The organism is Pseudomonas sp. PB120, from assembly GCF_009761815.1.
Classification (GTDB): domain Bacteria; phylum Pseudomonadota; class Gammaproteobacteria; order Pseudomonadales; family Pseudomonadaceae; genus Aquipseudomonas.
This window is the reverse complement of sequence record NZ_RWIN01000089.1, coordinates 1-113,339: the sequence shown is the minus strand read 5'-3', so window position 1 is coordinate 113,339 and position 113,339 is coordinate 1. Positions and strand designations below refer to the sequence as shown.

General features: G+C 60.2%; 106 protein-coding genes (1 of these 106 running past the window's edge). 60 read left to right on the top strand and 46 right to left on the bottom strand.

The annotated features are described in order from the left end of the window. The 3 genes in view from mpl to EJA72_RS17930 are tightly spaced (each overlapping or abutting the next) and all read left to right on the top strand, a layout consistent with a single transcriptional unit that may run on beyond the window. On the top strand, positions 1-421 hold the final stretch of the coding sequence (mpl, locus tag EJA72_RS17940) for a UDP-N-acetylmuramate:L-alanyl-gamma-D-glutamyl-meso-diaminopimelate ligase (RefSeq protein ID WP_157712755.1). Its footprint begins 929 nt before the window's first position; only the last 421 of its 1,350 coding nucleotides appear in the window; the start codon falls outside the window, past its left edge; its stop codon occupies positions 419-421. After that, positions 418-1,050, top strand: a complete 633-nt coding sequence (gene ubiX / locus EJA72_RS17935) for a flavin prenyltransferase UbiX (RefSeq protein ID WP_157712754.1) — start codon at positions 418-420, stop codon at positions 1,048-1,050. Before mpl ends, ubiX begins: the two co-directional genes overlap by 4 nt. Further along, entirely contained in the window at positions 1,043-1,327 is a 285-nt protein-coding gene (locus EJA72_RS17930; protein ID WP_157712753.1) for a YceK/YidQ family lipoprotein, read from the top strand. The genes ubiX and EJA72_RS17930 overlap by 8 nt, the downstream gene beginning before the upstream one ends. A gap of 108 nt (positions 1,328-1,435) precedes the next feature. On the opposite strand, the gene EJA72_RS17925 is transcribed toward EJA72_RS17930, so the two are convergent. The 3 genes from EJA72_RS17925 to EJA72_RS17915 all read right to left on the bottom strand — a co-directional run bounded on the left by EJA72_RS17925 (position 1,436) and on the right by EJA72_RS17915 (position 4,390). Beyond that, a complete protein-coding gene (locus EJA72_RS17925; RefSeq protein WP_157712752.1) occupies positions 1,436-2,077 on the bottom strand; it encodes an oxidoreductase in 642 nt (213 codons plus the stop codon). Between the two features lie 27 nt (positions 2,078-2,104). Beyond that, a complete protein-coding gene (locus EJA72_RS17920; protein WP_157712751.1) occupies positions 2,105-3,823 on the bottom strand; it encodes a C13 family peptidase in 1,719 nt (572 codons plus the stop codon). A 111-nt stretch (positions 3,824-3,934) separates the two neighbouring features. Continuing rightward, the gene (locus EJA72_RS17915) at positions 3,935-4,390 is read right to left on the bottom strand and encodes a MaoC family dehydratase (RefSeq protein ID WP_157712750.1); all 456 of its coding nucleotides are present in this window, start codon (positions 4,388-4,390) and stop codon (positions 3,935-3,937) included. 183 nt (positions 4,391-4,573) lie between these two features. Here EJA72_RS17915 and EJA72_RS17910 point away from each other — a divergent pair, with 183 nt between their 5' ends. Genes EJA72_RS17910 through EJA72_RS17900 form a run of 3 tightly spaced genes read left to right on the top strand, consistent with a single transcriptional unit; the run spans position 4,574 to position 6,250 of the window. Beyond that, entirely contained in the window at positions 4,574-4,936 is a 363-nt protein-coding gene (locus tag EJA72_RS17910) for a CidA/LrgA family protein (RefSeq protein WP_157712749.1), read from the top strand. After that, positions 4,933-5,649 (top strand): LrgB family protein, encoded by a 717-nt coding sequence (locus EJA72_RS17905; protein WP_157712748.1) that lies wholly within the window; start codon positions 4,933-4,935, stop codon positions 5,647-5,649. Before EJA72_RS17910 ends, EJA72_RS17905 begins: the two co-directional genes overlap by 4 nt. 10 nt (positions 5,650-5,659) lie before the next feature. Beyond that, positions 5,660-6,250 (top strand): LON peptidase substrate-binding domain-containing protein, encoded by a 591-nt coding sequence (locus EJA72_RS17900; RefSeq protein ID WP_027924305.1) that lies wholly within the window; start codon positions 5,660-5,662, stop codon positions 6,248-6,250. Between the two features lie 22 nt (positions 6,251-6,272). On the opposite strand, the gene EJA72_RS17895 is transcribed toward EJA72_RS17900, so the two are convergent. Together EJA72_RS17895 and EJA72_RS17890 are read right to left on the bottom strand one after the other, a co-directional pair. After that, positions 6,273-7,589 (bottom strand): bifunctional DedA family/phosphatase PAP2 family protein, encoded by a 1,317-nt coding sequence (locus EJA72_RS17895; protein WP_157712747.1) that lies wholly within the window; start codon positions 7,587-7,589, stop codon positions 6,273-6,275. A gap of 162 nt (positions 7,590-7,751) precedes the next feature. Continuing rightward, positions 7,752-8,450 (bottom strand): DNA-3-methyladenine glycosylase, encoded by a 699-nt coding sequence (locus EJA72_RS17890; protein ID WP_157712746.1) that lies wholly within the window; start codon positions 8,448-8,450, stop codon positions 7,752-7,754. A 189-nt stretch (positions 8,451-8,639) separates the two neighbouring features. On the opposite strand from EJA72_RS17890, the gene EJA72_RS17885 reads away from it, so the two are divergent. The 13 genes from EJA72_RS17885 (at position 8,640) to EJA72_RS17825 (ending at position 21,180) form a co-directional block, all read left to right on the top strand. Then, entirely contained in the window at positions 8,640-9,911 is a 1,272-nt protein-coding gene (locus EJA72_RS17885) for a glutamate-5-semialdehyde dehydrogenase (protein WP_157712745.1), read from the top strand. Next, complete coding sequence (nadD, locus tag EJA72_RS17880; RefSeq protein WP_157712744.1) at positions 9,880-10,590, top strand: nicotinate-nucleotide adenylyltransferase; 711 nt, start codon at positions 9,880-9,882, stop codon at positions 10,588-10,590. The genes EJA72_RS17885 and nadD overlap by 32 nt, the downstream gene beginning before the upstream one ends. 72 nt (positions 10,591-10,662) lie before the next feature. Next, complete coding sequence (gene rsfS, locus EJA72_RS17875) at positions 10,663-11,157, top strand: ribosome silencing factor (RefSeq protein WP_157712743.1); 495 nt, start codon at positions 10,663-10,665, stop codon at positions 11,155-11,157. A gap of 9 nt (positions 11,158-11,166) precedes the next feature. Further along, positions 11,167-11,634 carry a 23S rRNA (pseudouridine(1915)-N(3))-methyltransferase RlmH gene (rlmH, locus tag EJA72_RS17870; RefSeq protein ID WP_007937439.1) on the top strand — a complete coding sequence of 156 codons (468 nt, stop codon included), beginning with the start codon at positions 11,167-11,169 and terminating at the stop codon, positions 11,632-11,634. A 10-nt stretch (positions 11,635-11,644) separates the two neighbouring features. After that, a complete protein-coding gene (gene mrdA / locus EJA72_RS17865; protein WP_157712742.1) occupies positions 11,645-13,540 on the top strand; it encodes a penicillin-binding protein 2 in 1,896 nt (631 codons plus the stop codon). A 31-nt stretch (positions 13,541-13,571) separates the two neighbouring features. After that, positions 13,572-14,675, top strand: a complete 1,104-nt coding sequence (gene rodA / locus EJA72_RS17860; RefSeq protein ID WP_157712781.1) for a rod shape-determining protein RodA — start codon at positions 13,572-13,574, stop codon at positions 14,673-14,675. Positions 14,676-14,692: 17 nt separating this feature from the next. Further along, on the top strand, positions 14,693-15,703 hold the full coding sequence (gene mltB, locus EJA72_RS17855) for a lytic murein transglycosylase B (protein ID WP_157712741.1): 1,011 nt from the start codon (positions 14,693-14,695) through the stop codon (positions 15,701-15,703). After that, positions 15,703-16,713 (top strand): septal ring lytic transglycosylase RlpA family protein, encoded by a 1,011-nt coding sequence (locus EJA72_RS17850; protein ID WP_157712740.1) that lies wholly within the window; start codon positions 15,703-15,705, stop codon positions 16,711-16,713. Before mltB ends, EJA72_RS17850 begins: the two co-directional genes overlap by 1 nt. Before the next feature lie 182 nt (positions 16,714-16,895). After that, complete coding sequence (locus EJA72_RS17845) at positions 16,896-18,053, top strand: D-alanyl-D-alanine carboxypeptidase family protein (RefSeq protein WP_157712739.1); 1,158 nt, start codon at positions 16,896-16,898, stop codon at positions 18,051-18,053. An 86-nt stretch (positions 18,054-18,139) separates the two neighbouring features. Continuing rightward, entirely contained in the window at positions 18,140-18,415 is a 276-nt protein-coding gene (locus tag EJA72_RS17840; protein ID WP_157712738.1) for a DUF493 domain-containing protein, read from the top strand. Then, positions 18,415-19,062 (top strand): lipoyl(octanoyl) transferase LipB, encoded by a 648-nt coding sequence (gene lipB, locus EJA72_RS17835; RefSeq protein ID WP_157712737.1) that lies wholly within the window; start codon positions 18,415-18,417, stop codon positions 19,060-19,062. Before EJA72_RS17840 ends, lipB begins: the two co-directional genes overlap by 1 nt. A 1-nt stretch (position 19,063) precedes the next feature. Then, entirely contained in the window at positions 19,064-20,086 is a 1,023-nt protein-coding gene (gene lipA / locus EJA72_RS17830) for a lipoyl synthase (RefSeq protein WP_007946663.1), read from the top strand. Positions 20,087-20,229: 143 nt separating this feature from the next. Continuing rightward, positions 20,230-21,180 carry an LD-carboxypeptidase gene (locus tag EJA72_RS17825; protein ID WP_157712736.1) on the top strand — a complete coding sequence of 317 codons (951 nt, stop codon included), beginning with the start codon at positions 20,230-20,232 and terminating at the stop codon, positions 21,178-21,180. A gap of 116 nt (positions 21,181-21,296) precedes the next feature. On the opposite strand, the gene EJA72_RS17820 is transcribed toward EJA72_RS17825, so the two are convergent. From EJA72_RS17820 to leuS, 5 genes are all read right to left on the bottom strand, one after another. Then, positions 21,297-22,619 (bottom strand): lytic murein transglycosylase, encoded by a 1,323-nt coding sequence (locus EJA72_RS17820; RefSeq protein WP_157712735.1) that lies wholly within the window; start codon positions 22,617-22,619, stop codon positions 21,297-21,299. Between the two features lie 62 nt (positions 22,620-22,681). Further along, positions 22,682-22,846, bottom strand: a complete 165-nt coding sequence (arfA, locus tag EJA72_RS17815; RefSeq protein ID WP_157712734.1) for an alternative ribosome rescue factor ArfA — start codon at positions 22,844-22,846, stop codon at positions 22,682-22,684. 221 nt (positions 22,847-23,067) lie between these two features. After that, a complete protein-coding gene (gene holA, locus EJA72_RS17810; RefSeq protein WP_157712733.1) occupies positions 23,068-24,105 on the bottom strand; it encodes a DNA polymerase III subunit delta in 1,038 nt (345 codons plus the stop codon). Between the two features lie 39 nt (positions 24,106-24,144). Further along, on the bottom strand, positions 24,145-24,750 hold the full coding sequence (lptE, locus tag EJA72_RS17805) for an LPS assembly lipoprotein LptE (protein ID WP_157712732.1): 606 nt from the start codon (positions 24,748-24,750) through the stop codon (positions 24,145-24,147). A gap of 88 nt (positions 24,751-24,838) precedes the next feature. Then, positions 24,839-27,445: a leucine--tRNA ligase gene (gene leuS / locus EJA72_RS17800; RefSeq protein WP_157712731.1), complete on the bottom strand. Its 2,607-nt coding sequence runs from the start codon at positions 27,443-27,445 to the stop codon at positions 24,839-24,841. Between the two features lie 280 nt (positions 27,446-27,725). Here leuS and EJA72_RS17795 point away from each other — a divergent pair, with 280 nt between their 5' ends. Together EJA72_RS17795 and EJA72_RS17790 are read left to right on the top strand one after the other, a co-directional pair. Continuing rightward, positions 27,726-28,046 (top strand): hypothetical protein, encoded by a 321-nt coding sequence (locus tag EJA72_RS17795; protein ID WP_157712730.1) that lies wholly within the window; start codon positions 27,726-27,728, stop codon positions 28,044-28,046. A gap of 112 nt (positions 28,047-28,158) precedes the next feature. Beyond that, positions 28,159-28,920 (top strand): YdcF family protein, encoded by a 762-nt coding sequence (locus tag EJA72_RS17790; protein ID WP_157712729.1) that lies wholly within the window; start codon positions 28,159-28,161, stop codon positions 28,918-28,920. A 192-nt stretch (positions 28,921-29,112) separates the two neighbouring features. Here EJA72_RS17790 and lnt read toward each other — a convergent pair whose 3' ends face one another. The 5 genes from lnt to miaB all read right to left on the bottom strand — a co-directional run bounded on the left by lnt (position 29,113) and on the right by miaB (position 34,557). Next, a complete protein-coding gene (lnt, locus tag EJA72_RS17785) occupies positions 29,113-30,636 on the bottom strand; it encodes an apolipoprotein N-acyltransferase (protein ID WP_157712728.1) in 1,524 nt (507 codons plus the stop codon). A 15-nt stretch (positions 30,637-30,651) separates the two neighbouring features. Beyond that, positions 30,652-31,491, bottom strand: coding sequence for an HlyC/CorC family transporter (locus tag EJA72_RS17780; protein WP_045062079.1), 840 nt, complete (start codon positions 31,489-31,491; stop codon positions 30,652-30,654). A gap of 5 nt (positions 31,492-31,496) precedes the next feature. Then, positions 31,497-31,991 carry an rRNA maturation RNase YbeY gene (gene ybeY, locus EJA72_RS17775; RefSeq protein WP_157712727.1) on the bottom strand — a complete coding sequence of 165 codons (495 nt, stop codon included), beginning with the start codon at positions 31,989-31,991 and terminating at the stop codon, positions 31,497-31,499. After that, positions 31,984-32,988, bottom strand: coding sequence for a PhoH family protein (locus EJA72_RS17770; RefSeq protein ID WP_157712726.1), 1,005 nt, complete (start codon positions 32,986-32,988; stop codon positions 31,984-31,986). Before EJA72_RS17770 ends, ybeY begins: the two co-directional genes overlap by 8 nt. A gap of 240 nt (positions 32,989-33,228) precedes the next feature. After that, a complete protein-coding gene (gene miaB / locus EJA72_RS17765) occupies positions 33,229-34,557 on the bottom strand; it encodes a tRNA (N6-isopentenyl adenosine(37)-C2)-methylthiotransferase MiaB (protein ID WP_163019395.1) in 1,329 nt (442 codons plus the stop codon). A 135-nt stretch (positions 34,558-34,692) separates the two neighbouring features. On the opposite strand from miaB, the gene EJA72_RS17760 reads away from it, so the two are divergent. After that, positions 34,693-35,022, top strand: a complete 330-nt coding sequence (locus tag EJA72_RS17760; protein ID WP_007894425.1) for a DUF1820 family protein — start codon at positions 34,693-34,695, stop codon at positions 35,020-35,022. A 174-nt stretch (positions 35,023-35,196) separates the two neighbouring features. Here EJA72_RS17760 and EJA72_RS17755 read toward each other — a convergent pair whose 3' ends face one another. The 4 genes from EJA72_RS17755 to EJA72_RS17740 all read right to left on the bottom strand — a co-directional run bounded on the left by EJA72_RS17755 (position 35,197) and on the right by EJA72_RS17740 (position 38,726). Beyond that, positions 35,197-35,745 (bottom strand): tetratricopeptide repeat protein, encoded by a 549-nt coding sequence (locus EJA72_RS17755; RefSeq protein WP_157712724.1) that lies wholly within the window; start codon positions 35,743-35,745, stop codon positions 35,197-35,199. A 226-nt stretch (positions 35,746-35,971) separates the two neighbouring features. Further along, positions 35,972-37,255, bottom strand: a complete 1,284-nt coding sequence (gene hemL, locus EJA72_RS17750) for a glutamate-1-semialdehyde 2,1-aminomutase (protein ID WP_157712723.1) — start codon at positions 37,253-37,255, stop codon at positions 35,972-35,974. Between the two features lie 17 nt (positions 37,256-37,272). Next, positions 37,273-37,896, bottom strand: a complete 624-nt coding sequence (gene thiE, locus EJA72_RS17745) for a thiamine phosphate synthase (protein ID WP_157712722.1) — start codon at positions 37,894-37,896, stop codon at positions 37,273-37,275. 32 nt (positions 37,897-37,928) lie between these two features. Further along, positions 37,929-38,726: a hydroxymethylpyrimidine/phosphomethylpyrimidine kinase gene (locus EJA72_RS17740; RefSeq protein WP_157712721.1), complete on the bottom strand. Its 798-nt coding sequence runs from the start codon at positions 38,724-38,726 to the stop codon at positions 37,929-37,931. Between the two features lie 407 nt (positions 38,727-39,133). Here EJA72_RS17740 and EJA72_RS17735 point away from each other — a divergent pair, with 407 nt between their 5' ends. From EJA72_RS17735 to EJA72_RS17720, 4 genes are all read left to right on the top strand, one after another. Next, a complete protein-coding gene (locus EJA72_RS17735; RefSeq protein ID WP_157712720.1) occupies positions 39,134-41,518 on the top strand; it encodes a hybrid sensor histidine kinase/response regulator in 2,385 nt (794 codons plus the stop codon). Between the two features lie 74 nt (positions 41,519-41,592). Further along, the gene (locus EJA72_RS17730) at positions 41,593-43,239 is read left to right on the top strand and encodes an acyl-CoA dehydrogenase family protein (RefSeq protein WP_157712719.1); all 1,647 of its coding nucleotides are present in this window, start codon (positions 41,593-41,595) and stop codon (positions 43,237-43,239) included. 175 nt (positions 43,240-43,414) lie between these two features. Further along, the gene (gene amn / locus EJA72_RS17725; protein ID WP_178129409.1) at positions 43,415-44,914 is read left to right on the top strand and encodes an AMP nucleosidase; all 1,500 of its coding nucleotides are present in this window, start codon (positions 43,415-43,417) and stop codon (positions 44,912-44,914) included. Positions 44,915-44,982: 68 nt separating this feature from the next. Beyond that, positions 44,983-45,624 carry a pseudouridine synthase gene (locus tag EJA72_RS17720; RefSeq protein ID WP_157712717.1) on the top strand — a complete coding sequence of 214 codons (642 nt, stop codon included), beginning with the start codon at positions 44,983-44,985 and terminating at the stop codon, positions 45,622-45,624. Here the strand turns inward: EJA72_RS17720 and EJA72_RS17715 are convergent. Further along, entirely contained in the window at positions 45,619-45,828 is a 210-nt protein-coding gene (locus EJA72_RS17715) for a DUF2788 domain-containing protein (protein WP_157712716.1), read from the bottom strand. The genes EJA72_RS17720 and EJA72_RS17715 overlap by 6 nt on opposite strands. A 186-nt stretch (positions 45,829-46,014) precedes the next feature. After that, positions 46,015-46,494: an Lrp/AsnC family transcriptional regulator gene (locus EJA72_RS17710; protein WP_007894448.1), complete on the bottom strand. Its 480-nt coding sequence runs from the start codon at positions 46,492-46,494 to the stop codon at positions 46,015-46,017. A 449-nt stretch (positions 46,495-46,943) separates the two neighbouring features. Between EJA72_RS17710 and EJA72_RS17705 the strand changes: the two genes are divergently transcribed. Beyond that, on the top strand, positions 46,944-47,981 hold the full coding sequence (locus tag EJA72_RS17705) for a DUF6515 family protein (protein ID WP_157712715.1): 1,038 nt from the start codon (positions 46,944-46,946) through the stop codon (positions 47,979-47,981). Here EJA72_RS17705 and EJA72_RS17700 read toward each other — a convergent pair. Both EJA72_RS17700 and EJA72_RS17695 read right to left on the bottom strand, forming a co-directional pair. Further along, complete coding sequence (locus EJA72_RS17700) at positions 47,966-48,871, bottom strand: cation diffusion facilitator family transporter (protein ID WP_157712714.1); 906 nt, start codon at positions 48,869-48,871, stop codon at positions 47,966-47,968. The two genes, EJA72_RS17705 and EJA72_RS17700, sit on opposite strands and share 16 nt — an antisense overlap. Before the next feature lie 22 nt (positions 48,872-48,893). Further along, the gene (locus EJA72_RS17695) at positions 48,894-49,313 is read right to left on the bottom strand and encodes a polyribonucleotide nucleotidyltransferase (RefSeq protein ID WP_157712713.1); all 420 of its coding nucleotides are present in this window, start codon (positions 49,311-49,313) and stop codon (positions 48,894-48,896) included. 109 nt (positions 49,314-49,422) lie between these two features. Here EJA72_RS17695 and hrpB point away from each other — a divergent pair, with 109 nt between their 5' ends. Then, positions 49,423-51,942, top strand: coding sequence for an ATP-dependent helicase HrpB (gene hrpB, locus EJA72_RS17690; RefSeq protein ID WP_157712712.1), 2,520 nt, complete (start codon positions 49,423-49,425; stop codon positions 51,940-51,942). A gap of 26 nt (positions 51,943-51,968) precedes the next feature. Here the strand turns inward: hrpB and EJA72_RS17685 are convergent, their stop codons facing one another. After that, positions 51,969-52,883 carry a LysR family transcriptional regulator gene (locus EJA72_RS17685; protein ID WP_157712711.1) on the bottom strand — a complete coding sequence of 305 codons (915 nt, stop codon included), beginning with the start codon at positions 52,881-52,883 and terminating at the stop codon, positions 51,969-51,971. 367 nt (positions 52,884-53,250) lie between these two features. Between EJA72_RS17685 and EJA72_RS17680 the strand changes: the two genes are divergently transcribed. Next, a complete protein-coding gene (locus EJA72_RS17680) occupies positions 53,251-54,378 on the top strand; it encodes a Rieske 2Fe-2S domain-containing protein (protein WP_157712710.1) in 1,128 nt (375 codons plus the stop codon). A 40-nt stretch (positions 54,379-54,418) separates the two neighbouring features. Continuing rightward, a complete protein-coding gene (locus EJA72_RS29750; protein ID WP_157712709.1) occupies positions 54,419-55,384 on the top strand; it encodes a Rieske 2Fe-2S domain-containing protein in 966 nt (321 codons plus the stop codon). Positions 55,385-55,504: 120 nt separating this feature from the next. Here EJA72_RS29750 and EJA72_RS17670 read toward each other — a convergent pair whose 3' ends face one another. Beyond that, complete coding sequence (locus tag EJA72_RS17670) at positions 55,505-56,428, bottom strand: LysR substrate-binding domain-containing protein (RefSeq protein ID WP_178129408.1); 924 nt, start codon at positions 56,426-56,428, stop codon at positions 55,505-55,507. Between the two features lie 227 nt (positions 56,429-56,655). Between EJA72_RS17670 and EJA72_RS17665 the strand changes: the two genes are divergently transcribed. From EJA72_RS17665 to EJA72_RS17645, 5 genes are all read left to right on the top strand, one after another. Further along, positions 56,656-58,146 (top strand): aldehyde dehydrogenase, encoded by a 1,491-nt coding sequence (locus EJA72_RS17665; RefSeq protein ID WP_178129417.1) that lies wholly within the window; start codon positions 56,656-56,658, stop codon positions 58,144-58,146. 21 nt (positions 58,147-58,167) lie between these two features. Further along, entirely contained in the window at positions 58,168-59,538 is a 1,371-nt protein-coding gene (locus tag EJA72_RS17660; protein ID WP_157712706.1) for an aspartate aminotransferase family protein, read from the top strand. Between the two features lie 380 nt (positions 59,539-59,918). Continuing rightward, positions 59,919-60,905, top strand: coding sequence for an ABC transporter substrate-binding protein (locus tag EJA72_RS17655; protein ID WP_157712705.1), 987 nt, complete (start codon positions 59,919-59,921; stop codon positions 60,903-60,905). A 9-nt stretch (positions 60,906-60,914) separates the two neighbouring features. Continuing rightward, complete coding sequence (locus EJA72_RS17650) at positions 60,915-61,718, top strand: ABC transporter permease (protein WP_157712704.1); 804 nt, start codon at positions 60,915-60,917, stop codon at positions 61,716-61,718. Beyond that, entirely contained in the window at positions 61,706-62,542 is an 837-nt protein-coding gene (locus EJA72_RS17645) for an ABC transporter ATP-binding protein (protein ID WP_157712703.1), read from the top strand. The genes EJA72_RS17650 and EJA72_RS17645 overlap by 13 nt, the downstream gene beginning before the upstream one ends. A gap of 136 nt (positions 62,543-62,678) precedes the next feature. Here the strand turns inward: EJA72_RS17645 and EJA72_RS17640 are convergent, their stop codons facing one another. Both EJA72_RS17640 and EJA72_RS17635 read right to left on the bottom strand, forming a co-directional pair. Then, the gene (locus EJA72_RS17640; RefSeq protein WP_157712702.1) at positions 62,679-63,758 is read right to left on the bottom strand and encodes an endonuclease/exonuclease/phosphatase family protein; all 1,080 of its coding nucleotides are present in this window, start codon (positions 63,756-63,758) and stop codon (positions 62,679-62,681) included. Positions 63,759-63,839: 81 nt separating this feature from the next. After that, entirely contained in the window at positions 63,840-64,511 is a 672-nt protein-coding gene (locus EJA72_RS17635; RefSeq protein WP_157712701.1) for a YciC family protein, read from the bottom strand. A 178-nt stretch (positions 64,512-64,689) separates the two neighbouring features. On the opposite strand from EJA72_RS17635, the gene EJA72_RS17630 reads away from it, so the two are divergent. The 5 genes from EJA72_RS17630 (at position 64,690) to EJA72_RS17610 (ending at position 69,218) form a co-directional block, all read left to right on the top strand. Next, the gene (locus tag EJA72_RS17630; protein ID WP_157712700.1) at positions 64,690-65,421 is read left to right on the top strand and encodes a DUF2076 domain-containing protein; all 732 of its coding nucleotides are present in this window, start codon (positions 64,690-64,692) and stop codon (positions 65,419-65,421) included. A gap of 130 nt (positions 65,422-65,551) precedes the next feature. Beyond that, entirely contained in the window at positions 65,552-66,031 is a 480-nt protein-coding gene (locus tag EJA72_RS17625) for an NYN domain-containing protein (protein WP_178129407.1), read from the top strand. Between the two features lie 22 nt (positions 66,032-66,053). Further along, on the top strand, positions 66,054-66,665 hold the full coding sequence (locus tag EJA72_RS17620) for a PolC-type DNA polymerase III (RefSeq protein ID WP_157712698.1): 612 nt from the start codon (positions 66,054-66,056) through the stop codon (positions 66,663-66,665). A 235-nt stretch (positions 66,666-66,900) separates the two neighbouring features. Continuing rightward, positions 66,901-67,818, top strand: a complete 918-nt coding sequence (gene yedA, locus EJA72_RS17615) for a drug/metabolite exporter YedA (RefSeq protein ID WP_157712697.1) — start codon at positions 66,901-66,903, stop codon at positions 67,816-67,818. Positions 67,819-67,883: 65 nt separating this feature from the next. After that, positions 67,884-69,218 carry a DEAD/DEAH box helicase gene (locus tag EJA72_RS17610; RefSeq protein WP_157712696.1) on the top strand — a complete coding sequence of 445 codons (1,335 nt, stop codon included), beginning with the start codon at positions 67,884-67,886 and terminating at the stop codon, positions 69,216-69,218. A gap of 136 nt (positions 69,219-69,354) precedes the next feature. Here the strand turns inward: EJA72_RS17610 and EJA72_RS17605 are convergent, their stop codons facing one another. Both EJA72_RS17605 and EJA72_RS17600 read right to left on the bottom strand, forming a co-directional pair. Beyond that, positions 69,355-70,596 carry a TIGR03862 family flavoprotein gene (locus tag EJA72_RS17605; RefSeq protein WP_178129406.1) on the bottom strand — a complete coding sequence of 414 codons (1,242 nt, stop codon included), beginning with the start codon at positions 70,594-70,596 and terminating at the stop codon, positions 69,355-69,357. Between the two features lie 287 nt (positions 70,597-70,883). Beyond that, positions 70,884-71,804: a histone deacetylase gene (locus EJA72_RS17600; RefSeq protein ID WP_157712694.1), complete on the bottom strand. Its 921-nt coding sequence runs from the start codon at positions 71,802-71,804 to the stop codon at positions 70,884-70,886. Between the two features lie 82 nt (positions 71,805-71,886). Between EJA72_RS17600 and EJA72_RS17595 the strand changes: the two genes are divergently transcribed. The 3 genes from EJA72_RS17595 (at position 71,887) to EJA72_RS17585 (ending at position 74,022) form a co-directional block, all read left to right on the top strand. Continuing rightward, positions 71,887-72,456: a GNAT family N-acetyltransferase gene (locus EJA72_RS17595; RefSeq protein WP_157712693.1), complete on the top strand. Its 570-nt coding sequence runs from the start codon at positions 71,887-71,889 to the stop codon at positions 72,454-72,456. A gap of 106 nt (positions 72,457-72,562) precedes the next feature. Next, complete coding sequence (tesB, locus tag EJA72_RS17590; RefSeq protein WP_157712692.1) at positions 72,563-73,432, top strand: acyl-CoA thioesterase II; 870 nt, start codon at positions 72,563-72,565, stop codon at positions 73,430-73,432. After that, positions 73,429-74,022 carry an HAD family hydrolase gene (locus EJA72_RS17585; protein ID WP_157712691.1) on the top strand — a complete coding sequence of 198 codons (594 nt, stop codon included), beginning with the start codon at positions 73,429-73,431 and terminating at the stop codon, positions 74,020-74,022. The genes tesB and EJA72_RS17585 overlap by 4 nt, the downstream gene beginning before the upstream one ends. 119 nt (positions 74,023-74,141) lie before the next feature. Here EJA72_RS17585 and EJA72_RS17580 read toward each other — a convergent pair whose 3' ends face one another. Both EJA72_RS17580 and EJA72_RS17575 read right to left on the bottom strand, forming a co-directional pair. Next, positions 74,142-75,101 (bottom strand): alpha/beta fold hydrolase, encoded by a 960-nt coding sequence (locus EJA72_RS17580; protein WP_157712690.1) that lies wholly within the window; start codon positions 75,099-75,101, stop codon positions 74,142-74,144. Further along, positions 75,102-75,995, bottom strand: a complete 894-nt coding sequence (locus tag EJA72_RS17575; protein ID WP_157712689.1) for a neutral zinc metallopeptidase — start codon at positions 75,993-75,995, stop codon at positions 75,102-75,104. Between the two features lie 269 nt (positions 75,996-76,264). On the opposite strand from EJA72_RS17575, the gene EJA72_RS17570 reads away from it, so the two are divergent. Beyond that, positions 76,265-77,041 (top strand): IclR family transcriptional regulator, encoded by a 777-nt coding sequence (locus tag EJA72_RS17570; protein WP_157712688.1) that lies wholly within the window; start codon positions 76,265-76,267, stop codon positions 77,039-77,041. A 264-nt stretch (positions 77,042-77,305) separates the two neighbouring features. Continuing rightward, positions 77,306-78,184 carry a DMT family transporter gene (locus tag EJA72_RS17565; protein ID WP_157712687.1) on the top strand — a complete coding sequence of 293 codons (879 nt, stop codon included), beginning with the start codon at positions 77,306-77,308 and terminating at the stop codon, positions 78,182-78,184. A gap of 48 nt (positions 78,185-78,232) precedes the next feature. Here the strand turns inward: EJA72_RS17565 and EJA72_RS17560 are convergent, their stop codons facing one another. Beyond that, entirely contained in the window at positions 78,233-79,534 is a 1,302-nt protein-coding gene (locus EJA72_RS17560; protein ID WP_256679711.1) for an MFS transporter, read from the bottom strand. A 459-nt stretch (positions 79,535-79,993) separates the two neighbouring features. Between EJA72_RS17560 and quiC the strand changes: the two genes are divergently transcribed. Together quiC and EJA72_RS17550 are read left to right on the top strand one after the other, a co-directional pair. Next, positions 79,994-81,895: a 3-dehydroshikimate dehydratase QuiC gene (gene quiC / locus EJA72_RS17555; RefSeq protein WP_157712685.1), complete on the top strand. Its 1,902-nt coding sequence runs from the start codon at positions 79,994-79,996 to the stop codon at positions 81,893-81,895. Between the two features lie 102 nt (positions 81,896-81,997). Next, positions 81,998-82,675: a TetR family transcriptional regulator gene (locus tag EJA72_RS17550; RefSeq protein WP_157712684.1), complete on the top strand. Its 678-nt coding sequence runs from the start codon at positions 81,998-82,000 to the stop codon at positions 82,673-82,675. A gap of 37 nt (positions 82,676-82,712) precedes the next feature. Here the strand turns inward: EJA72_RS17550 and EJA72_RS17545 are convergent, their stop codons facing one another. The 3 genes from EJA72_RS17545 to EJA72_RS17535 form a co-directional block, all read right to left on the bottom strand. Beyond that, positions 82,713-83,567, bottom strand: a complete 855-nt coding sequence (locus EJA72_RS17545) for a shikimate dehydrogenase (RefSeq protein ID WP_157712683.1) — start codon at positions 83,565-83,567, stop codon at positions 82,713-82,715. A gap of 5 nt (positions 83,568-83,572) precedes the next feature. Next, positions 83,573-84,013, bottom strand: a complete 441-nt coding sequence (gene aroQ / locus EJA72_RS17540) for a type II 3-dehydroquinate dehydratase (protein WP_157712682.1) — start codon at positions 84,011-84,013, stop codon at positions 83,573-83,575. A gap of 140 nt (positions 84,014-84,153) precedes the next feature. Further along, positions 84,154-85,065, bottom strand: coding sequence for a LysR family transcriptional regulator (locus tag EJA72_RS17535; protein ID WP_157712681.1), 912 nt, complete (start codon positions 85,063-85,065; stop codon positions 84,154-84,156). Positions 85,066-85,204: 139 nt separating this feature from the next. Here EJA72_RS17535 and EJA72_RS17530 point away from each other — a divergent pair, with 139 nt between their 5' ends. Continuing rightward, complete coding sequence (locus tag EJA72_RS17530; RefSeq protein ID WP_157712680.1) at positions 85,205-85,402, top strand: 4-oxalocrotonate tautomerase family protein; 198 nt, start codon at positions 85,205-85,207, stop codon at positions 85,400-85,402. Between the two features lie 68 nt (positions 85,403-85,470). Here the strand turns inward: EJA72_RS17530 and trmA are convergent, their stop codons facing one another. After that, positions 85,471-86,550, bottom strand: a complete 1,080-nt coding sequence (gene trmA, locus EJA72_RS17525; protein WP_157712679.1) for a tRNA (uridine(54)-C5)-methyltransferase TrmA — start codon at positions 86,548-86,550, stop codon at positions 85,471-85,473. Beyond that, positions 86,547-87,842: an NCS2 family permease gene (locus EJA72_RS17520; RefSeq protein WP_157712678.1), complete on the bottom strand. Its 1,296-nt coding sequence runs from the start codon at positions 87,840-87,842 to the stop codon at positions 86,547-86,549. The genes trmA and EJA72_RS17520 overlap by 4 nt, the downstream gene beginning before the upstream one ends. Before the next feature lie 223 nt (positions 87,843-88,065). Here EJA72_RS17520 and EJA72_RS17515 point away from each other — a divergent pair, with 223 nt between their 5' ends. Together EJA72_RS17515 and EJA72_RS17510 are read left to right on the top strand one after the other, a co-directional pair. Beyond that, positions 88,066-88,503 carry a DUF4879 domain-containing protein gene (locus tag EJA72_RS17515; RefSeq protein ID WP_157712677.1) on the top strand — a complete coding sequence of 146 codons (438 nt, stop codon included), beginning with the start codon at positions 88,066-88,068 and terminating at the stop codon, positions 88,501-88,503. A gap of 66 nt (positions 88,504-88,569) precedes the next feature. Then, positions 88,570-89,121: a DJ-1 family glyoxalase III gene (locus EJA72_RS17510; protein WP_157712676.1), complete on the top strand. Its 552-nt coding sequence runs from the start codon at positions 88,570-88,572 to the stop codon at positions 89,119-89,121. Between the two features lie 6 nt (positions 89,122-89,127). Here the strand turns inward: EJA72_RS17510 and EJA72_RS17505 are convergent, their stop codons facing one another. Continuing rightward, the gene (locus tag EJA72_RS17505; protein ID WP_157712675.1) at positions 89,128-90,366 is read right to left on the bottom strand and encodes an MFS transporter; all 1,239 of its coding nucleotides are present in this window, start codon (positions 90,364-90,366) and stop codon (positions 89,128-89,130) included. A gap of 483 nt (positions 90,367-90,849) precedes the next feature. On the opposite strand from EJA72_RS17505, the gene EJA72_RS17500 reads away from it, so the two are divergent. The 3 genes from EJA72_RS17500 to EJA72_RS17490 are packed head-to-tail and all read left to right on the top strand — an operon-like array spanning position 90,850 to position 93,485. Beyond that, positions 90,850-92,292, top strand: coding sequence for a cytochrome ubiquinol oxidase subunit I (locus EJA72_RS17500; RefSeq protein ID WP_157712674.1), 1,443 nt, complete (start codon positions 90,850-90,852; stop codon positions 92,290-92,292). A 3-nt stretch (positions 92,293-92,295) separates the two neighbouring features. Further along, the gene (gene cydB, locus EJA72_RS17495) at positions 92,296-93,303 is read left to right on the top strand and encodes a cytochrome d ubiquinol oxidase subunit II (RefSeq protein ID WP_157712673.1); all 1,008 of its coding nucleotides are present in this window, start codon (positions 92,296-92,298) and stop codon (positions 93,301-93,303) included. 14 nt (positions 93,304-93,317) lie between these two features. After that, complete coding sequence (locus EJA72_RS17490; RefSeq protein WP_157712672.1) at positions 93,318-93,485, top strand: DUF2474 domain-containing protein; 168 nt, start codon at positions 93,318-93,320, stop codon at positions 93,483-93,485. Positions 93,486-93,559: 74 nt separating this feature from the next. Here EJA72_RS17490 and EJA72_RS17485 read toward each other — a convergent pair whose 3' ends face one another. Continuing rightward, the gene (locus tag EJA72_RS17485; protein ID WP_157712671.1) at positions 93,560-94,684 is read right to left on the bottom strand and encodes a methyltransferase; all 1,125 of its coding nucleotides are present in this window, start codon (positions 94,682-94,684) and stop codon (positions 93,560-93,562) included. A 163-nt stretch (positions 94,685-94,847) separates the two neighbouring features. Beyond that, positions 94,848-95,567: a LuxR family transcriptional regulator gene (locus EJA72_RS17480; RefSeq protein WP_157712670.1), complete on the bottom strand. Its 720-nt coding sequence runs from the start codon at positions 95,565-95,567 to the stop codon at positions 94,848-94,850. Between the two features lie 324 nt (positions 95,568-95,891). Between EJA72_RS17480 and EJA72_RS17475 the strand changes: the two genes are divergently transcribed. Continuing rightward, positions 95,892-96,668, top strand: coding sequence for a ferredoxin--NADP reductase (locus tag EJA72_RS17475; RefSeq protein ID WP_157712669.1), 777 nt, complete (start codon positions 95,892-95,894; stop codon positions 96,666-96,668). 36 nt (positions 96,669-96,704) lie between these two features. Here the strand turns inward: EJA72_RS17475 and mscL are convergent, their stop codons facing one another. Then, entirely contained in the window at positions 96,705-97,124 is a 420-nt protein-coding gene (mscL, locus tag EJA72_RS17470; RefSeq protein WP_157712668.1) for a large-conductance mechanosensitive channel protein MscL, read from the bottom strand. A 599-nt stretch (positions 97,125-97,723) separates the two neighbouring features. Here mscL and radA point away from each other — a divergent pair. Further along, positions 97,724-99,091, top strand: coding sequence for a DNA repair protein RadA (gene radA, locus EJA72_RS17465; RefSeq protein WP_157712667.1), 1,368 nt, complete (start codon positions 97,724-97,726; stop codon positions 99,089-99,091). A 15-nt stretch (positions 99,092-99,106) separates the two neighbouring features. Here the strand turns inward: radA and EJA72_RS17460 are convergent, their stop codons facing one another. Further along, on the bottom strand, positions 99,107-99,475 hold the full coding sequence (locus EJA72_RS17460; protein ID WP_157712666.1) for a PilZ domain-containing protein: 369 nt from the start codon (positions 99,473-99,475) through the stop codon (positions 99,107-99,109). 160 nt (positions 99,476-99,635) lie between these two features. Here EJA72_RS17460 and EJA72_RS17455 point away from each other — a divergent pair, with 160 nt between their 5' ends. From EJA72_RS17455 to yjiA, 3 genes are all read left to right on the top strand, one after another. Further along, positions 99,636-101,702: a carbon starvation CstA family protein gene (locus EJA72_RS17455; RefSeq protein WP_157712665.1), complete on the top strand. Its 2,067-nt coding sequence runs from the start codon at positions 99,636-99,638 to the stop codon at positions 101,700-101,702. A gap of 15 nt (positions 101,703-101,717) precedes the next feature. Further along, positions 101,718-101,915 carry a YbdD/YjiX family protein gene (locus EJA72_RS17450; RefSeq protein ID WP_007895266.1) on the top strand — a complete coding sequence of 66 codons (198 nt, stop codon included), beginning with the start codon at positions 101,718-101,720 and terminating at the stop codon, positions 101,913-101,915. Between the two features lie 162 nt (positions 101,916-102,077). Beyond that, positions 102,078-103,049 (top strand): GTPase, encoded by a 972-nt coding sequence (yjiA, locus tag EJA72_RS17445; RefSeq protein WP_157712664.1) that lies wholly within the window; start codon positions 102,078-102,080, stop codon positions 103,047-103,049. A gap of 203 nt (positions 103,050-103,252) precedes the next feature. Here yjiA and glyA read toward each other — a convergent pair whose 3' ends face one another. Beyond that, on the bottom strand, positions 103,253-104,506 hold the full coding sequence (glyA, locus tag EJA72_RS17440) for a serine hydroxymethyltransferase (RefSeq protein ID WP_157712663.1): 1,254 nt from the start codon (positions 104,504-104,506) through the stop codon (positions 103,253-103,255). A 232-nt stretch (positions 104,507-104,738) separates the two neighbouring features. Next, a complete protein-coding gene (locus EJA72_RS17435; protein WP_157712662.1) occupies positions 104,739-108,587 on the bottom strand; it encodes a bifunctional diguanylate cyclase/phosphodiesterase in 3,849 nt (1,282 codons plus the stop codon). A 283-nt stretch (positions 108,588-108,870) separates the two neighbouring features. On the opposite strand from EJA72_RS17435, the gene ettA reads away from it, so the two are divergent. Next, entirely contained in the window at positions 108,871-110,535 is a 1,665-nt protein-coding gene (gene ettA, locus EJA72_RS17430) for an energy-dependent translational throttle protein EttA (protein WP_157712661.1), read from the top strand. Positions 110,536-110,908: 373 nt separating this feature from the next. Then, a complete protein-coding gene (gene gdhA, locus EJA72_RS17425) occupies positions 110,909-112,246 on the top strand; it encodes an NADP-specific glutamate dehydrogenase (protein ID WP_157712660.1) in 1,338 nt (445 codons plus the stop codon). Here the strand turns inward: gdhA and EJA72_RS17420 are convergent. After that, complete coding sequence (locus EJA72_RS17420; RefSeq protein ID WP_157712659.1) at positions 112,243-112,737, bottom strand: GreA/GreB family elongation factor; 495 nt, start codon at positions 112,735-112,737, stop codon at positions 112,243-112,245. The genes gdhA and EJA72_RS17420 overlap by 4 nt on opposite strands. Positions 112,738-112,807: 70 nt before the next feature. Then, complete coding sequence (locus EJA72_RS17415) at positions 112,808-113,164, bottom strand: hypothetical protein (protein WP_157712658.1); 357 nt, start codon at positions 113,162-113,164, stop codon at positions 112,808-112,810. Positions 113,165-113,339 lie beyond the last annotated feature (175 nt).

Genomic DNA, 113,339 nt, shown 5'->3' with positions numbered 1-113,339 from the left:
CGTGAAACGCCGCATGGAGAAAGTCGCGGAAGTTCGTGGCATCACCATTTATGACGACTTCGCTCACCACCCGACGGCCATTGCCACCACCCTGGATGGCTTGCGCAAACGCATCGGCGACGCGCCGTTGATAGCGATCATCGAACCGCGCTCCAACTCCATGAAGCTCGGCGCTCACCGTGACGGTTTGCCGGAAAGCGTGGTCGATGCCGACCAGGTGATCTGGTACGCACCGGCCAACCTTGGCTGGGATCTGGCGGGCACTGCCGCGCTGTGCACGGTGCCGTCGATCGTCAGCGATTCGCTGGAAGGCATCATCGAACGCGTGAAAAGCCAGGCCCAGCCCGGCACCCACGTGGTGATCATGAGCAACGGTGGCTTCGGCGGCCTGCACGGCAAACTCGCCGAGGCGCTGCAATGAACAACGGTCCGGAGCGCATCACGCTGGCGATGACCGGCGCTTCCGGCGCGCAGTACGGTTTGCGCTTGCTCGACTGCCTGGTGCGTGAAGATCGCGAAGTGCACTTCCTGATCTCCAAGGCCGCGCAACTGGTGATGGCCACCGAGACGGACGTCACGCTGCCACCCAAGCCGCAGATGATGCAGGCCTTCCTCACCGAATACACCGGCGCTGCCGCCGGGCAGATTCGGGTGTACGGCAAGGAAGACTGGATGTCGCCCGTGGCCTCGGGCTCCGGGGCGCCGGCGGCGATGGTGGTGGTGCCTTGCTCCACCGGCACGTTGTCGGCGATCGCGACCGGTGCGTGCAACAACCTGATCGAGCGCGCCGCCGACGTCACTTTGAAGGAGCGCCGCCAGTTGATTCTGGTGCCGCGTGAAGCGCCGTATTCGAGCATCCATCTGGAGCACATGCTCAAGTTGTCGAACATGGGCGTGACGATTTTGCCGGCCTCGCCCGGTTTCTATCATCAGCCGCAAACCATCGACGACCTGATCGACTTCGTGGTGGCGCGGATTCTCAATGTGCTGAACATTCCCCAGGACATGCTGCCGCGCTGGGGCGAGCACCATCTGACCAGCGATGAATAAGCTGCTGGTGGTGGCGCTGGCGGTGCAACTCGCGGGTTGCGCCACGGCGCGCACGCTCGATGCCGCCAAGCCCGGGGCGCCGGTGGTGTATTCGGGGACCCGGCTGGATTTGTACGCGATGAACGGCGGCTGTTGTGCCATGGACCGTTTCGGTGCTGAAGCGCCGAGCTATCCTGGCGTTGACCTTCCGGCCAGCGCGTTGCTCGATACGCTGCTGTTGCCGTTGTCGGTGCTGACGGTGATAGGCGTGAGTTTTCAGGCGACGGGTGGTTTGTAGGAATCAAAGAGGCTTTTGTGGCGAGGGAGCTTGCTCCCGCTGGGCTGCGAAGCGGCCCCAAAAAGGACTGCTGCGCAGTCCAACGGGAGCAAGCTCCCTCGCCACATGTTACTTGCCGAGCTTGCGCAACTCATCCGACTCGACAATCCGCACCCCATCCTGCTCTTCCAGCGCCAGGCGCCACATGGCGCGGGCGAGCTGGCAGGCTTCGATGCCGCGGTATTTGCCAGGGATCAATCGGGACAATGGTCCGACGAGCTGTTCGGCGGTACGCGGCTCGAGGCGTTCGCCCAGTAACAGGGAAGGCCGGCAAATGGTCAGTTGCGGCCAGTCCTGTGCCCGCAAGGCGTATTCCATCTCACCTTTGACCCGGTTGTAGAACACCGAAGATCGGCGATCGGCGCCCAGGGCACTGATCACGATCAGATGCCGCGCGCCCATTTCCCGCGCGCGTTTGGCGAAAGCCACTACCATGTCCAGGTCCACCGCGCGAAACGCCTCTTCCGAGCCGGCTTGCTTGATGGTGGTGCCGAGGCAGCAGTAAGCGATGTCGACGCGACCGTTCAGTTGCGGCAGGAACACGGCCGGGTCGCCGACCGGGTTTTCCAGGTGAGGGTGCTTGGCGAGTGGTCGGCGCGAGGGTGCCAATACCCTTGAAATCGTCGGCTCATTGAGCAGGCGATCAAGCAAGCGTTCACCGGTCAATCCGGTGGCTCCGGCAAGCAATACGTGCTGAGGCGTCAAGTACATAGTGTTTCCCCCTTGATACTATTCAGCTTAGTTGCTCTTTGAATCCTTGCTGCTGATGGCGGCACTTTGCAATGCCTTTCGTGCTTGCTGCTTGCGCAACAACTGCCAGTGGGAGAGCACGGTTTTCGGCGCCCAGATCTGTGGCTCGGAGGCTTCGAAACTGTCGGCCAGCTCTCGCTCGGCGACCGTGGCCTTGGCCAGCTTGAAGGCTTGTTCCAGATCATCCGTCTGGTTCAGGGCCTGGGCGAACAGCGCGTCGCCGAAGTACGTGAAGTTGGCTTCTTCCGAACAGCCGAAGGACACCCGGTCGGCGCGTGAAGCGGTCATGATCAGGGTGCGCTCATCCTTGAGGGCCGGAATGAAGCCGCCGGAATAGCAGGCCGAAATCACCACGATCTTGTCGCGGTTTTTCAGCGGAGCGAGCACAGCCGCGAGTTCGTCGGCCGGCAGGTCGGACAGTTCCATGCGGGGCTGATCGAGCACCAGTTCGTGCTCGCTGGTGCCGTGGCTGGTCAGGTAGATGAAAATCAAATCTTCCGGACCGCTGCGCTCGGCCAGGGTCAGAACGGCGCGACGCAGGTTTTCCCGGGTCGCCATAGGGCGGTCGACGAGATGATCGCGATGGTTCACCAGGCGGATCTGGCCAAACGCGCCGAAGCGGCTGGCGAGCATGTTGCTGACGTAATCGGATTCGCGCAGAAACACGCTTTGCTTGCCGTCGCCACCGACGGTCAGGGTGTACAGCTCCACCGCCGGAGTCGAGGCGGGCACGTTGAAGAGGGCATCGTCGAGCAGGCGGCCCTGAGCCAGCAAGCCGAGTTCGAGTGAGTCGGGCAGCAATTTGCCGTCGGCATCACGGACCCGTTGGCCATTGATCCAGGTCCCGCTTTGCACGGTGCCATCAGTCAGTACCAGGGTGCCGCGGCCGGAATAGCTGTCATTGTCGAATTGACCGACGTAGAAGCTGCCGTCGGGCAGGTTCAGTCGTCCCTGGCCGCTGAATCGCCAGTCGCTGAACTGGCCGATGTAATGGCTGCCGTCGGCGCCGATCAGCTCGCCCTTGCCGTTCAGCGATCCTTCTTTGAACTGGCCCAGCCAGACATCGCCGTCGGCGTTCTCGTAGCGGCCCTTGCCGTGCAGCTGGTTGTTCTTGAAGCCGCCGACGTAGATGTCGCCGTCCGCACTGTTGAAGGTGCCGTCGCCTTCCAGCTGACCGTTGACGAAGTGCCCGGTGAACTGATTGCCACTGGCGTCGCCGCGCTGGCCTTCGCCGCTGGGTTTGCCGTGGGCGAACTGGCCCTGATAGGTGCTCCCGTCATCGAGTTCGAGACGGCCGAGCCCTGAATACTGGTCGGCTTTGAATTCGCCGCGGTAGGTCATGCCGTTTTCTTTGAGGGTGCCTTCACCCTCGCGCCGGCCAAGCTTGAAGCCGCCGGTGTAGCTGGTCGTGCTGGTCGTCAGCACGCCTTGCCCGTCGAACAGCCCCTGGTTGAACTGGCCACGATAGACCTCGCCATTACTGCCGTGCCATTCCCCCTGGCCATGCCACTGACCCTTGTCGAATTCGCCGGCGTACCAACTGCCGTTCGGGTAGTCGATGCGGCCCTGACCTTGCAACAATCCGTTGACCAGTTCTCCGCGGTAGCGTCCGCCATCCGGCAGGCGGGCATCAGGGGACAACAGCGACTCGCCGTCACCGCACGCGGTCAGCAAGAGGGTCAAGGCAAGGAGTGCAAGTGGGCGCATAGCGGGATCCGGGCAATTAGGCGACCGAGTATGCCGCAGCGCCATGACCTTATACAGAGAGAGAATAAAGCGGGCGCGAAACAGCGTGAGCTGCTTCGCTTCCGGGAGGCTTTACACGAAGCAGAGGGACAGGGGCTCGGCGATGTACGCCGGTTTGTCCGACCCTTCGATTTCAAGCGTGGTGGTGGCTTTGAGCAGCCATTGGCCAGGCTTTTTCTCGGTGACTTCGGTCAGGTCGACCTTAAGGCGCACTTTCGAGTTGACCTTGACCGGCTGAATGAATCGCACGCTGTCGAGGCCGTAGTTGACCACCATCTTCAAGCCTTCAGGCACGATCAGGATGTCTTCCATCAGTTTCGGGATCAGCGACAGCGACAGAAAACCGTGCGCAATCGTGCTGCCAAAAGGCGTTTGCGCGGCTTTGACCGGGTCGACGTGGATGAACTGATAGTCCCCTGTGGCTTCGGCGAACAGGTTGATGCGCTCCTGATCGATGGTTAGCCATTCGGAACGTCCAAGTTCCTTGCCGACATAATCTTTGAGCTCTGCAACGGGAACAAAGGGCATTGAGACTCTCCTTGGGTTCATCGGTTTTATAGTTTTGAGGTGGGGGGATTTGACCTCCCGAATTACCACTTTAGATCACCATGACAAAAGGCTCAGGTCAACTGACCATGCTTATGGCGAATGCCGGTCCATAGCGTTGGCATGCTTATAATGCCGGGCGCGAATTTGTGGGGGAGAGGACGGATGTTGTTACGTGGCCTGACCTGGCTGGTGCTGTTCCAATTGCTGGGCACCGCCATCAATCATTTGTTTCTGCCGGTGTTGCCGGGGCCGATCATCGGCCTGCTGCTTCTGCTGGTGTATCTGATCAGCCGTGGCCAGGTCGGTGAGCCGCTGAACCAGGCGGCCAGCAGCCTGCTGCGTTACCTGCCGTTGCTGCTGGTGCCGCCGGCCGTGGGCGTGATGGTTTACGCCAAGGACATCGCCGCGGACTTCTGGGCCATCGTCGGTGCCCTGGTCTTGTCGCTGCTGCTGTCGATGGCTTTCGCCGGTGTGCTGATGCATCGCCTCGTCAAACGCCACGCGCATCACGAGGATCAATCATGATGCTCGACTGGCAGGGCGCTTGGACTTCGGTCATTCATCATCCGTTGTTCGGCATTGGCATCACCCTCGGTGCTTATCAACTGGTGCTGGCGGCGTTCGAGAAAACCCGCTGGATCTTTTTGCAACCGGTGCTGGTGTCCATGTTGCTGGTCATTGGCGTCCTGGTGGGTTGCGGCCTGACGTACGCCGAGTACCGCAAGAGCACGGAGATTCTCAGTATCTTGCTCGGCCCAGCGACGGTCGCGCTGGCCGTGCCGCTTTACCTGAACCTGCGACGGATTCGTCAGTTGTTCTGGCCGATATTTACTACGCTGGTGATAGGCGGCGTGGTCGCCACCGGCATGGGCGTGCTGCTGGGCTGGTGGTTCGGCGCGGAACACATGATCCTGATGACCATGGCGCCGAAGTCGGTAACGTCGCCAATTGCCATGCTGGTGGCCGAGCAGATTGGCGGGGTCGCGGCGCTGGCGGCGGTGTTCGTGCTGATCACCGGGGTGATCGGGGCGATCTTCGGGCCGAGCCTGTTGACGCGCCTTGGTGTTCACAGCCCCGAGGCGCGCGGCATGGCGCTGGGCATGACGGCTCATGCGGTCGGCACGGCGGTGGCGATGCAGGAAAGTGAAGAGTGCGGCGCCTTCGCGGCGCTGGCGATGAGTCTGATGGGCGTGGCCACGGCGGTGTTCCTGCCGTTGGCGGTGTCGATGGTGGTGTAAGGAAATGTCTATGAGCTTGCCGCTTTTTCCGCTGAACACGGTGCTGTTTCCCGGCTGCATCCTCGACTTGCAGATCTTCGAGGCGCGCTACCTGGACATGATCAGCCGCTGCATGAAGCAGGGCGGCGGCTTCGGCGTGGTGTGCATTCTTGACGGCGAAGAGGTCGGCATCGCCCCGGCAGGCTATGCGCTGGTCGGGTGTGAAGCGCTGATCACCGATTTCAAGCAGCAGGACAACGGCCTGCTGGGCATTCGGGTGCAGGGCGGGCGGCGGTTTCATGTGCTGCGCACCGAGGTTCAGCGCGATCAGTTGACCGTCGCCGACGTTGAGTGGCTCGAAGACGAACCTGAGCAGCCGTTGCAGGATGAGGATGCGGACCTGGTCGCACTTCTCAAGGCGCTGGCCGAACACCCGATGGTCGAAGCGCTGAACATGGGCACCGAGGCGACCGGGCAACAGTCACTGGCCAATCAGCTGGCCTACCTGTTGCCGTTCGCAGAAGTGGACAAGATCGACTTGCTGCAACTCGATGACCCGCAACAACGACTGGATGCAATCCAGGCGCTGCTGGATGAGTTGCAGGGGGAGTTGTTTGCCTGATTGATGGTGCAAAGACTCGGTGTCAGTAGGCGTATCTCAACAACGCATTCGGCAAATGCCTCAAAACAAAGAACCCGAACAACGCCGCCATTGCCGGCAGCACTAGCCACCAGACTTTGGGCGGCATGGCGGTGAGGGGTGTCTGGCGTTGAATCAGCCAAAGGCTCGCCGCACACACGCAAGCCGCCAGCATGGCGCCGGCCAGCACATCGGTTGGCCAGTGCGCGCCCAGGTACACCCGCGAGAGGGCAATCGCCAGCGCCGGCAAGCAACCCAGCAGCAACCAGGTCAGGCGCATCCGGGGTGGTTGTCCCCGTCCAGCCAACACGGCGAGTGTCAGAAACAGCGCGAAAGAACCCGAAGCGTGGCCACTGGGCATGCTGTAGGTCACGAGCGGATCACTCAACACTTCCGGGCGAACGCGGGCGAAAAACTGTTTGGTGACGGTGTTTCCGAGTGCGGTGCAGAGCAGGGTGCTGCAGGCGAAAATCGCCTGTCGCCATTGCCGGGTGAGCAGCAGCAACGCCGTCAGCAGTGCGCTGAACATCAGCATGTTGCGGTATTCGCCGATCAGCGTGAACGTCACGGCCACTTCATCGAGCATCGGGCTGCGATGTTCTTGCACCAGGGTCATCACGCCTTGGTCGAGGGCGGTCAGGTGCGGGTAGCCGATAAACAGTCCCGCCAGAATCAAAACGCTCATGCCGGTGATCAGCATCGTCGCTTTGCGATGGCGACGCAGGCTGCTGTTGACGCTCAAGCCGATCATCACTGCGATGCTGCCAGCGACAATTCCGGCTTCAGGCCAGAACCCCTCCGGCAACGGCAAGCGAATCGCCGCGCCCGTGGCCCAGCCCGGCAACAGATAGGCAACACTCCAGCCCGCAGCAGCGAGCAGGCTGACGGCGACAAAGCGCGGAAAAGGCATGTCGAACATCCCGGCAACCATTGGCAGCATGGGGCGCAGCGGGCCGATGAAGCGTCCGACCAGCAGGCTGGCGATGCCGTAGCGCTGGAAATAGGCTTCGGCGCCAGCGATCCATTCCGGGTGATGACGCAGCCCGGGCAATCGCCGGATGTTCTGGTGGAAGTGCCGGCCGATGAAATATGAAACGACATCACCCAGCACGCCGGCGACGAAGCCCAGCAGCAGTGTTTCACTCAACGACAGCGCGCCACTGCCTGCCAGCACCGCGACGGCGAACAACAACACCGTGCCGGGCACGATCAGCCCGGCAATCGCCAGGCATTCCACAAAGGCCACTATAAACACCGCCGCGGCCAGCCATTGCGGGTTGACCGTCAACCATCCGGTCACGCTATCGAGCCATGGGCCCATAAAGACAACTCCATTGAATGTCCATAATCGCCCTCACGGGACGAACACAATTTTCATATCACCACAGAACCTTGTGGGAGCGAGCCTGCTCGCGATGGCGGCGTTACAGTCGAGATTGATGTCGCCTGACACCCGCCATCGCGAGCAGGGGATTTTCATTAATCAGCTGAGAAAAAAATAATCGCGACCTTCGACCTGCCCCCGGCGCAGCGGGTTCCGCGTGCAATAGGGCGCGTAAGCCGCGTCGACAAAGCGATACATCAGGTGTTCGTCACGCCCATGGGGAATGCCCAGGCGCGTGGTCTGGATAATGTGGCCCGGTGCCGGGCCGACATCTTCCACCAGCAGCACTTCATGATCAAAGCGCTTGGCATCCCAGACCGGCACCCTCAACCCCAGTGCCTTGCACAGCAATGTTTGCCCGGCACACAGCTTTTGCGACGGGCGAGGGCGGCCCTGTGCATCCGGATTGTTCAGCAGCATCTGCGCCAGGCTCGAGGGGCCGCTCAATTCATCGACCCACGGATAAGCGGATTTGATCAACACCGCATTGCCCGGACCTTGGGCGCTGAAGTTCAGGGAATCGCCGCCCCGGGCGTAATACATATAGATGTGGCCACCATCCAGAAACAAAGCCTTACGCTTTTCTGTGTAGCCGAGAGAGGCATGGCTGCCTTTTTCTTCGAAGTAATACGCTTCGGTTTCGATGATCCGGGCGCTGAGCCACAGCTCGCCGACCCGGTGACGGATGACTTTGCCGAGTAAATCCCGCGCCAGGGTTTGGGCGTCTCGGTCGAAAAACGCGTCCGGGAGCCCCTTGGGCAGGCTCGCAGCAGACGCACGAACAGACAGGTTAGTCATGATGAACGGCGTTTATCAGGGCTGATTGAGCGCTGATGATAACAATTTGAGTCTTAATCCCGGCTGAACGTCGGCAAATTGCCCTCCATTTCGACCATCCGCCCGTCACCGCTGTTAGTCCCGGTACGCGACAGCTATAATCTGCCGCTTTACTCTTTACCAAGACCTTAGCAAAGACCACCACAGACAATGACTGAGTCCGTTCTTGAGTACATGACCCGCCTGGGTCGCGCTGCCCGCGAGGCCTCTCGCGTCATTGGCCGTGCCAGCACCGCGCAAAAAAACCGCGCCTTGCAGGCTGCTGCCAATGCGCTGGACGCTGCCCGCGCCGAGCTGACGGCTGCCAATGAACTGGATTTGGCCGCAGGTCGCGCCAATGGTCTTGAACCGGCACTGCTGGAGCGCCTGGCGCTGACCCCGGAGCGCATCGACGGCATGATCGTCGGTTTGCGCCAGGTCGCGGCTCTGCCTGACCCGGTGGGAGCGATCCGTGACATGAGCTACCGCCCGTCGGGGATTCAGGTCGGCAAGATGCGCGTGCCATTGGGCGTGATCGGAATCATCTATGAATCCCGGCCCAACGTGACCATCGATGCGGCCAGTCTGTGCCTGAAATCCGGTAACGCGACCATTCTGCGGGGCGGTTCCGAGGCGATCCATTCCAACCGTGCCATTGCCGCCTGCATCCAGCGCGGCCTGGCCGAAGCCGATTTGCCGGCGGCGGTGGTGCAAGTGGTCGAAACCACGGACCGTGCCGCTGTCGGGGCGCTGATCACCATGCCTGAATACGTCGACGTCATCGTGCCCCGTGGCGGCCGTGGCCTGATCGAACGGGTCAGCCGCGACGCTCGCGTTCCGGTGATCAAGCATCTGGACGGTATCTGCCACGTCTACGTCAGTCCTCACGCCGACCTGGCGAAAGCCCAGCGCATCGCCTTCAACGCCAAGACTTACCGTTATGGCATCTGTGGTGCGATGGAAACGCTGCTGGTCGATCAAACTATTGCCAAAGATTTCCTGCCGCCGATGGCCGCACAGTTCCGCGAAAAAGGCGTCGAACTGCGCGGTTGCGAGCGCACCCGGGCAATCATCGACGCGGTTGTGGCGACCGAAGAAGACTGGAACACCGAATACCTGGCACCGATTCTCTCGATCCGCGTGGTTGACGGGCTGGATCAGGCCATCGAGCACATTAATAAGTACGGTTCCCATCACACCGATTCGATTGTCAGCGAACACCAGGGCGACACCCGGCGTTTTGTGGCTGAAGTCGATTCGTCATCGGTGATGATCAATACCCCGACATGCTTCGCCGATGGGTTCGAATACGGATTGGGTGCCGAGATTGGTATTTCTACTGATAAGCTGCACGCCCGCGGACCGGTCGGTCTCGAAGGCCTGACCTGCGAGAAGTACATCGTGGTCGGTGATGGCCAGTTGCGCGGCCAGGCGACGGTCTGACTTGAGCGACCTCAAGGTAACCGCCAGCGAACCTGCGCCTCGACGAATCGGCATGCTGGGCGGAACGTTCGACCCGGTGCACATCGGCCATTTGCGCAGTGCACTGGAAGTCGCCGAATCACTGGCACTTGATGAATTGCGCCTGACACCCAGTGCCAGGCCGCCTCATCGGGATACGCCACAGGTGTCGGCGAAAGACCGTCTGGCGATGGTCGAGTGCGCGGTGGCCGGTGTGGCGCCGTTGGTGGTGGACGCCCGTGAATTGCAGCGGGACAAACCGTCCTACACCATCGATACCCTGGAATTGATGCGCGCCGAACTGGCTGATCAAGACCAGGTTTTTCTACTTTTGGGCTGGGACGCATTTTGCGGCCTGCCCACTTGGCACCGCTGGGAAGAGTTGCTCCAGCATTGCCACATCCTGGTGCTGCAACGCCCGGATGCCGACAGCGAACCGCCGGATGCCTTGCGCAACCTGCTGGCAGCGCGCTCGGTGAGCGACCCGCTGGCCCTCAAAGGGCCGAGCGGACAGATTGCATTCGTCTGGCAGACACCGCTCGCGGTATCCGCCACCCAGATCCGTCAACTGCTGGCCAGCGGTAAGTCGGTACGTTTCCTGGTGCCCGACGCGGTCCTGGCCTACATCGATGCGCACGGACTTTACCGTGCGTCGAACTGAAAAAAGGCGCGCTTCAAGGCACGTGAACACGTGTATCGAAGCGCCCGAACATACGAGCAAAACGAGTTTTATATGACTGACAAAGACGTAGCTAAAGTAAAGCGCAAAGGCACATTCAAGAGCGCCCCGCTGCCAGTAGAAGCCCCGATTGGCGCGCCATTGACCGGCGAAGAGCTGGTCAAGGTTGCCGTAGCCGCCCTGGAAGACGTGAAAGCCCAGGACATCCAGGTGATCGACGTTCGTGAAAAGCAGAGCATCACTGACTTCATGATCATCGCGACCGGTACGTCCAACCGCCAGATCGGCGCGATGCTGGACAAGGTCCGTGAGGCCGTCAAGCTGCAGGGCGTCAAGCCACTGGGTGAAGAAGGCAAGGGCGACAGCGACTGGGTTCTGCTGGATATGGACGACGTCATCGTGCACATGATGACTGCCTCGGCACGCCAGTTCTACGACCTGGAGCGCCTGTGGGCCGGTGCAGAGCAAAGCCGTTCGGCCAGCGCTGCGCATCACAGCCCGGAAAACACCCATGAGCATTTCGCCAAGCTCAACAAAGACCAGCAGTAAGGGACCGCTGTGCGACTGCGACTGATCGCCGTCGGTTCTCGCATGCCCAAGTGGGTGGAAGAAGGCTGGCATGAATATGCCAAGCGTCTTCCGTCCGAGCTGGCGCTGGAACTGGTGGAAATACCGCTCAATACCCGTGGCAAGAACGCCGACGTGGCGCGCTTCATCCGTCAGGAAGGCGAAGCCATGCTGGCCAAGGTCGGGCCAAACGAGCGCGTTGTCACACTCGAAGTCCATGGCAAGCCCTGGAGCACCGAGCAGCTGGCGGTCGAACTCGATCGCTGGCGGCTGGACTCTCGTACGGTCAATTTCATGGTCGGCGGCCCCGAAGGGCTGGCGCCGGAAGTCTGTGCGCGGGCTGATCAGCGTTGGTCGTTATCGCCGTTGACGTTGCCGCACCCGTTGGTGCGCATTCTGATCGGCGAACAGCTGTACCGTGCCTGGACAGTGCTGTCCGGCCACCCTTACCACAAGTAGTTCTGCCCTCATGTCCCAGCCGATCCGCATCAAGGACCACGAAAAAGACGCCCGTCTGGTGCGTGGCCGCGTCGTGTTCGGGGCAATTGCGGTCGTGACACTGATCGCCGTGCTGATCGCGCGCCTGTATTTCCTCCAGGTGATCCAGTACGAGTACCACTCGACCCTGTCGGAAAACAACCGCGTCCATGTGCAGCCCATCCCGCCGACTCGCGGGCTGATCTTTGACCGCAATGGCGTGGTGGTGGCGGATAACCGGCCCAGCTTCAGTCTGAGCATGACCCGCGAGCGCTCCGGCGATTGGCAGCAAGTGCTCGACGTGATCGTCGAGGTGCTCGAAATGACGCCCGAGGATCGGGTGATTTTCGAGAAACGCATGCGTCAGGGGCGTCGGCCGTTCGAGCCGGTGCCGATCCTGTTCGAGCTGACCGAAGAGCAGATCGCCCGCATCGCCGTGAACCAGTTCCGCCTGCCGGGGGTGGAAGTGGTCGCGCAGCTGGTACGTCACTACCCGCAGGGCGCGCATTTTGCGCACTCGGTGGGTTACATGGGGCGGATCAACGAGAAAGAGCTGAAGACCCTCGACCCGGTCAGCTACAGCGGCACCCACCAGATCGGCAAGACCGGCATCGAGCGTTTCTACGAGCCGGAGTTGCACGGTCAGGTCGGTTACGAGGAAGTCGAGACCAACGCCCGTGGCCGCGTATTGCGCGTGCTCAAGCGTACCGAGCCGATTTCCGGCAAGGACATTGTCCTGAGCCTGGACATCAAATTGCAGGAAGCCGCCGAAGCTGCACTCGGTGGTCGTCGTGGCGCTGTTGTGGCGCTGGACCCGAAAACCGGTGAAGTGCTGGCCATGGTCAGTCAGCCGAGTTTTGACCCGAACCTGTTTGTCACCGGCATCAGCTTCAAGGCTTATTCGGAGTTGCGTGACTCCATCGACCGGCCACTGTTCAACCGCGTGCTGCGCGGCCTGTATCCACCGGGCTCGACCATCAAGCCGGCGGTCGCCATTGCCGGTCTGGATTCGGGCGTGGTCACGGCCTCGACCCGGGTCTTCGATCCTGGCTATTACATGCTGCCCAATTACGATCACAAATACCGCAACTGGAACCGTACCGGCGACGGCTACGTGGATCTGGACACAGCGATCATGCGTTCCAACGACACCTACTTCTATGACCTGGCCCACAAGCTGGGGATCGATCGGTTGTCGACGTACCTGGGCAAGTTCGGCATCGGCCAGAAAGTCTCCCTGGACATGTTCGAAGAGTCCCCGGGGCTGATGCCTTCGCGGGAGTGGAAGCGTGCAACCCGGCGTCAGGCGTGGTTCCCGGGTGAAACCCTGATTCTGGGGATCGGCCAGGGCTATATGCAATCGACCCCGTTGCAGCTGGCCCAGGCCACGGCGCTGGTGGCCAACAAAGGCGTGTGGAACCGCCCGCACCTGGCCAAGACCGTCGAAGGCGAAAGGCCCAAGGATGAAAACCCGATGCCGGACATCATCCTGCGTGACCCGTCCGACTGGACCAAGGTCAACCACGGGATGCAGCAGGTGATGCACGGTGCCCGGGGTACGGCGCGCAAGGCATCGATCGGCGCGCAATACCGGATCGCCGGCAAAAGTGGTACGGCCCAGGTGGTCGCGATCAAGCAGGGCGAGAAGTACGACCGCTCCAAGGTTCAGGAACGGCACCGTGACCACGCCTTGTTCGTCGGCTTCGCGCCGGCCGACAACCCGCAAATCGTGGTGTCGGTGATGGTCGAGAACGGCGAGTCCGGTTCCGGCGTCGCCGCGCCGGTGGTCCGTCAAGTCATGGACGCCTGGCTCCTGGACCAGAACGGTCGACTGAAGCCCGAATACGCCAGCCCTACCAGTCCGGAGGCTACGGCCAGTGAAGAGTAATTTCGACCGCATCCTCTCCAGCGAGGATGTGATGCGTCGCCGTGCGACGCTGTTGCAACGCATGCACATCGACGGTCCGTTGCTGATCCTGTTACTGACCCTCGCGGCCGGCAGCCTGTTCGTGCTGTATTCGGCCAGCGGCAAGAGCTGGGATCTGCTGGCCAAGCAGGCCACTTCGTTCGGTATCGGCCTGGTGTCGATGGTGGTCATCGCCCAGTTCGAGCCACGTTTCATGGCGCGTTGGGTGCCGGTGGGTTATGTGATCGGCGTGCTGTTGCTGGTGGTGGTGGACGTCATGGGCCACAACGCCATGGGGGCCACGCGCTGGATCAATATTCCCGGGGTGATCCGCTTCCAGCCGTCGGAGTTCATGAAGATCCTGATGCCGGCGACGATTGCCTGGTACCTGTCCAAGCGTACGTTGCCACCGCAGCTCAAACACGTAGGTGTGAGCCTGTTCCTGATCGGCTTGCCCTTTATCCTGATCGTGCGCCAGCCGGACCTCGGCACTTCGCTGCTGATCCTCGCCGGTGGCGCGTTCGTCCTGTTCATGGGCGGTCTGCGCTGGCGCTGGATTCTCAGCGTACTGGCGGCTGCCGTGCCGGTGGCCGTGGCGATGTGGTTCTTCATCATGCACGACTACCAGAAGCAGCGAATCCTGACGTTCCTCGACCCCGAGAGCGATCCGCTGGGGACAGGCTGGAACATCATTCAATCAAAAGCCGCCATCGGCTCCGGCGGCGTCTTTGGCAAAGGCTGGTTGCTGGGCACCCAATCGCACCTGGACTTCCTGCCGGAAAGCCACACCGACTTCATTATTGCGGTCATGGGCGAAGAATTCGGCCTGGTGGGCATTTGCGCGCTGCTGCTGATTTACCTGTTGCTGATCGGTCGCGGGCTGGTGATTACCGCCCAGGCCCAGACATTGTTCGGCAAATTGCTGGCGGGCAGCCTGACCATGACGTTTTTTGTTTACGTTTTCGTCAACATCGGTATGGTCAGTGGCCTGTTGCCGGTGGTGGGGGTGCCGTTGCCGTTCATTAGCTACGGAGGAACTTCGCTGGTAACGCTGCTGTCAGCGTTTGGGGTTTTGATGTCGATCCATACCCATCGTAAGTGGATCGCGCAGGTTTGAATAAGGTGAAGATTTCAATGCAAGTAATGCGTGGCTGGGCGACTCGAAATGCGCCGTGGGTCGGCCTGGTAAGCATCCTTGGCTCCGCGCAGGAAGCGTCGGCCGGCGATTACGAAGGCACACCCCAGGTGGCCGAATTCGTCGGTGAAATGACCCGCGACTACGGGTTCGCCGGTGAACAATTGATGGGCGTGTTCCGCGAGGCCGAGCGTAAGCAGGCCATTCTGGACGCGATCTCGAAACCCGCTGAACGGGTCAAGCAGTGGAACGAATATCGCCCGATGTTCATCACCGACGCGCGCATCGCCCGTGGTGTGGATTTCTGGCGCCAGCACGAGGCCGTATTGGCCCGTGCCGAGCAGGAATACGGTGTGCCGGCCCAGGTTATCGTCTCGATCATCGGCGTTGAGACCTTTTTCGGCCGCAATACCGGCAATTATCGGGTGATCGACGCCTTGTCGACCCTGGGTTTCGACTATCCTCCCCGCGCTGAATTCTTCCGCAAGGAATTGCGCGAGTTTCTGCTGCTGGCCCGGGAAGAGCAGGTGGACCCATTAACCCTGAAAGGCTCCTACGCCGGGGCGATGGGGTTGCCGCAGTTTATGCCAAGCAGTTTCCGCGCCTATGCGGTGGACTTCGACGGTGACGGCCACATCAATATCTGGACCAATCCGGATGATGCGATCGGCAGCGTTGCCAGTTATTTCAAGCGCCACGGCTGGGTCGCGGGCGAACCGGTCGTCAGTCGCGCCGATGTGCGTGGTGATCAGGTCGACGAGGGTTTGACCGCGGGCATCGAGCCGACTAAAACAGTCGGGGAGTTGCGAGCCTTGGGGTGGTCGAGTCATGATGCGCTTCGTGATGACATGCCGGTCACGGCGTTCCGCCTGGAAGGCGACAATGGCTCCGAATACTGGATGGGCCTGAAGAATTTTTATGCAATCACGCGTTATAACCGCAGCGTGATGTACGCCATGGCGGTACATCAACTGTCTGAACAGCTGGTCCAAGCACGGGGCGTCAAGTAATGCGGGCATTGCCTATGAAAAAACCCCTGAAGCTGATGGCTTTCGCCGCGTTGGCGGTGCTGGTCGCCAGTTGTTCGACCAGCCGTTCGCCGACGCAGAAGTCTTCGACCGCGGTGCGTGCTACGCCCGGGCTCGACATCAACCGCGCTCACAAAGACGGCGCGCCCTGGTGGGACGTCGACGTTTCGCGCATCCCGGATGCCACGCCGACCCTGCACACCGGCCCTTATAAAGCCAACCCGTACACCGTACTGGGCAAGACGTACTTCCCGCTGCAAGACTCCAAGACCTACGTCGCGTCGGGCACAGCGTCGTGGTACGGCACCAAGTTCCATGGCCAGAACACCGCCAATGGCGAGGTGTACGACCTGTACGGCATGAGCGCCGCGCACAAGACGCTGCCCCTGCCGAGTTACGTCCGGGTGACCAACCTGGACAACAACAAGAGCGTGATCCTGCGCGTCAACGACCGCGGCCCGTTCTACTCAGACCGAATCATCGATTTGTCCTACGCAGCCGCCAAGAAGCTCGGCTATGCCGAGATCGGCACCGCGCGGGTCAAGGTCGAAGGCATCGACCCGCAGCAGTGGTGGGCACAAAAAGGCCGTCCGGCGCCTTTGATGCTCAACGAGCCGCAAGTCGCGCAGAATAGCGGCCCGACGATTACGGCCTCGGCCGGTACCGTCGAGCAATGGACACCGCCGCCGCAGCAACACGCCGCCGCTGTCGTGCCCGTGCAGATCGATGCAAAAAAAAACGCTTCTGTACCAGCCTCTGGCCAGTATCTGCAGGTGGGCGCGTTCGCCAACCCGGACGCTGCAGAACTCCTGAGATCGAAGCTCAGCGGGATGGTGAGCGCTCCGGTGTTCATCAGCTCGATCGTGCGTAACCAGCAAACCCTGCATCGGGTGCGTCTGGGGCCTATCGGTTCCCAGGGTGAGATCCAGCAGGTGCAGAACAGCGTGCGCATGGCCAATCTCGGTTCGCCGAGTCTGGTCACCGCCGAGTAACACGTAGTACTTGATTGACGGTTCGCTTGCGGTTTGGGGGGTGAACCGGGTTGTTGGCTCGTTGAAGAACAAAAGCCCGGCAAGGGTTCTGAGTTGAACAACTGAACACGCGACAGCTCGTTAGAAAGCTGTCTGATTAGTTTTGCCCCTGGGCAGTTTCCATTAGCGATTTCGAGAGACGGATGAACATCACCACCTTTGCCAAACGCCTGTTCCTGTTAGTACCGCTGCTCCTCTCACCTGCCGCGTTCGCGGTCGAGATGATGCCGTCGCCACCGCAACTGGCCGCCAAGGCCTATGTGCTCATGGATGCCAGCAGCGGCAACGTGCTGGTCGAGAACAACGGTGACCAGCGCCTGCCACCGGCCAGCCTCACCAAGCTGATGACCGCGTACATCGCGACTCTGGAAATCCGTCGTGGCCAGATCGGCGAAAACGATCCGGTGACCGTCAGCGAGAATGCCTGGCGCACCGGCGGTTCGCGGATGTTCATCAAGGTCGGCACGCAAGTCACTGTCAGCGACCTGCTGCACGGCATCATCATTCAGTCGGGTAACGACGCCAGTGTTGCGCTCTCCGAGCACATCGCCGGCAGCGAAGACGCCTTCGCCGACATGATGAACAAAACCGTGGCCGACCTGGGCATGACCAACAGCCACTTCATGAACCCGACCGGTCTGCCGAACCCAGAGCACTACTCGTCGGCTCACGACATGGCCGTGCTGGCCCGCGCGATCATCCACGAAGACCCGGCTCACTACGCGATCTACTCGCAGAAAGAGTTCTTCTGGAACGGTATCAAGCAACCTAACCGTAACCTGCTGCTGTGGCGCGACAAGACCGTCGACGGTCTGAAAACCGGCCACACCGACGAAGCGGGCTACTGCATGGTGTCTTCGGCTGTACGTGATGGCATGCGCCTGATCGCTGTGGTGTTCGGCACCAACAGCGAAGTGGCCCGTGCCTCTGAAACCCAGAAGCTGCTGACCTACGGTTTCCGTTTCTTCGAAACCCAGACCTTCTATCAGAAAGGCACCGAGCTGGCTCAGGCGCCGGTCTGGAAAGGCACCACCAATCAAGTCAAGGCCGGCCTGGCTGAAGACCTGACCATGACCCTGCCAAAAGGTCAGCTGAAAAAGCTTGCCGCCAGCATGACCATGAACCCGCAACTGGTTGCGCCAATCGCCAAGGGCGACGTGATCGGTAAAGTCGAAGTGAAACTGGACGACAAGGTCGTGCACAGCGCTGACCTGATCGCCCTGGACGCTGTCGAGGAGGGTGGTATCTTCCGCCGCATGTGGGATAGCATCCGTCTATTCTTCTACGGCTTGTTCAACTGAATTAGTGTGGACCTGCATGGCCCCGTTCCCATCCGGAGCGGGGCCATGTCCGTTACCACGGCTTACGCATACGAGGCCGTTACGCCATGACCGATACCGAAGTAAAGGCGCCTAAGATCGAATTCCCCCAGACTGATTATCCGGTTAAGGTGATCTGCGATACGGGCGTGGGCAATAAGGACAGGATCATCGAGATCGTCAAGAAATACGCGACGATCAACGATGAGCGTGTCGATGAGCGTCAAAGCAGCAACGGCAAGTACACCACCATTCAGTTGCACATCGTCGCGACCGACCAGGACCAGCTGTACAACATCAACAGCTTTCTGCGCGCTACCGGTTTCGTGCACATGGTGTTGTGATGTCTGGCACGCTGGGCTTTCGCGAGCTCGGCCAGATGGCTTACGAGCCGGTCTGGCATGCCATGCAGCGTTTCACCAACGAACGGGGCAGCGATGCCGCGGACGAAATCTGGCTGGTGGAACACCCTCCGGTGTTCACCCAGGGGCAGGCCGGCAAGGCCGAGCACCTGTTGCTGCCGGGTGATATTCCGGTGGTGCAGGTTGATCGGGGTGGTCAGGTGACTTACCACGGTCCCGGCCAGTTGGTGGCCTACCTGCTGCTCGATGTTCGCAAATTGGGTTTTGGTGTGCGTGACCTGGTCACCCGCATGGAACATTGCCTGATCGAGCTCCTGGCCAGTTACGGCGTCACGGCGGCGGCCAAGCCGGATGCGCCAGGTGTCTATGTCGACGGAGCGAAAATCGCGTCCCTGGGGCTGCGGATTCGCCACGGTTGTTCCTTTCATGGCCTGGCCCTGAACGTGGACATGGACCTGGAACCGTTTCGACGGATTAATCCCTGCGGCTACGCCGGGCTGGCGATGACCCAGCTAAGCGATCACGCAGGATCGATTGAATTTGCCGAGGTAAGTGCCCGGCTGCGCGCGCAGCTCGTCAAACACCTCGACTATGCTGAGCAGACGACCCTAACGGGCGGAATCGACTGATATGACTACTGATGCAGTGCAAACCATGATCCCGACGCTGGATGTCACCGAGCGTCCGGCCCCGCGTGCCAAGGTAGAAGCCGGCGTCAAGCTGCGCGGCGCCGAGAAGGTTGCACGCATTCCGGTAAAGATCATTCCGACCACCGAACTGCCGAAGAAGCCGGACTGGATTCGTGTGCGTATTCCGGTTTCCCCGGAAGTCGACCGTATCAAGGCCCTGCTGCGCAAACACAAGCTGCACAGCGTGTGCGAAGAAGCGTCCTGCCCGAACCTGGGCGAGTGCTTCTCCGGCGGCACCGCCACCTTCATGATCATGGGTGACATCTGCACCCGTCGTTGCCCTTTCTGCGACGTGGGCCACGGTCGTCCGAAACCTCTGGACGTGAACGAGCCGGAAAGCCTGGCCATCGCCATCGCCGACCTGAAGCTCAAGTACGTGGTGATTACCTCGGTTGACCGCGATGACCTGCGTGACGGCGGTGCCCAGCACTTTGCCGATTGCATCCGCGAGATCCGCAAGCTCTCGCCGAACGTGCAGCTCGAAACCCTGGTTCCGGACTATCGTGGCCGCATGGACGTTGCGCTGGAAATCACCGCCGCCGAGCCGCCGGATGTGTTCAACCACAACCTGGAAACCGTACCGCGCCTGTACAAGGCCGCGCGTCCGGGTTCGGATTACCAGTGGTCGCTGACCCTGCTGCAACGCTTCAAGCAGATGATGCCGCACATTCCGACCAAATCCGGCCTGATGCTGGGCCTGGGCGAAACTGACGAAGAAGTCATCGAAGTCATGAAACGCATGCGCGAGCACGACATCGACATGCTGACCCTGGGCCAGTACTTGCAGCCATCGCGCAGCCACTTGCCGGTCCAGCGCTTCGTGCACCCGGACACGTTCGCCTGGTTTGCCGAAGAAGGTTACAAAATGGGCTTCAAAAACGTCGCGTCCGGCCCGTTGGTACGCTCGTCGTACCACGCCGATGAGCAGGCGAAGCTGGTTAAAGCCGAGCTGATGTCGTCGTGATCGGCTGATAGAAGCGCAAAGCGCCCGCAAGGTTAATGACCTCGCGGGCGTTTTTTTGTCTGCCTCGCGGCCACTGTCCCCTTCTGTTTATTCCCTTTCCTGACTACTGTGTGTTTGATGCTTACATGCGGGGAGATTCATGGATGACTGTTCGACCAACCCACACCCTATGTCCACATGCCGCTGTTCCTGCCCTGCCGTCGGAAGGGTTGATCGGCGTCATTGCGCCCGCCGGTCCCGCCGCGCTGGACACCCATAAAGCCGTCACGTGGATGCGCGCTCGCGGTTACGAAATACGGGTGTTTCCCGGGGTGTACAAAAAAGACGGCTACCTGGCCGGTAGTGACGATATTCGCCTCAACGATTTGCACGCCGCTTTTGCCGATCCTGAAATCGACGCCATCATCTGCCTGCGTGGTGGTTACGGTACGCCGCGGCTGCTTGATCGCATCGACTTCGAACTGCTGCGCAACAACGCCAAGCCGTTCATCGGCTACAGCGATATCACTGCGCTGCATGTCGCAATCAGCCGTTATGCAGGGTTCGTGACGTTTCACGGTCCGCTGCTTAACGCCGACTTGCTGGGTGAGCGGCAGCCACCCACCGAGTCATCGTTTTTCAACATGCTCAGAGGCCAGGTGAAGGCCGGTAGCCTGCTGGCGCACCCCAAGGCCTATCCGTTGACCACTATCGCGCCTGGCATCGCTCACGGGCGTTTGTTGGGCGGCAATCTGTCGATGATCGCCGCGACCATGGGCACGCCTTATGAAATTGATGCCGAAGGCGTCATTCTGTTTATGGAAGACATCAACGAGCCGCTGTATCGCATCGACCGGTTGCTGACGCATCTGCGCCTGGCGGGCACGCTGGGCAAGTTGCGCGGGGTTCTGGTGGGAGATGTGGCCGGGGTGGATACGACGGCGCTGGAGCGGTTGCTCAAGCAGGCCTTTGAACCGTTGCGGATACCGGTGCTGTCCGGGTGGCGCAGCGGGCATTGCGACCCGAACCTGACATTGCCGATGGGGGCATTGGTCAAGCTGGATGCGGGGGGCAAGGAGTTGGTGTTGGAGCAGGATGTGGTGATCAGGCGTTAGGTGTTTGTCGCCTGTCAGTCAGTCTTCGCGGGCAAGCCATGCTCCTACAGTTCCCGGTGTACGTGATATTGCGTACGCCGGGGACCGGGTAGGAGCAAGGCTTGCCCGCGAAGCTTTTAGCGGCTGCGCAAGCCTTCGAGCAGCTTGTGCGTCGGATAACCATCCGCCGGCCAGCCAAACGATTGTTGAGCACTACGAATGGCCTTGCGGGTATTGGCGCCGATGATCCCATCGGGTGTGCCCGCGTCGTAGTTCTGCGCACTCAGCAAACTCTGCAGTTCGATCCGTTCGGTGCGGCTCAACGGCAAATCATCTTTTGGCCACGAACCGCTGATCAGGCCTGCGCCATTGAATCGCTCAGACAACAGGCTCACGGCCAGCGCATAGGACGACGAGTTGTTGTACTTGAGGATCGCGCGGAAGTTGTCGAGGACCAGGAAAGCCGGGCCACGGTAGCCGGCCGGCAGCAGCAGGGCGGCGGACAAGTGTTCTGAACCGGCCGGCACCTTGGCGCCATTGGGCAGCGTGACGCCCATCTGCAGCCATTCGGCGACACTCTTGCGAATCGTGCCGTCGGCCAGGACGTAATTGAAGCCACTCGCCAGTTGCACCTCGAAGCCCCACGGCTGGCCTTTCTGCCAGCCGGAGCTTTGCAGGTAATGGGCGGTCGAGGCCAGGGCGTCGGCGGGGCTGCCCCAGATGTCGCGGCGACCGTCGCCATCGAAGTCTACGGCGTGGGTGTTGTAGGTCGTCGGGATGAATTGGGTCTGACCCATGGCGCCGGCCCACGAGCCGAGCATTTTTTCCGGCGTGATGTCGCCTTGTTGCAGGATCTGCAGGGCAGCAATCAGTTGCGCGTGGGCGAACCCGGGGCGGCGGCCTTCGTAGGCCAGGGTCGCCAGGGAATTGATCACCGACTTGTTGCCCTGGAACTGACCGAAGTTACTTTCCATGCCCCACACTGCGACCAGTGCCTGACGATCAACGCCATAGCGCTGCTCGATGCTTTGCAGGATGTCGGCGTACTGGCTGACCAGCGACTGGCCTTTGCGCACGCGCAGGGGGGACAGGGCGCCGTCGAGGTATTCCCACACCGGGCGGGAGAATTCTGGTTGGCTGCGGTCGGCGCGAATCACGCTGGGATCGAAGCTGACGTTGGCGAAGGCGCGGTCGAACAGGTCGGCGCGGATGCCGGCGGCCAGCGCGTCCTTACGGAAGCCCGCCTGCCATTCGGCGAAGGTCTGGGTGGGCTGGATGTCGAGGTCTTCACCGGTCGGAACCACCGGCGGAATGACCGCAGGGGCTGACGCGACAGGCAAGGTCTGAAGCGGCTGGGCGTCGGCGGCGGTTGGTTTTTCCGCGCAGGCGACAAGCAAAATGAGGCTGGAGGCAGCGATCAGTTGGCGCAGATGCCAACGACGGGAAAGACTAAGGGGCATGCACGGGTCCAGGGAATTCGAATCAGGTGCAGACCTTAACATGTTGAGCGAACGCCTGCCTTTCAGGCCGCCAGAAAGTAAGAAGCCTCCCAGCTTTTAGACTGGAAGGCTTCGCGGCGGTAGCTGCCTTTGCCCTTGCCGGCGGGTTCCTGACGGCTGCGGAACAGTGGCTGGGCGATGATGGATTTGGCCTTGTTGGGGCCATGTTTAGATGGCTTTTTGCTCATGATGATTGCTCGCAGGGTAGTGGGTTTTTGCGGGGGAAATCATCTGCTGAAGTCAGCGTTCTGTCTACTGCCGAAATGTTACCTGTGGCGAGGGAGCTCGCTCCCGCTCGGCTGCGCAGCAGTCGTGAAAAGGGTGAACGAGTAACATCTGGCAATCGCGGCGACTGATTTCAGGGTCGCTTCGCAACCCAGCGGGAGCAAGCTCCCTCGCCACAAAAGCCTTACTCAGCAGGCAATGTCAGGCGTTGACCGGCCATCAGCAACGACAACCGGCTCAGGCTCATCCACGGCGAACCTGCGGCCTGTCCTTTTATCTGCGCATCGATGCGCTGGGCTTCCAGCAGCAACTGCGCCCAGCGTTGCGCCGAGTAGCGTTGCAGGGCTTTGCTCATCAGTGGTTTGCGTTTGTCCCAGACGGGCGGGCGGGCCGAGCTGAAGGCTTTGTCCAGCGGCACACCCTGGCTGTATTGCAGCGACAGGCTGGCCAGCAGGCGCAGTTCCCGTGCCAGGGCCCAGAGGATCACCGGCGGTTCGACGCCTTCACCGCGCAGGCCTTCGAGCATGCGCAGGGCATGGGCGGCCTCGCCGTTGAGAATGGCATCGGTGAGCCCGAAGACATCAAAGCGTGCACTGTCGGCCACAGCGGCCTGCACGGTTTCGACGGTGATCTGACCGCTTTCGGCCATCAGCTTGAGCTTTTCGATTTCCTGGGCGGCGGCCAGCAGGTTGCCTTCGACACGCGCGGCGATCAACTCGACCGCGTCCTGGCTGGCGGAAAGCCCGGCCTGGGACAGTCGCTGACGGATCCAGCTCGGTAACTGGTTGGCTTCCACCGGCCAGATCTGTACGAACTGCGTCTGCTGGCCTTCGACCAGCGCCTTGCCCCACTTGGTTTTCTGCGCGCTACCATCGAGTTTCGGCAGGCTGATCAGCAGCACCGTGTCTTCAGCGGGGCGCGAGCAGTATTCGATGAACGCAGCCGCGCCCTTGTCCCCGGGTTTGCCGGAGGGCAGGCGCAATTCCAGCAAGCGTTTTTCGGCGAACAACGACATGCTCGCGCCGGCTTGCAGCAACGTGCCCCAGTCGAAGCTGGCATCGGCGGCAAAGACCTGGCGTTCGTCGAAACCCTGTTGGCGAGCGGCGGCGCGGATGGCGTCGGCGGCTTCCTGGCACAGCAAGGGGTCATCGCCGCTGATGATGTAAACCGGCGCGAGGGCACCTTGCAGGTGTTTGGCGAGTTGGGCGGGAGCGAGCTTCATAAGAGAGGGCAAACGGGGCGCTTGAGCGCCCCGTAAGTCTTACTGCTTCGGCAGCTGGACAGGCGACTGGCGCGGGGTGTTCGCTTCAGCCTTCTGCGCCGCTTCCAGCGCCGCAGCTTCAGCCTTGGCGCGGGCTTCGGCGGTCTGCTGCAGTTGATCCAGCTGGGCCGGAGAGAGCTGCTGCAGGCGCAGGATCATGCGCTGGATCAGTTCGCGACGAGTTTCGTTGCGGGCAGTGGCGGCTTCCTGGTCGGAACCCACCAGGTTGTTGCCGTCATGGATAAAGATTTTCTGCACTTCAAGCTTGTCGCTCATCAGCTGCAGGTCGTGAGCCCCACGGATATCGTAGTTCAGCACGGTCGTCACCTGATACTCACCCGTACGACCGGCACCCGCGTAGCTGAGGATGCGCTGGTTTTCCTGCTCGTCGGTCAGCACCAGTTTGTAAGGGGCACCGGTGTAAACCTTGACGCCGCTGCCTTCCAGTACTTGACGCAGTTGCTTCACGGTTTCGCCGTAGGCATTACGGGCGCTCACGTCGAGCTCCTTGATCGCCAGATCGGTGGTGCCGGTGCCACGCAGCTGGAAACCGCAGGCGCTCAGCAGAACGGCGAGGCCCATCACCAGCAAATTGCGTTTGATCATCTTGTTGCTCCCCTTGAAACCAGGTGGGCCGATCATGCGGCCCGAAAGGTTTTACTCGGCGCCAGGCTTGACCTGACGCCTGATCCAATTAGCTGGCGACGATATTGACCAGTTTCCCGGGCACTACGATCACTTTACGAATCGTCAGACCGTCGACAAAGCGCAGCACGTTGTCGTTGGCCCGTGCAGCGGCTTCGACTTCTTCGCGGCTGGCGCTGGCCGGCATTTCGATGTGGCCACGCAATTTGCCGTTCACTTGAATGACCAGTTGCAGGGTGTCCTGCACCAGGGCGTTCTCGTCCAGCACCGGCCAGCCCGCGTCGATCACCGGGTCAGCGTGACCCAGTTGATGCCACAGCTCGTGGCTGATGTGCGGGGTGATCGGCGCCAGCAGCAGCGTCACGGTTTCCAGGCCTTCGTGAATCAGTGCGCGATCCTGTTCGGTAGCTTGCGCGGCTTTTTCCAGCACGTTCATCAGCGTCATCACCTGGGCGATGGCGGTGTTGAATTTGTGGTTCTGGCCGACGTCGTGGCTGGCCTGCTTGATGGCCTGGTGGATCGAACGGCGAACGACTTTCTGCTCGTCGCTCAGACCGGCTACGTCCAGTTTGCCCGGCAGGCCTTGAGTGACGTGGGCTTGAGCCAGGCGCCAGACGCGCTTGAGGAAGCGGTGCGAACCTTCCACGCCGGAGTCGGACCATTCCGCGCTCATGTCGGGTGGCGAGGCGAACATCATGAACAGGCGGCAGGTGTCTGCGCCGAACTGATCGATCATCGACTGAGGGTCGACGCCGTTGTTCTTCGACTTGGCCATCTTCTCGGTGCCGCCGATTTCCACCGGCAGGCCGTCCGCGATCAGCTTGGCGCTGATGACCTTGGCCTTGCTGTCACGCTCGAGTTCGACATCCGCCGGGTTGAACCAGGTGTAGGCTCCGTTGGCTTCGCGACGATAGTAAGTCTCGGCGATCACCATGCCTTGGGTCAGCAGGTTCTTGAACGGTTCGTTGGAGCTCACCAGGCCTTCGTCGCGCATCAGCTTGTGGAAGAAGCGCGCGTAGAGCAGGTGGAGAATGGCGTGTTCGATACCGCCGATGTACTGGTCCACAGGCAGCCAATGGTCCGCCGCGGATTTTTCCACCAGACCGCCTTCATAGTGCGGCGAGGCGTAACGGGCGTAGTACCACGAGGACTCGACGAAGGTGTCCATGGTGTCGGTTTCACGCTTGGCCGGTGCGCCGCATTTCGGGCAGCTGCACTCGTAGAACTCGGGCATGCGCGCCAATGGCGAACCGGCGCCGTCCGGAACGACGTCTTCCGGCAGAACGACAGGCAATTGGTCTTCCGGCACCGGCACATCACCGCAGGTGGTGCAGTGGATGATCGGGATCGGGCAGCCCCAGTAGCGCTGGCGGCTGATGCCCCAGTCGCGCAGGCGGAACTGGGTGCGCGAGGCGCCGAGGTTTTTCTTGATCAGCGCGACTTCCATGGCGTCGAAGGCGCCTGCGAAGTCGAGACCGTCGAACTCGGCGGAATTGATCAGCGTGCCGTGTTCGCCGTAAGCGTCCTGCCAAGGCGCCGGGTTGGTGTCACCGGAGCTGGTACGCACCACCGATTTGACCGGCAGGTTGTACTTGTGGGCGAATTCGAAATCACGCTCGTCGTGGGCCGGAACAGCCATCACAGCGCCATCGCCGTAGTGCATCAGCACGTAGTTGGCGACCCATACCGGCAGTTTTTCACCGGTCAGCGGGTGCTCGACGAACAGGCCGGTCGGCAGGCCTTTTTTCTCTTGAGTGGCGACGTCGGCTTCGGCAACGCTGCCGCCCTTGCATTCAGCGATGAACGCTTGCAGCTCAGGGTTGTTCTGCGCGGCCAGTGCGGCCAGATGGTGTTCAGCGGCGACGGCAACATACGTCGCGCCCATCAGGGTATCCGGACGGGTGGTGAAGACTTTCAGGGTGCCGGTTTCGCCGATGGAGTCGACGTTGTACGGAAACTGCACTTCCATCCCGCGAGACTTGCCGATCCAGTTGCGCTGCATGGTCTTGACCTGTTCAGGCCAGCCCGGCAGATCGTCGAGACTCTCCAGCAGTTCATCCGCGTAGGCGGTGATCTTGAAGTAGTACATCGGGATTTCGCGTTTTTCGATCAGCGCGCCGGAGCGCCAGCCGCGACCGTCGATCACCTGCTCGTTGGCCAGAACGGTCTGGTCGACCGGGTCCCAGTTCACGGTGCCGCTTTTCTTGTAGATCACACCTTTTTCGAACAGGCGAGTGAACAGCCATTGTTCCCAGCGGTAGTAATCCGGCTTGCAGGTGGTCACTTCGCGGGACCAGTCCACCGCCAGGCCCAGGCTGCGCAGCTGGGTTTTCATGTAGGCGATGTTTTCGTAGGTCCACTTGGCGGGCGCTACGTTGTTCTTCATCGCGGCGTTTTCCGCCGGCATGCCGAAGGCGTCCCAACCCATGGGTTGCAGGACGTTCTTGCCCAGCATGCGCTGGTAGCGGGAGATCACGTCGCCGATGGTGTAGTTGCGCACGTGCCCCATGTGTAGCTTGCCGCTGGGGTAAGGGAACATCGACAGGCAGTAGAAAGTCTCCTTGCCTGGCTGTTCACTGACTTCAAAGGACTTTTGCTCGTCCCAGAACGACTGGGCGGCGGCTTCGATTTCACGGGGCTGATATTGTTCGTGCATGGCTACTTTTGAACTGAATAGGGGTGGCCTAATCCTCTTCGATGCAACGCTGGGCGATGATCACGCCGAATCGGCGTTTCGTGGCCCAGACAAGCTGGAAGTGGAGTTACAGGAAGCGCCGTAGCATACATGACCGCACTCTACCGAGGGAAACCCTGATTGCTGCCACGCAACGGTCAAAATCTGCTGCGAGGGCCGTTGGTCGCGGCGTCCAGCCGGTTTGTCGAGCGAAGCTAAGCTCTAAATGGGGAGTACGTCTTATTCTTCAATGAGGTGAGGGATGGTTGAGTCACAGCAAAAAGCTACAAAACCGGAGCTGTACGAAAGACTGATCGATCGTCTGGGCATGGCCCTGGACGCGGCAAAAACCGCTGGTCAGCTGCGTGACGAACGTCCTCTTGAGCTGGAACTGCGTGGCCTGAGCCCCGCTGAGTTTGCACTGGTCAAGGCGTATCTGGATCGCAGCGAACGTGAAACACACGGATGCTTGTCAGAAGCAGTGAAGCAGCTCGACGCACCACGTTCGGCCAAGATCATCTGGCTAAAGGACAAGACTCCCGGCAGAGACGCGGTAAAGGTCCGGTCCCTGCAATTCAAGTAAGGGCACTTGAAGCTGAAACCATGACTGATGTTTATTTAGAGCATAGTCCTTCCGCATTTGTTGTCGCATTGCGTCAACCCACTTAGGCTTCGAGCATCTCTGGAGATGCTCGATGCCTTTTCGTTATTTCGTAAAACAACTTCTGCTGCCGCCCGGCATTCTTTTGCTGCTGTTGGTGCTTGCCTGGTGGTTGCGCCGCTCAAGGCCTCGCCTTGCTGGTTTGTGCTTTGCGCTCGGTGTGGGCGGGTTCTGGCTGATGAGCCTGCCGGTGATGGTGGAGTGGGGCGCCGCCGCCCTTGAGCGGGAACCGCCGCTGGCACGCGACGAATGGGCAACGCTGGGGCAGCGTGCGGACGCCATCGTGGTGCTGGGCTCGGGTCGTGAGCGTGGCGACCTGGCCTGGGGCGCCGATCAGCCGACCGGCATAGGCCTGGGTCGAGAACGTTATGCCGCCAGGCTAGCCAAGGCCTCAGGCCTGCCGATCCTGACCAGTGGCGGCCTGCATTACGGTACGCCGCCGACAGAGGCCCAGTTGATGGCGGACTCGATGCTCGATGATTTCGGTGTGACCGTGCGCTGGCAGGAAGGGCGCAGCCGGACGACCTGGGAGAACGCGCAGTTCAGCGCCGACGTGTTGCTGCCGCAAGGGATCAAGCGCGTCGTGGTGGTGACGCAGGCCTGGCACATGCCGCGGGCGGTCTGGAGCTTCCAGAAGGCGGGGTTCGAGGTGGTGGCCGCGCCGGTGGGGTTCCTGGGCGTGGACAACGCCCGACCGCTGGGTGGCTGGATGCCGGAATTCAAGTCGATCTGGCAGAGCGGGCAATTGTTGAATGAGGCGGCGGGGCAGATCGGGTATTGGTTCTTCTACCGCTGACCCAATTTGCAGGCACTGATCCCTGTGGCGAGGGAGCTTGTCGGATCGCCGCACCGTCCCGCTCGGCCGCGCAGCGGTCGTAATCACTGCATATGAATTCTTTTTGTCACAGGCAATTCAGGGCTGCTTCGCAGCCCAGCGGGAGCAAGCTCCCTCGCCACAAGAGCGCCCTTGATTCAGTGTTTGTCTGCTTCACACGGTTTTGGCCATCCGGCTCGCGACCAGCGCCCAGCCAAACAACAGCACACACAGGATGATGAGCGGCCACGAACGCCATTCCAGATAAGGCGTCAGATTGTGCATCGGCACCACTTCGCCATACAGAATGCCGCGCTCGAACTGTGGGATCTGGGTGGTGATCTGGCCGAATGGATTGATCAGACCGGTGACGCCGTTGTTGGTGGCGCGGATCATCCAGCGCCCGGCCTCCAGCGCACGCATCTGTGCCATCTGCACGTGTTGCAGCGGGCCGATGGAGGTGCCGAACCAGGTGTCGTTGCTGATGGTCAGCAGCAAATCGCTACGTGCGGCGAGGCTGGCAGCGAACTCCGGGTACACCACTTCGTAGCAGATGAACGGCGCAATCTGATAGCCCTTGGCCTGCAGCATCGGCTGATCGGCCGGGCCGCGGGCAAAGTCCGACATCGGCAGATCAAAGAAGGCGATCAAGCCGCGCAGCATTTCCTGCAGCGGCACGTATTCGCCGAAGGGCACCAGCTTCTGCTTCAGGTACGTACCGTCCCCCTCGCCAACGACCGTGATGCCGTTGAAAAAGCGTTTCTCGTGGCGAACTTCCTGGCGAATCGGTACGCCGGTAATCAGCGCGGACTTACGCTCTGCGGCGAAATTCCCCATCATGTTCAAGTAGCCCTCGGCGGACTCCTTGAGTACCGGGACGGCGGTTTCCGGCCAGATCAGCAGGTCGACCCTCTTGGAGCTGAAGCTCATGTCGCGGTACAGCGCCAGTTGTGCGTTGAGCTGCGCCGGGTCCCACTTCATGCTTTGTTCGACGTTGCCCTGAATCGCCGCGACGGTCAGCGGTGCGCCCGCCGGGCTGGTCCAGGCGTGACCTTTGAGCGCCATGCCCACGACCCATGGCCCGATCAGCAGCAACACGCCAGCGGCGATAAATCCTTTGCGGCCGGTCTTGACCAGGCGCGCAGCGTTGTAGATCAGCGCGGCGGTGAGGGCCAGGGTAAACGACACCAGCCACATGCCGCCCACTGGCGCGAGCCCGGCCAGCGGGCCGTTGAGCTGGCTGTAGCCGGAATAGAGCCACGGGAAACCGGTGAGAAACCAGCCGCGAAACGCTTCCTGGCCGACCCACAAGGCCGCGAACGCCAAGGCATCGGCCAGCGGCGCTTCGTTGCGGCGCAACCAGCGTGCCCACAGCCAGGCGGGCAGGGCGAAGAACCAGGCGATCGCCGCCGTGAAAATCAGCATCAGGAAACCGGCCAGCAGCACGGAAGCGCCGCCGAAGTGGTGAATGCTGTAGTAGATCCAGCTGGTGCCGGCGCCGAACAGGCCGAACCCGAAACACCAGCCACGGCCCAGGGCCTGACGGGGATTCAGTTCGCGCAAACCGGCATAGAAGAAACCGACCGCCAGCAATGCCAGCGGCCAGATATCGAACGGCGCCAACGCCAGGGTGGTGAGTGCACCGGCCGCCACGGCCAGCAGGTTACCGGGCCAGCCGGGGCGGGTCATACGATGCATTTCAATCCTTAGTGTTTACCGGGCGATTGGCGTCAGGCGAAGCAAATGAATCCGCCGACTGTCGGCATTCAAAATGCGAAAGCGATAAGGGCCGATCTCAGTGATTTCGTTGCGTTTTGGCAAGTGTCCGAACGCGCTCATCACCAGGCCGCCAACGGTGTCGAACTCGTCGTCGGAGAACTCGCTGTCGAAGAACTCGTTAAAGTTCTCGATGGGCGTCAGGGCCTTGATCAGGAAATCACCGCTGGGCAGCGGCTTGATGTAGCTGTCTTCTTCGACGTCATGTTCGTCTTCGATATCGCCGACGATTTGCTCCAGCACGTCTTCGATGGTCACCAGGCCCGCCACACCGCCGTATTCGTCAATGACGATGGCCATGTGGTTGTGGTTGGCGCGAAATTCACGCAACAGCACGTTCAGGCGCTTGGACTCGGGTACGAAAGTGGCCGGGCGCAGCAGGTCCTTGATGTTGAAGCTGTCGCCGTTCTCCTTGAGGATCAGCGGTAGCAAGTCCTTGGCCAGCAGCACGCCCATCACGTCGTCATGGCTTTCGCCGATGACCGGGTAGCGGGAGTGGGCCGAGTCGACCACGGCCGGCAGGAACTCGCGGGGTGTCTGGGTCGCCTTGATGCTGATCATCTGCGAGCGCGGGACCATGATGTCCCGTACTTGCAGGTCCGCAACCTGGATGGCGCCTTCGACGATGGCCAGCGCTTCGCTGTCCAGCAACTTGTTTTGGTGTGCGTCGCGCAGCAGCTCCAGCAGCTCCTGGCGGTTCTTCGGCTCGTGGGCAAAAGCCTGGGTCAGTTTACCCAGCCAAGACTTTTGCCCGTTGCTCGATCGATCTTCGCTCATAGCGATTACTCTGAATCCTTTGTTGTAACGATAGGGGATGTTTCAATTTCGTCGTCCGCGTACGGATCGGGATAGCCCAACTCGGCAAGCAACGTTCGTTCCAGTGCTTCCATTTCTTCGGCTTCGTCGTCATCTATATGGTCGTAACCGAGTAGATGCAAGCAGCCGTGAATGACCAGATGTGCCCAATGGGCGTTCAGTGCTTTGCCCTGTTCGGCGGCTTCGCGCTCGACCACGGCCACGCAGATCACCAGATCGCCCAGAAGCGGGATATCCAGAAATTCGTCAGGCACATCGGCGGGGAACGACAGAACGTTAGTGGCGTAATCCTTTTGCCGCCAGGTGTGATTCAGCTCGCGGCCTTCCTCTTCGTCGACCAGGCGAATGGTCATTTCGGAGTCGGCAGTGCGCTGGCGCAGTGCGAGCTCGCACCATTGGCGGAATTCGGCTTCACTGGGGGCGGACGCTTCGGTAGCCAGTTGCAGGTCAAGCTCAAGCATCGCGGCGGCTATCCTTTGGCGTCTCGTCGGCCACACGGTTCTCGAAGCGCTCGTAGGCTTCGACGATTCGCTGCACCAGCGGATGGCGCACTACGTCCTTGGGCATGAAATGGGTGAAGCTGATGCCCGGCACGTCTTTGAGCACTTCGATCACATGGTGCAGCCCGGACTTGGTGCCTTTTGGCAGGTCGACCTGGGTAATGTCACCGGTGATGACCGCCGTTGAGCCAAAGCCGATCCGGGTCAGAAACATCTTCATCTGCTCGACGGTGGTGTTCTGGCTTTCGTCGAGAATGATGAAGCTGTTGTTCAGCGTGCGACCGCGCATGTAGGCCAGCGGTGCCACTTCGATCACCTGGCGCTCGATCAGCTTGGCCACGTATTCGAAGCCGAGCATCTCGTAGAGTGCGTCGTAGAGCGGGCGCAGGTAAGGGTCGATTTTTTGCGACAGATCGCCGGGCAGGAAGCCCAGTTTTTCGCCAGCTTCGACCGCCGGGCGCACCAGCAGGATGCGGCGAATCTGCTCGCGTTCCAGCGCGTCCACGGCACAGGCAACGGCCAGGTAGGTCTTGCCGGTACCGGCGGGGCCGATGCCGAAGTTGATATCGTTACCGAGGATTTCCTTCACGTAGCGCAGCTGATTCAAGCCGCGGGGGCGAATCATGCCTTTTTTGGTGCGCAGGGCTACGGAGGGTTCGGAAGGCGAAACAGTGTCCAGCTCTTCGACGGCCGATTCCTGGAGGAACAGGTGAACCAGGTCTGGCGACAGCTCGGTACCCTTGGTCTCGCGGTACAAGCGGCGCAGGAGGTTTTCCGCGGAGGTGGTGTGCTTCGGGTCGCCGATCAGTTCGAACTGGTTTCCGCGGTTGCGGATCTCGATGGTCAGGCGTTGCTCGATCAGGCGCAGGTGTTCGTCGAACATCCCGCACAGATTGGCGAAGCGGCGAGCCTCAAAGGGCTCGAGGATAAAACGATGTGGTTCTATGGGTGCGTTCAAGGTCGTATTTAGCCGCCCTGGGGCAATTAAGATGAAATCAAGGATAACGCCAGTGAGGCGGGTGCGAAAGCTCTTAAACAGACCAATGTCTGACAGTCACTTCATACCTGTGGCGAGGGAGCTTGCTCCCGCTCGACTGCGAAGCAGTCGCAAGGCCGTCAGCCGGGTATAACCTGCGGGTTATTGGGAGCGCTTCGCACTCCAGCGGGAGCAAGCTCCCTCGCCACAAAAGCCCGTGTCTTACTGAATCAGCGAGCCACGCAGCGAGTGCGGCTGTGCGGCGTCGATGTGCACATCGGCAAACTGGCCGATCAGGGTTGGATTGTCGCAGCGGAAGTTGACGATCCGGTTATTCTCGGTCCGGCCTTGCAGTTCGCCGGGGTCCTTTTTCGAATAATCGGTGACCAGGATCCGCTGGATCGACCCGACCATTTGTCGGCTGATTTCGAAGCCTTGCTGGTTCAGACGATGTTGCAGCGCATTCAGGCGCTCTTTTTTCAGCGCTTCCGGCGTTTCGTCGGCCAAGTCTGCTGCTGGAGTGCCCGGGCGCTGGCTGTAGACGAACGAGTAGGAAAAATCGAAGCCGACGTCTTCGATCAGCTTCATGGTCTGCTCGAAGTCTTTCTCAGTCTCGCCGGGGAAGCCGACAATGAAGTCCGAGCTGATGCAGATCCCCGGCACGGCGGCGCGCAGTTTGCGCAGCTTGGATTTGTATTCCAGCGCGGTGTGATTGCGCTTCATTGCCGACAGAATCCGGTCCGAACCCGACTGCACCGGCAAGTGCAGGTGTTTGACCAGTTCCGGCACCTCGGCGTGGGCCTGGATCAAGCTGTCGGAGAATTCCAGCGGGTGCGAGGTCGTGTAGCGAATCCGGTCGATGCCGTCGACCGCGGCCACCACGCGGATCAGTTCGGCGAGGTCCGCCAGGCGACCGTCGTGCGTAGCGCCGCGATAGCCGTTGACGTTCTGTCCCAGCAACGTCACTTCACGTACGCCGTTTTCGGCAAGGTGGATGATCTCGGCAATCACGTCGTCGAACGGGCGACTGACTTCTTCGCCACGGGTGTAGGGCACCACGCAGAACGTGCAGTACTTGCTGCAACCTTCCATCACCGACACATAAGCGCTCGGGCCATCGATGCGCGGCTCGGGCAAGTGGTCGAATTTTTCGATTTCCGGGAACGAGACATCCACTTGCGGCAGCTTGGTAGCGCGTGCGGCGTCGATCATTTCCGGCAGGCGGTGCAGGGTTTGCGGGCCGAACACCACGTCCACGTACGGCGCGCGATCACGAATGGCGGCGCCTTCCTGACTGGCCACACAACCGCCGACGGCGATCACCATGTCCGGGTTGGCGAGTTTCAATTCGCGCCAGCGGCCCAGCTGGGAATACACCCGGTCCTGGGCGCGCTCGCGAATGGAACAGGTATTGAGCAGGATCACGTCGGCGTCTTCTGCACGCGCGGTGACTTCCAGGGCCTGGTGTTCACCCAGCAGATCGACCATGCGCGAGCTGTCGTACTCGTTCATCTGGCAACCGTGGGTTTCGATGTAAAGCTTCTTGGCCATGGATACAGTCATCACCTGATTCAAAGAACCGCGCATTATAGGGAACATGTCCCAAGGTTCCTACCGCTGTGCGTCCGGCGGCTATGCTATAGTTCGCGCCCTCATTTTTATCCCCCGATGTGTTGCTCGCCCACCATGACCAAACGTGAAGCTCCAATCTACAAGGTGATTTTCCTCAACCAGGGCCAGGTGTACGAAATGTACGCCAAGCAGATCTATCAAAGTGATCTGTGGGGTTTTCTGGAAGTGGAAGAGTTCGTCTTTGGCGAGCGCACGCAAGTGGTCGTCGACCCGAGCGAAGAGAAGCTCAAGGCTCAGTTCGAAGGCGTGGTGCGCAGTTTTGTGCCGATGCATTCGATTGTGCGCATCGACGAAGTCGAGCGCTTGGGCACGCCGAAAATCAGCGAAGCCCGTGGCGCGGTCGGCAATGTGATGCCGTTCCCGATGCCGATGCCTGAGAAGTAAGTAGCGGTTTTGAGGTGAGAAGCTTTCTGTGGCGAGGGAGCTTGCTCCCGCTGGGGCGCGAAGCGGCCCTGAAATCTAACTCAGCGTTGTTCTGGCACACCGAGTTCTCCGGTTTTGCGACTGCTTCGCAGCCGAGGGGGAGCAAGCTCCCTCGCCACAGGGGGTGTTTTGCTCTCAGGGAAGTGGCGAAAACGGCGTACGCCCATCCGCGCTTTGCAGTTCCATCAGGTATTTACGAAAGATCTGCCCCAGTACCTGGGTCGCTATCTCAAGTTCTTCGCGAGGCATTTTCTCGGCCACTTCGTCAGCCGTGTCCAGCGCATCTTCCGCGCCATTGACCGCCGCCATTTTCAGCACGATGTACGCCTGGATGTTATTGGCTGGTACACCTTCGCCGTGGAAAAACATGGTGCCGAGTTTGAACTGTGCCTGGGCATGACCTTGCAACGAGGCCTTTTCGAAGTAGCTCAGGGCTTTATTGAGGTCGCGCGGTGTATTTTTACCGTCGTAATAGAATTCACCCAACTCGTATTGCGCTTGCGAATCCCCTTCATCCGACGCTTTCTGGCAGGCGGCGAGTGCTTGAGCCAGGTCTTGCGGCTGAGTATTGAGGGTGCAGCGACCCATCGCTGGGATTAACAACGAGTTGCCGCCTGCTTCTACGAGCAAGGGCTGAAGGAGCAACAGGCAGCCCAATGCGAGGGCGCGGCCGGTGCGGTTCATGGGAATCGACTTACCTCTGAAGGGCGCGCGGACCCATCGAGGGGATCCAAGTAGCGCGCATTATGAAATAAGCAGGGCCAACCTTACAAAGTCTTTACTCGTTTTTCTGCTGCGCGGGAAATATATCGCCCACTTTGCGGGAGATTATTGGCAGATGAGTAGGAAAAGGGGCCGGAGTGTAGGTAAAAGCTGACGTCGGCAATCGCCAACGTCAGCGGGTCTAGCGTTATTTCAAGGCAGCGAATGCGCGTTCGGCGGCATCCAGGGTCAGTTTCAACTCGGCTTCGCCGTGAGCGATCGAGGTGAACCCGGCTTCGAATGCGCTTGGTGCCAGGTACACGCCCCCCTCAAGCATCAGGTGGAAGAAACGGCCGAACAGGGCCGCGTCGCTGGCCATCACGTCATCGAAGGTCACGATGTCGTCGGCGCCGCTGAAGTACAGGCCAAACATCCCGCCGGCCTGGGTGGTCACGAAAGGAATGCCTGCGGCATCGGCGCGTTGTTGCAGGCCATCGAGCAGGCGGCTGGTGTAATCGCTGAGCTCGGCGTGGAAACCCGGACGGCTGATCAGGCGCAGCGTGGTCAGGCCGGCGGCCATTGCCAACGGGTTGCCCGACAAGGTACCCGCCTGATAGACCGGACCCAGTGGCGCGATGCGCGACATGATTTCGCGCTTGCCGCCGAAGCAGCCGACCGGCATGCCGCCGCCGATGATTTTGCCGAAGGTGGTCAGGTCCGGGGTCACGCCGTAGTGCGCTTGAGCACCGCCGAGGGCGACGCGGAAACCGGTCATCACTTCGTCGAAAATCAGCACCACGCCGTGCTTGTCGCACAGGGTCCGCAGGCCTTCGAGGAAGCCCGGTGCCGGTGGCACGCAGTTCATGTTGCCGGCCACCGGCTCGACGATGATGCACGCTACATTCTGGCCGACTTCGGCGAGCATGGTGTCCACCGCGTCGATGTCGTTGAACGGCAGCGTCAGGGTGTGTTTGGCGAAGTCCGCCGGTACGCCGGCCGAGCTCGGCACGCCTTGGGTCAGGGCGCCGGAGCCGGCCTTGACCAGCAGGCTGTCCGAGTGACCGTGGTAGCAACCTTCAAACTTGATGATGCTGTCGCGACCGGTGAAACCACGGGCCAGGCGGATTGCGCTCATGGTTGCTTCGGTGCCGGAGCTGACCATGCGCACCATTTCCATCGACGGTACGATCGAGCAGACCAGATCAGCCATCTGGGTTTCCATCTCGGTCGGCGCGCCATAGGACAAGCCGTGCTCAAGCTGTTTGCGCACCGCGTCCAGCACGTCCGGATGGCTGTGGCCGAGGATCATCGGGCCCCAGGAACCGACGTAATCCACATAACGCTTGTTGTCTTCGTCGGTGACGTAGGCGCCTTCGGCGTGTTTGAAGAACAACGGCGTACCGCCAACGCTTTTGAACGCGCGAACAGGCGAATTCACACCGCCGGGGATGTGTTTCTGGGCATTGGCAAACAGGGTTTCGGAACGAGACATGATCGGGCTCTCAAAAATCAGGATTTGAACAATTCGTTAAAGGCGCGGGCGCGGCGTGTCACTTCAGCGGCGCTGTCGGCGCCAAACAGGCCATGAACCACGGCCAGCAAATCGACCCCGTGGGCCACCAGCGGGGCGGCGTTGTCCAGGGTGATGCCGCCGATCGCGCAAATCGGCAAGTGCAATTGGCTGCGGGCCTTGTCGAGCAGTTCGAGGCTGCAGGTTGGCGCGCCGGGTTTGGTGTTGGAGTTGAAGAAGCGGCCGAACGCGACATAACTGGCGCCTTCCTTGGCCGCTTGCTCGGCGAGTTCGAGTTGCGCGTGGCAGGTCGAACCGATGATCGCCTGACGACCGAGCAACGCCCGGGCCGGGGTCAACGGGCCGTCGGTCTGGCCCAGGTGCACGCCGACGTTAAGGCGCGCGGCCAGTTCGGCATCGTCGTTGATGATCAGCTGGGTCTTGTAGCGTTCGCACAGGTCGCGCAGGGTTTCGGCCTCGCGCAGGCGGCGGGCCTCGTCGCTGCTTTTGTCGCGGTATTGCAGCAGGGTGACGCCGCCTTCCAGCGCCGCCTCCACGTACGAAAGAAATTTACCGGCCAGTAACTGGCTGTCGGTAATGGCGTACAGGCCACGTAGTTTCATCGGACAAGCCTCACCGCAATGCTTAAAGAAAGTTACGAACAGAAATCCAGCGGCAGGCGGCGTGGTACGAATTGGCCTTTGCCCAGTTGCTCCGCATCACGCAGGGTGCGCCACGTGTAGTTAAGCGCGGTCTGCACGGCGCTGACCAGATTTTCACCCTGGGCCAGACGGCCGGCGAGGGCGCTGGCCAGGGTGCAACCCGAACCGTGGTAACTGCCGGGCAATCGTTGGCAGGTGTAGGTTTCGCGCAGACCGTCACGGCTGTACAGGCGATTGTGAATTTCGTGTTCATCGCCGTGGCCGCCGGTGATCAGCAGGTGTTTGACGTACGGCAGGAGTTTTTCAGCGCACTCGTCGGCGGTGCCTTCTGGCAGTTCGGCGAGGATGCGGGCTTCAGGAAGGTTTGGGGTGGCAATGATGGCCAGGGGCAGCAGGCGTTCGCGCATGGCGTAGCCGACTTCATCCTTGCCCAGTCGTCCGCCGCCGCCGGCGCGCAGCACCGGGTCGCAGACCATTGGCAAGTGCGGGTGCGCTGTCAGCAGTTCGACGACGGTGTCGACCATTTCCAGCGAACCGAGCATGCCCAGCTTCACTGCCGCGACGTCGGAATCGTTGAGTACGGCATTGGCCTGGGCCAATACCCACTCACGGTCGAGGACGCGAAAGTCAGTGACGTTGACCGTGTCTTGCACGGTCAGGGCGGTGACGGCCGGGGCCGCATGACAACCCTGAGCGAGCAGGGCTTCGATATCTGCCTGCAAGCCGGCGCCACCACTTGGGTCGTGGCCGGAGAGACAGAGGACAACGGGGCGAGAGCTGTAGATATTCATGGTGCGCGAGCTTACCACCAAACATCGTTTTTCGGGTGTAGGGACGTCCAGTCTGGCCGATACATTGTGGTGAGGGAGCTTGCTCCCGTTCGGCTGCGAAGCAGTCGTGCTTTTGTGACTATTGGGGGCTGCTGCGCAGCCCAGCGGGAGCAAGCTCCCTCGCCACAGGTATCAGTAGGTCGCATCGGGGTTTCACAATCTGTGTTAGTTAACAGCTCTAACTCAATGGATGGCGCTGAAACGCCCGTTCTAGAGCCTTTGTAGGAAAAATTTCTATGGTGTTCAATGGCCATCAACGGCTATGCTAGAGTGGATCCAAACTAATAACAGGTGATACCGGTTTTACGTCTACTCAAACGGAATGGGGGGCTTCCTGACAGAACCGGACAGGCCACGCTGGGGCTTCAATGCGCTATTTGCTGATGTTGCTGTTGTGTTTGCCCCTTTTGGCGAGCGCTGTCGAGTTCGATGAGTACACTCAAAGCCTGCCCTTGGGCCGGAACCTGCAAGTGTTCGAAGACGCGGGTGGTCAGGCGACCATCGCGGATATCCGCGCGCAAGCGGCGGCCGGAAACTTCAAACCCCATCACAAAGACACCCTCAACGCGGGTTACTCGCGCTCAGTATTCTGGCTAAAAATCGATCTTCAGTACCGCCCCACCAACCCGTCGGCGCAACGCACCTGGCTGCTGGAGCTGGCTTACCCACCCCTTGATCACCTTGACCTTTACTTGCCCAATGCGGCCGGTGACTTTCAGTTGGCCCGGCAGACCGGCGATGCGTTGCCATTCGCCTCGCGGGAAATCCGCCAGAACAATTACCTGTTTGATCTGAATTTTGCCCCTGGCCAAACGCAGACCGTGTACCTGCGCCTGCAAAGCGAAGGCTCGATCCAGGCGCCGGTCACGTTGTGGTCGAGCACCGCGTACCTCGAAGAGCAACCGGTGCGGCTCTATGTGCTCGGGCTGATTTATGGCGTGTTGCTGGGGATGCTGGTCTACAACCTGTTCATCTACCTCAGCGTGCGCGACACCAGCTACCTCTATTACATCTTCTACATCGCCTCGTTCGGTTTGTACCAGCTGTCGGTGAATGGCGCGGCCGTGCAGTATTTCTGGCCGGACAATCCCTGGTGGGCCAACGCCGCGACGCCGTTCTTCATTGGTTGTGCGGGGTTGTTCGGCAGTCAGTTCGCGCGCAGTTTCCTGCAGACGGGCACCTACAGCCGCTGGCTCGACCGCTTGCTATTGGCGTTGATTGCGTTCGGTGCGGTGGTGGTCGGGTTGTCGCTGATGACCAGTTACGCCCTGGCCCTGCGACTGGCGACGGCATTGGCGCTGACGTTCACCGTGGTCATTTTTACCGCAGGGATTTTTGCCTGGCTGCGCGGGTTGCGGGTGGCACGCTATTTCATCATTGCCTGGTCGGCGTTTCTGCTCGGCGGCATCATCAATACGCTGATGGTGCTGGGTTACCTGCCGAATGTGTTCCTGACCATGTATTCCAGTCAGATTGGCTCGGCCATCGAAGTCGCGCTGTTGTCGTTGGCCCTGGCCGACCGCATCAACGCCATGCGTGAGCAGCAGGCACAGACCCTGTTCGATGCCGGTCAAAAGCTCGAAGTGCTCAATCAGCAACTGGCCCGCAGCAACAAGCTCAAGGACGAATTCCTCGCCACGCTGACCCACGAGCTACGCACGCCGATGAACGGGGTGATCGGCTCGCTGGAACTGATGCAAACCGTCGATATGGACCCGGAGCTGGAGCAATATCAGCAAACGGCGGCGGGTTCGGCGCGGGACATGATGCGCATGGTCAATGGCATCCTGACCTTGACCGAACTGCAGGCCGGCAAGCTCAAGGCCTCGGCGGACGCCTTCAGTTTGCGCGGCGTGGTTGAAGCGTTGCGCACGCAGTTCCAGGGCAATGCGTCGAGCAAGTCCCTGGACTTCAAAGTCGAAGTGACACAAGGGCTGCCGGATCGCTTGCACGGCGACAGCGCCAAGTTGGCGCAGTGCCTGGAATGCCTGCTGGACAACGCCATCAAGTTCACCAAGGTCGGCGGTCTGGCGTTGCGTGTGACGGGCAAGCCGCTGGAAAACAACCGCCTGGCGCTGTCCTTTGCGGTGATCGACACCGGCATCGGTTTCACCGACCTGGGAGAGGCGACGATGTACCAGCGCTTCTTCCAGCTCGACGGTTCGATGACGCGCGAATACGGCGGCCTGGGCGTCGGCCTGGCGATTTGCCGGCAATTGGTCGAATTGCTCGGCGGTCGCCTGACTCATCGTTCTGAACCGGGACGCGGCAGCCGCTTCCAGCTGGATGTCGAATTCGAGCTGCCGGTGATTGAGCGCTCGCCAACACCGTTTATGACGCGGGACTTCCCGCGCCTGCGACTGCCTCAGGATTGCACGGTGCTGTTGGTGGATGACAATGGCATCAATCAATTGGTGATGCGCGGCATGTTGCTCAAGCTTGGGTTCCGGGTGCGCACCGCCGACAGCAGCACCGCGGCGCTGGATTGTCTGCAACGTGAAGCTTTCGACGCGGTGTTGCTGGATTGCCAATTGCCCGCCGTGGACGGGGTGTCGCTGTGCTGCCAGATCCGCACCTTGCCGGGCTGCGCCGAATTGCCGGTGTTCTTGCTAGCCCTGAGCTCGGAGCGGGAGCAGTGCCCGACTGGCGCGATGATCGACCATCTGAACAAACCGGTGAAATTCGAGGATTTGCAGGCAGCGCTCTATCGCCGGGTGCTGTGTTCGGAGCAGGGTGAAAGCGCCGGCAGTTAGGCAGATATGACACTTTGATCGGCCTGGGAGCGGTGCTTAACTGAAGTCCCTTGGCTGACCAAAGGAGCCCTGTCATGAACCTGCATCAGTTCGCCGAAACCCACGAAGTCACCAACCAGCCACCGTCGCTGGACGGCACCAACCTGTATCGCATCGACCTGCCGTTGCAGGAGTGGTCGCGGCGTTTCGGGGCCGGTTGGGCCGAGTCGCGGATCGATGCGTATGGCGCACTGGCGGGCGGACCGCTGATGGAAGCGGGATTCCTGGCCAATCAAAACAAGCCGGTGTTCAGCAGCCATGACCGTTTTGGTCATCGCATTGACCTGGTGGAATTTCACCCGGCGTATCACGAGCTGATGCGCACGGCGGTCGAGCATGGTCTGACCTCGTTGCCATGGGCGCATCCACAGTCCGGCGCGCATGTCGCGCGCGCCTCCATGACCTACTTGCACAGCCAGGCCGAAGCCGGCAGCGGTTGCCCGCTGACCATGACGTTCGCCAGCGTTCCGGCCATGCGCCTGCAACCGGACCTGGCCGAGCAATGGCTGCCGAAGATTCTTTCGACCGAATACGACCCGCGCAACGTCGGCATGGCCCACAAGGCCGGCGTCACGATCGGCATGGCCATGACCGAAAAACAGGGCGGCACCGACGTGCGCGCCAACACCACCAAGGCCTATCCGGTCGGTGCCAGCGGTCCGGGTCAGGCCTATGAACTGGTGGGCCACAAGTGGTTCTGTTCGGCGCCGATGTGCGATGCCTTCCTGACCCTGGCCCAGACGGACAAGGGGCTGACCTGTTTCCTGCTGCCGCGCCATCGCCCGGATGACACGCGCAATCAGTTCTACATTCAGCGGCTCAAGAACAAACTGGGCAACGTCTCCAATGCTTCCAGCGAAGTGGAATTTCGCGGTGCGCTGGCGTGGATGGTCGGCGAAGAAGGGCGGGGTGTCCCGACCATCATCGAAATGGTCGCCATGACCCGGTTCGATTGCATGGTTGGCTCCAGTTCACTGATGCGCCAGGCGTTGACCCAGGCCAGCCATCACTGCGCGCATCGCACGGTCGGCGGAAAACTGCTCAGCGAGCAGCCGCTGATGCAGAACGTCTTGGCCGACCTGGCCCTGGAAAGCGAAGCCGCGCTGGCCTTGAGCTTGCGCATGGGCCGGGCGCTGGATTATCTGGATGACGAACACGAGGCCAAATTCGCGCGACTGGTCACTGCAGTGGGCAAATACTGGATCTGCAAACGTGCGCCCGCGATGATCAACGAAGCCGCCGAATGCATGGGCGGTGCAGGGTATGTTGAAGAAAGCATTCTGCCGCGCCTGTACAGAGAAGCGCCGGTCAACTCGACGTGGGAAGGTTCGGGGAACGTGCAATGCCTGGATGTCCTGCGCGCCTTGTCGAAGGAACCGGGCGTACTGGATGTGTTGTTCAGTGAATTGGGTGACGGGCATGGCGACAAGCGGCTGGCGGCGCACATCCAACAATTGCAGAGCGCCTTCAAGGACACCGGCGACATTCAGTACCGCGCCCGGCAATTGACTGAAGACATCGCCTTGGGGCTTCAGGCCAAGCTGTTGCTGGAAGCGGGGAATGCGACGGTCAGTGATGCGTTCATCGCCAGCCGGCTCGGTGCCGCTGGTCGCGTCTATGGCGCGTTGCCGCGAGGATTGAATGTGGAAGCGATTGTCGCCCGCTCAACCCCGCCCCTATAAACACCACCGCCCCTGTAGGAGCGAGCCTGCTCGCGATAGCGGACTGACAGTCAACTTATTCATTGACTGACATACCGTCATCGCGAGCAGGCTCGCTCCTACATTGGATCCGGGGGGTTCCGGGCATTCATGTATCAACACGCCACTGTTCCCGTCCGACGCTGTTGCAGGCAAGATGAAGGCCTGCAAGTCAGAACACAGGATGCTGATCGTGACCGAAGCTTTTATTATCGTTCAAACCGCCGAGCAAGCCGTGGACCGGCTTGCGCTCTTGCACAATCGTGCAACCACAGCGCTGAGCCAGGCGCTCAAGCTCTACCTCAAGGACCGTGTAGAGCCGGACGCCGAACAGCGTGCGATGTTTCGTTATCCTGAACTGCGTCTGACCTACCACTGCCAGGGCGAAGTCCCACAAACCACGCGCGCCTACGCCAAGGTCCAGTTGCCGGGGACCTACAGCGTCACCGTCACCCATCCGGCGGCGTTCCGTAAGTACTTGCTGGAACAACTGGTTCCCTTGATGCACGACTTCACCGTGACGGTCGAAGTGGGCGTCAGCCAGCAGAACATTCCTTACCCCTACGTGGTCGAGCAGGGCGATGAGCTGGCCGGCTCCGGCGTGACCGCCGCCGTGCTGGCGCGGGTGTTCCCGAGTACCGACCTGTCGGCCGCGACCGACGGCATTGCCGATGGCCTGTACGATTGGGAAAACACCGACCCGCTGCCGTTGGCCCTGTTCGATGCTGCGCGAGTGGACTTTTCCCTGCGCCGCCTGGTGCATTACACCGGCAGCGACTGGCGTCATGTGCAGCCCTGGATTCTGCTGACCAACTACCACCGTTATGTGGATCAGTTCATCGTTCATGGCCTTGAGCAACTGCGCAGCGACCCGCGTTTCGTGCGCATGGTGCTGCCGGGCAACGTGATCATCGAAAAGAGCATGGACCACGGCGAAGCGTCGGCGATTGCGGCGGGTGTGGTCTGGCATCGTTACCAGATGCCGGCTTACCACCTGATTGCCAACGATGGCCACGGCGTGACGCTGGTGAACATCGGCGTCGGCCCGTCCAACGCGAAGAACATCACCGATCACCTGGCCGTGCTGCGTCCGCATTGCTGGCTGATGATCGGCCACTGCGGTGGCTTGCGTCAGTCGCAGACCATTGGCGACTACGTGCTGGCTCACGCTTACATGCGACGTGACGGGATTCTCGACCGGGTTGTGCCGCCGAACATTCCGATCCCGGCCCTGGCGGAAGTGCAGATGGCGTTGCAGCAAGCGGCGGCCAACATCACTGGCGAGAAGGGCGATGAACTGAAGAAACGCCTGCGCACCGGCACCGTGCTCACTTACGACGACCGTAACTGGGAATTGCGCTGGGCGCAGGAGCGTCCGTTGATCAACCTGTCGCGCGCGGTTGCGGTGGACATGGAGAGCGGCACCATCGCCGCGCAGGGTTATCGCTTGCGGGTGCCGTACGGCACGCTGCTCTGTGTTTCGGACAAGCCGTTGCACAGTGAAATCAAGCTGCCGGGTTCGGCCAACGCCTTCTACGAGCGCGCGGTCAGCCAGCACTTGAAGATCGGCATCGAGGCGGTGGATCTGCTACGCACCGAACTCAACTCGTTGCACTCGCGCAAACTGCGCAGCTTCGACGAGCCGCCGTTCCGCTAACAGTCATGGTCATTTGACGGTCGGGGCACTAGCATTGGCAGCCCTGACCGTTAGATGTTCTCTTCGCCATGCCTCGTCCTCCACGTCCCGTTTCCCGCCGCCCTGGCGCGAAGCCTGCGCCATCGTCCTCAGCCCCGCGCCGTGTCGCCAAAGCGCCACCGGCCGAGCCGAAGCTGATTTTGTTCAACAAACCGTTCGATGTGCTGACGCAATTCAGCGACGGCGAAGGCCGGGCGACGCTCAAGGACTACATCGAGATTCCAGGGATTTACCCGGCAGGTCGGCTGGACCGCGACAGCGAGGGGTTGCTGCTGCTCACCAATGACGGCCAGCTGCAAGCGCGGATCGCCGACCCGAAGCACAAACTGGCCAAGACCTATTGGGTACAAGTAGAAGGCGAACCGAGCGCCGAGCAGATGCAGCGCTTGCGCGAGGGCGTCGAGCTGAATGACGGCATGACCTTGCCGGCCGAGGCACGGCAGCTGGACGAGCCGGAACTGTGGCCACGCAACCCGCCGGTGCGCTTTCGCAAAAGTGTGCCGACGAGTTGGCTGGAGCTGGTGATTCGCGAGGGGCGCAACCGTCAGGTCCGGCGCATGACGGCGGCGGTCGGCTTGCCGACCTTGCGGTTGGTGCGGGTCAAAATCGGTGACTGGTCGATCGAAGGGCTCGATCAGGGCCAGTGGAAAGAAGTGCCGGCGCGTTTATAACGAGCCGGATTCGATCAGGCCGATCACCACGCTTTTGATCACAAAAGCAGCGACACCCAGGCCCAGCACGAAGAACAGGATGAACGAGCCAAAGCGCCCGGCCTTGGATTTCTTCGCCAGATCCCAAACGATGAAACCCATGAAAATGATCAGGATGGTAACCAGTCCGGTCATCATCCACTCTTCAAAAACTGCAGGATCCATTGAGTATCTCCAGCGCGGGCGGGGCTAAAAGGCGCTGGAGTATACGTCATGGGATAATGGCGCAGCATGGACCTGCGGCGGTGTGTCGCAGCTATTCGTCGCCTGTCCCGGCCCCATCGCGAGCAGGCTCGCTCCCACAGGGGAATGCAGTCAATTGTGGGAGTGAGCCTGCTCGCGATGGCGTCTTCAGCTGCGCAGATGAGTCAACGGCAGTTCAGTGCTGTTCAGTACCTGATTCAGCACAAAACTCGACCGCACACTTGTCACCCCTTCAATTCGCGTCAGATGCCCCAGCAGCAATTTCTGATAATGATCCATGTCCGGCACCACCACCTTGAGCTGATAGTCGGCGTCCATCCCGGTCACCAGGCTGCATTCCAGCACCTGCGGCAAGGTGCGAATCGCCGCTTCGAAATTCTCGAACCGCTCCGGCGTATGGCGGTCCATGCCGATCAGCACGTACGCCGTGAGGCTCAGGCCGAGCATTTTGCGGTCGAGCAGGGCGACCTGACGGGTAATGTAGCCGTCGTCTTCCAGTTGCTTGACCCGCCGCGAGCAAGGCGAGGGCGACAGGCCGATGCGCTCGGCCAATTCCTGGTTGGAGATGCGCGCGTCACGCTGCAATTCCGCCAAAATGCTCAAGTCGTATCGGTCGAGTTTGCTCATCAATCAGGCCTTTGTCATAACTATTGCGGCAGATTATCTATCCAGGGTTAAAAATTGCGCAAGTAATGTTTATTTGAGCAATCTTCGCAATCCTCTGCCGGCGCCGCAGGCCTATTCTTATCACCAGAATCACTGCTCGGACAAACAGTCCACAGCGGCTCGCCCAATCAGGCCAGTCGCGGCCGCCACTCCCCACAGGGGATGCGCCGGCCCCCGAGCTACACACTGTCCAGAAGACGGCGTGAGGTGAGCCGACGTCATAAGCGTCGAGCACGGACGAAGTTCTCAAAGGGAGGCCGACGGGTCTCCCTTTTCTTTTGCCCGCGATTTTTCATGCCCTTTAAAAAGTGTCCCTCAATAAATAAGTTGCGCGACTGATAACCTGTAGCAGAACCGGCCTGTGCTTTCCCAGTCTTACGTACAGGCCCTAACCCGCAGTGAGGAAAAGCATGAAGTCGCGCATCTGGCGTTTGGCCGGTGTTGGTTTGCTGTGTGTAAGTGTCACTGCGCAATCGCTGGCCGATGAGCCGCAAAACCGTGGCCCCGATGGCGGGCAACACGGGTGGGATGGCCACCAGGGGAACAATCAGGGGCACGGTGGCAACAATCAGCCGCGTCCGCAAAACGGGCAGCAACAGCAGAATCAGCCTCGCCCGCAGAACAATGACATCATTCGCGGCGACAACAGCCGTCAGTTCGAGCACAACGGGCAGAATCAGCAAAACCGGCAACCGCACGACTACAACAGTCCGGTCCGCCCGCCACCCCCACCGCCGCAGCTGCCGGCCAACGACCTGCCGATCCAGGGCCGGCCCGACACCGTGCGCCAGACCCAGCAACCCCAGCGTGGTTACTACCAGGACGTGCCACGGCGCAACGACAACAACGCGCATTGGCAGAACAATGGCCCGCGCCCGGACGATCATCGCTGGGCCGGTCGCCCGGATGGGCACGGCAACGGCTGGGGGCCCGGCCCGCAGTATCGTCCCGGGCAAATGGTCGACCGTTTCCCGGATCGTGAATTCCGCGTGCCCTATGGCGGTCGCGACTACTTCTACTCCGGCGGCTATTGGTATCGCCCGCAAGGCCCGCGTTATGTAGTGGTTCAACCACCGCGCGGCATCCGCGTCAGTTACCTGCCCGATTACGCCCGTGAAGTGTGGATCGGCGGTGCGCTGTTGTTCCTGGCGGCGGGGTCGTATTACGCCTATCAGGAAAGCTCTCAGGATTACGTGGTGGTCGAGCCGCCCGTGCAACCGCAGCCGCAACCAGTCAGCAATGGCTACGACGTGACGGCTTACCCGGCGAACGGTCAATCGCAGGAGCAAGTCAGCCAGGACGGTTACGAGTGCTATCAATATGCGGTGCAGCAAAGTGGCTTCGATCCGCGAACGGCCACCTATCAACCGGACCCGTCGGTGGTGCAAACCTACCGTCAAGCCCAGGGGAACTGCCTGGCCAGCCGCGGTTATCAGGTCACGTTCTGAGCCCTGGCGGCCAGCACCACTTCCTGCGGGTCGGCGTGCACCAGCACCTCGGCTCGCGGGTAGGCGGCGTGAATGGCATCGGCGGCCTGGTCGCTGATGCCGTGCGCGACTGACAGGGTCAGGTCGCCCGGCAATTCCAGGTGCAACTGCACGAACCACTGGTTGCCGGAAACACGCGTGCGCAGGTCATGCGCGCCCAGAACGCCCGGCACGCTGCACGCCAGTTCGAGCATGTGCTGACTGACATCCGCTGGCAGCTCTTCATCCATCAACACGGTAAAACTCTCGCGGGCGATCTGGATCGCGCTCCACAGAATGTAGGCCGCGATCCCCAGGCCAAACCACGCATCCACCTGGTTCCAGCCAAACCCGGCCAGTACCAGCGCCACCAGAATGCTGCCGTTGAGCAGCATGTCCGAACGATAGTGCAGCGAGTCGGCGCGCACCGCGTTGGAGCCGGTCGCCTTGACCACCCGATGTTGCAACATCAGCAGGGCCAGGGTCAGCACCAGGGAGAACACGATCACCCCGATGCTGATCCATGGCGCCCCCACCGGTTCCGGATGCTGCAGCCGATCAAACGCCTGCAACGCAATCAGCACCGCACTGCCACCAATGAACAGCGCCTGAGCCATGCCCGCCAGCGACTCGGCCTTGCCATGCCCGTAACGGTGATCGTCATCGGCCGGGCGCAAGGCGTAATGCACCGCCAGTAAATTCAGCAGCGAAGTGACGCCGTCGAGCGCCGAGTCGGTCAACCCGGCGAGCATGCTCACCGATCCGCTCAACCACCAGGCAATGGCTTTGGCGACGACCAGTGTGCACGCCACCGCCACCGAGGCGCGGGTGGCGAGCCGCAGCAGGCGGGCGTGTTCGGAGCTTGAAATCATGGGGCCGGGTTTTCCTTGTGCGTTATGCCGCAGGCTGCAAGCCGAACATGGCCAATTGCTGAGTGCTGCCCTTGTGCTGGATCAACCGTGGGTCATCCAGCGGGAAGCTGCGGCCCAGCTCGGTTTCCAGAATAGTCTGCAACTTGTGGTTATCGACTTTTCCATCGGCGCCGATGGCTTCCTTGAGTTTTTCCGGAGCGACCTGAGCGGTCTTGCCCGGTTCGAAATAAATCGCGCCGGTGGCGAAGTCGACCGCAAACGCGATCAAGCCGGGGATGATGTAAAACAGCAGGCCTACGGCATCCAGCGCAGCGATGGCCGGGTCGATCTTGCCGTCAATCTGGCCACGGCGGTCGGGATAGAAGATCGATCCGCAGGCCGTTACTTGGGTTAGCAGGGTTGCAATCAGCACACCGCCAATCAGGCGAAAGGGAACACGCATAGGAAATCTCCTTGGTCATCTCAAAACGAATAGGCGTCTGTATGAATTAGGACCGTGATTAACGCCAGGCAGTTCGCCGTTATACTCGGCCCTCTGTTTGGGAGCCAGCATGATTTCTTTGCCGATTGATGAAGTTTTACCCGCGCTGCGTGAAGCCTTGGCGACACGCCACGAAGCCGTGCTCGAAGCACCGCCCGGCGCCGGTAAAACCACCCGCGTTCCACTGGCCTTGCTCAATGAGACCTGGTTGGCCGGGCAGACCATTCTGATGCTGGAGCCGCGTCGCTTGGCGGCACGGGCGGCAGCGGAGCGCCTGGCCAGTGAGCTGGGGGAGAAAGTTGGCGAGACCGTCGGCTATCGCATTCGGCTCGACAGCAAAGTCGGCCCCACTACCCGTATCGAAGTGGTCACCGAAGGCATTCTCACTCGGCGCCTGCAGGATGATCCGGCGCTGGAAGGCGTGGGCTTGCTGATTTTTGACGAGTTCCATGAACGTAGCCTCGACGCCGACCTGGCCTTGGCCCTGAGCCTGAATGGCCGGGAGCTGTTTCGTGACGATCAACCGTTGAAAATCCTGTTGATGTCGGCAACCCTCGAAGGCGAGCGCCTGGCCGGGTTGCTCGACGACGCGCCGATCCTGCGCAGTGAAGGCCGCATGTACCCGGTGGCGATGCGCTGGGGCCGACCGTTCCAGTCAGGAGAATTCATCGAGCCGCGAGTGGTGCAAACCATTCTCGACGCCTTGAATGACGAGACCGGCAGCGTGCTGGTGTTCCTGCCGGGGCAGGCCGAAATCCGCCGCGTGCATCAACAACTGGCCGATGCATTGGGGGAGGGCACGCCGGTGATGCTTTGCCCGTTGCACGGTGAACTGGACCTGGCGGCGCAACGCGCGGCGATTGATCCGGCGCCGGCGGGCAAACGCAAAGTGGTGCTGGCGACCAACATCGCCGAGACCAGCCTGACCATCGACGGCGTGCGCGTGGTGATCGATGCCGGGTTGGCGCGAGTCCCGCGTTTCGATCCGGGCAGTGGCATGACCCGCCTCGACACTCAACGCATTTCCAAGGCCAGCGCCACGCAGCGCGCGGGCCGTGCGGGGCGGCTGGAGCCGGGCGTGTGTTATCGCTTGTGGTCGCAGGATCAGCACGAGCAACTGGCGGCCTACGCCAGTGCGGAAATTCTCTCGGCGGACCTTGCCGGCCTGGCGCTGCAACTCGGTCGTTGGGGCGTGACGCCGACGCAACTGGTGTGGCTCGACGTGCCGCCCGCTGCCGCTTATGCACAGGCTCAAAACCTGCTCGATCGCCTGGGCGCACTGGACGGTGAAACGCTGACCCGCCACGGTCAGGCCATGGCCGAACTGCCGGCACATCCGCGCATCGCCCATTTGCTGCTGCGCGGCCAGGCACTCGGGCTGGCGCCGATGGCCTGCGATGTCGCCGCCCTGCTTGGCGAGCGGGATATCTTGCGCGGTGGCGGCGCCGATCTGCACAGCCGACTGGTGCTGTTGTCGGGTGAAGAGCGTGCCGCGCGCGGTGCCCAGAGCGGTGTGCAGCGGGCCCGGCAACTGGCGCGGCAGTATCGCGGTTACCTGCGCGGCAAGGCGTCGGAACCGGTCAGCGATCCGGATCACCCGCGCTGGCTCGGCGCCTTGCTGGCGCTGGCCTATCCCGACCGTGTCGCCCAGCAGCGGCGAGCCGGTGGCGCGGAATACCGCCTGGCCAACGGGCGTGCCGCGCTGTTCGCCGAAGCCGACAGCCTGATGAAACAGCCCTGGTTGGTGATCGCCGATCTCGGCAGCCGCCAGGGGCAGCGTGAAGAACGGATTTACCTGGCGACGGATTTCGATCCGGCGCTGTTCGATTCCGTGCTGGCCGAGCAAGTGCGGGTGGTCGATCAACTGGATTGGGACGAGCGCGAAGGCGTGTTGCGCGCCGAGCGTCAGCGCAAGGTCGGCGAGTTGGTCCTCAGCCGCGAACCGCTGACCGGGCTCGATGAAACCGCCCGCAGTCAGGCACTGGTGAACCTGGTGCGGCGCAAAGGCCTTGAGCTGTTGCCCTGGACCCCGGAGCTGCGCCAGTGGCAGGCGCGGGTCGCATTGCTGCGTCAGCTGGACGTGGGCAGCAAAAACGAGAGTGAGTGGCCGGATGTCAGCGATGCCGCGCTGATGAAAAATCTTGAACACTGGCTGATGCCGTATCTGGGCAAAGTCTCGCGCCTCAGCCACTTCGCCAATCTGGACCTGTCGAGCATCGTCCACAACCTGCTGCCGTGGCCGCTGCCGCAACGGCTGGACGAATGGGCGCCGCATCATTTGAGCGTGCCGTCAGGGTCCTCGATTCGTCTGGACTACAGCGAGCAGCCACCGATTCTGGCGGTGCGATTGCAGGAGCTGTTCGGCCTGGCCGAAACCCCGCGCATCGCGGGCGGCCGGCAAGTGGTGAAGTTGCACCTGCTGTCCCCGGCACGCCGGCCGGTGCAGGTGACGCAGGACCTGGCCAATTTTTGGCGGAGTACCTATGCGGAAGTGAAGAAGGATTTGAAGGGGCGGTATCCGAAGCATTACTGGCCGGATGATCCGCTGGTGGCGGAGGCAACCGCTAGAGCCAAGCCCAGAAAGTCCTGAATGCACAACCACCGCTTCAAGTCGCATCAACGGTGATGTAAGGCTGGTTCAGCAGGGATGAAACCTGGTCCATTGGTGAGTTTTTGCTTCAAGCATGAGGACAGGAACTCGAACATCTCTTGCTTGCAGGCATCAAGAGGCATGGCTTCAAGGGATAGAAGCCAAAGATCAGCCCCTTGCCCCGTGACGAAGCCTGGTAACTGAACAAGCCCCTGGTCAGGTTCAGCGAATGCTTGCCACATAACAGCGACATTGTTTCCTGTTTGAGTAGCTGCTTTAAGTGCCGCCCAGGAATCGACCCAACTGGCGATTCGGGCATTTTCCTTGACGTTGCTGCTCATCCAGCTCGCCAGCATGCATCCCTTCATACTCTCGGACCATCCAACCCAGTTTAACTGAGCAGAGTCCACGCTTGGATGGGAGGCACCTGCAGCACCGTAAACTGCGCGTGACAATCCACCGAGACAACGCCCTGACAAATACTCAGGCTTTGACCTTAGGACGCCTAATGCAATGTCCGCTTTGCGTTGGGTCAAGGCAATCACGGGGTCGCACACAATCAGAATTTCAACTGTGACTTCAGCATACTTTTGTTGAAATTTCATAACCTCGGGAAGCAAGTCGCTACCTAGTTCTGCTGCGATAGCAACACGAACGTGCCCCTCCACTGATTCTTTATTTTTAACGAGTGCCTTGGTGAGCTGGGCGATATGTTTTTCAAGTTGCCGTGCACACTTTAAAACCTCAAGCCCGGCTTCAGTCGGGTGGTAACCCGATGCTGATTGTCTGAAGAGGGGGCTGCCGACGCATTTTTCAAGCTCTTCTACACGGCGACCTACCGTGGTTCGATTGACCCCCAAAGCTTTTGCTGCTTTTTGATAAGAACCAAAGTCAACGGCGACGAGAAAAAAGCGTAGATCATCCCAATCGAGCATTCTCATTTCTCCTTCCTTGTAGTAATGATTCTTGTTACATGTTGAAAGTCGCTCGAATATTACCAGACAGTTCCACTGGTGCTTTAAGCGTTTAGAACTTTTCTAATGGGAAGAAATCATTGAGATCATGGCGGAAGCCCGAGTTGTAAACTCTCGATACCCTCGAATACCTTGTGATGCGCATGCAGACCCACAGAGAAGCTTGCCTAGACGGACGCGCCAATCCTTAGCCGTTAAACTACATAACTGCTAGGTGCAAATTTGCACTCTAAGATGCAAATTTAAGCATTTACACTGGGTCATCATCGCTTTAACGTGCCATAGCGCCGATAGCTGCAAGCAATATATGGATCATTAACAGGGAGAAAGTTAGATGGTTGAATTTGCGCGGATTATTTCGAAGTTGCCGAGCCGCTACGCTCGTGGCTGGCACTGTTTTGGGCTTGAGCGAGATATAAAGCAAGGACAAGTAACCTCTCTTGAGGCGTTTGGGACAGAGCTTGTTGCTTTTCGGGGAGAGGATGGGAACGTTAGGGTGTTCGATGCTTACTGTCCGCATATGGGAGCAAATCTGGCCAACGGAACGGTCAAGGGTAATACTTTGGAGTGCCCGTTTCACTCGTGGCAGTGGGGTGATGGTGGGCATTGCGAGAAGATCCCTTATTGCGAAAAAATCCCACCAAAGGCGAGGATACGGCAATGGGAAAGCATGGTCGAAAATGAACTTCTGTTTGTTTGGCATGATCATGAAGGTAAACCTCCGATCGTAGAACAGAAGATACCGGCACATCGATGCTGTAGCGAAGATGGATGGTCGGATTGGGCGGTGATCAGTAAACCAGCCAATACCAATTGCCGTGAGCTTATCGATAATCTTGCTGATGTGTATCATTTCGAGCCTGTTCACGGCTCCCCGGTTAGTAGTTATATAAATGTCTCCGAGGGACACACCTACTGTCAGATGCTAACGGGCGGCAATCAGTTGATTGGCACCGGTGATTCACTTCGGAGTATTGCATATTACTATGGCCCTTCCTACGTTATAGCGGACATGGACGCGGAAATGTGGGGGCACAAGTTGGAGTGCATAATGATGATCGGAAATGTGCCGATTAATCATGATAAATTCATGATGCATTTTGGGATAAAGGTCAGAGCGTTAGGGGGGGTGTCTTTTTCGGAAAATCAGAAAATTATTGCTGAGTATATTGCTAATGGACAGGAAACTTTCTTTCAGGATCTTCGTATTTGGGACAACAAGAAGCGCGTAGATAATCCGATTCTCTGTGGTGGCGATGGCCCGGTCTATCAGCTGCGTGGATGGTACGATCAGTTTTATTTAGATCGTGGCCAAGTCTTAGCTGATGTTGCTGACAAAAAAGTTTATATCTCTCGAGAGAGACCGGATACAGCTCAATGGCTTTTGGATATCCATGGCGTTGATAAGAGTGGCCAGCCTGTGGTGAGCGATAATGGAGTGCTATCTCCTTCGGATGCATAGCATCCCGCACTCGAATAATAATATTTAAGAGGTAGTAACCGTGAACAAAGACTTCTTTTCTGATCGATTTCCGAAAGGATGGTTTGGCGTACTTTTTTCAAGTGAACTTGCCATCGGTGAGATTAAGTCGCTCAAATACTTCAATCGAGATTTCGTCGCCTTTAGAGGTGAGAATGGTGAAGTAGCAATACTGGATGCGCACTGTCCCCACCTCGGCGCGCACCTTGGTGGCGGTACGTGTGTCGGGAATACCATTCGTTGCCCTTTTCACGGGTGGCAGTTCGATCAGGCTGGAAAGTGCACGGCTATACCGTATTCAGAGCGCATCCCGCATAAAGCGAAGAAGGGTGCTTTAAAGCAGCATCATGTACGCGAACTTAACCAGATGATCCACCTGTGGTTTGACCCCGAGGGTGGGGAGCCCGCTTGGGAGGTTCCACTGTCAGCCGAGATGAGCGGTGAGGATGGGTGGACACGCTGGTACTTTAAGCGCTGGAGAATAAAAACTCAGGGTAAGGAGATCATCGAGAATCTGGTAGATACTCCGCACTTCGCTATTGTTCATCACGCACCGGTCGATAAAATTACCGTTGAATTCGATCAACATGTTGCTCGACAGATCGCCTTGATCGGGGCGCATCCAACGCTTGGCGATCAACTCGAAACGGTTGCAACTTACTATGGGCCCGGGGTCATGCACGTTGAAATGCACGGCACTCACGAAAGCCGTCAGGTTAACTTTCATACACCCGTTGATAACGAAAGCCTCGACCTTTGCTATGGATTGAAATTGCATCGCGATCCCGCTCTTGAAGATACGGACGCCATCGCCGAGGAGTACGCTGGGTTCGCTCACAAATCATTTTACGAGGATGTTGAAATTTGGGAGAACAAGGTTTATCGAGAAACGCCGCTATTGTGTCCGGAGGACGGGCAGTTATTTGAGCTGCGGAAGTGGTATCGGCAGTTTTTTGTTGATGCGCCACCTCAAATTAATATTGCTTAAGGGGAGGTGGGCCTGAACTATTTCAGTCGCCTCGACAGTTGGCTTTCCCCACTGGAACCTCAGGGATGCTGGGAGTGCCTTGTAGGAGCAAGCTCCTACAGGGTGGTGGGTCCCACCGAGTCAGCCCTGTGATCTTTCGGCTTTGGCAGTGAGCTGCTCCCTGCAGTAATCCGCAAACAACTGCGCCGGTTTGGTCAACTGCCCGCGCTTCAACCACGCCGCCACCAGCCCTGAGCCGGTGATGTCTTCGACGATGTCCACGCACACCACTTTCTGCCCGTCGTAGGTGCATTCCGAATGCGGGCGGGTGACCAGGATCGAGAAGCCGAAACCCTGGCCGACCATGCCCCGGACCATCTCGATCGACGGGGAGCTGAAGGCGATGTTTGGCGACAGGTTCAGCTCTTCGAACAGGCTGACGAAGTAGGTCCGGCTGGGTTGCACGTCCAGCAGGATCATCGGCTCCAGGCACAGGTCGCGCAGTGACACTTGCTTGAGCTGGGCAAAGCGATGATCTGCTGGCAGCAACGCGTAAGGCCGCTGCGCGGGCATCAGCGGTTCGGTTTCGATGGTGGCGTCGAGGTCGTGTTCGTAAAGGATCGCCAGGTCGAACGTGCCCGAGGTCAGGCCTTGCACCAGCTCTTGTTGCTCGCCGTCGCGGATGCGGATTTTCACCCCCGGGTACAACGCCGAGAACCCGGCGATCAACTGCGGCAGGTACAGCGGTGCCACCGTCTCAAAACAGCCGATATCGATTTGCCCGGACACCACGTCGTTGTCGGCCAGGGCGTTCTGCTCGAACTCCTTGGCCATGCGCAACAGTTCCTGGGCCTTGCGGTAGAAGCGTGCGCCGCTCGGGGTCAGGGATACGCCTTGCGCGTGATGACGGATCAGCAGTTGCACGCCGAAGCTGTCTTCCAGGCCTTTGATCGCCGTGGAAATCGCCGGTTGGGCGATGTACAGCTTGCGCGAAGCCTCGGCAACGCTGCCGCATTCGACGGTGGTGATGAAGTATTTCAGTTGACGCAGGTTGTAGGCAGCCACAGCAAACCTCGGGGGTGGAGGAACGCGTCCTCCAAGCAAATTGCGAGCCGCCCGCATCCGTTCTGACGACGGTGTTGTTGTGCTCGAACAATAACCACATACCGCGTCACGGGGGAGATGGGCTGCCCAGTTTTTTCATGGTCTGCGAAGACATTTTTACTATTTTTCCTCGACACGGGCCTGAGCCACCATCCAATCCACAAGAAAAGCCCATGGAGCATCTGAACGTGTTCGAGCTTGCATATTGGCAAAAAAAGGCCGCCGAGCTGCGGTTTCCCGACCTGGCCCTGATCGACGGCAAGCGCCGCCCGGCGCAGTCGGGACAGACCTTCGCCGCGATCAACCCCGCCACTGGCCAGTGCCTGGCCAACGTGGCGGCGTGCGGCAATGAAGACGTGAACGCCGCCGTCAACAATACGCGGCAGGTATTTGAAGCCGGGACGTGGTCGGCGCGCTCGCCCAGTGAGCGCAAGCAGGTGTTGCTGCGCCTGGCCGATCTGATCATGACCCACCGCGAAGAACTGGCGCTGCTCGACTCGTTGAACATGGGTAAACCGGTGATGGATGCCTACAACATCGACGTGCCGGGTGCGGCCGGGGTGTTTCGCTGGTACGCCGAAAGCCTCGACAAACTTTACGACCAGGTCGCCCCCAGCGCGCAAAACGTGTTGGCCACCATCACCCGCGAAGCGCTGGGTGTGGTGGCTGCCGTGGTGCCGTGGAATTTCCCGCTGGACATGGCCGCGTGGAAACTCGCACCGGCCCTGGCCTCCGGTAACTCGGTGATCCTCAAACCCGCCGAGCAATCACCGTTCTCTGCCCTGCGCCTGGCCGAGCTGGCGCTGGAGGCCGGGCTGCCGGCAGGCGTGCTGAACGTGCTGCCGGGGCTGGGCGAACAGACCGGCAAAGCCTTGGGTTTGCACCCGGATGTCGATTGCCTGGTGTTCACCGGCTCCACTGAAGTCGGTAAATATTTCATGCAGTATTCCGCGCAGTCGAACCTGAAGCAGGTCTGGCTGGAGTGCGGCGGCAAGAGCGCGAACCTGGTGTTCGCCGATTGCCAGGACCTGGACCTGGCCGCCGAGAAAGCCGCGTTCGGGATCTTCTTCAACCAGGGCGAAGTGTGCTCGGCCAACTCGCGTTTGCTGGTGCAGCGTTCGATTCACGATGAATTCGTCGAGCGCCTCAAGGCCCAGGCCGAGCGCTGGTTGCCGGGCGATCCGCTGGACCCGTCGAGCAGCGCCGGGGCAATAGTCGACAGCCGCCAGACGGCGCGCATCATGAAGTTCATCGAGCAGGCCGAGCGCCAGGGCGCGACGAAGGTGTGTGGTGGACGGCAGTCGATTTTCAACGGTTCCGACAACTTCATTCAGCCGACGATTTTCACCGGCGTAACCCCGGACATGCCGCTGTTTCGCGACGAAGTGTTTGGCCCGGTGCTGGCCGTCACGGCGTTCGATGACGAGGCACACGCCTTGCAACTGGCCAACGACAGCGTTTACGGTTTGGCCGCTTCGCTGTGGACCGACGACCTCAATCGCGCCCACCGCGTGGCGCGGCAATTGCGAGCGGGTACCGTGTCGGTCAACAGTGTCGATGCGCTCGACGTGACCGTGCCTTTCGGCGGCGGCAAGCAGTCCGGTTTTGGCCGTGACCTGTCGCTGCACTCATTCGATAAATACACCCAGTTGAAGACCACCTGGTTTCAGCTGCGCTAATAACAAAACGGAGAACTGGCGATGACCACCCCACGTGAAACCCGCGACTACCAGGCCGCCGATGCTGCGCACCACATCCATGCATTCGTCGATCAAAAGGCACTCAACGACGAAGGGCCGCGTGTGATGGTCCGTGGCGAGCGCCTGCACCTGTGGGACAACGATGGTCGGCGCTACCTCGACGGCATGTCCGGGCTGTGGTGCACCAACCTCGGTTATGGCCGCAAGGACCTGGCGGCAGCGGCAACTCAACAACTTGAGCAGCTGCCGTACTACAACATGTTTTTCCACACCACCCACCCGCAGGTGATCGAACTCTCGGAGCTGCTGTTCAGCCTGCTGCCGGGGCACTACAGCCACGCGATCTACACCAACTCCGGCTCTGAAGCCAACGAGGTGCTGATCCGCACCGTGCGTCGTTATTGGCAAGTGCTCGGCAAGCCCGAGAAGAAAATCATGATCGGGCGCTGGAACGGATACCACGGCTCGACCCTGGCGGCGACGGCCCTCGGCGGCATGAAGTTCATGCACGAAATGGGCGGCATGATTCCGGACATCGAGCACATCGACGAGCCGTATTTCTTCGCCCACGAAGGCAACCTGACCCCGGCTGAGTTCGGCCTGCGGGCGGCGCAACAACTGGAAGCGAAGATTCTTGAACTGGGCGCCGACAAGGTCGCCGGGTTCATTGCCGAGCCGTTCCAGGGCGCGGGCGGAATGATCTTCCCGCCAGAAAGTTACTGGCCGGAAATTCAGCGGATCTGCCGCAAGTACAACGTGCTGCTGTGCGCCGACGAAGTGATCGGTGGCTTCGGTCGCACCGGCGAATGGTTCGCCCACGAGTACTTCGGTTTCGAGCCCGACACACTGTCGATTGCCAAGGGGTTGACCTCCGGCTACATCCCCATGGGCGGCCTGATCCTGTCGAAGAAAATGGCTCAGGTACTGGTGGAGCAGGGCGGGGTGTTCGCCCACGGCCTGACCTACTCCGGCCACCCGGTCGCGGCGGCGGTGGCCATTGCCAACCTCAAGGCGTTGCGCGATGAAGGCGTGGTGACGCGGGTCAAGGATGACATCGGGCCGTACCTGCAACAGTGCTTGCGCGAGGTGTTCGGCAATCACCCGTTGGTGGGTGATATCCAGGGTGTGGGGATGGTCGCCGCGCTGCAATTGGCCGAGGACAAAACCAGCCGCAAGCGTTTTGCCAACGAGAACGACATTGCCTGGCGTTGCCGCACGATCGGCTTTGAGGAAGGGGTGATCATTCGTTCGACGCTGGGACGGATGATCATGGCGCCGGCATTGATTGCCAGCCGGGAAGAGATTGATGAGCTGGTCGGCAAGACGTTGAAAGCGGTTGATCGTACGGCGAAGGAATACGGTCGGCTCTGATTTTGTAGCGTTCGTTCGGGCCTCATCGCGAGCAGGCTCGCTCCCACAGGGGATTTGTGATCGACACAGATCCAATGTGGGAGTGAGCCTGCTCGCGATGGCTTTTTCCCATTCAATGCATTTCTCCAGTTTTGCACCTGCTCTGTGCACCCCCGCAAACCCCGCCCTTTTTCCGCGCACGCTACCCAGTTTTTTCATCACTCCCATCGACATATTTCCTAATTTTCCTAATCCCCGCCGTGGTCCAACATCGACCTCGCCAGTCAGCCGAATGCTGCCCGCCGAAAGGTTCATCAGAGACCTCAGGCAGCAGCGCTTACCCGAGGCCGCTGGCCGTACTGCCCATGACAAAACTAAATCAACAGCTTTGGGAGTGCTCCATGATCAAGTCCTTGTTTACCCGCTTCGCTCATCCATTGGCGATCACCGCCATCGCCGCGACGGTCGCCACCAGCGCCCAGGCCGGCACCCTGTCCATCGGCCATACCACGTGGGTCGGTTACGGCACCCTCTACCTGGCTCAGGACCTGGGCTACTTCAAGGAAGGCGGTTTGACTGTCGAGTTGCCCGTCGTCGAAGAAGCCTCGATGTACATGGCTGCCCAGGCCTCGGGCGAGTTGTCCGGCTCGGCGTCGACCATCGATGAAGTGCTGAAGTACCGCCCGCAATTCTGCTTCAAGGCTGTTGCCGCACTCGATGACAGCCATGGTGGCGACGGTGTGCTGGTGGGCAAGGACGTCAAGAGCCTGCAAGAGCTCAAAGGCAAAGCTGTGGCCGTGAACGAAGGGTCGACCTCGCAGTTCTGGCTGTCCTACCTGCTGAAAAAACACGGCATGACCATGAGCGATATCACCGTGCAGAACATGACGGCTGACGACGCCGCCACCGCGTTCATCGCCGGTCGCGTGCCCGCCGCCGTGACGTGGGAACCGCACCTGTCGATGGTCCGCGACAAACAGCAAGGCAAGGTGCTGATCGACAGCAGCAGCACGCCAGGCGTCATCGTCGACGTGGTCGCGCTGAACTGCTCGGTGATCGAGAAGCAGCCGGCAGACGTCAAGGCCTTGGTCGCCGGCCTGTACAAAGCCGTGAAATACACCCAGGAACACCCAGAGGAAGCTTACAAAATCATGGCCAAAGGCGTCGGCGGTTACCTCGCCGATCCGAAGGAACTGGCCGCCGCCGCTCAAGGCGTGCGCTTCTACGACCAGGCGATGAGCGAAAAACTCTTGGGCTCGCCGGGCAAGCCGGGTGACAGCGAACCGTTGATCAAACTGGCCAACGAAACCGCCAGTGAATTGCAGGGCAAACCCTACAACGTCAGCAATGACGACCTGATCGACAACCGTTTCGTCAGTCCGCTTTAGGAGGTTCCCATGTTCAAGCGCAATTCATGGCTGAGCCGCTGCATCACGCCCAAGACCGGCCTGCCTGTGCAGGTCATCTGGAGCGCGAGTGGTCTGGCCTGGGTGTTGTTGATCGGCCTGTGGGCCGGGTTGTCGTACGGCGGCGTGGTGCCGGGCATGTTCCTGCCGACTCCGGGTGCGGTGGTCGAGGCCGCTTTGCGCCTGGGCCGTGATGGCACCCTCGGCCTGCATGTGTGGGCCAGTCTCGAAGTGGTGATGGTCGGTTTCATCGTTTCGTCCCTGGTGGCGGTGCCGCTGGGCTTGTTGATGGGCAGCTTCCGCATCGTCCAGGCGTTCCTCGAGCCGATGGTCAACTTCATCCGCTACCTGCCGGTGACCTCGTTCGTGCCGTTGTTCATTCTGTGGATCGGCATCGGCCTGGAGCAACGCGTCTCGGTGATCATCTTCGGCGTGTTTTTCCAGCAGCTGGTGATGATCGCGGACGTGTCCAAAGGCATCTCCAAAGACTTGATCAACGCCTCCTATACCCTCGGCTCGACCCGTCGTGATGCAGTGCTGCACGTGATCGCCCCGGCGTCGCTGCCGGGTGTGCTCGACACCTTGCGCGTGACCATGGGCTGGGCCTGGACTTACCTGGTGGTTGCCGAGCTCGTCGCCGCGTCCAGTGGCCTGGGTTACCTGAGCCTTAAAGCCATGCGCGGCTTTCAAGTGGATGTGATTTTCCTGGCAATCGCGATCATCGGCCTGCTGGGCCTGGTCACCGATCAACTGTTCCGTTTCCTACGTCTGAGGATCGCCGCATGGGCTCAGTAACCGCAGTCAACCCGCGTCTGGTCACCCCGACGGTCAACGCGTCCCAGGCGGCGCCACGCCTGCAAGTGGACAAGGTCAGCTTGCGCTACCAGAAACCTGACGGCGGTATGTTCACCGCGCTGGAGCAGGTGTCGTTCGAAGTGCCGGATCAGCAATTCGCGGTGCTGGTGGGGCCGTCGGGGTGCGGCAAATCGAGCTTGCTGTACCTCACGGCCGGACTGAACGAGCCCACCGAAGGCGAGATCTACGTCGGTGGCCAGCAAGTGCAGGGGCCGGGTGCGGACCGGGGCATGGTGTTCCAGAGTTACACACTGTTCCCGTGGCTGACCGTGCGGCAGAACGTCGAGTTTGGTCTCAAACGTCGCGGGATGGCGGCTGCACAGCGCAAGGAAATCGTCGACTACTACGTCAACGAAGTCGGCTTGACGGGGTTCGCCGACAACTACGCCAAGCAGCTTTCGGGCGGCATGATGCAACGCGTGGCAATTGCGCGCGCGCTGGCCAATGACCCGCAAATCCTGCTGATGGACGAGCCGTTCGGCGCGCTCGACAGCCAGACTCGCCTGCAAATGCAGCAGTTGTTGTTAAGGGTCTGGGGCAACAGCAAGAAGACCGTGCTGTTTGTGACCCACGACATCGACGAGGCGATTCTGCTGGGTGATCGGGTCTACGTGATGGGCGCCCGGCCGGGGCGGATCAAGCAGATCCTGGACGTGCCGATCGAACGCCCACGAACCCTCGACATGGTGATGGAGCGCTCATTTATCGACATGAAGCGCAAGATATTCGGGCTGCTGCATGATGAGTTGGAGGAAGCGCATTGATACGGGAATTGCTCATACACAAACCCCTGTGGGAGCCAGCCTGCTGGCGATGGCGGTGTATCAGTTGTGGAGATATTGCCTGACACACCGCTATCGCCAGCAGGCTGGCTCCCACAGGTTTTGGTTTGAGCTGAGACTAGGGCGCTGCCGGCAGGAGGAAACGCGCGATCACCGGCAAATGATCGGAGATCCGCAAGGTGTCGTCCTGCCGCACCATCGCCTCGACCCGTTTGATGCGCGGGCTGTAGAACAGGTAATCGACCGTGCGGTCCGGGCCGTTCAAGCCGAAGTCGTTCGGGTAGTGGGTCAGCCACCGCGCCCGGTCGACGCCGCTGGCTTCGTTGTTGGTCGGGATCATCGGGTACCGGTCCCACAGCAGATGCAGGGCGCTGTCGGTGGTGTAAGGCGTGCGCTGGTCAGTCGGCAACCGTCGGTATTGCCCCAGCGGCAACAGGTTGAAGTCGCCGCCGATCAGCCAGGGCGTGCCACGGCTTTCGTACTTGTCGAGCACCTTGGCGACTACTGTCACCTGGTCCTGCAAGGTCTGGTCGGGTTCGGTGACGCGGTCCAGATGGGTGTTGAGCACCGCCATCTGCCCGCCATCGCTCAAGGGCAGGTAACTCACCAGCAAGGCGTTTTTCGGCTTGAACTGGCGGCTGATGACATTGGCCGGCAGGGTCGGCAGTTGCAGGCGTTCGGCGTGTTCGATCTGGAAACGGCTCAGGGTCGCCAACTGGCGGCCAACGCTGCCGAAGATGTGCGGATCAGGGACGAAATCGGCTTTCCAGTCGAAGGCGTGGGCACTGCACGGATACAGGTCGGCGACCCGCTCCTGAAGCAGCTTGAGCTGATTCTGGTAATCGCTGGCCTTGGCGCCGTCATCCAGTTCTTGCAACAGCACGATGTCCGGTTGCTCATCCCGAATCACCCGTGCCACTTCATCAAGGCTGAAGGCCATGTCTTCGGCGGTCGGGCTTTCGTCGTCGCCGTGCGCCAGGTCATTCCAGAACACGTAGCGTTTGCCCGCGAGGAACTGGACGTTCCAGGTCATCACTTTCAATGCCTGGCCCGGTACCAGGGTCGGCGCCTTGGCGTTGCAACTGACCGGCAACACTTCCTTGGCCCCGGGGCGCCAGGTCAGGTTGTAGAGCAGTAAGGCGAATACGGCGATGACGATCAGCAGGGTGAGCAGGGTGTAGCGCAGTAGACGGGTCATGGCTCGGCTTATAGCGTTACAAAAGATGGCCCCGAGCATAACCGAGCGTCAACGGCATGCCCACCCGTCGGCCGAACGCTGTCACAGCGCCCGGTCAATTTTTTCCGGGGTCTCGCCGATCAGCATGAACAAGCGGAACAGCACCACGCTGGTGAACAGTTGCAGGAAGCTGTGAGCGCTGTCGATCAGCAGTGAAATCGCCGGATTCGGATCGGGGTACACCGCCACGGTCGCGCCCTTGAGCACCCACAACGGTCCCATCACACACAGGATGCACACGAGAATGCGCAGGAAATGGCCGCGGGTCAGGCGCATGCTTTCCTTCATGGCGGCCAGCGGAGCCAGGCCGCGCAGCACCAACAGGTACTCGGCGAACGCCAGGGTTACCATCAGCCAGATGCCCGGCAGGAAATACAACGACAGGCCGAGCAGGATCAGCACGGTATTGAGCGCCGTCAGCAGGGCGAAGCGCGGCCACAGGGTCGCGGACATCGCCAGCAGGTCGCGGGTGCGCGGCGACTCGCCGCGGCTGCGGGCATCGAGAAACAGGATCAGCGCGGCGGTGTACAGCGGATACACCAGCAAACCGACAATCACGCTATACCCGGGAAAGCCTTCCGGGCCGGCGGTGTTGTCGACCACTTGTTGCAGCAGCGCCTCCAGGATCACCAGCGGCAGGCACAGCTGCACGATCTGGCCCAGATTGCGTTTGAAGAAATACAAAGAGTCACGCAGCACGTCGAACGGATTCATCAGTCGGTATCGCAGGTCATATTCAGTAACTCACTGTAACCGATGATGTACCGCCTGAAGCAAACGTAAACGTTCGGTAAAGGCCATTGAAACAACTTGTTTCAGCCTCCATTAAGGTCGAGCACCTTATCCTCAGTGGAGAAGGACAACGATTTTCCCGGCAATCTACGAGGTCGCCATGAACAACGAAGAACAAACCCTGATCGATGGACTGTTTTCCCGGCTGCAACAGGCCGAAACGAATTCAGCCCCGCGCGACGCCCAGGCTGAGGCGCGGATCAAGGAACACCTGACCCGCCAACCGGCGGCAGGTTATTTCATGACCCAGGCGATTCTGGTTCAGGAGGCGGCGATCAAGAGCCTCGACGAACAGAACAAGCAACTCGCCCTGCAAGTCCAGCAATTGCAGGCCGAACTTCAATCGGCCAGGGCGCAGGCTCCGGCTGCCGCGCCGGCCAGCGGTGGTTTTCTGTCGAGCATCTTTGGTGGCGGTTCCCGTGATCCGCAACCCGCACCAGCCCCGAGCGCGCCGCCTTCCACAGGCGGCTGGCGTGAGCCGGCGCGACCTTCGTTCAACACGCAGCCGCCGCAGCAGAATTACGCGCCGCAACAACCGGTCGGCAGCGGTTTCCTCGGTGGCGCACTGAAAACGGCGGCCGGTGTAGCGGGTGGCGTGATGCTGGCACAGGGCATCAGCAGCCTGTTCCATCACAACCAGCAGCCGGAAGTGGTGGAAGTGATCAAGGAAGAGCCGGCTCAGGTCAACGATCAAAGCGATCGCAACAGCTGGGGTGACAACCAGCGCGTGGCAGATAATTCTTCCAATGATCAGGGCGGTTACGCCGACGCTGATTACAACGATGACAGTTCATCGTTCTTCGGCGGTGATGACGACGACTCCTTCGTCTGATGCCCGTTGGCGAGGGAGCCTGCTCCCTCGCCACGTGGCTGATTTTTCGCGAAACACGCCTTATGGCTGGCATACTGGGCAACTTTTCGGGCTCAGTGCCTGATCCCGTTTGCGTGAAAGAGGATGCACGGTGAAGAAAATCGCAGTGTTCGCCGATGTTCAGAACCTCTATTACACCGTTCGTCAGGCCTATGGTTGCCACTTCAACTACGCCGCCTTGTGGGCTGACGTCAGCAAACAGGGCGAGATCGTCGAGGCTTATGCCTATGCGATCGATCGTGGCGACAGCAAGCAGCAACAATTCCAGCAGATCCTGCGCAACCTCGGCTTCACCGTGAAGCTCAAACCCTACATCCAGCGCAGCGACGGCTCGGCCAAGGGCGACTGGGACGTGGGCATCACCCTCGACATCATGGACGCCGCCGACCACGTCGACGAAGTGGTGCTGGCCTCCGGCGACGGTGATTTCGACATGCTGCTGGAACGCATCATCGCCAAGCACGGTGTGCAAGCGGTGGCCTATGGCGTGCCGGGGCTGACCGCCAATTCGCTGATCCGCGCCGCCAGTCGCTACGTACCGATCGAAGGCGCGTTGCTGCTCAAGAATTGATTTTTACGGAGTTGAAACAGGTTTGGAACGCATAGCAGTCATCGACTTTGAAACCACCGGGATCTCCCCGAGCAGCAGCTGCCGGGCCACGGAAATTGCCGTGGTGATCCTTGAGCAGGGGCGCATCGTCGAGCGTTACCAGAGCCTGATGAACGCCGGAGTGCGCGTCCCGGCCTTCATCGAACAACTCACCGGCATCAGCAACGCCATGCTGCGCACCGCGCCGTCGGCTGAACAGGTGATGAACGAAGTCAACGAATTCGTCGGCATCACGCCGCTGCTGGCGCATAACGCTGCGTTCGACCAGAAGTTCTGGGACTTCGAACTGGGGCGTATCAAACGCACCCGTCTGCAGAACTTTGCCTGCTCGCTGTTACTGGCCCGTCGGCTAATGCCTGCGGCGCCGAATCACAAGCTCGGCACCCTCACCACCTTCGCCCAGCTGCCGCATACCGGCCAGGCTCACCGGGCCATGGCCGATGCCGAGATGGCCGCCAACCTGACGACGCACCTCGCCCAGACATTGCGGCAAACGCACGGGCTGCGGGAGTTGTCCCATGATTTGCTGGTCAGCCTGCAGAAAGTGCCTGCGGCGAAGATCAATGAGCACCTCAAGCGCCATCGCGGGTTCTAAAAGCACCGTAAATTCCCTGTAGGAGCGAGCTTGCTCGCGATGATTTCAAACGCGCCGCGATTAACCGGCAAACGCGCGCTTTCGTTAACGACCTTCGCGGGCAAGCTCGCTCCTACAGGAAGATCATTCGTATTTCGAAAAGTGTACCGGCCCTATAAACCGGTTTTGTAACTTAATTTCCGGCGTTGGCCTTTCTAGAATAACGATTCTCTTCGCCCTGCCTACGAGCTGCCCAATGCCTGGCCTACGCCGCTTTCCCTTGCCGCTGATCGCGGCTTTCTTCGCCTTGTACGTGATCTGGGGCTCGACTTACCTGGTGATCCGCATCGGCGTTGAATACTGGCCGCCGTTGCTGCTGGCGGGTATTCGCTTTGTCATCGCTGGAATCCTGATGTACGCCTTCCTGCGCTGGCGCGGAGTGCCGGCACCGACGTGGGCGCAATGGAAAGCGGCGGGGATGATCGGGATTTTGCTGCTGGCGTGCGGTAACGGCGGGGTGAGCGTGGCGGAACACACGGGCGTGGCCTCGGGTGTCGCAGCGCTGGCCGTGGCGACCGTGCCGCTGTTCACCTTGCTCTTCGGTTATTTCTGGGGCGCGCGTAATACCCGTCTCGAATGGGCCGGGATTGTGCTCGGGCTGATCGGGATCGCGATGCTCAATCTCGGTTCCAACCTGCAATCGAGCCCGCTGGGCGCGGCGTTGCTGGTGTTTGCCGCCGCGTCCTGGGCTTTTGGTTCGGTGTGGAGCAAACACTTGCCGCTGCCCCAAGGCGCGATGTCCAGTGCCGTGCAAATGCTGGTGGGCGGCGTGGCGCTGCTGATCGGCAGTGCGCTCAGCGGTGAGCACCTGCAAGCCATGCCACCGATTGAAGGCTGGCTGGCCCTGGCCTATCTGACCTTCTTCGGCTCGATCATCGCCTTCAACGCCTACATGTACCTGTTGAAAAACGTCCGTCCGGCGGCCGCGACCAGCTATGCCTACGTCAACCCGGCCGTGGCGGTGTTGCTGGGGATCGTGTTTGTCGGCGAGACCATCGGTATCGAAGAGGCGCTGGCGATGCTGGTCATCATCAGCGCGGTGGTATTGATCGGGTTGCCGCAGTGGCGACGGTCACCTGCGGCAGCGGTCCCGACAGAATCCCGTGTGAATTAGGGTAAACTGCGCGCCATTGCACATTTGTTCGCACAATCGCGCTGAATTTTTCCTACGGTACCCCCATGACTTTCGCCACCCTTGGCCTGATCGAACCCTTGCTGCGCTCTCTCGAGACGCTCGGCTACCAGACCCCGACGCCGGTTCAGGCGCAAGCCATTCCGGCGGTGCTGGCCGGTCGTGACCTGATGGCTGCCGCCCAGACCGGCACCGGCAAGACCGCCGGTTTCGCGCTGCCGCTGCTGCAATTGCTGGCCATGGAAGGGCCGAAAGTCACCGCCAACTCGGTACGTGCGCTGATCCTGGTGCCGACCCGCGAGCTGGCCGAGCAGGTTCACGAAGCCGTGCGCCAGTACGCCGAGAACCTGCCGTTGAGCACTTACGCGGTGTACGGCGGCGTCAGCATCAACCCGCAAATGATGAAGCTGCGCAAAGGTGTCGACCTGCTCGTGGCGACCCCGGGCCGTTTGCTCGACCTGTTCCGTCAGAACGCGCTCAAGTTCAACCAGCTGCAAACCCTGGTGCTGGACGAAGCCGATCGCATGCTCGACCTGGGCTTTTCCGAGGAGCTGGGGAACATTTACAAGGCGCTGCCGAAGAAACGTCAGACGCTGTTGTTCTCCGCGACCTTCTCTGACGCGATCCGTACGTTGGCCGGGCAAATGCTCAACGATCCGTTGAGCATCGAAGTCAGCCCGCGCAACGTGGCCGCCAACACCGTCAAACAATGGGTGGTGACAGTCGACAAGAAGCGCAAGCCGGAGCTGTTCATTCACTTGCTGCGCAAGGGCAAGTGGAAACAGGTGCTGGTGTTCGCCAAGACCCGTAACGGCGTGGACGCGCTGGTGGAAAAACTCCAGGGCCTGGGCATCAACGCTGACGGCATCCACGGCGACAAGCCACAGGCCACCCGTCAACGCGCCCTGGACCGGTTCAAGTCAAGCGAAGTGCAGATCCTGGTGGCGACCGACGTCGCGGCCCGTGGCCTGGACATCGAAGATTTGCCGTTGGTGGTCAACTTCGACCTGCCGATCGTGGCGGAGGACTACATCCACCGCATCGGCCGTACCGGTCGTGCGGGTGCCACCGGGCAGGCCATTTCGCTGGTGTGTGCCGATGAAGTGAATCTGCTGTCGGCCATCGAGACGTTGACCCGTCAGACATTGCCTCGCCAGATGGAACATGACTTCGAACCCGAGCACCGCGTGCCGGATACCGATGCCAGTGGTCAGGTAGTCAAGAAACCGAAGAAGCCGAAAAAGCCGAAGACTTCCAGTAGCGGTAAACGCAACCTGGGCAAGTGGGTTGAGAGCGGGGAGGCTTCGGCGCCGGAGCCTTCGATCAAGCCTGTGCGGAAAGTGCCGGTGTTTAACACCGGGCCGCGTAAGCGTAAGCCTTAATTGGTGCAGCGTTAATTAAGCCGCTATCGTCGGACCGCCGCCCGGAGCCGGCTCGCTCCCACAGTTGACCGAGTTCATTCAGGAAGAATGCGATCAATGTGGGAGCGAGCCTGCTCGCGATGGGCGCGCCTCGGTTTCAAGACTTGCGCTTGAGCCACTCCACCATCCCCAACCCCGCCGCACGCCCACTGGCGAAACACGCGGTCAGCAGATAGCCGCCCGTCGGCGCTTCCCAGTCCAGCATTTCCCCCGCGCAAAACACGCCAGGCAACTGCTTGAGCATCAATCGCTCATCCATCGACTCGAACAGCACACCACCGGCGCTGCTGATGGCTTCGTCCAATGGGCGGGTTTTCACCAGCGTCAGTGGCAGCGCCTTGATCGCTTTGGCCAGCTGCTCCGGGTTGGCGAATGTTTCGCTGACTGTCAGCTCCCGCAGCAACGCCGCTTTCACGCCGTCAATTCCCAACTGGCTGTGCAGATGTTTGGACATTGAGCGAGAGCCGCGAGGTTTGCTCAGCGCCGCCAAAACTTTATCCACAGGCTTGCCCGGCAACAGGTCGAGGTGAACGGTCGCCGAACCCTGCAGGTTGATGGCTTCACGAATCGGGGCAGAGAGGGCGTAGACCAGACTGCCTTCAATCCCGGTCGCGGTAATCACACACTCGCCGAGCCGGGGAATGTCGTCGTTGAGGCCGATGGCGATGTTTTTCAGCGGCGCGCCAGCGAATTTGCTGACCAGCAATTCGCTCCAGGCCTGCACCTCGAAGCCACAATTACTGGGTTGCAACGGCGCCAGTCCTACACCCCGCTGTTCGAGTGGCAGCATCCACGCACCATCAGAACCCAAGCGCGACCAACTGCCGCCGCCGAGGGCCAGCAAGGTGGCGTCAGGGCTCAAGGTCTGTTCGCCCTCGGGGCTCGACACCTTCAGGCTGCCATCGGGGTTCCAGCCAAGCCAGCGGTGGCGGGTGTGGATAACGACGCCGGCGTCTCGCAACCGCTTGAGCCAGGCACGCAGCAGCGGGGCGGCTTTCATGTCTGTCGGAAACACCCGGCCGGAACTGCCGACAAAGGTCTCGATGCCCAGGTCATGAATCCATTGGCAAAGCGCCTCGGCGCCAAACGCGCGAAGCAACGGCGCGATCTGCGGGGCTCGCTCGGCGTAGCGTGCGAGAAACGCCGGGTAGGCTTCGGAATGGGTGATGTTCATGCCGCCCACACCGGCCAGCAGGAATTTTCGCCCCACTGAAGGCATGCCGTCGTAAAGATCGACGTGTATCCCGGCCTGGCTCAACACTTCGGCCGCCATCAGACCGGCGGGGCCGCCGCCGATGATGGCGATGCGAGGGGAGAGGGGGGGCGAGGGCTGGGTCATGGGGTGCGCTGCGGTTCGGTGGAATAAGCCGGGCATTCTACCAGCCCAGGTCTCTGTAGGAGCGAGACCGGCTTGCCGGCGATAGCGGTGTGGCAGTCGAAATCGATGTGTTTGTTAAACCGCTATCGCGAGGAGGCTCGCTCCCACAGTTGATCTTGGGTGGTTTCAAAATGAGTGATCAAAAAACAACCACCGCTTTGCAGGCTATACGCAGCATAGCCTGTAGGACCTTTCGCTCAGGTTATCCACAGGCAGTTCCACAGGCATTGTGGGTAAAGGCGCACACCTCAATGACAACCTGATGACGTCCATACCCGCTGCGCGCTGTGATGCAGGAGGCCATGGCGACGCGCCAACGCCTGTCGGTCCTTGCTGTACCCGCCGCCAATTACCCCGACCACCGGAATATCCCGGCCCAGGCAATGGCGCATCACGCTTTCATCGCGAGCGGATACGCCTTCGTCTGTCAGCTTCAGGTAACCGAGCGCGTCATCCTTGTGCACATCGACTCCGGCGTCATAGAGCACCAGGTCTGGTTGGTAGAGCGGCAGCAAATAGTTGAGGGCATCGTCCACCACTTTCAGGTAATCCGCATCGCCCATGCCCTTGGGCAACGGAATGTCCCAGTCGCTTTCAGCTTTGCGTGCAGGAAAATTCTTCTCGCAGTGGAGGGAAACGGTGATTGCCTCCGGGGTGTCGTGCAGGATGCGTGCAGTCCCGTCGCCCTGATGCACGTCGCAATCGAAGATCAGCACCCGATTCACACGACCGCTTTCCAGCAGGAACCGGCTGATCACCGCCAGGTCATTAAAGATGCAAAATCCTGCGGGATAGTCGTAGTGCGCGTGATGTGTACCGCCCGCCAGGTGACAGGCCAGGCCATGTTCCAGGGCCTGCTCGGCGGCCAGCAACGACCCCCCGACGGCCCGCACCGTACGCCGGGCGAGCGCTTCGCTCCACGGCAAGCCGAGGCGCCGCTGGTCTTCACGGGACAGTTCACCGCTCATGTAGCGTTCGATATAGGCAGCGTCATGCGCGAGGGCGAGAATCTCCGGCGGGCAGAGTTCCGGGCGCAGCAGGTCGGCATCCCGGGTCAGGCCGCTGTCGACCAGGTGATCGCGCAGCAGGCGAAACTTGTCCATGGGGAAGCGGTGATCCGCCGGGAACTCGGGGCTGTAGTCTTCGTGGTAGATCAGTGGCAGTGGCATGACGGGTTTAGGAAGGCGCACAGGAATGAAGGAAGGATCCTACCAGCGTTGTAGACTTGCGGCATGGAAAGGGGAGGACACGATGGAGCCGATACTGGAACTCGAGAGCGCGCGATTGCTGCTGCGGCAGTGGCGCGATGAGGATCTGCCGGAGTTTGCGGCGATGTGCGCCGATCCTCAGGTGATGCGCTATTTCCCGGCGTCCTTGAGTCGGCTGGAAAGTGCTTCGCTGATCGGACGGATCCGTGGGCATTTTGCCGAGCATGGTTTCGGCCTCTGGGCGCTGGAGCGCAAGGACACTGGCGCTTTTATCGGTTTTACCGGGCTCGCTGTGGTCGGTTTCGACGCGCCTTTCACCCCGGCCGTCGAAATCGGCTGGCGCCTGGCGCGTGAGCATTGGGGCCTGGGCTATGCCAGTGAAGCGGCGTGGACGGCCTTGCGCTGCGGATTTGACCGTTTGGCGCTGGATGAGGTTGTGTCTTTCACCACCCGAACCAATACGCCGTCGGAAAAAGTCATGCAGGCGATTGGCATGCACCATGATTCAGCGGATGACTTCATGCACCCAAGGCTCGCGGCCGATCATCCCTTGCGGCACCATGTGCTGTATCGCATCAGCCGTGAACAATGGCTGCAAACCTTGCATGGATAAGCGGGCGCAGACGTTTACAATGGCGGCCATAGTGGCCCGGGCCAGAACCTGAATCGACCGCCGCAGCCAAGACTGCGCGGCATTGTGTTGTGTGAGGAGAGTCTGAATGAGCCAAGTGTTGGATGATCTGGTCGACCTGCTGACCCTGGAACCGATCGAAGAAAACCTGTTTCGTGGCCGCAGCCAGGACCTGGGTTTTCGTCAGTTGTTCGGTGGCCAGGTGATTGGCCAGTCCCTGTCGGCGGCCAGTCAGACGGTCGAAGAAACGCGCCATGTGCATTCGATGCACGGCTATTTCCTGCGTCCGGGCGACTCCGCGTTGCCCGTGGTGTATCAGGTTGACCGGGTGCGCGATGGCGGCAGTTTCAGCACGCGCCGGGTGACGGCGATCCAGAAGGGCAACCCGATCTTCACCTGCAGCGCCTCGTTCCAGTACGACGAAAAAGGCTTCGAGCACCAGGCCGAGATGCCGATTGTGGTCGGCCCGGAAAACCTGCCTTCGGAGCTTGAGCTCACTCAGCAACGGGCCCACCTGATTCCCGAGCACATGCGTGAAAAACTGCTGTGCCCCAAGCCCATCGAATTCCGCCCGATTACCGAAAAAGACCCCTACAACCCGCTGCCGTCCGATCCGGTCAAGTACGTCTGGTTTCGCGCCGACGGTGCGCTCGCCGACACCCCGGCGCTGCACAAATACCTGTTGGCTTACGCGTCGGACTTCGGCCTGCTGACCACTTCGATGCAGCCCCACGGCAAGTCGGTCTGGCACAAGGACATGCAGGTCGCCAGCCTCGACCACGCGCTGTGGTTCCATGCCGATCTGCGCGCGGACGACTGGTTGCTTTACGCGATGGACAGCCCGTGGGCGGGCAACTCTCGCGGTTTCACCCGTGGCAGCGTGTTCAATCGCGCCGGGCAACTGGTGGCGTCGGTCACTCAGGAAGGCCTGATTCGTCACCGCAAGGATTGGGCATGAGCCTGGCCGAGGTGCGGCACTGGGTGTTCGACATGGACGGCACCCTCACGGTGGCCGTGCATGACTTCGCGGCGATTCGCGTGGCCTTGGCGATCCCGGCCGAAGACGACATCCTGACCCACCTCGCGGCGCTCCCGGCCGATGAAGCGGCGGCAAAGCATGCGTGGTTGCTTGAGCACGAGCGGGATCTGGCGCTGGGTTCGAAACCCGCGCCAGGTGCGGTGGAGCTGGTGCGAGAGTTGGCCGGGCGCGGTTATCGCCTGGGCATCCTCACGCGCAATGCACGTGAATTGGCGCACGTGACGCTTGAGGCCATCGGCCTGGCGGACTGCTTCGCGGTGGAAGATGTTTTGGGCCGCGATGAAGCGCCGCCTAAACCGCATCCCGGTGGTTTGCTGAAGCTGGCGCAGGCCTGGAATGTGCCGGCGAGCGAGTTGGTGATGGTCGGGGATTATCGCTTTGATCTGGATTGTGGTCGGGCAGCGGGCGCACGCACGGTGCTGGTGAACCTGCCGGAGAATCCGTGGCCGGAGTTGACCGACTGGCATGCGGCGGATTGTGTGGCGTTGCGAGAAATGCTTTCGGCTTGAGGGCCCCATCGCCGGCAAGCCGGTCTCACTCCCACATTCGACCGAGTTATTTCTGAACGAATGTGATTAATGTGGGAGTGAGCCTGCTCGCGATGGCGTCGGATCAAGCAGCAAAAAACTTACTGCCCGAACAACACCTTCTGCCCCTCAGGCGCCGTAAACATCGCATCCCCATTGTGCCCAACCCCGGGCACTTCGATCAGCTGCTGATTCAACCCCTGCGGATGGTTGCGCTTCAGGTAATCAAAATAATTGCGCCCGCGAACCAAACGATAAGCACCCTGGGCTTGGGCCTCACACCCTTTGTCCAGCGCCGGGTGATGCGGGTCGATGTCCTGCTGCCCAAGCAAATAAACGATGTCGCGTGTGACGTAGTTTTCCTCCAGTTGCGCGGGCGTTTTTCCTTCGGCATAGGCCGGTAAATCCGACAGCCCATACTTCCAGCGATTGAACCCGGGGCAGGCCGCATGGTTAAACGCCACGGGGCGTCGCTCATCGAAATAGGCGTACGAAGACGGGTTGGCGATGACATAACGCACCTTCACGCCAGCCGCCTCGAGGGCTGGCTGATCCTGGCTCAACAACGCATAGCGCTGCACCACTTGAGCACCGCCGGAGTGGCCGGCGATGACCACTTCCTTCACGTCCGGAAACTGTCGACGATCGCCGATCCGGGCGATGATCTGGTCGAGTGCGGCGTAGGAACTCAGCGCGAAAGGCGCGCTGGATAAACCGCCCGCCATCCAGTCATTTCCCTGCCAGCGCAACACAGTGTCGGCCACCGGGTGGAGTGCGATGTCGGATTCATTGAGAAATTGCGGGGCGATCACCAGTGTGGTCGCGCTTTGCCCGGCCAGCTCGGCGGCGCGTTCGGCGCTCTGGCGGTAGGTTTCGGCATTGCGCAACCGGCCGTGGATGATGATCAGCACGCGTTCGATTTTCGCCGGCGCCGGGCCGATGCCCACGGCCATCTCACCTTCTTTCAACAGCAGGCGACCGGGGCTGATCTCCTTGACCCCATGCTCGGTCGCCAGGGCGTTTGTGCAGGTAAACAGTAAAACCAACAGCCACGTTTTCATTTACAGGTTTTTCGTCGCAAAGGTATCGCACTGGCTGACCTGACCTTGCGCGAATCCGGTTTTGAACCAGCGCACCCTTTGCGCCGACGTGCCATGGGTAAACGAGTCCGGTACGACGCGCCCCTGGCCTTGTTGCTGTAAACGGTCGTCGCCAATGGCATTGGCGGCGTTCAAGGCTTCTTCGATGTCACCCGGTTCCAGCCAGTTCAGGCGTTTTTGTGCGTTGTTGGCCCAGACCCCGGCCAGGCAATCGGCCTGCAGTTCCTGGCGTACCAGCAAACCGCCGTCGCCTTCCATCTGCCGGCCTTGCTGGCGAGCTGTCTGAATTTTCGCTGAAACGCCCAGCAAGGTCTGAACATGGTGTCCGACTTCGTGAGCGATTACGTAGGCCTGAGCGAAGTCGCCAGCCGCAGAAAATCGTTGCGACATTTCCTGGAAGAACGCCATGTCCAGATAGACCTTCTGGTCTGCCGGGCAATAGAACGGACCTGTCGCGGATGTCGCCAGGCCGCAGGCCGAGTTCACCCGATTGCTGAACAGCACCAGCGTCGGGTTCTTATATTGGCGACCTGCCTGCTGAAAAATCTGGCCCCAGGTGTCTTCGGTGTCGCCGAGGATCGAACGCACGAACTCTGCGCCTTCGTCATTGGCCGGCGGCGCCTTGCGGGTTTGCGTCGACGCGGGCGCCGACTGCTCGCTCATCTGCCCGGTCAGTTGCCCGAGGATCTGCATCGGGTCCTGGCCAGTGATCCAGCCGATCCCGACGATCAGGATGATGGCGGTGAGGCTCAGCCCCTTGCCGCCACCAAAACGCATCCCGCCACCGCCGCCGCCGACATCATCGCCACGGGCATCGACCACGTTGTCGCTGCGTCGGCCTTTTTTCCATAGCATGTGGGAATCCTCTGTTTATCCGTGGGGATGAGTGTTGCTGGTGTGTGGGGGCGGCGCCAGTCCGGTCGTCCGGCTTTTCGCCCACGGGCAAATTCCCGGCTGCCATGGTTGCGCCGGGAACGGGGCTGACTGTAGGAACGTGGATAGCTCATCGAATTCCGTCAGGCGACGGGTTTTTATCGCGCGAGTGGATATCAGCAGCGAGTTCCAGATTTCGCATTCGGTCAGTTGTATTCTAGAATCGAACACATTTTGCACGGAACTCCCTTATGGCCGGCAGTCAGATCGAACGTGTTTTCAGCGTGCTGGAAAGCCTCACCAGTGACCCGCGCGGGCTGCCGATGCAGACGTTAGCGGAGCAACTGGACATTCCCAAGAGCGCGACCCATCGCCTGTTGGCCGAACTGATTCGGCTGGGCTACGTGCGGCAAAACCCGGATAACCTGCGCTATCACCTGTCGACCAAACTGGTCGCGATGGGTTTCCGCTACTTGTCGAGCAGTGGCGCGGACATCGTACAGCCGGTGCTCGACCGATTGGCGCTGGAAACCGGGGAACTGGTGCGCCTGGGGGTGATCGAGGGTGAACGGCAGACGTGGATCGCCAAGTCCCAGGGCGCCCGTTCGGGACTGCGTTATGACCCGGACATGGGCCGCGATGCGCCGCTTTTCTACACCGCGTCGGGGCATGCGTGGCTGGCGTGCATGAGCGACGCCGAAGCCTTATCGCTGGTGGAGCGCCAGGGCGGTGACCGGCCCAAAGACCTGGGGCCGAACGCGCCGCGTTCCAACATTGAGTTGCTGGAGCGTCTGCGCCTGGCGCGAGAGCAGGGTTATGCCTGGGTCGAAGAAAGCTCGGCGGTGGGGACCTCGGCCATTGCTGCCGTGGTACGACACCCGAGCGATGGGCGGGTGATCGGTGTGCTGAGCATTGCCGGGCCGAGCGCGCGGATGCCGGGGGCACGGTTGCATGAGTTGGCGCCGCTGCTGTTGAAGTTTACCGAGGAGTTGGCGGCGGCGAGCCTGGCGTCAGAATTGTTTAGCTAATCAATGTGGCGAAAACCCTATTTGAATCTGTTCGCTGATCGAACACTTTCTTATATTCGCGCGTATGAAAATATGGAACCAGGTTCTAAATTATTCAGATTGGTTGAACTTGTGGCGAGGGAGCTTGCTCCCGCTCGGCCGCGAAGCGGTCGCCGGCTATTCTGAATAGTCCGTACATGAAACACCTTGCTGATTTGGGACTGCTGCGCAGTCCAGCGGGAGCAAGCTCCCTCGCCACATTCCGATTTCATCCAGAGGCTTTTCATGACCGTCAGCACCCCGCTTTCCGGCGTAAACCATCCCTTCAAAGGGATTTTGCTGATCGTCGTCGCCACCTTCCTCTTCTCCAGCCATGACGCCTTGTCGAAATACCTCTCGGGTTTTTACCCGATCGTCATGGTGGTCTGGGCCCGCTACGTGGTTCACACACTCTTGATGGCCGGGATTTTTCTGCCGCAAGCCGGGTTAGGTGTCCTACGCACCAAACGGCCGTTGCTGCAGGTGCTAAGGGCGTTGTGCCTGTTGGGCACCAGTCTGTTTTTCACCACAGGGTTGCAGTACATCCCGTTGGCTGAAGCCACGGCGGTCAACTTCCTTGCACCGGTGCTGGTCACCGCATTGTCGGTACCGCTGTTGAAGGAGCACGTCACCCGGGGCCAATGGATCGCAGTGATCTGCGGATTTGCCGGTGTGTTGATCATCGTCCATCCCGGCGGTGATCTGTTTACGCCAGCGGTGCTGTTGCCGCTCTGTTCGGCGCTGTTTTTCTGCTTCTATCAATTGCTCACCCGCAAGCTCAGCAACATCGACAGCCCGACCACCAGCAACTTCTTCGCGGGGCTGTGCAACACCTTGGTGATGAGTGCGCTGGTGCCGTTCTTCTGGCAAATGCCAAGCCTTGGACACGGATTGATGATGGTGGCGCTGGGGGCCTGCGGGATGACGGCGCATTTGTTTCTGACCCAGGCATTCCGCTACGCCGCGCCGGCGCTGCTGGCGCCGTTCGGCTACTGCCAGATCGTGTTTGCCGGTTTGCTGGGATGGTTGCTGTTTTCCCACACGCCGACCCTGACCACGGTGGTCGGGATCGCAGTGATTTGCTGCAGCGGCCTGGCGGCGGCGTGGCAGCAGAGTCGTCGGTAGGAAAAGTAGAAAGGCAGGCCTGGAATCAGGCCTGCCTGAGAGGGCATTTTATTCGGTGACCGTCGGAATCTTGCGTGGCGCCATGAAGTACATCCAGGTCAGCGCGATGAAGTACATCGCCGGAATCAGGGTGAACAGCACGGTGTAGTTGTTGTTGGTGACCGTCAGGATGTGGCCGACCAACTGGGTCATGAACATCCCGCCGATGGCGGCGCACATGCCGCCGAAACCGAACACCGTACTCATCATGTGTTTAGGCGTGTAGTCCATCACCAGGCTCCAGATGTTCGCGGTCCAGGCCTGGTGCGCGCCGATGGCCAGGGAGATGGCGAACACGGCGACCCACAGGCTGCTTGAACCAGCCGCCATGATTACGCCGACGATGCAGCAGGCGAACAGGAACATGGACATCAGTCGCGCCTTGATCGGATTGATTCCGCGGCCGATCAGGAACGAGGAAAGAATCCCGCCACCTACACTGCCGAAGTCAGCGGTCAGGTAAATGATGATCAGCGGGATACCCATCTGGGTCACGTTGATCCCCAGGTTGTATTGCTGATTCAGGAACGGCGGCAGCCAATACAGGTAGAACCAGAACACCGGCGCGGTCATCGAGTAGGCGAGGGCGAAAGCCCAGGTGCCACGCATGCGCAGGATTTTCGAGAACGGTACGCGGGCCTGTTCCGGTTCGACTTCCTTCTGGATGTAGTCCAGTTCCGATTGTTTGACGCTCGGGTGTTCTTCCGGGTTGAAATACTTCAAGCCCCAGAACAGCAACCAGATCCCGCCCAGTGCCGACATGCACAGGAACGCGGCCTGCCAGCCCCATACGTGCAGGATCAGTGGAAGCAGCATCGGGGTGAACATCGCGCCGACGTTGGTCCCGGCGTTGAAGATGCCGGTGGCCACGGCGCGTTCGCCGGCCGGGAACCACAACCGCGTGGTTTTCACGCAGGCCGGGTAGTTGGCGGCTTCGGTCAGGCCGAGAATGAACCGACAAACCATAAAGCCGACCGCCGAGGTGGCCAGGCCGTGGGCGCCGGTGGCAATGCTCCAGAGCAGCACGGCGCAGAAGAACACACGCTTGACGCCTACCCGGTCGATCAACCGGCCTTGCAGCACGAAACCGATGGCGTAACCGACCTGGAACCAGAAGTTGATGTTGGCGTAGTCCATCGCCGTCCAGCTCATTTCCTTGGCGAGGATGGGCTGCATGACGCCCAGTGCGGCGCGGTCGATGTAGTTCAGGGTGGTGGCGAAAAACACCAGCGCCAACATGCCCCAACGGGTTTTTCCGACCGCCATGGCGCCGCGGATTTTTTCGCCGATGCCGCCAGCGGCATGGGTCATGGAGGAACGCTCCACGGGAGAGCTTTGAGAAGGAGTCATGTAGGCCACCGATTATTTTTATGTGGTGTTCTGGGTCTTTGGTCACCGAGACCGATGTGTGTGACCGGGCTCAATGTGGGGTCGATGTTGCGCAGTGGGCGAAAAATCGTCAATTCGCCAAAGGCCATTGTGTTCGATAATCGCACGCAAAACTAACCGGATAGTACACTTTGAATTGCTGTGTGGATCTACGAAGACAATAATTTACCGCAAGATTAACGCGATCCCTTGTAGCCGCTGGCGAAGCCTGCGTTCGGCTGCGAAGCAGTCGTAAAACCAGCGCACGCGGTTTCCCTGTAAGACGGCATCGCCTGATTACACGACTGCTTCGCAGCCGAACGCAGGCTTCGCCAGCCGCTACAAAAAGCGAAAGCGTGCAATACCCCTAACAAGATTGCCTCCACCACCGGGAGTCGAAACATGCAGCGTTCCATTGCCACCGTATCCTTGAGCGGTACCCTGCCGGAAAAACTCGAAGCCATTGCCGCCGCCGGTTTCGACGGCGTGGAGATTTTCGAAAACGACTTGCTGTACTACGACGGCAGCCCCCGGGAAATTAAGCAGATGTGTGCCGATCTCGGGATCGCCATCACCCTGTTTCAACCGTTCCGCGACTTCGAAGGCTGCCGCCGTGATCGTCTGGCGCGCAATCTGGAACGGGCCGAGCGCAAGTTCGACCTGATGCAGGAACTGGGCACCGACCTGGTGCTGGTGTGCAGTAACGCTTCCGCCGATTCAATCGGTGATGAGCAAATCCTCGTCGATGATTTGCGCCTGCTGGCCGAGCGAGCCGGTGCTCGGGGACTGCGGATTGGTTACGAGGCGTTGGCGTGGGGTCGTCACGTGAACACGTATCAACAGGTGTGGAACATCGTCCGCCAGGCCGATCACCCGAGCCTGGGCGTGTTGCTGGACAGTTTCCACACGCTATCGCTCAAGGGCGATCCGACGGCCATCGCCGAGATCCCCGGCGACAAAATATTCTTCGTACAAATGGCCGACGCGCCAATTCTGGCCATGGACGTGCTGGAGTGGAGCCGCCATTTCCGCTGTTTCCCGGGCCAGGGTGAATTCGATCTTCCGGGTTTTCTCGCGCCGATCATCAAGAGTGGCTACACCGGGCCACTCTCGCTGGAAATCTTCAACGACGGCTTCCGCGCTGCGCCGCCTCGGGCCAATGCCGCCGACGGGTTGCGTTCGTTGCTGTACCTCGAGGAAAAAACCCGTGAGCGCTTGGCGCAGGAAGCCAAACCCACGGCCAGTCCTGACATTCTGTTCGCGACGCCCAAGGCCAGCGAATACAACGGCATCGAATTCCTTGAGTTCGCCGTGGACGAAAGCCTTGGCGCCAAGCTCTCTCACTGGCTGGAGCGGTTGGGATTCGTCAAGGCGGGCCAGCATCGTTCCAAAAGTGTCAGCCTGCTGCGTCAGGGCGATATCAACCTGATTCTCAACTCCGAGCCTTACTCATTCGCTCACAGTTTTTTCGAGGCTCACGGCCCGTCACTGTGTGCCACCGCCGTGCGCGTCAAGGACAGCGCCAGTGCGTTGGCCCGGGCCGTGGCCTACAAAGGCCAGCCGTATCGCGGACTGGTGGGGCCCAACGAACTGGAACTGGCCGCCGTGCGTGCGCCGGATGGCAGCCTGATTTACCTGGTGGATCAGGAGGCCGACGTCTACGACACCGATTTCAATCTGCAACCGGCGGCGGTGGCCAGCGGCGGGCTCAAGCGTATCGACCACATGGCCATGGCGTTGCCGGCCGACAGCCTCGACAGTTGGGTGCTGTTCTATAAAAGCCTGCTGGATTTCGAGGCTGACGATGAAGTGGTGTTGCCCGACCCCTACGGTCTGGTGAAGAGCCGGGCGCTGCGCAGCCGCGACAGTTCGATTCGTTTGCCGTTGAACATTTCCGAGAACCGTAACACTGCGATCTCACACGCGCTGTCGAGTTATCGCGGTTCCGGCGTGCATCACATTGCCTTCGATTGCGATGACATTTTCGCCGAAGTCAGCCGGGCCAAGGAGGCGGGCGTACCGCTGCTGGATATTCCGCTCAACTACTACGATGACCTGGCGGCACGGTTCGATTTCGACGACGAGTTCCTGAGCGAGCTGGCCTATTTCAATGTGCTGTACGACCGCGATGCCCAGGGCGGCGAGCTGTTCCATGTGTACACGGAACCGTTCGAAGGGCGGTTTTTCTTTGAAATCATCCAGCGCAAGAATGGCTATGCCGGTTATGGCGCGGCCAATGTGGCGGTGAGACTGGCTGCCATGGCCAAGTCTCGAAGCGGTGCCGTCCGTCAGGCAAAGTTGTAGGAAATTCGTAAGCGGGGGGGTAAACCGCAGCCGCACGGCTTCCTTCAGTGTGCGGCGCAGCCCATAATCGCCAGCCTGTGCAGCAACGGCCGTGAGCCCGCAATGACAATACATTCAGAACTCTCTGCCGCCGCCGACGAACCTCTCGTCGAGCCGCGCAAGAGTCGCAAGAACAACCCGGAAAAAACCCGCGAGAACATTCTTCAAGAAGCCATTGTCGAGTTCGTCCAGCAGGGCCTTTCCGGCGCTCGCGTCGACGCCATCGCCGAGCGCATCCACACCTCCAAACGCATGATCTATTACTACTTCGGCAGTAAGGAGCAGCTGTACGTCGAGGTGCTGGAGAAACTCTACGGCGATATCCGCAGCACCGAAAACCGCCTGCACCTGGCCGAGCTGGCGCCCGTGGAGGCGATTCGGCGCCTGGTGGAATTCACCTTCGATCACCATGACCGCAATGTCGACTTCGTGCGCATCGTCAGCATCGAAAACATCCACAACGCCGAGTACGTGAAACGCTCCGATGCGATCAAGGCGATGAACAACACCATTCTTGATTCACTGGGCGTGATTTTGCGTCGTGGTGCCGATGAAGGTCTGTTCCGCGCCGGGCTGATACCGCTGGATGTGCATCTGCTGATCAGTTCGTTCTGCTTCTATCGCGTGTCGAACCGCCATACGTTCGGTGAGATTTTTCAGATCGATTTGCCGGACGAAAGCATCAAGCAGCGTCATCGGGAGATGATTTGCGAGTCGGTCTTGCGGTATTTGCAGGCCTGACGCTTTCGCGGGCAATCCGGTTTGCCCGCGAAGCTGTTCAGTCATTCATGCTCTGAAAATGCGCCAGCATCCGCTGGGCATCCGGCACCACGCCGCAAAATAACTCGAACGCCTTCACGGCCTGGAACACCGCCATGTTGCCGCCATCCAGCGTGCGGCAACCCAAGGCCCGGGCGTTGCGCAGCAGTTCGGTTTCCAGCGGGAAGTACACGATCTCCGCCACCCACATCTGCGCCCGAAGCAGTTCCACCGGCACTGGCATGCCCGGCAGTTTTTTCATGCCCATGGGCGTGGTGTTCACCAGGCCGTTGGCTTGTGCCATCGCGCTCGGCAGATCATGCCCGGCCACCGCTCGGCCGGCGCCGAAGGTCTGATTGAGGTTGTCGGCCAGGGTTTGGGCGCGGCTGATCTCCACATCAAAAATGCTCAGCTGTTGTGCGCCTTCGCTCAACAGTGCGTGAGCCACCGCCGCCCCCGCACCTCCGGCGCCCATCTGGACGACGTGATCCAGGGCGGCGCCCTTCAAGCCGCGGCGAAAACCTTCGGCAAACCCCAGACAATCAGTGTTGTGACCGATGCGTTTACCGTCCTTCAGGACGACCGTGTTTACCGCGCCAATGCCTCGGGCCTCCGGCGATAATTCGTCGAGCAGCGGGATGATCGCCTGCTTGCACGGGAAGGTGATGTTCAGGCCCGTAAAGTTCATGCGTTCGGCGGCCATCAACAGGTCGGGCAGGGCGTCACTGTCGAGCTGCAATTGATCGAGGTCGATCAGGCGATAGAGGTAGCGCAGACCCTGGGCGTCGCCTTCATGCTCATGCAGCGCCGGCGTACGGGACGCCTGGATGCCGGCGCCGATCAGCCCGGCCAGTATCGCGTTGTTCTGAGTCATGGCGTTCACCCTTTCAACCGCAGGCTGAAATGCTCGAGTGCCAGGCGATAGCCATGGCTGCCGAAACCGGCCATGACCGCGGTGGCAATGGCAGACACAAAGGATTGGTGGCGAAAGGGTTCGCGGGCGTGGACGTTGGAGAGGTGAACTTCGATCACCGGCAATTCGCTGGCGACCAGAGCATCGCGGATCGCGACCGAGGTGTGGGTCCAGGCCGCCGGATTGATGACGATCCCGGCGCAACGGCCGCGGGCGGCGTGAATCCAGTCGAGCAATTCGCCTTCATGGTTGGTCTGGCGAAACTCCATCGCCAGGCCGAACTCCTCGGCGGCACGTGCGCACAGCGCTGAGATGTCCGCCAGCGTTTCGTGGCCGTAAGTCGCCGGTTCACGGGTGCCGAGCAGGTTCAGGTTCGGGCCGTTGAGCACCAGAACGATAGGGTTCATCGGGGTCTCTCCACTTATTATTTTTGGCATTGGCTGAAGATTTCAGCCTGTGGAGATAAATTGTACTAACCGGTTAATTCGGTCAATTAAAGAGGCTCGCCCTCATTCATTTGTGTGCGGTGATCGGACGGTTTCGGCGATCAGCGAGGCAGGTGTTCCACCAGAAAATCGATAAATGCCCTTAAACGCAGGGGCACATGACGGCTTTGTGGATAGAGAAGGGTGAAAGGCCGCGAGCGTCCGCTGTAGGGCTGGAGCACTTCCACCAGTGAACCATCGGCCAGTTCGTTTTCGACGATGAAGCGGTAGGTTTGAAACAGCCCGGCGCCGTGTTTTGCCAGGGTCACGCCACCGAGCACATCGTCCGAACAACTGAGGCTGCCGTCGGCAAGAATTTCGCGCTGCATGCCATTGTCGTTGAACAGCCAAGCAATCCGTCGGCCGCTGCTCGGCAGTTCGTACTGGATGCATTCGTGTTGCGCGAGGTCGTCCAGGGTTTGCGGGATGCCGGCGCGCTTGAGGTAATCCGGGCTGGCAATCATGACCAGCGGCGCGTCTTCAAGGTGGCGGGCAATCAGGCCTGAGTCCGGAATGGCGCGCACGCGGATGGCCATGTCATAGCCTTCGCCCACGAAATCGATGTTGCGATTGCTGATGTGCGACTCAACGTTCACTGACGGGAACCGCGCCCGGAATTCAGGCAGCAACGGCAGGATTCTGTGGTGGGCATAAGTCGTCGGAATGCTGATGCGCAGCGTGCCGGAAGGTTGCTGCTGCTGGCCCATGACTTCGCGCTGGGCTTCGACCAGTTGTGCCAGTGCCTGACGACATTCTTCATAATAGCGCCGGCCACTGTCGGTCAGCTTGACGCTGCGGGTCGTGCGGGCGAACAACCGCACCGCCAGGCGTTCTTCCATGCGCGACACCGAACGGCTCACCGCGGCCGGCGTCACACCGGCCACCAGTGCGGCGGCGGTAAAACTGCCGGCCTCGGCGGCCAGGCAAAACAGTTCGATGCTGCCCAGTTGTAGATCGTCGAATTGTCTCTGCATGTGAAAACACCGGGGGATCAAATGAAGTGCTGGACTCGCCACTGTAGATGAAATCGCTATAGCAGTGTTTTACTTGCCCCGCGCCCATTTCCCCGTGGCGGCTGGTCATCTTTTTTCATCACCGGACAGGAGAAACGTCATGCCGTTCGTCAGCGTACGTATCACCCGTGACGGCGTCACCCGGGAGCAGAAAGCCCAGGTCATCGCCGAGATCACCGACACCTTGAAGCGCGTCCTCGGCAAGCCGCCAGAATTGACCCATATCGTGATCGAGGAAGTCGACACGGATAACTGGGGGTATGCGGGAGTCAGCGCCACGGAGCATCGAAAAAAATAGTCGGGATAATTTCTTTGAGGCACAAAAAAGCCGTCGATTGACGGCTGTTTTGTATCGGGCATCTGCACTCAACGCCGGGTCAGCAACACTCCGGACTCCATGTGATGGGTCCACGGGAACTGGTCGAACATCGCGCACCGGGTGACGCGGTGGGTGTCGTGCAGTTGGGCGATGTTGGCCGCCAGGGTTTCCGGGTTGCAGGAAATGTACAGGATGTTGTCGAAGCGGCGGGTCAGCTCGCAGGTGTCCGGGTCCATGCCGGCGCGAGGCGGGTCGACGAAGACGCTACCGAAATCGTAGCTCTTGAGATCGATGCCGTGCAGGCGACGGAACGGTCGCACTTCGTTCAGCGCTTCGGTCAGTTCTTCGGCAGACAAACGCACCAGCGTGACGTTATCCACAGCGTTTTCGCTGAGGTTGCTCAGCGCCGCGTTGACCGACGTCTTGCTGATTTCGGTGGCCAGTACCTTGCCCACGCGGGTTGCGAGCGGCAGGGTGAAGTTGCCGTTGCCGCAATACAGCTCCAGCAGATCGTCCGTGCGGTCGCCGAGCGCATCGTAAGCCCAGTTGAGCATCTTCTGGTTCACCGTCCCGTTGGGCTGGGTGAACGCGCCTTCGGGTTGGCGGTAGCTGAAAGTGCGGCCGCCCACTTCAAGCCGCTCGACCACGTAATCGTGACCGATGACTTCGCGTTTGCCCTTGGAGCGACCAATAACGCTGACGTTCAGGTCAGCAGCCAGTTTTGAGGCCGCCGCGTGCCAGTGCTCGTCCAGCGGGCGGTGATAACACAAGGTAATCATCGCATCGCCGGCCAGGGTGGTGAGGAACTCCACCTGGAACAGCTTGTGACTCAGCGCTGCACTGGCTTTCCAGGCCGCTTTCAGCTGCGGCATCAACTCATTGATGCGCAGGCTGGCAATCGGAAACGCTTCGATCAGGATCGGCGTGCGTTTGTCTTCCTGGGAAAACATTGCGTAATGCCGCTCGCCGCCTTCGCGCCACAAACGGAATTCGGCGCGCAAGCGGAAGTTTTTCAGTGGCGAGTCGAATACAGCGGGCTCAGGCGCATCGAACGGGGCCAGCAGGTCACGCAAGCGCGTGACCTTTTCTTCGAGTTGGACGGCGTAGGCCTGGGAATCAAAAGTCATGCGTTGAACCAACCCAGCTTGATGACGAACAGAATCGACAGGATCACCAGTGCCGGGTTCAGCTCACGGCCGCGACCGGACAGCAGCTTGATCACGGTCCAGGAGATGAAGCCGAAGGCGATGCCGTTGGCGATGGAGTACGTGAACGGCATGGCCAGCGCGGTGATCACGACCGGTGCGGCCACGGTGATGTCGTCCCAGTCTATTTCTGCCAGCCCGGAAGTCATCAGTACGGCGACGAACAGCAGTGCCGGTGCGGTGGCAAATGCAGGAACGCTGGCGGCCAGTGGCGAGAAGAACAGCGCCAGCAGGAACAGAATCGCAACCACGATGGCGGTCAGTCCGGTACGCCCACCGGCGCTCACGCCGGCGGCGGATTCGATGTAACTGGTGGTGGTCGACGTGCCCAGCAGGGAACCGGCCATTGCCGCGGTGCTGTCGGCGATCAGGGCGCGGCCCATTTTCGGCATGTGGCCGTCCTTGCCCATCAGGCCGGCGCGCTTGGCGACGCCGATCAGGGTGCCGGAGTTGTCGAACAGGTCAACGAACAGGAAGGCGAAGATCACGCTGACCAGACCGATGTCCAGTGCGCCCTTGATGTCCAGTTGCAGGAACGTCGGGGCCAGCGACGGCGGCATCGACATCACGCCACCGAACGGGGTGAAGCCCAAGACGATGGAAACGATGGTCACTGCCAGAATGCCGATCAGCACCGCACCGCGTACGGCGAGGGCTTCGAGGGCGACGATCAGGGCAAAGCCGAGGGTCGCGAGGATCGGTGCCGGTTGCTTCAGATCACCGAGGCCGACCATGGTCGCCGGGTTGCTGACCACGATGCCCGCGTTGTGCAGGGCGATCAGCGCCAGGAACAGGCCGATACCGGCAGCAATCGCCGAGCGCAGTGGCAGCGGGATGCTGTTGATGATCCATTCGCGGATGCGGAAGATCGACAGCAGGAAGAAGCACACCGCCGAGATGAACACCGCACCCAGCGCCACTTGCCAGGTGTGGCCCATGTGCAGGACCACGGTGTAGGTGAAGAAGGCGTTCAGGCCCATGCCCGGCGCGAGGGCGATCGGGTAGTTGGCGATCAGGCCCATCACCGTGGAGCCGAAGGCAGCTGCCAGACAGGTGGCGACGAACACTGCGCCCTTGTCCATGCCGGTCTCGCCGAGAATGCTCGGGTTGACGAACAGAATGTAGGCCATGGCCAAGAAGGTCGTGACGCCCGCCAGAATCTCGGTGCGTACGTTGGTGTTGTGTGCCTTGAGTTGAAACAGCCTTTCCAGCATGTCTGCTCCCCGTGGCGCGCCCGGCGCCGTGAATGTATCGACCTCAACAGCAAAGCACAGACCGCTGCAGGCGCCTGGTAATTTTCTGTGGGTCGGAAAAAGCCGCGCATCATACCAGCAGCGTGGGTTTGTGGCTGCTTATGGCTGTGATCGTCGTCGATGTTTTGCACTAAAGCCAAGTGCGCCATACTGCGCGCTGGTTTTGGGGGTACATAGGTATTGCATGAAAAAGCGTGGATTCGCTGCATTGATCGCCTTGATTCTGCTGACACAAACCGCCGTGGCGGCATCGGCGCCGCCGTTGACCCAGGTAAAAGTGCTCAAGGTCGAATCGCCAGGCTGTGGCTTTGAAGACATTGCCGAGGGGCAGGAGCAGACCCGCTGCAATCACAGCGGACCGAGCATCAAGGTCTACGTGCTGGAAGTCGGTTACGGGCGCCAGCCCCGGGTCGCGCTGGATGGTTTCGAAGTGGACGGCACCCGGAGCAAGGTCTGTGCGTTTGCCAACGGCAACCTGACCGATTGCTCCGAGCGCACGAAAGTCGTGGGCTATCTGTACGTATTCGATCTGGCGGGCAAGCAGGAAGGCACCTTCACCTTCAGCAACACGTCGATCAATGCGCCGGGCAACACGATGTCAACGCAGCTTTACATCAAGTAACGGCAGGCGCGAACAAGGGTCAGGAAAGCTGACTACGCTTTAAAGATCATCCTGTGGACTTTGCCCATGACCTTTAGAGCTTTGATTACCCTCGCCGAGGGCATCGATGACCTGCAAACAGTGACGTTGATCGATGTGTTGCGCCGCGCCAAGGTTGAAGTGGTGGTGGCGAGCATCGAAGGGCGACGCATGCTCACCTGCGCCCGTGGCACCCGCGTGACGGCCGATGCGATGTTGGTCGACTTGCTGGCCCAGCCGTTCGACCTGATCGCACTGCCCGGCGGTGCTGTAGGGGCCCAACACCTGGCCGCCCATCAACCCTTGCAACAATTGATCAAGGATCAATCAGCGGCGGGGCGGCTGTTCGCCGGCATTGCCGAAGCACCGGCAGTGGCGCTGCAAGCCTTCGGCGTCTTGCGTCAGCGGCGCATGACCTGCCTGCCGTCGGCCAGCCATCAACTGTCGGGCTGCAACTTCGTCGATCAACCGGTGGTAGTCGATGGCAATTGCATTACCGCCCAAGGTTCGGGAGGCGCCCTGGAATTTGCCCTGACGCTGGTGGAGCAACTGTGCGGCAACGCCGCGCGGTCGACGGTGGCGGGGGAGTTGGTGGTTTAGAGGCGATCAAACCCTGGCTTCTTCCACCGGCACATGCATCCGGTCGCGACTGGCCAACGTCGGGAACAGTTTGATCCAGACGCCCGTCACCACCAGCGTGCCGATGCCGCCCATCACCACCGCCGGCACGGTGCCGAACCAGTGGGCAGTCAGGCCGGATTCAAATTCGCCCAACTGGTTTGAGGCGCCGATGAACAAGCCGTTCACCGCGCTGACGCGGCCGCGCATTTCGTCCGGGGTTTCCAGTTGCACGAAGGAAGCGCGTATCACCATGCTGATCATGTCGGCTGCGCCCAATACCACCAGCACCGCCAGTGAGAACCAGAACGAGGTGGACAGGCCGAACGCGATAGTCGCGACGCCAAACACACCGACGGCGGTGAACATCACTCGCCCCACCTTGCGGTCCACGGAAAAACGCGCCAGCCAGAGCGACATCAGCAACGCGCCCACCGCCGGAGCCGAACGCAACAGCCCAAGCCCCCAGGGGCCGGTGAGCAGAATGTCCTTGGCGAACACCGGCAACAGCGCGGTCGCGCCACCCAGCAACACGGCAAACAGGTCCAGGGAGATCGCTCCGAGAATATCCGGACGGCTGCGAATGAAACGGATGCCAGCCAACAATGAATTCAGGGTGGCCTTGCCCTTGTTCAGCGGTGTTTGCCGAGCCGGGAGATTGAGCATCAGCGAGCAGGCGATGATGTAGAGAATCACTGTCGGGCCATAAACCCAGACACTGCCGAAGGCGTAGAGCAAACCGCCGAGGGCGGGGGCGACAATGGTTGCCGATTGCTGGGCCGATTGTGCGGCGGCGACGGCACGGGGAAACAGCGTGCTGGGTACGATGCTGGGCAGCAAGGCTTGGGTCGTCGGCATTTCGAAGGAGCGCGCGGCGCCGAGCAGGAACGCCAGGATGAAGATCATCTCGCGGGTGACATGGTCGGTTGCGCTGCCGATGGCCAGCGACAGGGCGATCAGCGCTTGCACGGATTGGCAGATCGCCGCGACCTTGCGCCGGTCATAGCGATCCGCGACATGCCCGGTGTGTAACATGAACAGCACACGAGGGGCGAACTCCACCAAGCCCACCAAACCCAGGTCGAGCACGTTACCGGTCAGTTGGTACAGGTTCCAGCCGATGGCGACCGTGAGCATCTGAAAGCCGCTGGCGGTAAACACCCGAGCCAGCCAAAACGCGATGAAAGGGCGGTGATGACGTAACAGCAACGGCGCTTGGCTGGGCATCTGAGGCAGAGTCTTGAGCGAGGGGAGGGTCGAGATTATCACCAACCTGTAACCAGAAGTTGCGGTGAAGAAAAATTTAGTTAGCTAGACACCTATCCCGAAACTGCGCCATTTCTCCTGTAGGAGCGAGCCTGCTCGCGATGGCGTCGTAACTGTCGAAACCAATCTCACCTGACACCCCATCGCGAGCAGGCTCACTCCCACAGGGAAAGTGTTGCGAAGGATTGCCCGGGCCTATGAGGCAACCTGTCACGCGGCAAAAGACCACACCGTCCATCGTCAAAAAGCGGACTACTCTTTTACCCATGCTTGATCCAGATCAAAACCTTCCTGGAATTGATTCGGCGGCCAGTTGGCCAGACTCCCTACGTTGTGATGTTGGTAAAAAAAGAACGAATCCAAATTCGCCACACTCCATATCCGTGGGGGCAGTGGGTGCAGGCCGCAAGCCTTCAGCCGGTTTTACCTGACAGAGGAAGACATATGTTCGGTTTGGAGGCGCTTGATCTCGCCCGAATCCAGTTCGCGTTCACCATCTCATTCCACATTCTGTTCCCGGCCATCACCATTGGCCTGGCGAGTTACCTGGCGGTGCTCGAAGGCTTGTGGCTGAAAACCCATAACGACACTTACCGCGACCTGTATCACTTCTGGTCGAAGATCTTTGCCGTCAACTTCGGCATGGGTGTGGTCTCCGGGCTGGTCATGGCCTATCAATTCGGAACCAACTGGAGCCGCTTCTCTGACTTTGCCGGTTCGGTCACCGGCCCGTTGCTGACCTATGAAGTGCTCACAGCCTTCTTCCTCGAGGCCGGTTTCCTTGGCGTCATGCTGTTCGGCTGGAACAAGGTCGGACGCAAGCTGCACTTCTTCGCCACGGTCATGGTCGCCATCGGCACGTTGATTTCGACCTTCTGGATTCTCGCCTCCAACAGCTGGATGCAGACCCCGCAGGGCTTCGAAATTGTTAACGGTCAGGTCATACCCACCGATTGGCTGGCAATTATCTTCAACCCCTCGTTCCCGTATCGCCTGATGCACATGGCCACGGCGGCGTTTGTGGCCACGGCCTTTTTCGTCGGTTCCTCCGCGGCCTGGCATTTGCTGCGCGGCAAAGACAACCCGGCGATCCGCAAAATGCTATCGATGGCCATGTGGATGGCTTTGATCGTGGCGCCGATTCAGGCTGTAATCGGTGACTTCCATGGCCTCAACACGCTGGAACACCAACCGGCGAAAATCGCCGCAATCGAAGGGCACTGGGAAAACATCGGTGATGAACCGACCCCGCTGATTCTCTTCGGCTGGCCTGACATGAAAGCCGAAAAGACCAAATTCGCGGTTGAGATCCCGTACCTGGGCAGCCTGATCCTGACGCATTCGCTGGACAAGCAAGTGCCGGCGCTCAAGGAGTTCCCGCCTGAAGACCGGCCAAACTCGACCATCGTGTTCTGGTCGTTCCGGGTCATGGTTGGCCTGGGTTTCCTGATGATCTTCACCGGCCTGTGGAGCCTGTGGCTGCGCAAGCGTGACACGCTGTATACCTCGCGGCCGTTCCTGTACCTGGCGTTGTGGATGGGGCCGTCCGGCCTGATCGCGATTCTCGCCGGTTGGTTCACCACTGAAATCGGTCGTCAGCCTTGGGTGGTCTATGGGCTGATGCGCACGGCGGATGCCTCCTCCAATCACAGCTTCATGCAGATGAGCATCACGTTGGTCCTGTTCGTCGTGGTCTATTTCGCGCTGTTCGGTGCCGGTCTGGGCTACATGATGCGTCTGGTGCGCAAAGGGCCGAAGATCGACGAAGGCAAGGAAACCAACGACGGTGGTCCTGGCCAGAAACGCACGCCGGCCCGTCCACTGTCCGCGGCTGACGATGATGGTGCCGACGCTGACCACAGCCCCAGCCTGACCAAGGAGATTTGAGTCATGGGTATTGATCTTCCGCTGATCTGGGCCGTGATCATCATCTTCGGCATCATGATGTACGTGGTCATGGACGGTTTCGACCTGGGCATCGGGATTCTCTTCCCGTTCATCCCGGGCAAGACCGACCGTGACGTGATGATGAACACCGTCGCGCCGGTCTGGGACGGTAACGAAACCTGGCTGGTACTGGGGGGCGCCGCGTTGTTCGGGGCCTTTCCACTGGCCTATTCCGTGGTGCTCTCGGCGTTGTACCTGCCACTGATTTTCATGCTGATCGGCCTGATTTTCCGCGGTGTGGCGTTCGAGTTCCGCTTCAAGGCCAGGGACGATAAGCGTCACCTGTGGGACAAGGCGTTTATCGGTGGCTCGGTCGCTGCGACGTTCTTCCAGGGCGTTGCACTCGGCGCGTTCATCGATGGACTGCCGGTCGTCAACCGTCAGTTTGCCGGTGGTTCACTGGATTGGCTGACGCCATTCACCCTCTTCTGCGGTCTCGCGCTGGTGGTGGCTTATGCGCTGCTCGGCTGCACATGGCTGATCATGAAAACCGAGGGTAAGCTGCAAGAGCAGATGCACAACCTGGCACGGCCGCTGGCCTTTGTGGTGCTGGCGGTGATCGGTATCGTCAGCCTCTGGACGCCGCTGGCCCATGCCGAGATCGCGGCACGCTGGTTTACCCTGCCGAACCTGTTCTGGTTCTTGCCGGTGCCGATCCTGGTACTGGTGACCATGTACGGCCTGATCCGCGCGGTGGCTCGCAATGCGCACTACACGCCATTTCTGCTGACGCTGGTATTGATTTTCCTCGGCTACAGCGGCCTGGGGATCAGCCTGTGGCCAAACATCGTGCCGCCATCGATCTCGATCTGGGACGCCGCCGCACCGCCGCAAAGCCAAGGCTTCATGCTCGTGGGCACACTGTTCATCATCCCGTTCATCCTGGGTTACACCTTCTGGAGCTACTACGTGTTCCGCGGCAAGGTGACCCACGAAGACGGCTACCACTAGAGGAGATTGCGATGATGGCTGGCAAACCTACCTTGCAGGAAATCGAAGCCGCAGAGAAAAAGCCGCTGTGGCAGCGGCTCGGCTGGCTGGCGATGATCTGGGCTGGCAGCGTTGTGGCGCTGTTCATCGCTGCGAGCCTGATGCGCCTGTTCATGAATGCCGCGGGTTTGACGACCCACTGATGCATGTCTGATCCCATCCCGTTGCCGAATGGCACGGCTTTGAAACCCTCCTGACGGAGGGTTTTTTTTGCCGGTTATTTACGGGCTTTGAGAATCACGAATTTCGGCGTCGCCGCCACTTGCTCGACACCACGGAACAACCGCGCAAGCTTGCTGTGATAACCCAAATGGCGATTGCCGACGATGTACAGCGCACCGCCGACCACCAGCGCTTCGCGAGCTTGCTGGAACATCCGCCAGGCGAGAAAGTCGCCGACCACCTGTTGCTGGTGGAACGGCGGGTTGCACAACACCACATCCAGCGACTGAGGTTCCTGGCCCGCAAGGCCATCGCCGGCACGCAGGATCACGTCGCGATCACCCAGCGCCGCGCGCCAGTTTTCACCCGCCGACTGCACGGCCATGAATGATTCGTCCACCAGCGTGTAGTGAGCCTCAGGGTTTTGCAGGGCGCTGGCAATGGCCAGAACGCCGTTGCCGCAACCCAGGTCGGCGACGCGTGCGGCACCCAGGTTTTTCGGCAAGTGCGGTAGAAACGCTCGCGTTCCGATGTCCAGGCCTTCTCGACAGAACACATTGGCATGGTTGAGCAGTTCGATGGCAGGTTCGTCGAGCTGATAGCGCGAAGGGTAAGGCGATACGGCTGGCGTCTTGACTTCAACGGAAGCTATTAGCAACCGGGCTTTCTTCACCGCCAGTGAGGCTTGTACCGGACCGATATAGCGCTCCAGCAAATCGCCTGCCGCACGGGGCAAATGCTTGATCATCGCGGCGGCAATGACCTGGGCGCCGGGGGCCAGATGACCCTGCAGGCGGATCAATTGCTCTTCCAGCAGGGCCAGTGTTTTGGGGACTCGAATCAGTACCCGGTCGAACGGGCCTACGAAGGCTTCGCTGGCAGGCACGCTCGGCACCGCATCGAACGCCAGTCCGTTACGGATCAGATTCTTTTCCAGTCCCTGGAAGGCCAGGAAAGAGTCGCCACTGCTGGTCACCCGAACGTTCCCCGAGAGGCTCGCGGCCAATGCGCCAAAGCTGTCGTTGAGCACCAGCACCCGGGTTTCCGGGCTCGGTTGCTGTTCGGCCAGATGATTGAGCAAGTACTCGTCTGCCGCGTCAAACGCTTGCAGCGGTTCATTCTGCTGTTCAGGCTGGCGGATCAGATCAAGTCGGGCGAAGGGTGTTTCGAGCAAAGGCATCGGGCGGGGCTCTTGGTAATCAACGGGTGCCCCGCTGCCAAGAGGCATTTTTGCGGGCGGGACCGGCTGAGTGGACTGCGCCGTGAAGGTTCACACAACATCACTCAGGAGAGACCGCAAATGGTACGGTTTTTTCTTTTGGATTACTCGCAGGTTTTTTTGATCAGCCAGGGAAATAGCCTGCTTTCGCCGCTGCAATAACGGCCGAAAGCTTGTTGTTGACCCTGAATTTCTCGATTGCCTTCTGCACATGGAAATTGATGGTGCGGGCGGTGACGTTGAGAATGACCGCGCTCTCGCCCGCTGTCTTGCCATCTGCCGCCAGTTTCAGCACATCGATTTCACGTTGTGACAAATGAGGGGGAGGGGGCCTGGGGGCTAACTGGGGCAACGTCGGCGCAATCAAATCGTGTAAATGCCGCCCCATGAAAATTGAATAACCGAGGTTTTCATACAGCTCGAGTGCGGAAACCGGGCAATGGCTTCTGGCCAGGCTTAAAATGCTGCACAGATCGCTGCTTTCGTCGTGCACCGATTGTGACCAGCCGTGCTGCATCCCTTGGTATTCGAGTGCATCCCATAACCACGGAGAGCTGGAAAAAAGCTCTTCCTGCCAAAGGATGGGCATGGTTGTTTGATTGCAATGTGCTACTACTGGATCAATGTCGCGAGACTGTTTTTCTACATAGTCAGATTCGAATTCGACCGGATAATTATTTAAACGAACAGTTTTCAATGATCCGTTCTGTGTTCGGCAAGTTGTTGAAAAGGCGAAAAATTTATAACCGATGTTTTTTGCAAAACCGAGTGAAATTTCATAGGCCGTTTCAATGTCCGTCGTCATCGACAGGCGTTTTAGCTGTGATTCTTTCCACCTCTCCATAAGGGACTCCATGTGTAAATTAGCGCGGGGGTGTCTATTGGATCCGAGATCCAGCACGCTGCGAGTGTAGGATGATTCGTACGAAAGCGCTGAAATATTTCGATGTTATTAATTTATAAAAACAATAATTAAGTTCTAATACATATCGGATTTTCATGCATTTTTTTGAATGTCAGTTTTAATATTATCGAAAACAACCTTGGTATTAACTGGTTGGTTATGTTTGCCAGAGATAGAGTATTTACACCAAAGACACTACAGTTCATCCGTGTTTAATTGGCGCGCTTTGCGGGACACTGGGAGCACAGATGAACGGAGCGCCCCATGACCGCCAGCGCAGAAAAATTCACTCGTCAGACCTTGCTCGACGTACGACCGTTGACCCCGAACCTGTTTACCTTGCGGGCTACAAGGGATCCGGGCTTTCGGTTTCGCGCAGGCCAATTTGCCCGACTGGGGGTCACTAAGGCTGATGGCAGCACGGTGTGGCGTGCCTATTCCATGGTGTCCTCACCCTACGACGAGTTTCTCGAGTTCTTTTCCATCGTGGTGCCAGGTGGGGAATTCACCAGTGAATTGTGCCGACTGGAAGTTGGCGATACGTTGCTGGTCGATCGCCAGGCCTTCGGGTACCTGACGCTTGACCGCTTTGTCGACGGGCGTGATTTGTGGCTGTTATCCACAGGCACTGGCGTGGCGCCGTTTCTGTCGATCCTGCAGGATTTCGAGGTCTGGGAAAAATTCGAGCGGATCATTCTGGTGTACAGCGTGCGTGAAGCGCGGGAGCTGGCCTACCAGGAGCTGATCGCGGGGCTGGTGCAGCGCGATTACCTGGCGGAATTCGCACACAAGTTGCAATTCATTCCCACTGTCACGCGGGAACATCATCCGGGCGCCTTGAATGGCCGAATTACCACGCTGATCGAGAATGGCGAGCTGGAACGAGCAGCCGACGTGGCCCTGACCGCCGAGCATTCGCGGGTCATGCTCTGCGGAAACCCGCAGATGATCGACGACACACGCCAGCTGCTTAAACAGCGGAACATGCACTTGAGCCTCAGCCGCCGCCCGGCGCAAGTGGCCGTGGAAAACTACTGGTAAAAAAACGGCGCCTCAGGGGCGCCTTTTTTCATTCACTTAAAGCGAAGGCCGATTGTTCTGGGCCTTCAGCAGGTCGCGGATCTCTCCCAGCAGCTCTTCTTCCTTGGTGGGAACCGGCGGCAAGGTAGGGGCAACGGCTTCTTCACGCTTCAGGCGGTTGATGGCTTTTACGCCCATGAAGATCGCGAAGGCGACGATGATGAAGTCGATCATGCTCTGAATGAATTTGCCGTAGGCCAATACTACAGCGGGTGCGTTGCCTTCGGCGGCCTTGAGCGTAATGGCCAGGTCACTGAAGTCCACCCCGCCGATCAGCAGGCCGATGGGTGGCATCACGACATCGCCCACGAAAGACGTGACGATCTTGCCGAAGGCGGCGCCGATGATGATACCGACGGCCATGTCGACCACATTGCCTTTGACCGCGAAGGCCTTGAACTCATTAAGCACGCCCATAGGTTTTTTCCTTGTTACAGATGAGATTGGTAAGCGCAGTGTAAGTCAGCAAAATGCATCTTGCTCGCAACACCTGCTTGCAGCGCTTGTGGGGTATCGACCGGGTCAGGGGCGAAAAGTTTACACAATGTCGTCACTGCAATGGCCATTGTCCGTTCAGGAGAGTGGATTATTTCGGAGGAGAGCGCTTGTTCCGGTTATCAGTTCGTATTTGAGAATTGATTGATTTCCAATGGCGCAGGATATGCTGGACATGAATAAAGTTTCACTTTGATGTTCGGAGTTTGTAAAGGTGTCGATGCGGTATGACTGAGAATATGACTTGCCTCAAAGTGAACTCGATTTTTATATTGCGGGCTCAATGTTATTGGTGGGTTGTACAGTGGCGTTGTAATTATTTAAGACCTGTACAGCTTTTATTTATAGTTGTTGGGGTTGGTTTGGCTGAAACTGTTTGAAGTTGTACAGGTGGTTATGCGTTGCGTGCATCTTATAATGTTATTCATTCACAAAAGTTGCTGCCCAGGATTCGGCAGCCCATAGCGTCGCGCTGAGCGGGCTTTCCTGAGTTATCATCGCGTTTTTTGCCGGGAGTTCCGATGGCCAAGGCCAAGCGCATGTATGGCTGCACCGAGTGCGGTTCGACTTTTCCCAAGTGGGCCGGGCAATGCGGCGAGTGCGGGGCCTGGAACACCTTGACTGAAACCATGGTCGAGAGCGGTGGGGCGGCGGCCCCGACCGGGCGAACCGGCTGGACCGGCCAGCAGGCGCAAATCAAGACCCTGGCCGAAGTCAGTGTCGAAGAGATCCCGCGTTTCTCCACGGCGTCCAGCGAGCTTGATCGCGTGCTGGGCGGCGGCTTGGTGGACGGCTCGGTGGTGCTGATCGGCGGTGATCCTGGCATCGGAAAATCGACCATTCTGTTGCAAACCCTGTGCAACCTGGCCAAGAGCATGCCGGCGCTCTACGTCACGGGCGAAGAATCCCAGCAGCAAGTGGCCATGCGCGCTCGTCGTCTCGGCTTGCCGCAGGACCAGCTGCGCGTCATGACCGAAACCTGCATCGAAACCATCATTGCCACCGCCCGGCTCGAAAAGCCCAAGGTGATGGTGATCGACTCGATCCAGACCATTTTTACCGAACAGTTGCAATCGGCACCGGGTGGCGTTTCCCAGGTGCGTGAAAGTGCCGCGCTGCTGGTGCGCTATGCCAAGCAGAGCGGCACGGCGATTTTCCTGGTCGGCCACGTCACCAAGGAAGGCGCGCTGGCCGGGCCGCGCGTGCTCGAGCACATGGTCGACACCGTGCTGTATTTCGAGGGTGAATCCGATGGGCGCTTGCGTCTGTTGCGCGCGGTAAAAAACCGCTTTGGCGCGGTGAATGAACTCGGCGTGTTCGGCATGACCGACAAGGGTTTGAAAGAAGTCTCTAACCCGTCGGCGATTTTTCTCACGCGTGCCCAGGAAGAAGTGCCGGGGAGTGTGGTCATGGCGACGTGGGAAGGCACACGGCCCATGTTGGTTGAAGTTCAGGCGCTGGTGGATGACAGTCACCTGGCCAATCCGCGTCGGGTCACGCTGGGGCTGGACCAGAATCGATTGGCAATGTTGTTGGCCGTGTTGCACCGCCACGGCGGCATTCCGACCCATGACCAGGACGTGTTCCTCAACGTGGTGGGCGGCGTGAAAGTGCTGGAGACAGCCTCTGACCTGGCGCTGATGGCAGCGGTGATGTCCAGTTTGCGCAACCGGCCATTGCCCCATGATCTGCTGGTGTTCGGCGAGGTTGGACTGTCGGGTGAAGTACGCCCGGTGCCGAGCGGCCAGGAACGCTTGAAAGAGGCGGCCAAACATGGCTTCAAACGTGCGATCGTGCCCAAAGGCAACGCACCGAAAGAGGCGCCGCCGGGGTTGCAGATTATTGCCGTCACACGTCTGGAACAGGCCCTGGACGCATTATTCGAATAAGCCAGCTGCTGGGTTTCAGACTTCCATCAGTGCGCCCAATTCGCGCTCAAGCTCGGCCTCATCGCCCAGGTTGAGCTCGATCAGGCGCCGCAAACGTTGGATGGACTCCAGGCTGATGTGGCGGCAGACGAAGCCCAATTGACCGTGGTCTTCATGCGTCAGGTGCACATCCATGGTGATGTCGATCTCATCGGTCAGATGAATATCGACGAAGAAATCCTTCGATTTATCCCCCGACCACGCCTCGGGCTTCTCAATCAGTAAGCCCTTGAGCGACAGGTCAATCAACTTCACCGGCCAGATGAACTCTCCCTGGCTCAGCTCGGTTCTGGCATCGAACGCTATACGTTTGAAGCGGCGGCGATCGGCAGGGTGCTCGCTCATGGTGCAATCCTCGATAAGGTTCGCTGACTATAGACCCGCATCGCCTAAGGCTGCCACCGCAGGCAGTCCTCTCGACCAATGTCGGGGTATGGTCTTTGGCGTCAGGAGAGCTAAACTCGGGGTGGCTGTCTTTCTTGTCCACCCTGGCTGGAATCATAAAATGAAAAATAATAATAGCCCGCTACGCCATCTGCCCTGGCTGCTGCTGGCAATCGTAGGAGCGTGCGCCCTAGGCGTAGTGGCATTGCGCCGAGGCGAGGCGATCAACGCCTTGTGGATTGTGGTCGCCGCGGTGGCCATTTATCTGGTTGCATACCGCTATTACAGTCTGTTCATCGCGTCCAATGTGATGCAACTCGACCCGCGACGGGCCACCCCCGCCGTGCTCAACAATGACGGTCTGGACTATGTGCCGACCAACAAACACATTCTCTTCGGTCACCACTTCGCAGCCATTGCCGGCGCGGGGCCGCTGGTCGGTCCGGTATTGGCGGCGCAGATGGGCTATCTGCCCGGCACGCTGTGGCTGATTGCCGGCGTGGTGCTGGCCGGTGCGGTTCAGGACTTCATGGTGCTGTTCCTGTCCACTCGCCGCAATGGCCGTTCCCTGGGCGACATGGTCCGTGAAGAAATGGGCCGCATCCCCGGCACCATCGCGCTGTTTGGCTGCTTCCTGATCATGATCATCATCCTTGCGGTGCTGGCGCTGATCGTGGTCAAGGCCCTGGCCGAAAGCCCATGGGGCATTTTCACGGTGATGGCGACCATCCCGATTGCGATGTTCATGGGCATTTACATGCGCTACATCCGCCCGGGCCGCATTGGTGAAATCTCCGTGGTCGGCGTGTTGCTGCTGCTGGGTTCGATCTGGCTCGGTGGGCAGATCGCCGCTGATCCGGTCTGGGCCAAGGCATTCAGTTTTACCGGCATTCAAATCACCTGGATGCTGATCGGCTACGGTTTCGTCGCGGCGGTATTGCCGGTGTGGCTGATTCTGGCGCCGCGCGACTACCTGTCGACCTTCCTCAAAATCGGCACCATCGTCGCGCTGGCCATCGGTATTCTGATCACCATGCCCGAGCTGAAAATGCCGGCCCTGACCCAGTTCATCGACGGCACGGGTCCGGTGTGGAAGGGCGGTCTGTTCCCGTTCCTGTTCATCACCATCGCCTGTGGCGCGGTCTCAGGTTTCCATGCGCTGATTTCCTCCGGCACCACGCCGAAGTTGCTGGCCAGTGAAGGCCATGCCCGTTACATCGGTTATGGCGGCATGCTGATGGAGTCCTTCGTGGCCATCATGGCCATGGTTGCCGCATCGGTGATCGAGCCGGGCGTGTACTTCGCCATGAACAGCCCGGCGGCTATCGTCGGCGGTGACGTGGTGGCCGTGGCGCAAACGGTTAGCAGCTGGGGTTTTGCCATTACCCCGGAAGCCCTGCAAGCGGTGGCCAAGGACATCGGTGAAACCACCGTCCTGGCTCGCGCTGGCGGTGCCCCGACCCTGGCGGTCGGTATCGCGCAGATTTTGCACAGCGTGCTGCCGGGTGAAAACACCATGGCGTTCTGGTACCACTTCGCGATTCTGTTCGAAGCGCTGTTCATCCTGACGGCGGTCGATGCGGGTACCCGTGCCGGTCGCTTCATGCTGCAGGACTTGCTCGGCTCGTTCGTACCGGCACTGAAACGCACGGAATCCTGGACGGCCAACCTGATCGCAACCGCCGGTTGTGTGGCGATGTGGGGTTACTTGCTGTATCAGGGCGTGATCGATCCATTGGGTGGCATCAACACCCTGTGGCCGCTGTTCGGTATCTCCAACCAGATGCTGGCCGGTATCGCGCTGATGTTGGCGACCGTCGTGTTGATCAAAATGAAACGCCAGCGCTACATCTGGGTCACCATGCTGCCCGCGGTGTGGCTGTTGATCTGCACCGTCACTGCCGGTTTCATCAAGCTGTTCGACGCCAACCCGGCGATCGGCTTCCTGTCACTGGCGAAGAAATACAGCGATGCGCTGGCCAATGGTCAGATCCTCGCGCCGGCCAAGGACATCACGCAGATGCAACACGTGATTTTCAACGCCTACACCAACGCAACCCTGACGACGCTGTTCCTGTTCGTGGTCTTCAGTATCCTGTTCTATGCGCTCAAGGTCGGCATCGCCGCCTGGGGCAGCAAGGAGCGTACGGATAAAGAAGCGCCATTCCATGCTGTGCCAGATGCGTAATCGAGGATTGCAAACATGTTCAATGACCTGAGTCGCCTCGGTAAATACCTCGGTCAGGCCGCGCGCCTGATGGTCGGCATGCCCGACTACGACAACTACGTCGAGCATATGCAAACCAAGCACCCGGACAAACCGGTGATGAGCTACGAAATGTTCTTCCGGGAACGCCAGGAAGCTCGTTACGGCGGCAAGGGTGGGCCGAAGTGCTGTTGATGCAACCTTTGGCTTGATGCCACTCCCTGTGGGAGCGAGCCTGCTCGCGATAGCGGTCTGACAGTCAACATCTGTATTGACTGACACTCCGCCATCGCGAGCAGGCTCGCTCCCACATTTGTTTTTTGTTTTCTTTTAATTTTGTTAAGCAGGAGAAACCGTTTGTCCTCTCCCATCCCCGTCACCATCCTCAGCGGCTTCCTCGGCGCCGGTAAAACCACGCTGCTGCGCCACCTGCTCAAAGCCGAGAACGGCCTGAAAATCGCCGTGATCGAGAACGAATTCAGTGACGCCGGCATCGACACCCAACTGTTGGGCGACGAGCCGGTGCAAGTAATGACGCTGTCCAACGGCTGCGTCTGCTGCACCATCCACACTGACCTGACCAAGGCGCTGTACCTGCTGCTCGAACGCCTGGACAGCGGCGAAATTGCTTTCGATCGCCTGGTGATCGAATGCACCGGCCTGGCTGATCCGGCACCGGTGGCGCAAACCTTCTTCATCGACGAGGAATTGCGCGAGCGCTACATCCTCGACGGCATCATTACCCTGGTCGATGCCGCGCACGCGGACGTACACCTGACCCAGACCATCGCTCAGGCGCAGATCGGTTTTGCCGACCGTTTGTTGGTCAGCAAGCGCGATCTGGTGGACGAGCCGACGTTCACCGCCTTAAGCGAACGCCTGACCCGCATCAACCGCCGCGCCCCGATCCGTGTCGTCGACCACGGCCAGATCGACCTGGCCGAGCTGCTCGACGTACGCGGTTTCAACCTCAACGCCGACCTCGGTGGTGGCGTGAGCTTGCGCCCGGTGAGCAAGGGGCCATCCATCGATCGCATTTCCAGCCTGGTGCTGCGCACCGAAAAGCCGCTGGATATCGACAAGCTCAGCGAGTTCATGAACGAGTTGCTGGAAGAACATGGCAAGCAACTGCTGCGTTACAAGGGCGTGCTGAGCATCGTTGGCGAGCCGCGGCGGATGGTGTTTCAGGGCGTGTTGAAGCTTTATGGTTTCGACTGGGACACCGAATGGGCTGACGATGAGGCGCGGGAAAGCGTGATCGTGTTTATCGCCGACGAGCTGCCAGAAGAGAAAATTCGCGAGGGATTTGCGCGAGTGGCGGCGTCGTAAAGCTCCCACATTTGAAATGCAATCCCCTGTAGGAGCGAGCCTGCTCGCGATGGACGTGAACGATAACGGGGCCTGCCTGCTTGAACGCAGTGCTCTCTGGTTTTTCGCGAGCGAGCTCGCTCCTACAGGTAGTGTGAGTTGCGGGCGAAAAAAAACCGGCCATCACTGGCCGGTTTTTTTATTGCTGCGGTTCAGCGGTGCAATTAAGCGCCGTACACCGGCAGCTTCTTGCAGATGGCCTTGACCTTCTCACGAACGGCGTCGATCACCGCTTCGTTGTTCAGATCAGCCAGGATGTCGCAGATCCAGCCGGCCAGTTCTTTGCACTCTGCTTCCTTGAAGCCGCGAGTGGTCACAGCCGGGGTGCCGAAGCGCAGGCCGGAGGTGACGAACGGGGAGCGTGGGTCGTTTGGCACGGAGTTTTTGTTCACGGTGATGAACGCTTTGCCCAGAGCGGCGTCGGCGTCTTTACCGGAGATTTCCTGCTTGATCAGTGACAGCAGGAACAGGTGGTTTTCAGTACCGCCGGAAACCACGTCGAAACCGCGCTCGATGAAGACGCCGGCCATGGCCTTGGCGTTTTTCACCACTTGTTGCTGGTAGGTCTTGAACTCAGGCTGCAGCGCTTCCTTGAAGCAGATCGCTTTAGCGGCGATCACGTGCTCCAGCGGGCCACCCTGGGCGCCCGGGAATACGGCGGAGTTCAGTTTCTTCTCGATGTCGGCGTTGGCGCGAGCCAGGATCAGGCCGCCACGTGGACCGCGCAGGGTCTTGTGCGTGGTGGTGGTCACGACGTCGGCGAAAGGAACCGGGTTCGGGTAGACGCCAGCGGCGACCAGACCGGCCACGTGGGCCATGTCGACGAACAGGTACGCGCCAACCTTGTCAGCGATTTCGCGGAAACGCGGGAAGTCGAGGATCTGCGAGTAAGCCGAGAAGCCGGCCACGATCATTTTTGGCTTGTGCTCAACCGCCAGGCGCTCGACTTCGTCGTAGTCGATCAGGCCGTTGGCGTCGATGCCGTACTGGATGGCGTTGTACAGTTTGCCGGAGGACGAAACGCTGGCACCGTGAGTCAGGTGACCACCGTGAGCCAGGCTCATGCCCAGGATGGTGTCGCCAGCCGACAGCAGGGCCAGGTAAACGGCGCTGTTGGCTTGCGAACCGGCGTGCGGTTGAACGTTGGCGTAATCGGCGCCGAACAGTTCTTTGGCACGGTCGATGGCCAGTTGCTCGACAACGTCGACGTACTCGCAACCACCGTAGTAGCGCTTGCCCGGGTAGCCTTCGGCGTACTTGTTGGTCAGTACCGAGCCTTGAGCTTCCATCACCGCAGGGCTGGTGTAGTTTTCCGAAGCGATCAGCTCAATGTGCTCTTCCTGGCGCTGAGCTTCTTGCTCCATGGCGGCAAAGAGATCGGCGTCGTACTTGGCAATAGTCAAATCACGGCTGAACATGGCGGTCCTCAAGGATCGGGGGCAGAAAAGGGGGGCATTCTAACCCAATGGGTTTTAGATGGCATATGAAAGGAGATCATGTCGCAGACAAGTGGGCTTCATGACGGGATCAGCGGTGATCATGCTGGCCTGTGGCGAGGGAGCTTGCTCCCGCTGGGCTGCGAAGCGGCCCCAAAAAGGGACTGCTGCGCAGTCCAACGGGAGCAAGCTCCCTCGCCACAATGATTGCGCTTCAATCGAACATGAACAACGCATCATTGCTGAATTGCACTTCAAACTTGTGCGCCTGCATCGGCCGCCCGAACAGGTACCCCTGAACCTCATCGCACCCATGCTCGCGCAGGAAATCCAGCTGTTCATGAGTCTCCACACCCTCGGCGATCACGGCCAGGTTCAGGCTGTGGGCCATGGCGATAATCGCCCGGGCAATCTGCGCGTCCTGTTCGCCCGACGGCAAGCCGTCGACGAACGTGCGGTCGATTTTCAGCACGTCGATCGGGAACTGCTTGAGGTAGTTGAGCGATGAATAACCAGTGCCGAAGTCGTCGACCGCAATGCTCAAGCCGAGGTTTTTCAGGCCGGCGAGAATCTGCATGGCTTCGCTGACTTCGCGCATCAGGATACTTTCGGTCAGCTCCAGCTCCAGGCACGCCGGCGGCAGGCCGGTTTCCCGCAGAATGGTGGCGATTCGCGTCCCGAGCTGGCCATCCGAGAACTGCCGCGCCGAAATGTTCACCGACACCTTGGGCACCCGGACCTTGGCCAGATGCCAGGCCTTGAGCTGACGACAGGCCTCGGTGAGCACCCAGTCGCCGACATCGACCACCAGGCCGAGCTCTTCCAGCACCGGAATGAAATCCCCCGGCGGCACCAGGCCGCGTCGCGGATGACGCCAGCGCAGCAGGGCTTCGGCACCGGTCAGGCGTTTGCCGTCGCCGCTGAACTGCGGCTGGTAATACAGAACGAATTCGTCCTGTTCCAGGGCATGGCGTAAATCGCTTTCCAGTTCCAGGCGCTCCAGGGCGCTGGCGTTCATGTCCGCCTGATAGAACTGGAAGTTGTTCTTGCCGCGCTCCTTGGCGTGGTACATCGCCGTGTCGGCGTTTTTCATCAACTGGCTGAGTTCGTTGCCGTCCTGCGGGCTCAGGGCGATGCCGATACTGGCCGTGACAAAAAACTCGCGACCTTCGAGGACGAACGGTTTCACCAGGCTGGCGAGGATCTGTTCCGCCACGTGAATCGCCCGATTCAGTGCAATTTCACGGTTGACCTTGGGTTGCAGCAACAAGGTGAACTCATCACCGCCCATGCGGGCCACCGTGTCGTCATCGGCGACGCAGCCGAGCAGGCGCGTGGCCATTTCCTTGAGCATGCGGTCGCCGGCGGCGTGGCCCAGGGAGTCGTTGATCGGCTTGAATCGGTCCAGGTCGAGGAACATCAGCACCACCCACGATTTCTGCCGGTCGGCCGATTGCAGGGCGCTGTGCAGGCGATCCTGGAACAGTGTGCGGTTGGGCAGGTGCGTCAGGGCGTCGTAGTAGGCCAAGCGGTGAATGCGCTGCTCGCTGGCCTTGCGCTCGCTGATGTCACTGAAGAAACACACATAGCTGGCCAGGTCGCCCTCGTCATCCAGTACTGCGGTAATGCCGACCCAGGCCGGGTAGTGTTCGCCATTGCGCCGCTTGAGCCAGACCTCACCTTCCCAGGTGCTGTGCTGATGCAGTTGCTTGAGCACATAACGCAAGTGCGCGTCCTGCTGTTCGTCGACAGTCAGCATGTTCGGCAGTTGATCGAGGACTTGCTCGACCGCATAGCCGCTGACGCGACTGAAGGCGTCGTTGGCCTGGACGATGTAGCCGGCCGGGTCAGTGATCAGGATCGCCGAGGTCGAATGTTCGAATACCGTGGCCGCCATGCGCAGGTCTTTCTCGGCGCGGCGCTGCTGGCTGATGTCGCGACCGACGCCGAGCACGCCTTCGAAGGCGCCGTGTTCGTCCCAGACCAGCACCAGCCGCAGCTCGATGGGAATCTTGCGTCCGTCCGCCCGCAGGCAGTCGAACAAGAACAATTGGGTCTGCACCTGGTTGCGCAACAGCGCCAGTTGTTCGGGGTGATCCAGCGCTTTGCTGACCCGGTCCATCAGGTTGTAGATGCCGGTCAATTGCTGCGGGTTGGCGATGGTGGACTGCCAGCCGTTCTGGAAAATCCAGTCGACGTCGTAGCCCAGCACCCCCAGTACCGACGGGCTGACGTAATTGAGCGCCAGCCTGCTGTCGGTGGAGAAAATCACGTCGCTGATGCTTTCGGCGAGCATCCGGTAGCGCTGCTCGCTGTCGCGCAGGGATTCGCTGGCTTCGATCTGTTCGGTGATGTCCTTGGCCACGCCGATGATTCGCGTGACCTGATCGTGCTTGTCCCGCGCCAGCGCCTGTTCGCGAATCTCGAAACGCCGCCACTTGCCATCGCGGTGACGAAAGCGCAGTTGACACTGCAGCAATTGCCGGTAGCCGGCCTGTCGCTGGTTCTGGCGTGAACGGTGGTAAAAGTCGGCATCTTCGGGGTGCAGGAGAATTTCCCAGAAATACTCGCCCATCTGGTGCAACTCGGTTCGGTTGTAACCGAGCGTCTGGCCCAGGTGGTGGTTGCTGAAGATCATTCGCTGGCTGATCACGTCCTGCACATACAGGTGATCCGGCACGGTGCGCACGACATCGGACCAGAAACCTTCGCGCTCCAGCAACGACAATTCAATCAGCTTGCGGCTGGTGATGTCGGTGATGCTCAGGATCACCGCGTTATAGTCGTCCTGGTCCTCCGGCAGGCGCAGCACCAGCCATAGGTGCTGGTCGCGACCACTGGCGTCCTGGAGTTTGATTTCCAGCTCAAGTTGTTTTTGCTGGTTGTGGACGGCTTCTAGTATTTGATTGCCGATGTCGGTGCCGTCCAGCGGCCCGCTGTCGATCAGCAGTTTCCAGGCTTGAGCGCAGGAATTGACGTTGAGCAGATTGAGCGCGACCTGATTGACCTCGGTGATGCGCACTTCCTGCAGCAGTTGTTCACGTTGCTCCGGTGTTTCGAGCCAGGCCTGCAGTTGTTCATTGTTTTGCAGGTGGGCCTTGTCGAAGCAGCTTTTCAGCCCCGAGACGTCGAGCACGCACAGGGCGACGCCAGTGCCCTCGAAAATGTCCTGATAGCGTCGACGGCCTTCATGCAGCTGGCGTTGGCGGCGGCGCATGTTCAGTAAAACGATGAATGGCAGCAGAGAAAGCGCCAGCCCCAACAGGCATTTGCCGATGAACGCTGGCAGCAGTTGTTCAAGCACGAGTTGCCGGTCGAACAACCCGCGCAATTGCCAGTCGCTACTACTTAAGGGCACGGTCAGTACGCTGTTGGCGACATCGTCCGGGCTCAACACGCCCGGATTGGTTGCGGGAATTCTTTCGTCGCGACTGATAATCTGGTGGTTCAGGCGGTTTTCCACCAGCCACAGCGGACGGACACCGGCTTCGTTTTGTTGGGTCAGCGAAGTGAAAAAATTCGGCTTCAGTCGCAGGGCCCAATAGCCGCGGGTGCTGCCACTGGCCTGGTGCAGCAATAGATGCACTACTGAACCGTCGTCGGCATTGCTGAAATAGTGCGCCTGGGCACGGCTGCGCCGGACCAGCTCGCTCAGGTAATCGGCGTCGTCGCTGTTGGCGGCGCTGTCGCTGAGGATGGTGCCCGATGGGCTAAGCAGGGCGAGGCTGCGCAGTTCGGGCAACGACTGTTGCAGCTTGCGCAGCAGTGCCTGCTGTTCGTCGTCACTTTGCGGTTGTTCGACGATCGGTAACAGGTTGAGCGCGATCTGCGCCTTCAGCGTCATGTTCAAGCTGACTTGCGCGGCCAGATCGGCGGTGTAGTCGATGGTGTACTGGCGCTGGGTTTTCTGGGTGGCGCGAAGTTGGTCCAGCAACTGCCAGAAGAGCAGCGCAAGCAGCATCAATACCAGCATGGCCAGCGCGCCTTTCAAGGTTCCGCGCAGGGGGGAGCCGGGCGCAACCGTCGGTGCACGGGGAGTCAGGGGCGGAGAGACATTGGACAAACTGTAATCCTGCGGTTTGGCTGGACTGGCGCGACGTGCACTATAAGCCGGACGCCCGAAGGGCGGCTAGCATGCCCTGACTTGTGGCAAAGTGCCAGCCCCTCCCGGCTGGACTGCCTTCTGTCAATAAGGTAGCTTTGCCGGTTACGCGGGAGCGTTCCAGCTCCTAGAATCAGGTTTTTTCAGCGCGCACCATTGATACCCGTCAATCGTCGACGCGCACGGCCTGGCCGGGCATCGCCCGCGCTCCAATCATTCATCAGTCACTGACCCAAGGTTCTCCATGGCTCAATACGTCTTCACCATGCATCGGCTGGGCAAAGTTGTTCCGCCGAAGCGGGAAATCCTGAAAAACATTTCTCTGTCCTTCTTTCCTGGCGCCAAGATCGGTGTACTCGGTCTCAACGGTTCGGGTAAATCCACGCTGCTGAAAATCATGGCCGGCGTCGACACCGAGTTCGAGGGTGAAGCCCGTCCGATGCCGGAGCTGAACATCGGCTACCTGCCGCAAGAGCCGATCCTGGACCCGACCAAGACCGTGCGTGAAGTGGTCGAAGAAGCGGTCAGCGTAATCAAGAACGCCCAGGCACGCCTGGACGAGGTCTACGCGGCCTACGCTGAGGAAGATGCCGACTTCGACAAACTGGCGGCAGAACAGGCCAAGCTCGAAGCCATCCTGCAAGCCAGCGACGGTCACAACCTGGATCGTCAGCTCGAAGTCGCCGCCGATGCGCTGCGTCTGCCGGCCTGGGATGCCAAGGTCGAATTCCTGTCCGGTGGTGAGAAACGTCGTGTGGCCCTGTGCCGCCTGCTGCTGTCCGCCCCTGACATGCTGCTGCTCGACGAACCAACCAACCACCTGGACGCCGATTCCGTCGCCTGGCTGGAGCACTTCCTGCACGACTTCCCGGGCACCGTGGTTGCGATCACGCACGACCGGTACTTCCTGGACAACGTCGCCGGCTGGATTCTGGAACTCGACCGCGGCGCGGGCATTCCTTACGAGGGCAACTATTCGGGTTGGCTCGAAGCCAAGTCCGATCGTCTGGCCCAGGAATCCAAGCAGCAGTCGGCTCACGAAAAAGCCATGAAGGAAGAACTGGAGTGGGTGCGCAAAGGCGCCAAGGCCCGCCAGTCCAAATCCAAGGCTCGTCTGCAACGCTTCGAAGAAATGCAGTCGCAGGAATTCCAGAAGCGTTCGGAAACCAACGAGATCTATATCCCGGCCGGTCCACGCCTGGGCGACAAGGTCATCGAGTTCAAGAACGTCACCAAGGGCTACGGCGATCGCGTGTTGATCGACAACCTGTCGTTCTCCATGCCGAAAGGCGCCATCGTTGGTGTGATCGGCGGTAACGGTGCCGGTAAGTCGACCCTGTTCCGCATGCTGATGGGCAAGGAAACGCCGGACTCGGGCAGCATCGAAGTCGGCGAAACCGTGCAGCTTGCCTGTGTGGATCAGAGCCGCGAAGACCTGGACGGCAGCAAGACTGTGTTCCAGCAAATCTCCGACGGTTCGGACCAGATCCGCATCGGCAGCTACGAGATCCCGTCGCGGACCTACGTCGGTCGCTTCAACTTCAAGGGTGGCGATCAGCAGAAGTTCGTCAAGGACCTGTCCGGTGGTGAGCGCGGTCGCTTGCACCTGGCCCTGACCCTGAAGGAGGGCGGTAACGTCCTGCTGCTCGACGAACCGTCCAACGACCTCGACGTTGAAACCCTGCGTTCCCTGGAAGAAGCCCTGCTGGACTTCCCGGGCGCCGCCATTGTGATCTCTCACGATCGGTGGTTCCTTGACCGCGTCGCGACGCACATCCTGGCGTACGAAGACGACTCGCAAGCGGTGTTCTTCGAAGGTAACTACACCGAATACGAAGCCGATCGCAAAAAGCGTCTCGGCGAAGCGGCGGCCCAGCCGCACCGTGTACGGCACAAGAAACTGGCCTGATATCGGGTTGGTTGCATGAACAAGAACGGAGCCTTCGGGCTCCGTTTTTTTTGCGTGTTTTTCAGGTGAACCGAGTTGTATTCATCGCCGGCAGGCCAGCTCCCACAGGGATTGGGTAATGCCCCGGGGGGCGTGAACACCACTAAACTTGTGGGAGCTGGCCTGCCGGCGATGGCGGAGTCACTGATGGTGCAAAACCCAATGTGTTAATCCCTTTTTAGGTGCGAAAAACCTCAAAATTCAGGACTAATTTATATAAAGCGCACCATTTAATTTCACAAATGCGACATTTCGCTCTGTTCCTGTGCACGAATCGTTTGTTACAGTCCGGCTCAATTTCTTCCAACGACAATAAATTTGCCGAGACTTTTCCATGATCGAATCCGTCGAATCCTTCCTTGCACGCCTGAAAAAACGCGACCCGGACCAGCCTGAATTTCACCAGGCTGTCGAAGAAGTCCTGCGTAGCCTCTGGCCCTTTCTCGAGGCTAATCCGCACTACCTGACCTCGGGAATTCTGGAGCGGATTTGCGAGCCGGAGCGGGCGATCGTGTTTCGGGTTTCCTGGGTCGACGATCACGGCAAAGTGCAGGTCAATCGCGGGTTCCGTATCCAGATGAACAGCGCCATTGGTCCCTACAAGGGCGGCCTGCGCTTCCATCCTTCGGTGAACCTCGGCGTGTTGAAGTTCCTCGCGTTCGAGCAGACGTTCAAGAATTCGCTCACTTCGTTGCCAATGGGCGGTGGGAAGGGCGGTTCGGATTTCGATCCGAAAGGCAAAAGCGATGCGGAAGTCATGCGCTTCTGCCAGGCCTTCATGAGCGAGCTGTACCGCCACATCGGTGCCGACGTTGACGTGCCGGCCGGTGATATCGGCGTCGGCGCACGAGAAATCGGCTTCCTGTTCGGCCAGTACAAGCGCCTGAGCAACCAGTTCACCAGCGTGTTGACCGGTAAGGGCCCGAGCTACGGCGGCAGCCTGATTCGTCCGGAAGCTACCGGTTTCGGCTGCGTGTACTTCGCCGAAGAAATGCTCAAGCGTCGCGGCCTCACGGTTGAAGGCAAGCGCGTGGCGATTTCCGGTTCCGGCAACGTCGCGCAGTACGCCGCACGCAAGGTCATGGACCTGGGCGGCAAAGTGATCTCGCTGTCTGACTCCGAAGGGACGCTGTACTGCGAAAGCGGCTTGACCGAAGCGCAATGGCAAGCGGTGCTGGAACTGAAAAATGTCCAGCGCGGACGCATCAGCGAACTGGCCGGCCGCTTTGGCCTGGAGTTTCTCGCCGGACAGCACCCGTGGGGCCTGAGCTGTGACATTGCGTTGCCGTGTGCCACGCAAAACGAACTCGATGCCGATGCCGCCCGCACCTTGCTGCGCAACGGCTGCATATGTGTGGCGGAAGGCGCGAACATGCCGACCACGCTTGAAGCGGTGGACCTGTTCATCGACGCCGACATTCTGTTCGCGCCGGGCAAGGCGTCCAACGCCGGTGGGGTGGCCGTGAGCGGGCTGGAAATGTCGCAGAACGCCATGCGCCTACTGTGGACCGGTGGGGAAGTGGACAGCAAGCTGCACGCCATCATGCAGTCGATCCACCACGCCTGCGTGCATTACGGTGAAGAGAACGGCACGGTCAACTATGTCAAGGGCGCGAACATCGCCGGCTTCGTCAAAGTGGCCGACGCCATGTTGGCCCAGGGCGTGGTTTAAGCCGGTTCGATGCGGATGATCTCGATCAGTTGATTGCCGGCGGGGCGTTGCCACAGCACTTCGTCACCGAGCTGCGCCCCAAGCAACGCCCGCCCCAGCGGCGACCCCCAATTGATCAGGCCTTTGGTGGCATCGGCCTGGTCTTCGCCGACCAATTGCACGCGGCGCTCGGTACCGTGTTCGTCGGCGTAGATGACCCAGCTGCCGATCTGCACCTTGCTGGTGGACGTCGCTGTGGTCACCACCTGAGCACTTTGCAGGCGTTGGTGGAAGTAGCGTAAGTCGCGTTCAAGGTTGACCATCAATTGTTTGTCAGCCTGATCACCCAGCGTCGATTGCTCGCCGTGCAACGCGTGCAACTCAGCGACCTTGTCTTGCAGCAGGCGCAGTCCGTCAGGCGTGACGTAATTGGGCTGCGCACTGACCAGCCGTTCGACAGGCTGATCGGTTTGCGCGGCGGCGTTATCTTCATTGACGAAAGCGCGACTCATGATGTTCTCCCGTTATAGGGTTTGGGCCATGGTCGCAGCCTTTTAGTTTCGAGGAATGTCTGTCAGCGACTCATGGCGAGCGATACGCCCTGGCCGCACCCTGGTCTTTTTCCTGCTGCCAGGCTTTGTCGCGCTCGTCCCAATGGTGGCTGCGATAGTCATCGCGGTCCTGGTTTTCCAGCATGGCCTGGCATTGGCGAAAACCATCGCCCCAGCCTTCGGCGTACTGCTTGTCCTTGAGATAGCGCGGCACATTTTTGCGAAATTCACCGGTCATTGCCCCGGCCGCCTGGCGGCCACTGGTGCAACCGTCATCAAAACCATCGGCGAACGCCGGTGGATAACCCTTGGCAATCAGATCTTCGTGGGTCGTCTGGCAACCCGCGATCACGATCAACACACCTGCTACCGCCACAAACCGCCACATCTCACGCTCCCGGCCGCTCGACGGCCTATAAGGTAAGTCTAGGAGCGGATTGGTGAGGCGATTGTAGAAGGGCTGTGAAAAATCCATTCAACACCATAAACCTCCTGTAGGAGCGAGCCTGCTCGCGATGGCGGTGTGTCAGTCGACATCATCTTTGGCTGACACACCGCTATCG

Excerpts from the sequence above, each read along its gene's own strand:
- EJA72_RS17695 (WP_157712713.1), bottom strand. The coding sequence starts at position 49,313 with ATGCGTGTTCCCTTTCGCCTGATTGGCGGTGTGCTGATTGCAACCCTG.
- yedA (WP_157712697.1), top strand. The coding sequence starts at position 66,901 with ATGCCTGGCCTACGCCGCTTTCCCTTGCCGCTGATCGCGGCTTTCTTC.
- EJA72_RS17640 (WP_157712702.1), bottom strand. The coding sequence starts at position 63,758 with ATGACCCGTCTACTGCGCTACACCCTGCTCACCCTGCTGATCGTCATC.
- ybeY (WP_157712727.1), bottom strand. The coding sequence starts at position 31,991 with ATGCTTGAGCTTGACCTGCAACTGGCTACCGAAGCGTCCGCCCCCAGT.
- EJA72_RS17600 (WP_157712694.1), bottom strand. The coding sequence starts at position 71,804 with ATGCCACTGCCACTGATCTACCACGAAGACTACAGCCCCGAGTTCCCG.
- EJA72_RS17900 (WP_027924305.1), top strand. The coding sequence starts at position 5,660 with ATGAGCTTGCCGCTTTTTCCGCTGAACACGGTGCTGTTTCCCGGCTGC.
- EJA72_RS17820 (WP_157712735.1), bottom strand. The coding sequence starts at position 22,619 with ATGCCCCTTAGTCTTTCCCGTCGTTGGCATCTGCGCCAACTGATCGCT.
- lptE (WP_157712732.1), bottom strand. The coding sequence starts at position 24,750 with ATGATCAAACGCAATTTGCTGGTGATGGGCCTCGCCGTTCTGCTGAGC.
- EJA72_RS17500 (WP_157712674.1), top strand. The coding sequence starts at position 90,850 with ATGTTCGGTTTGGAGGCGCTTGATCTCGCCCGAATCCAGTTCGCGTTC.
- EJA72_RS17755 (WP_157712724.1), bottom strand. The coding sequence starts at position 35,745 with ATGAACCGCACCGGCCGCGCCCTCGCATTGGGCTGCCTGTTGCTCCTT.
- EJA72_RS17650 (WP_157712704.1), top strand. The coding sequence starts at position 60,915 with ATGTTCAAGCGCAATTCATGGCTGAGCCGCTGCATCACGCCCAAGACC.
- EJA72_RS17730 (WP_157712719.1), top strand. The coding sequence starts at position 41,593 with ATGAACCTGCATCAGTTCGCCGAAACCCACGAAGTCACCAACCAGCCA.
- EJA72_RS17595 (WP_157712693.1), top strand. The coding sequence starts at position 71,887 with ATGGAGCCGATACTGGAACTCGAGAGCGCGCGATTGCTGCTGCGGCAG.
- mrdA (WP_157712742.1), top strand. The coding sequence starts at position 11,645 with ATGTCCCAGCCGATCCGCATCAAGGACCACGAAAAAGACGCCCGTCTG.
- rodA (WP_157712781.1), top strand. The coding sequence starts at position 13,572 with ATGCGTCGCCGTGCGACGCTGTTGCAACGCATGCACATCGACGGTCCG.
- EJA72_RS17840 (WP_157712738.1), top strand. The coding sequence starts at position 18,140 with ATGACCGATACCGAAGTAAAGGCGCCTAAGATCGAATTCCCCCAGACT.
- EJA72_RS17560 (WP_256679711.1), bottom strand. The coding sequence starts at position 79,534 with ATGACCCATGCCGCTGGCGGCATCGGCGAAAAAATCCGCGGCGCCATG.
- EJA72_RS17575 (WP_157712689.1), bottom strand. The coding sequence starts at position 75,995 with ATGCTATGGAAAAAAGGCCGACGCAGCGACAACGTGGTCGATGCCCGT.
- EJA72_RS17505 (WP_157712675.1), bottom strand. The coding sequence starts at position 90,366 with ATGCCCAGCCAAGCGCCGTTGCTGTTACGTCATCACCGCCCTTTCATC.
- EJA72_RS17825 (WP_157712736.1), top strand. The coding sequence starts at position 20,230 with ATGACTGTTCGACCAACCCACACCCTATGTCCACATGCCGCTGTTCCT.
- EJA72_RS17885 (WP_157712745.1), top strand. The coding sequence starts at position 8,640 with ATGACTGAGTCCGTTCTTGAGTACATGACCCGCCTGGGTCGCGCTGCC.
- EJA72_RS17915 (WP_157712750.1), bottom strand. The coding sequence starts at position 4,390 with ATGCCCTTTGTTCCCGTTGCAGAGCTCAAAGATTATGTCGGCAAGGAA.
- EJA72_RS17850 (WP_157712740.1), top strand. The coding sequence starts at position 15,703 with ATGCGGGCATTGCCTATGAAAAAACCCCTGAAGCTGATGGCTTTCGCC.
- EJA72_RS17510 (WP_157712676.1), top strand. The coding sequence starts at position 88,570 with ATGACCTTTAGAGCTTTGATTACCCTCGCCGAGGGCATCGATGACCTG.
- EJA72_RS17700 (WP_157712714.1), bottom strand. The coding sequence starts at position 48,871 with ATGATTTCAAGCTCCGAACACGCCCGCCTGCTGCGGCTCGCCACCCGC.
- EJA72_RS17520 (WP_157712678.1), bottom strand. The coding sequence starts at position 87,842 with ATGCTGGAAAGGCTGTTTCAACTCAAGGCACACAACACCAACGTACGC.
- EJA72_RS17790 (WP_157712729.1), top strand. The coding sequence starts at position 28,159 with ATGCCTTTTCGTTATTTCGTAAAACAACTTCTGCTGCCGCCCGGCATT.
- mltB (WP_157712741.1), top strand. The coding sequence starts at position 14,693 with ATGCAAGTAATGCGTGGCTGGGCGACTCGAAATGCGCCGTGGGTCGGC.
- rsfS (WP_157712743.1), top strand. The coding sequence starts at position 10,663 with ATGACTGACAAAGACGTAGCTAAAGTAAAGCGCAAAGGCACATTCAAG.
- EJA72_RS17680 (WP_157712710.1), top strand. The coding sequence starts at position 53,251 with ATGGTTGAATTTGCGCGGATTATTTCGAAGTTGCCGAGCCGCTACGCT.
- EJA72_RS17460 (WP_157712666.1), bottom strand. The coding sequence starts at position 99,475 with ATGAGCGAGCACCCTGCCGATCGCCGCCGCTTCAAACGTATAGCGTTC.
- EJA72_RS17715 (WP_157712716.1), bottom strand. The coding sequence starts at position 45,828 with ATGGATCCTGCAGTTTTTGAAGAGTGGATGATGACCGGACTGGTTACC.
- nadD (WP_157712744.1), top strand. The coding sequence starts at position 9,880 with ATGGCCAGTTGCGCGGCCAGGCGACGGTCTGACTTGAGCGACCTCAAG.
- EJA72_RS17710 (WP_007894448.1), bottom strand. The coding sequence starts at position 46,494 with ATGAGCAAACTCGACCGATACGACTTGAGCATTTTGGCGGAATTGCAG.
- EJA72_RS17475 (WP_157712669.1), top strand. The coding sequence starts at position 95,892 with ATGACCGCCAGCGCAGAAAAATTCACTCGTCAGACCTTGCTCGACGTA.
- ubiX (WP_157712754.1), top strand. The coding sequence starts at position 418 with ATGAACAACGGTCCGGAGCGCATCACGCTGGCGATGACCGGCGCTTCC.
- thiE (WP_157712722.1), bottom strand. The coding sequence starts at position 37,896 with ATGAAACTACGTGGCCTGTACGCCATTACCGACAGCCAGTTACTGGCC.
- hemL (WP_157712723.1), bottom strand. The coding sequence starts at position 37,255 with ATGTCTCGTTCCGAAACCCTGTTTGCCAATGCCCAGAAACACATCCCC.
- EJA72_RS17480 (WP_157712670.1), bottom strand. The coding sequence starts at position 95,567 with ATGGAGAGGTGGAAAGAATCACAGCTAAAACGCCTGTCGATGACGACG.
- holA (WP_157712733.1), bottom strand. The coding sequence starts at position 24,105 with ATGAAGCTCGCTCCCGCCCAACTCGCCAAACACCTGCAAGGTGCCCTC.
- lipB (WP_157712737.1), top strand. The coding sequence starts at position 18,415 with ATGTCTGGCACGCTGGGCTTTCGCGAGCTCGGCCAGATGGCTTACGAG.
- radA (WP_157712667.1), top strand. The coding sequence starts at position 97,724 with ATGGCCAAGGCCAAGCGCATGTATGGCTGCACCGAGTGCGGTTCGACT.
- EJA72_RS17635 (WP_157712701.1), bottom strand. The coding sequence starts at position 64,511 with ATGAATCCGTTCGACGTGCTGCGTGACTCTTTGTATTTCTTCAAACGC.
- quiC (WP_157712685.1), top strand. The coding sequence starts at position 79,994 with ATGCAGCGTTCCATTGCCACCGTATCCTTGAGCGGTACCCTGCCGGAA.
- EJA72_RS17490 (WP_157712672.1), top strand. The coding sequence starts at position 93,318 with ATGGCTGGCAAACCTACCTTGCAGGAAATCGAAGCCGCAGAGAAAAAG.
- EJA72_RS17910 (WP_157712749.1), top strand. The coding sequence starts at position 4,574 with ATGTTGTTACGTGGCCTGACCTGGCTGGTGCTGTTCCAATTGCTGGGC.
- EJA72_RS17585 (WP_157712691.1), top strand. The coding sequence starts at position 73,429 with ATGAGCCTGGCCGAGGTGCGGCACTGGGTGTTCGACATGGACGGCACC.
- miaB (WP_163019395.1), bottom strand. The coding sequence starts at position 34,557 with ATGGCCAAGAAGCTTTACATCGAAACCCACGGTTGCCAGATGAACGAG.
- EJA72_RS17415 (WP_157712658.1), bottom strand. The coding sequence starts at position 113,164 with ATGTGGCGGTTTGTGGCGGTAGCAGGTGTGTTGATCGTGATCGCGGGT.
- EJA72_RS17645 (WP_157712703.1), top strand. The coding sequence starts at position 61,706 with ATGGGCTCAGTAACCGCAGTCAACCCGCGTCTGGTCACCCCGACGGTC.
- EJA72_RS17550 (WP_157712684.1), top strand. The coding sequence starts at position 81,998 with ATGACAATACATTCAGAACTCTCTGCCGCCGCCGACGAACCTCTCGTC.
- gdhA (WP_157712660.1), top strand. The coding sequence starts at position 110,909 with ATGATCGAATCCGTCGAATCCTTCCTTGCACGCCTGAAAAAACGCGAC.
- mscL (WP_157712668.1), bottom strand. The coding sequence starts at position 97,124 with ATGGGCGTGCTTAATGAGTTCAAGGCCTTCGCGGTCAAAGGCAATGTG.
- EJA72_RS17545 (WP_157712683.1), bottom strand. The coding sequence starts at position 83,567 with ATGACTCAGAACAACGCGATACTGGCCGGGCTGATCGGCGCCGGCATC.
- EJA72_RS17630 (WP_157712700.1), top strand. The coding sequence starts at position 64,690 with ATGAACAACGAAGAACAAACCCTGATCGATGGACTGTTTTCCCGGCTG.
- aroQ (WP_157712682.1), bottom strand. The coding sequence starts at position 84,013 with ATGAACCCTATCGTTCTGGTGCTCAACGGCCCGAACCTGAACCTGCTC.
- EJA72_RS17605 (WP_178129406.1), bottom strand. The coding sequence starts at position 70,596 with ATGACCCAGCCCTCGCCCCCCCTCTCCCCTCGCATCGCCATCATCGGC.
- EJA72_RS17455 (WP_157712665.1), top strand. The coding sequence starts at position 99,636 with ATGAAAAATAATAATAGCCCGCTACGCCATCTGCCCTGGCTGCTGCTG.
- EJA72_RS17565 (WP_157712687.1), top strand. The coding sequence starts at position 77,306 with ATGACCGTCAGCACCCCGCTTTCCGGCGTAAACCATCCCTTCAAAGGG.
- EJA72_RS17570 (WP_157712688.1), top strand. The coding sequence starts at position 76,265 with ATGGCCGGCAGTCAGATCGAACGTGTTTTCAGCGTGCTGGAAAGCCTC.
- EJA72_RS17485 (WP_157712671.1), bottom strand. The coding sequence starts at position 94,684 with ATGCCTTTGCTCGAAACACCCTTCGCCCGACTTGATCTGATCCGCCAG.
- EJA72_RS17720 (WP_157712717.1), top strand. The coding sequence starts at position 44,983 with ATGCCTCGTCCTCCACGTCCCGTTTCCCGCCGCCCTGGCGCGAAGCCT.
- EJA72_RS17610 (WP_157712696.1), top strand. The coding sequence starts at position 67,884 with ATGACTTTCGCCACCCTTGGCCTGATCGAACCCTTGCTGCGCTCTCTC.
- EJA72_RS17705 (WP_157712715.1), top strand. The coding sequence starts at position 46,944 with ATGAAGTCGCGCATCTGGCGTTTGGCCGGTGTTGGTTTGCTGTGTGTA.
- EJA72_RS17780 (WP_045062079.1), bottom strand. The coding sequence starts at position 31,491 with ATGAGCGAAGATCGATCGAGCAACGGGCAAAAGTCTTGGCTGGGTAAA.
- lipA (WP_007946663.1), top strand. The coding sequence starts at position 19,064 with ATGACTACTGATGCAGTGCAAACCATGATCCCGACGCTGGATGTCACC.
- EJA72_RS17660 (WP_157712706.1), top strand. The coding sequence starts at position 58,168 with ATGACCACCCCACGTGAAACCCGCGACTACCAGGCCGCCGATGCTGCG.
- leuS (WP_157712731.1), bottom strand. The coding sequence starts at position 27,445 with ATGCACGAACAATATCAGCCCCGTGAAATCGAAGCCGCCGCCCAGTCG.
- EJA72_RS17905 (WP_157712748.1), top strand. The coding sequence starts at position 4,933 with ATGATGCTCGACTGGCAGGGCGCTTGGACTTCGGTCATTCATCATCCG.
- EJA72_RS17920 (WP_157712751.1), bottom strand. The coding sequence starts at position 3,823 with ATGCGCCCACTTGCACTCCTTGCCTTGACCCTCTTGCTGACCGCGTGC.
- glyA (WP_157712663.1), bottom strand. The coding sequence starts at position 104,506 with ATGTTCAGCCGTGATTTGACTATTGCCAAGTACGACGCCGATCTCTTT.
- EJA72_RS17925 (WP_157712752.1), bottom strand. The coding sequence starts at position 2,077 with ATGTACTTGACGCCTCAGCACGTATTGCTTGCCGGAGCCACCGGATTG.
- EJA72_RS17845 (WP_157712739.1), top strand. The coding sequence starts at position 16,896 with ATGAACATCACCACCTTTGCCAAACGCCTGTTCCTGTTAGTACCGCTG.
- tesB (WP_157712692.1), top strand. The coding sequence starts at position 72,563 with ATGAGCCAAGTGTTGGATGATCTGGTCGACCTGCTGACCCTGGAACCG.
- EJA72_RS17515 (WP_157712677.1), top strand. The coding sequence starts at position 88,066 with ATGAAAAAGCGTGGATTCGCTGCATTGATCGCCTTGATTCTGCTGACA.
- EJA72_RS17795 (WP_157712730.1), top strand. The coding sequence starts at position 27,726 with ATGGTTGAGTCACAGCAAAAAGCTACAAAACCGGAGCTGTACGAAAGA.
- EJA72_RS17685 (WP_157712711.1), bottom strand. The coding sequence starts at position 52,883 with ATGAGAATGCTCGATTGGGATGATCTACGCTTTTTTCTCGTCGCCGTT.
- hrpB (WP_157712712.1), top strand. The coding sequence starts at position 49,423 with ATGATTTCTTTGCCGATTGATGAAGTTTTACCCGCGCTGCGTGAAGCC.
- EJA72_RS17450 (WP_007895266.1), top strand. The coding sequence starts at position 101,718 with ATGTTCAATGACCTGAGTCGCCTCGGTAAATACCTCGGTCAGGCCGCG.
- EJA72_RS17580 (WP_157712690.1), bottom strand. The coding sequence starts at position 75,101 with ATGAAAACGTGGCTGTTGGTTTTACTGTTTACCTGCACAAACGCCCTG.
- EJA72_RS17895 (WP_157712747.1), bottom strand. The coding sequence starts at position 7,589 with ATGGGCCCATGGCTCGATAGCGTGACCGGATGGTTGACGGTCAACCCG.
- ettA (WP_157712661.1), top strand. The coding sequence starts at position 108,871 with ATGGCTCAATACGTCTTCACCATGCATCGGCTGGGCAAAGTTGTTCCG.
- arfA (WP_157712734.1), bottom strand. The coding sequence starts at position 22,846 with ATGAGCAAAAAGCCATCTAAACATGGCCCCAACAAGGCCAAATCCATC.
- cydB (WP_157712673.1), top strand. The coding sequence starts at position 92,296 with ATGGGTATTGATCTTCCGCTGATCTGGGCCGTGATCATCATCTTCGGC.
- EJA72_RS17740 (WP_157712721.1), bottom strand. The coding sequence starts at position 38,726 with ATGAATATCTACAGCTCTCGCCCCGTTGTCCTCTGTCTCTCCGGCCAC.
- lnt (WP_157712728.1), bottom strand. The coding sequence starts at position 30,636 with ATGCATCGTATGACCCGCCCCGGCTGGCCCGGTAACCTGCTGGCCGTG.
- trmA (WP_157712679.1), bottom strand. The coding sequence starts at position 86,550 with ATGACTTTTGATTCCCAGGCCTACGCCGTCCAACTCGAAGAAAAGGTC.
- EJA72_RS17530 (WP_157712680.1), top strand. The coding sequence starts at position 85,205 with ATGCCGTTCGTCAGCGTACGTATCACCCGTGACGGCGTCACCCGGGAG.
- EJA72_RS17930 (WP_157712753.1), top strand. The coding sequence starts at position 1,043 with ATGAATAAGCTGCTGGTGGTGGCGCTGGCGGTGCAACTCGCGGGTTGC.
- EJA72_RS17535 (WP_157712681.1), bottom strand. The coding sequence starts at position 85,065 with ATGCAGAGACAATTCGACGATCTACAACTGGGCAGCATCGAACTGTTT.
- amn (WP_178129409.1), top strand. The coding sequence starts at position 43,415 with ATGAAGGCCTGCAAGTCAGAACACAGGATGCTGATCGTGACCGAAGCT.
- EJA72_RS17420 (WP_157712659.1), bottom strand. The coding sequence starts at position 112,737 with ATGAGTCGCGCTTTCGTCAATGAAGATAACGCCGCCGCGCAAACCGAT.
- EJA72_RS17655 (WP_157712705.1), top strand. The coding sequence starts at position 59,919 with ATGATCAAGTCCTTGTTTACCCGCTTCGCTCATCCATTGGCGATCACC.
- EJA72_RS17890 (WP_157712746.1), bottom strand. The coding sequence starts at position 8,450 with ATGACTAACCTGTCTGTTCGTGCGTCTGCTGCGAGCCTGCCCAAGGGG.
- EJA72_RS17760 (WP_007894425.1), top strand. The coding sequence starts at position 34,693 with ATGACCAAACGTGAAGCTCCAATCTACAAGGTGATTTTCCTCAACCAG.
- EJA72_RS17735 (WP_157712720.1), top strand. The coding sequence starts at position 39,134 with ATGCGCTATTTGCTGATGTTGCTGTTGTGTTTGCCCCTTTTGGCGAGC.